The following is a 115,343-nucleotide window of genomic DNA, read 5'->3' as shown; positions in this document are numbered from 1 at the left end:
AAGCGGTCAACGCTTTTGGCCATGAGGTGAAGAATGCCGGTAAGGCCTCCCCGGAAGGAGAGGGCAACTGGGCGAAATCCAGCTTCGAGGATCTCGTTCAGTACAATGACGGTTTCCGCTCAAACCTCATCGGCACCCCCCAACAGGTGGCGGAACGCATCGTGCGCCTGAAGCGCGCCGGCGCCGATCTCATCCTGCTCGGTTTCCTGCATTTCCAGGAGGAGGTCGAGTATTTCGGCAAGCACGTCATTCCGCTGGTGCGCGCACTTGAAGAGGCCGAAGAAAGCGCGGCGATTGCAGCCGAATAACGCAGGCAGAAAAGGTGGAGCGGCGGCCTTTGCCGCTGATCCGCCGAAAGCGCCGCAGCCGAACCGGACTGGACGCATGCGTTCGAACCTGCGCGGTCTGACACGCATCGCTGTCAATTTTTCATCCCGGCTGCTAAAATTGGACGTTATTCGGGGCGTGCCGCCGAGATCGCGTGAGTTGAAATGTCAGTGAGCCGGAAGAATGCCATTGTCGCCATCATAGGCGGTGGATTTAGCGGGGCAGCGATTGCCCTTCATCTCCATCGAGCCGCTGGGGCGTTCGAAAATGTGCGGATCGTCGTGTTCGAGCCGAGAGCGGTGTTGGGTGCGGGGCTTGCCTATTCCACGCCGGAGCCGGCCAACCGGATCAACGTACCGGCCGGGCGCATGACGCTTTATCCTGATGATCCGGATAATTTCCTCCATTATCTCGACAGGTCGAACGCGCTTGCGGGCGATGCAGCAGCGGTTTTGCCTGATGGGCAGGCCTATCCGCAACGCAGGGTCTTCGGCGCCTATGTCGCGGCCGAAATCGCGCCTTTGCTGGATGCTGGCATCGTTGAGCACAGGCGCAGCACGGTGGAACATGTGGCCCGCCATGCGGATGGCTGGGAGTTGCAAACCGCAGACGGCGATAGCCACTTCGCGGACATCGTGGTGGTTGCGACAAGCCATCCGCCGCCGGCGCTTCCGCAGGTGTTGAAACCGCTTGCCGGTCATCCGAAACTGGTGGCGGACTTGAATGCGGACGCCGCGCTGGAAAATATCGCCGCGGGTGACCGCATTCTGATCGTCGGTAATGGCTTGACCGCGGCTGATGCCTTTGCCGCGCTCCACCGGCGCGGCCATCATGCGCGGGTCGTTTCGCTGTCGCGCCGCGGCTTGCGGTCGCGTGGCCATCCGGCCTTGCCGCAGGAACCCTACGGCGATTTTGTCGATCCGCCGTCCAAAAGCGCGTCGGAACTATTGCGGCGGATTCGAGAGGCTGTGCGAGTGTCGCAAGCGGGCGGTGCGAGCTGGCATGGCGTTCTGGACGCCGTTCGCCTGCAGGGACGCGACATATGGCGGAACCTTCCGCTGATCGAAAAGCGAAGGGTGGTGCGGTGGCTGCGGCCTTTCTGGGACGCGCACCGGTTCAGGATCGCGCCGCAGGTGGAGAGACTTCTGGATGAGGCCATAATTTCGGGCCGGTTACAGATCGTCGCTGGGTCGCTTGTGTCCGCGCAGGCTGATGAAGACGGTTCGCTGCGTGTCGATCTGCGGTTTCGCGGCAAAAGGGACATCGCGCGGCTCGACGTCGATGCTATCGTCGTGACGACCGGTCCCGCCCATGGTGGAATTCTGAAATCGCAGGCTTTTCTTTCCGGTCTGGAGCAGGCGGGTCTTCTGACCTTTTGCCCGACGGGGCTGGGCATCCACTGCGACGAGCGATCCCGCGCCATCGACAGCCGCGGCCAGGCCATTGAAACGCTGCTGATCGGGGGTCCGCTGGCGCGTGGAACCTTCGGTGAGCTGATGGGCCTGCCCCAGGTTACCGAGCACGCGATCTTCGTTGCCGGAGAAATCGCACGGAGCCTTGCGCCAGCGACGAGCAGTCCGGCCCCGGTTTGAACGCACACTGGCGCGGCGTTGATGAGCCGGCGAAATAGCGGCTGCCATCAGGCGACGGCAGCTATCCCGGCCCGGTTATTTCCCTCTATTCGCAGGCTAAAGTCAGACGTCCAGATAAGACAAAATGGTTGCAGCGACGTCAGACGCCTCCTGCGTTTCACTCGAAGCCTCCACTGAGGTGCTGGTCGCGCTGTCCTGGGTCGAAGTCGTCTCATCTGTGGTTGAGATCAGGGAGGCGATATCCTGCACAGAGCTGTTGGTGGTCTTGGCGCTGTTCAAGGCCGTAACCTGTGCCGATGTCATGGCGGCGACCTGGCCTGGCGTGAAGGCTGCCGCCTGGGATGCCGTCAGGGCAGCGAGCGTACCGGTGCCCAATCCCGAGATCGCGCTCGAACTCAGGCTGATGATCTGCTCGGTGGAAAATGCCGTCAGGTCGTCGCCGCCAAGCGCGGCTGCCTGCAGCGCGTTGAGGACGCTGACCTGTGACAGTGACAGCGCTCCGATTTGCGCGGACCCCATTGCCGCGACCTGACCGTAGCTCAGCGAAGCCACCTGGCCTGTCGTCAAAGCAGCGATCTCCTGAGAAGACAGGGAGGCCACGACGGTGGCGGACAGTCCCTTTATCGCCGTCGAACTGATGGCGGCGAGTTCCCCGGTGGAGAATGTATCCAGATCATCCGCCGTCAACCCCGCAAGTCCGGCCGAACTCAATGCGGCGATCTGGCTGGTGGAGAGTGCTTCGATCTGGTCCTTGCCGAGGGCATCGATCTGATCGCTGGTCAATCCGGCGACGCCAGCCGTGCTCAGGGCCGCAACCTCGGCGGTGGAAAGAGCGGCGATAAAGTCCGTGGACAGTCCCTTTATCGCGCTTGAGCCGATCGCCGCGAGTTCCTCCGTCGAGAAGGTTTCCAGCATCTCCGCGGACAGGCCCTTGAGCGCATCCGAATTCAGCGATGCTATCTGCCGGGTGGATAATGTCTGGACCTGTTCAATGTTCAGCGCGCCGGTCTGTGCGCTGCCAAGGCCTGCAATCGCCTTGGCGTCCAGAGCCGCTATCTGGCTGACGGAAAGGGAGGCGATGTCGGCCGTATTCAGGGCCGCAACCTGTTTGGAGGTGAGGGCGCCGATCTGGGTATTGGTCAGCGCGCTTACCTGACCGGTGCCGAGAGCCGCGATCTGATCCGTGGTCAGGCCCGGTATTGCCGCCGCGCCGAGCGCGGCGATCTGAGCGGTCGTCAACGAAGCGATCGTCGCTGTCGACAGGCCCGCGACCGCATTCGAACTGATGGCAGCCAGCTCGGCGGCAGTGAATGTATCGAGATCGCCGGCGCTGAGGGCTGCGATCTGTTTCGAACTGAGAGTGCCGATCTGACTGCTGGTCAGGGCCTCGACCTGAAGGGTGTCGAGGGCCGTGATCTGATCGGTGGTCAGGCCCGCCGTACCCGCCGTGCTGAGGGCGGCTATCTGGGCTGCCGAGAGCGAGGCGATACTGGCGACGCTCAGAGCCGCAACCTGCTTGGAGGTGAGGGCGGCGATCTGGGCGCTGGTGAGGGCATCCACCTGACCGGTGCCGAGGGCCGCGATCTGGGCGGTGGTCAGGCCGGGTACTGCGGCCGTGCCGAGGGCGGCGATCTGCGCCGTCGTCAGCGAAGCGATTGCCGCTGTCGACAGGCCCGAGATCGCACTCGAGCTGATGACAGCCAGCTCGGCGGCGGTAAATGTATCAAGGCCACCGGCGCTGAGGGCCGCAATCTGTTTTGCGCTGAGGACGCCGATCTGAGCACTGGTGAGGGCCTCGACCTGAGCGGTGTTGAGAGCGGCGATCTGATCGGTGGTCAGGCCCGCTATGCCCGCCGTGCTGAGAGCGGCTATCTGGGTTGCCGAAAGCGAGGCGATGCTGGCCACGCTGAGGGCGGCAACCTGTCTGGAGGTGAGGGCGCCGACCTGGATACTGATCAGGGCGTCGACTTGATCGCTCGTCAGGACGGCGACCTGTCCGGTGTTCAACCCTCCAACGCCAGCCGCACTCAAGGCTGCGACCTGGGCCGTGGTCAGCGACGCTATGGTCTCCGTTGACAAGCCCGGGATGGCATTTGAACTGATCGCGGCAATGTCCTTGGTCGAGAACGTTGCCATGTCGTCCGTGCCCAAGACCGCAATCTGTTTCGAGCTGAGAGCACTGACCTGTGTATCGGTCAAAGCCTCGACCTGCGCGGTGTCAAGGGCCGCGATCTGGTCAGTGGTCAGGCCCGTTATGCCCGCCGTGCTGAAGGCGGCTATCTGGGCTGCTGAAAGCGAGGCGATGTCAGCCACGCTCAAGGCCGCAACCTGTTTGGAGGTGAGTGCCGCGATTTGGGTACTGGTCAGGGCGTCCACCTGATCGCCAGTAAGCGCTGCGACCTGTCCGGTGCTCAGCCCGCCAATGCCAGCCGTACTCAGCGCTGCGATCTGCGCTGTCGTCAGCGACGCTATGGTTTGGGTGGACAAGCCCGGGATGGCATTCGAACTGAGGGCCGCAATGTCCTTGGTCGAGAACGTCGCCATATCCTCTGCGCTCAGGACCGCTACCTGCGTCGAGCTGAGCGCGCCGACCTGGGCGCTGGTCAAGGCCTCGACCTGAGCGGTGCTCAGGGCGGCGATCTGCGCGGTGTTCAATGCACCGATGCTTTGCACGTTCAGGGCGGCAATCTGGGCTGTCGTCAGGGAGGCGATGGTTTCTGCCGACAATCCGGCGATCGCACTGGAACTGATCGCGGCGATATCCTTGGTCGAGAATGTCGCAATGTTGTCCGCGCTCAAGGCGGCGATCTGTTTCGAGCTGAGAGCGCCGACCTGGGCGGTGGTCAAGGCTTCGACCTGGGCGATACTCAAGGCGGCGATCTGCGCGGTGCTCAACGCACCGATGCTTTGCACATTCAGGGCGGCAATCTGGGCTGTCGTCAGGGAAGCGAGGGTTTCGGCCGTCAGTCCTGCGATTGCGCTGGACGTGATCGCGGCGATGTCCTTGGTCGTGAATTTCGCCAGATCGTCCGTCCCCAGCTGCGAAATCTGTGTGGAGCCGAGATTGACGATCTGCGCGCTCGTCAAGGCTTCGGCCTGGCTGGTGGTGAGGGTCGCCAGCTGCTGCGCGCTTAGTCCCGTAATGCCCGCAGCGCTCAGGGAGGCGATCTGGGCCGTTGAAAGAGCGGCTATGTCGTCTGTGCCGAGGGTGGCAATTTGTGCCGCGCTCAATCGCGCCATCTGCTTGGTCGACAGCTTGGAAACCTGATCGGTGCTGAGGGCGGCGATCTGGCCGGTCGAAAGTCCCAGGATGCCGGATGTGCTCATTGCCGCAAGCTGGGCCACGGAAAGCGATGCTATATTGTCCGTGCTCAATGCTGCAATCTGTCCCGAGCCGAAAGCCGCGATCTGGGCCGTGGTCAGGGCCGCGAACTGATCGATGCTGAGGGCCGCAACCTGATCGCTCGTCAGGCCCTTGATGCCCGATGTGCTCAACATGGCCGTTTGGCTGGTGGACAGGGCGGCCACGTCGTTGCCCAGGGCGGCGACCTGAACCGAACTCAACGCCTTGATCTGCGCGGTGGATAGAAGGCTGACCTGATTGCCGCTCAGGGCTTCGATCTGATCGGAGGTGAGGCCGGCAATGGCGCTGGTGGTGAGGGCGCCGATCTGAGCCGTGGTGAAGGCCGCGATAACATCGGTGTTCAAGCCCGCCATGGCTTTATTCGTGATCGCTGCGATATCGGCGGTCGAAAATGTCGCCAGATCCTCGATGCCCAGGGCTGCAAGCTGCGCTGAACTCAGGGACTTCACCTGCGCCGGAGACAGCGCCTCGACCTGCTCGGTGCTTAGAACTTCGATCTGATCGGCCGTCAGGCCGGCAATGGCGCTGGTGGTCAGGGCGGCGATCTGGGCGGTGGACAGCGCCGCGATTGCGTCCGCGCTCAGGCCGGACATGGCTTTGCCGGTGATCGCCGCGATATCGGCGGTCGAGAACGTTGCTATGTCCTCGGCGCTCAGGGCCGCAAGCTGGATCGAGCTCAGCAACTTCACCTGTGCCGAGGACAGGGCCTCGACCTGCTGGGTGCTGAAGGCTTCGATCTGGTCGGCTATCAGGTTTGCGACCACGCCGGTGCTGAGGGCGGCAATCTGAGCGGTTGACAGGGCCTCGATCTGAGCCGCGCTCAAGGCCTGGAACTGCGCTACGCCGAGGGCATTCATCTGGGCCGTCGTCAATGCGGCGATCTGCTCCTTGGTAAGCGTGCTGATCGTCTCCGTGCCCAGACGGGGCATGGCTTTGCCGGTGATCTCCGCTATATCGGCGGTTGAGAATGTCGCGATGTCCTCCGCGCTTAAGGCCACGAATTGTGCCGCGCTCAGCGACCTCACCTGTTCCGGCGACAGGGCTTCGACCTGGCTGGTGCTCAGGGCGGCAATGTGCGTCGTTTTGAGTGCGGCAATCTGCGCCGTCGTCAATGCGGCGATCTGGGCGGTGCTCAGGGTTTCGATCTGGTCGATCGTCAGACCGGCAATCGTGCTTGCGCTGAGGGCGGCGATCCGATCCGGGCTAAACGCTGCGATTGCCTCGGTGCTGAGGCCCGGCATGGCCTTGACGGTAATCGCCGCGATGTCGGCGGTCGAGAATGTCGCTATATCGTCTGTGCCGAGAGCAGCGAGTTGCATCGAGCTCAGCACTTTGACCTGCGCCGGCGACAGGGCTTCGGCCTGTTCCGGGTTCAGGACCGCGATCTGGTCGGTCGTCAGGCTCGCAACGGCGCTCGTGTTCAGGGCCGCGATCTGATCCGGGGTCAGCCCTGCGATCACCTCTGTGCTCAAGCCCGGCATGGCTTTGCTCGTGATTGCGGCGATGTCGGCGGTTGAGAATGTCGCTATATCTTCCGCGCTCAGGGCGGCAATTTGCGTCGCATTGAGGGCGCGCACCTGAGATGAGGTCAAAGCCTCCGCCTGTTCCGTCGTCAGGGCATGGAGCTGGGTGGTGGTGAGCGCAGAAATCTGGCTCGAATTCAGGCTTTTGATGGCGTACTGATCGAGAATGTTGAGCTGATCCAGTGTCAGGCCAACGATGGCGCCCTGCGAAATGGCGCTCAACTGTTGTGAGTTGAGGACTTTGACATCCTCCACATCCAGTGCCGCGATCTGGGCCGACGAGAGCGCTTTGATCTGCGTTGTGGAAAGCGACGCCACGTCGTCGGTTGTCCAGGCTGCGACCGCCTCTGTCGAAAGATATCTGATCTGATTGACGTTCAGGGAAGAAATGATCGACGTCATGTCTGAAAAATCCTAAAGTCCAGGCCCAACAGGTGGATTTTCTGCTAAAGCCCCGGAAAGGGCGTCGGTTACGCAGGTCCACCATTTTTCAGATGTTGAGTACGCAATCGGGCTTGCCTGAACCTGAAGTTGCTACGCTTCGGCCGCCGGAGCGTTAATTGCCTGCATTTATGGAAGAGAACGGATAGGCCCGTCTCAGACGGGTGAATGCAGAAATGCCGGCATGCGAGCGCCCTCCGCTCGCCGGGCGAGATAGAGGCGGGCGGTGTCGAGCGCCTCGCGAATGGTCGCATCCATGTCGAGATAACGATAGGTCCCGAGCCGCCCGACAAAAGTTACCGACGCTTCCCGTTCGGCGCGCGCCACATATTCGGCGAGCTGTTCTTTGTCCTCGACCAGCCGGATGGGATAATAGGGAATGTCCTGCGGGCCGCATTCATGGGAGAACTCCCTGTAGCAGACGGAGCCGGCATGGTCTTCCCACGGAGAAAAGTGCTTGTGTTCGGTGATGCGGGTAAAGGGCACCGAAGCGTCGCCATAATTCATCACCGCGCAACCCTGATAGTCGCCGTCATAGGTGAAGCGTTCGAAGTCGAGTGTCCGATACGCCAGACGGCCGAATTCGAAGTCGAAATAGCCGTCGAGCGGACCGGAATAGAAGACGTGTGCAGAGGCCGGCGCTTCGGCGCGCTGGAAATGTGTGCCAAGTTTGACGCTGATGTTCGGATGATCGAGGATGCGTTCGATCATGTCCGTATAACCGGTTTCCGGCATGCCCTGATATTTGTGGAAGAAGTAATTGTCGTCATAGTTGAAGCGCACGGGCAGGCGTTTCAGGATGGAGGCTGGCAGTTCCGTCGGCGAGCAGCCCCATTGTTTCTCGGTGTATCCCTTGAAGAAGGCCTCATAGAGATCGCGGCCGACGAAGCGCAGCGCCTGCTCCTCGAAAGTCTGTGGATCGGTAATCGACTTGTCGGCCTTTTCCTCGATGAAGGCTCTGGCTTCATCGGGCCGGAAATTCTTGCCGAAGAACTGGTTGATCGTGTGCAGATTGACCGGCAGCGAATAGACGCGCTCGCCGCTCGTCGTTTTGACCCGGTTCTTGTAAGGCATGAAGGTCTGAAAGCCGTTCACATAGTCCCAGACTTCCTTGTCGTCGGTGTGGAAAATATGCGGACCGTAAACATGCACCATAACGCCGGTCTCACCGTCGCGTTCGGTGTGGCAATTGCCGGCAATGTGGTCGCGGGCATCGACGATATCGACCCTGTGGCCTGCCAGCGCCAGCTCCCGGCCGATGACCGCGCCGGAAAGCCCGGCGCCCACAATCACAATTCTTTCGTCCGCGAACATTGGTAATCAGTCCCGTTCATATATCGCCCGGCGGGCGGTCGAGATTTGCATCGAAGAGGTGCCGCGCATCGCATCGCCCCGGCCGGTCGAGACTATCCCGTGCTCAGTTATCCGGTTTCCGCCAGAGGCGATTGTCATAGGGAATTGGCGAATAGTCGTGCCATTGAGAGAGCTTCTTGAGATAGCGATTGCGATAGCTCTGCTCGTCTTCGAACTCTATGTTCTCGAACACGGCTTCCGCGCCCAGCTCATAATAAAGATCGAGATTGCTGAGATCGGGCACCGGCGTCTCGCCCCGTTCGCATTCGCCCTGCATTTGCCAGAACAGCTCTTCGAGACGTCGCGCCAGAGCGGGAATATCCCGCAATACGCTGGTGTCGCGCTGCCGGGCGATCGATTCTCTGACCTCCAGAAGCTTCTTCCGGTCGCGTTCGAAGCCGATGGCGCGGGCGACATAGTCTTCCGGCGAAGAGCAAATCATTTCCGGAACACCCGCTGCGGTGACGATGCTGCCGCAGAAGCGTGCCGCAAATGTCTTGCCGGACATGGTGAGGACGGGCAGGCCGGATGTTATGGCATCCGCGGCCGTGGAGTGAGCGCCATAGGGGAACGTGTCCAGAAACAGATCGGCAACGCCGATACGGGCGATGTGTTGCGGGTTCGGAACCTTCGGCGCAAAGACGAGCCGGTCAGGTGAGACACCGCTTTTTTCTGCGATGGCCTGCAGGTGCTGATTGACGTCCTCATCGCCCGCCAGCAGCCACAACAGGCTGCCCGGCGTCTGCGACAGGATCGTCATCCATCGCGCAAAGCAGCTTTCGGTAATCTTCTGCATGCCGTTGAAGCTGGCATAGACGAACGCATCTTCCGGCAATCCGACCTCGGCCCGGCTTGGCCGGGCGGCGATGGGCCGCTTGCGGTCGAGCGGCTGGTCGCAGGCGATGCGCAGGACCTTTTCGGAGTAATAGATGTCGTTCTCCGGCGGGATCATGTAACCGTCCGAAATCAGGTACTGATGGAACGGGCTTCCCATCGATCCGGGATAACCGCAGAAACTGACGATGACCGGCGCGGGGCGATAGGCGAAAATCTTCGTGCGCGCGTCCTTGGTGTAGCCGTTCACGTCGATCAGTATATCGATTTCGTCGGAGATGATCTGCGATGCCGCTGCGGCATCGTCCAGGCCGTGGATATCCCGCCAGCAATGGACTGCTGCCTTGATCCGCTCCTGCGTGCTGTCCGTGTTGCGGACGTTACCGCAATAATAGGCGAAGACCTCAAGGCTGTCCTTGTCATGCAACTCCAGAACCTCGCAAAGGGCGAAGCCCACGGCGTGATCGCGAAGATCCGACGAGAGGTAACCGACGCGCAGCCGCTCACCGGTTCCGGACTTCAGCTTCGGCGACCTGCGCGGAAAACGGCTGAGGTCCGGCCGCGTGCCGACCACCGTTTTGCTGTAGCGATATGCCTTGGCCAGCTGGAACATCGGATCGTCAACATAGCAGCTCAGCGTCAGCGAGGACATCGCATCGAGCATCTTGCGCGCAGGGACGTGGTTTGAAGGAGCAAGCACAGGCCACTTGCACTGGCGCTGCCGCAACGACACCCAGTGCTGGCCTGCCTCCGGCAATTCCGGCCGCAGCTCGAATGCCTGCAGCAGAGCGGTTTCAGCGTCCTCGAGCTTTCCGGCGCCTTCGAGAACCCGGCCGATGTTCTGCAGGGCCATGTGCCGATGCCCGATCGCTTCTGCGTCGAGGTGCTTCGTCGTTTCGGCAAAATGCGACCACTGTTCCACGGCCTGACCGATCAACCCGCTATCTTCGAGGACCCGACCGAGATTGATGTAACCGGGAGCGAATTGCGGATTGGCCTTCAAACAGGCGCGGAACGCCTGCACGGCGCCCGCGCGGTCGCCAAGCTGGCTGAGCGCAACGGCATAGTTGAAATAGGCGAGATGGATGACGGGATTGTTGTCGTTGAACGCAACCCAGGTCTTGTAGAGTTCCGCAGCCGCGGCTCGCTGGCCGGCAGCACTGAGCGCCTCGGTTACGCTCAGCAGATCCATGAGACTCATCCGCTGGTTCCGCGCAAGATCAAGGGCGCTGGGAGCGGCGGCGTCGTTTGAAGGTGAGACGGGATTGGCGGTCATGATATCCTGCGGCAAGCGACAAAGGGTCGAAGATAAGAACAGCCTGTTGATGGGCCGTCCTTAGCTATCGCAGGTAACTTGCCTGTGGCTGGATGTGTTTGAAGCGGGGTTGCTTGCCCAGATCAGCCGGTGGCGTGGTCGAGGGAAGTTTCCTCCCGGTCAGGCGCCGGCTTCCGGGAGATTGATGCTGTCATGCCGCAGTAAGGGACGCCCACATGTCTAGCGATGAGAGTATTTCATCCTGTAGCTCGCCAGCGCGATCGACGGGTTGATCCGGTAGACACTGTCGAAGTCTTCATCCGTGAAGTATTGATATGAATGTGCGACATATTCGCGGAAAAGACCGTGCAGGTCCTGCCGCATCTGCTTGGCCGCCCATTCCAGCAAACCCGCCTTGAAGACGATGAAGATCGGGTAATATTTTGCCCTGAAGATCGGATTGTCCAGGAAAAGCTTCTCGATGTCTTTCAGCGCTGCGAACATCTCAAGCCGGCGCTCGTCGAACGTGCTCGTATGCTGCTCCCGCCCCGGGACGAGGCGGTGTGTTGTCAGGCTGGTGTTAATGGCCAGAAACCGTCCGGCATTCATATAGGCCGCCCAGTGCGGCAGGATATCTTCGTTGATCCGCGCCGTGGAGAAGCGCCAGTTCGTCCGGCGAATGAAAGATGTCCGCAGTATCTTGTTCCATGGGTAATTGATCGTCACCAGGAATTGCGCGGTCGAGTCGAGGTCGATCATTGCGCTGTCGCGGCTGCCGAGGACGCTATCCCAGATATTCTTGTCGATAGGCGCCATTTCGCCGGCAGGGCCATCGGCCGTTCTCAGCACGCTATATCTGAATGCGGCGACATCGATATTCGTCTCATCCATCAAGGGCAGAACGGTATCGATGGCTCCCTCATGCAGGAGGTCGTCAGCATCGTGAAACAGGCAATATTCGCTGTCGATGGTCGCCAGCGCCCTGTTGCGGGCAACGCCCGGCCCGGTGTTCGTCTCGCTGCGCATCAGCCTTATATTGGCGTGCCGCGCGATGTATTGCTCGACGATGTCGCAGGTATTGTCGGTGGAGGCATCGTCGACGACGACGATATCCATCTCGGTTTCATTGCGCAGAACACTGTCGAGTGTTTCGCCGATAAGACTGGCCATGTTGTAGGCCGGGATGATGACGGATATTTTTGCCATGACAGATACTGAATGTCCTCTGGGGCATTCTGCAATTAAAATGTTACGACGCGGCCTGAGCCGCGTCGTAGGTTTTGTCGGGTCGTTTAAGGCTTATACTGCCTTGTAGGCTTTGATGACCGCCTCGACCTGTGCATCGTTCATGACCTTCAGCTGCTGGGCCGAGAGCGCACCGGCCTGGCTGCTGCTGAGACCAGCGATGGCAGCGGTGGAAAGGCCTGCGATGGCATTGGCGCTGATGGCCTTGATCTCGTCGGTCGAGAAGAGGCCCAGTTCAGTGCTGTTCAGGGTCGCGATCTGCGCGGAGCTGAGGCCGGAGACCTGATCGGAGTTGAGGGCTGCGATCTGGTCGGTCGACAGGGCCGCGAACTGCGTCGAGGAGAGCGCTGCCGCCTGTGCTTTGCTGAGGGCGGCGACATTGCCGGTGCTCAGCTTGCTGGCGTCGATGCCGGCGAGAGCCTTGGTGCTGATCGCCTTGATCTCGTCGGTCGAGAAGGTGGCAAGGCTGTCGGAGGACAGAGCGTTAAGCTGCGTCGAAGACAGGCCGGCGATCTGCGTCTTGGTCAGCGCGGCGGCGTTTTCAGTGCCGAGACCAGCCAGGGTAAGACCGGAGATGGCGTTGGCGCTGATGGCCTTGATCTCATCGGTCGAGAACAGAGCCAGCTCGCTGCTGCTCAGGGTCGCAATCTGAGCGGAGCTGAGACCGGAGACCTGTTCCGAACCGAGGGCCTTGATCTGATCGGTCGACAGGGCTGCGAACTGCGCCGAAGAGAGCGCTGCCGCCTGCGCTTTGCTCAGGGCGGCGACATTGCCGGTGCTCAGCTTGGTGACGTCGAGGCCGGCAAGGGCCTTGGTGCTGATGGCCTTGATCTCGTCGGTCGAGAAGGTGGCAAGGCTCTCGGAAGATAGGGCGTTAAGCTGTGCCGAAGACAGGCCAGCGATCTGCGTCTTGGTCAGCGCGGCAGCATTTTCAGTGCCGAGACCAGCCAGGGTAAGGCCGGCGACAGCATTGGCGCTGATGGCCTTGATCTCATCGGTCGAGAACAGAGCCAGTTCGGCGCTGCTCAGGGTTGCGACCTGAGCGGAGCTGAGACCGGAAACCTGCTCCGAGCCGAGGGCCTTGATCTGGTCGGTCGAGAGGGCTGCGAACTGTGCCGAGGACAGTGCCGTGATCTGCGTTTTGCTCAGGGCGGCGACGTTGCCGGTGCTCAGCTTGGTGACATCGAGGCCGGCGAGGGCCTTGGTGCTGATGGCCTTGATTTCATCGGTCGAGAAAGTGGCAAGGCTATCGGAAGTCAGGGCGTTGAGCTGTGCCGAAGACAGGCCAGCGATCTGCGTCTTGGTCAGTGCAGCGGCATTTTCGGTGCTGAGAGCCGCAAGCGCTGCTGCGGAAAGGCCGGCAATGGCGTTGGCGCTGATCGCCTTGATTTCATCGGTCGAGAACAGCGCCAGTTCGCTGCTGTTCAGGGTTGCGACCTGAGCGGAGCTGAGGCCGGCGACCTGATCGGAGTTGAGGGCCTTGATCTGGTCCGTCGACAGGGCTGCGAACTGTGCCGAGGACAGTGCTGCGGCCTGCGTTCTGCTCAGGGCGGCGACGTTGCCGGTGCTCAGCTTGCTGGCGTCGAGGCCGGCAAGGGCTCTGGCGCTGATCGCCTTGATCTCGTCGGTGGAGAAGGTGGCAAGGCTATCGGAAGTCAGAGCGTTGAGCTGCGTCGAAGACAGGCCAGCGATCTGCGTCTTGGTCAGTGCAGCGGCATTTTCGGTGCTGAGAGCAGCCAGCGCTGCCGCGGAAAGACCGGCAATGCCGTTAGCGCTGATCGCCTTGATTTCGTCGGTCGAGAACAGTGCCAACTCGCTGCTGCTGAGGGTCGCAACCTGCGCGGAGCTGAGACCGGCGACCTGATCGGAGTTGAGGGCCTTGATCTGGTCGGTCGACAGGGCTGCGAACTGTGCGGAGGACAGTGCTGCGGCCTGTGTTCTGCTCAGGGCGGCAATGTTTCCGGTGCTCAGCTTGGTGACATCGAGGCCGGCGAGGGCCTTGGTGCTGATGGCCTTGATTTCATCGGTCGAGAAAGTGGCAAGGCTCTCGGAAGACAGGGCATTCAGCTGTGTCGAAGACAGGCCAGCGATCTGCGTTTTTGTCAGGGCGGCGGCGTTTTCAGTGCCGAGACCGGCCAGGGAAAGGCCGGCGACAGCATTGGCGCTGATGGCCTTGATTTCGTCGGTCGAGAACAGTGCCAGCTCGCTGCTGTTCAGGGTTGCGACCTGAGCGGAGCTGAGACCGGCGACCTGATCGGAGTTGAGGGCCTTGATCTGGTCCGTCGACAGGGCTGCGAACTGTGCGGAAGACAGCGCCGAAATCTGCGTTCTGCTCAGGGCGGCGACGTTGCCGGTGCTCAGCTTGGTGACGTCGAGGCCGGCGAGGAGCTTGGTGCTGATGGCCTTGATCTCGTCGGCGGAGAAGGTGGCAAGGCTATCGGAAGACAGGGCGTTCAGCTGCGTCGAAGACAGGGCGGCGATCTGAGACTTTGTCAGGGCGGCGGCGTTTTCGGTGCTGAGAGCAGCAAGCGCTGCTGCGGACAGGCCGGCGATGGCGTTGGCGCTGATGGCCTTGATCTCGTCGGAGGAGAAGAGTGCCAGTTCGCTGCTGTTCAGGGTTGCGACCTGAGCGGAGCTGAGGCCGGCGACCTGAGCCGAGTTGAGAGCCTTGATCTGGTCGGTCGAGAGGGCGTCGATCTGGCTGGTATAAAGCGCCGTAACCTGAGACGCCGACAGGCCGCTGATCTGAGCGGAGCTCAGCTTTGCGATCTGGGTCAGCGTCAAGCCCTTGAAGGCGCTTACCGAAATGGCCCGGAGATCTTCAGAGCTGAAAAGAGCAAGGTTATCTGTGCTCAAAGAAGCGATCTGAGACGACGAGAGGGCCTTGATCTTGGTGCTGTCCAGGGCATTCACGTCTTCCGAGGTTAGGCTGGCGATCGTGGAGGTGGAAAGCTTGGAAATCTGCACAGCAGACAGTGAGGAGAGAATCGAAGTCATGAACGTGTCCTTTACCGGATGGCGACTGGTCACGCCTATCTGCTGCCAGACACTGCCCGTGATGACAGCGGTCCGACATCCGCAAATAAAGCGAAATTGTGGAGAACATGGCTCATGTGAACCTGCGCTGGAAACGCATCATGCAATTCGAGCCGGAGAAGGGGGCCCGGATTTTCCACGCTAGCTTGTGCGAATGCCGCTTAATAATTTCTGCCGCTTAAGATTTTCGCGACGTGCGTGTCATATCAGGCCAACATTTAAAGCCTAGTTAATATTTGGAGGCGGCGCATTTTATTCTTGATGTTTGCGTATCTTAGAGTCTTATAGAGTATAAAATTACGAAGCTAACTATCGATTCGATCGGCTTCCACTGCGGGCAATCAGACGTGACCGCTCCCGGATAAGTAGTATCCGTTTGGAGGGGCGAGAGCGCAAGGGTTTGATCGTTATTTTCGTCTAAAACTGTCCTTCGATTCTTGCCGGGAGCTGACCCACCTATGTAACGCCTGCCAGAATCGGACAATGCTTTGCTTTGTCGTCTTTATTTCGGGTGCCGTCTAGTTGGTTTTTTTGAAACGGAAGCTGTTATTTCCGGTTTCCGGGCCACGGCAATGCTTTGGGCGGGCAGGCACGGGTCGCGCGATGATTCGGCGACGCCATTCAAGAAATCGGATATCGAAAGCGACCGGTCGCTCCCGTCATCGACCATCCATTCGGTGCCGTGAGGGAACAATCCCGATCTTTGTGCGCGGGCCGGAGAAAGCGTGGTGCAGGCCTAATCCAGCATCACCATATGCGCCGGCAACTGCTCTTCGAAAAATTTCGAGAAAGTCGCAATGCGGGGTGGCAGCGCCTGATAGGGCGGATAATAAAGCGTCAGCCAGAGTTCGGGCGGCGCCCAGCCGGGCAGCACATGAACGAGCCGGCCGCTATGGATATGTTCGGCGATATTAAATCCCGGCAGCAGGGCCACACCGGCGCCTTCCGCCGCCATATCGGCCAGAACCTCACCGCTATTGGCGCTGAATGCGCGGCCGGCCGAGATGGCGATGCTCGATCCGCCGTCCGACAGGACCCAGTTCTCCCGCCGGCTTTCACCGCTATAGGCAAGGCAATCGTCAGGGGTCAGTTCGCTTGGATGTTCCATCTGCGTGAACCGGCTGCCTGGGGCCGCCACCAATATTCTCGGCACGGCCCTGATCTTGCGCCAGATGGTGAATTTGTCCGATGGGGCGGACGAAATGCGGATTGCCAGATCGTAGTCGTCATCCACGATATTGATCAGGCCGTCCGAGAGCGAAATCTCGAAGCACATTTTCGGATAGAGTTCCCGGAAGCCGGACAGGATCGGCGGCAGCACCGTCTTGCCGAGCCATGTCGGCGCGCTGATCCTCAGACGTCCCTCATCCGCCTTGTGGGCGTTGCGGACATCGCGCCGGGCATTCTCCAGCGCCTCGACCGCCGGCTGGATCTGTGCGGCGAAGACGGCGCCGTCGGTCGTCAACGACACCTGGCGTGTGGTGCGGACAAACAACTGCACACCGAGATCATCTTCAAGCGCGGCAATCGCACGGGTGACGGCAGCCGCCGTCATGCCCAGTTCGCGGGCGACCTGCGCGAAGTTGCGCTTTTCGGCCGCCATCAGAAAGGTTTTGAGAGCTTTATGATCGTTCATCGCCATTATTTCAAAAATCGCAATTCATTCGAGAAAAATATTGCAATTCCGCGATGCAATCAAGCGGGTTACATCTTTGTCTATCGAAACGGACACACCGAAGACGAAAGGCGCCGACGATGATCAAGGATATCAAGGGCCTGCACCACGTCACCTCCATGGCGTCGGATGCGCGGCAGAACAACAGTTTCTTCACCGATACGCTCGGCTTGCGCCGGGTGAAGAAAACCGTCAACTTCGACGAACCCAGCGTCTATCACCTTTATTACGGCGACGAAAAGGGAACGCCCGGCACGGTCATGACCTATTTTCCCTTCGCCAACATGATGGCCGGCCGTCCCGGCGTCGGCGAGGTGGGCGAGACCCAGTTTTCCATCCCGAAGGGTTCGCTGGGTTTCTGGAAAGAACGTCTCCTTGCCAAAGGCGCCGCCGGCATTCAGGCCGACACGGTCTTCGGCGCAATCGCCTGCGCTTCACTGGTCCCGATGGCGATGGCCTTGCTCTGATCGAAACAGGCGACGACGCCCGTGCTGCTTGGCTGGCCGAGGGAATTTCCGAAGACAACGCCATACGCGGTTTCACCGGCGCACGTTTTAATTTGCATGACACTGCCGCAACCGAAGAACTGCTACGTTTCATGGGTTATGAGCGGACTGACGTTGAAGGCAATGTGACACGCTTCGTCATTCCCGGCGGCAACGGGGCAGACACGATCGATCTTGCGGCCCTGCCCAAGACACCCTTTGCCCGGTCGGGAGCAGGCTCGGTCCACCATATCGCCTTTGCAGTCGAAAACCGCGAGAAGCAGCTGGAAGTGCGCAAGGCGCTGATGGATACGGGTTATCAGGTCACTCCCGTCATCGACCGCGATTATTTCTGGGCGATCTACTTCCGCACGCCGGGCGGCATCCTGTTCGAGATCGCCACCAATGAACCCGGTTTCGACCGTGACGAGGATACCGCGCATCTGGGCGAAGCGCTCAAACTGCCGAACCGCTACGAGCCTTTCCGCAATCAGATCGAGGCGAACCTCGCTCCGCTTGCAGCATAAAGCGGGTCTCTGATCCGCATCCACTGACCAAGATAGATCCTCGCTTTTCAAGACGGCTGCCCCTGCCGGGCAGCCGGCCGGCGACGCCTTCTCAATTTCCACCGCCGCAGATCGGCAACCACCACCTGAACGGAGAACTGAAAATGTCCAAGCTCGAAGTCCTTACCCCCGCCAACAGCCAGCTCATCTTCATCGACCAGCAGCCGCAGATGGCTTTCGGTGTGCAGTCGATCGACCGGCAGACCCTGAAGAACAATGTCGTCGGCCTCGCCAAGGCGGCAAAGATTTTCAATATCCCGACGACCATCACCACGGTCGAAACGGAAAGCTTCTCCGGCAACACCTTCCCGGAACTGCTCGCGGTCTTCCCCGAGAACGATATCCTCGAGCGCACCTCGATGAACTCCTGGGACGACCAGAATGTTCGCGATGCGCTGGCGAAGAATGCGGCGGCGGGCCGCAAGAAGATCGTCGTCTCCGGTCTCTGGACGGAAGTGTGCAACACCACCTTTGCGCTCTCCGCGCTCCACGATGTCGCGGACTACGAGATCTATATGGTGGCGGACGCCTCCGGCGGCACCTCCGTCGATGCGCATAAATATGCCATGGACCGCATGGTGCAGGCCGGCATCATTCCCGTCACCTGGCAGCAGGTGCTGCTGGAATGGCAGCGCGACTGGGCACGCAAGGAAACCTATGACGCCGTCACCTCGCTGGTGAAGGAACATTCCGGCGCCTACGGCATGGGCATCGATTATGCCGTCACCCATGTCCATGGCGGCGAAGAGCGCGTCAAGCACGGCAAGCGCATCGGCCCCAACCCGGCCAAGAAATAAGCTTTCAACCGCGCCGCGCCGGCAGGATCGATATCCAGCCCGGTGCGGCTTTCACCCATCGAGGAGGTTCCCATGAAAGTCTATCTTCTGTCCCTTGGCGCCGGCCTGCTGGTCGGCATCGTTTACAGCCTGCTCAATGTGCGTTCTCCCGCACCGCCCGTCATCGCTCTCGTCGGCCTGCTCGGCATCCTGGTTGGAGAGCAGATCATTCCCTTCGCGAAGACGATCGCCGGCAAGGAACCGGCCGTCGTTTCGTGGATCAATCAGATCAAGCCGCACATGTTCGGCCATATGCCGAAGGGTGGCGCTGAAACAACTGGCCTTGCCGAAATCAAGCAACCGACCGAGCGGGAGAGAAGCTGATGCCGACACGACGCACCTTTCTTGGCGCGGCCTCGAGCCTTGCCTTTCCGAATCTGTTTTCACCGGCTAAGGCCGCTGATCCCATCAAGACCGGAGGTTCTTCCATGCATCCAGATACGATCCTTCACAATGGCCGCTTCACGACGCTCGACCGCGGTAATCCGAATGCAACGGCAGTCGCCATCAAGGACGGCCTGTTTCTGGAGGTGGGAAGCGACGCCGAGGTTATGGCCCTTGCCGGGCCGGATACGAAGATCATCGACCTCAGGAGCAAGCGGGTTCTGCCCGGTCTGATCGACAACCACACCCACGTCGTGCGCGGCGGCCTGAACTTCAACATGGAACTGCGCTGGGATGGCGTGCGCTCGCTTGCCGATGCCATGGACATGCTGAAGCGTCAGGTGGCGATCACCCCGGCGCCGCAGTGGGTGCGGGTCGTCGGCGGCTTCACCGAACATCAATTCGTCGAAAAGCGCCTGCCGACCATCGAGGAGATCAATGCGGTGGCGCCGGATACGCCGGTCTTTTTGCTGCATCTTTACGACCGGGCGCTGCTGAACGGCGCAGCCCTTCGCGCCGTCGGCTACACGAAGGACACGCCGAACCCGCCCGGCGGTGAGATTACCCGCGATGCGAACGGCAATCCGACCGGCCTGCTACTGGCCAAGCCGAATGCCGGCATTCTCTATTCGACGCTTGCCAAGGGGCCGAAGCTGCCGCTCGATTATCAGGTCAATTCCACCCGCCACTTCATGCGCGAGCTGAACCGGCTGGGCGTGACCGGCGTGATCGATGCGGGCGGCGGCTTCCAGAATTACCCTGACGATTACGAGGTGATCCAGAAGCTGTCGGATGAGAACCAGATGACGGTTCGGCTGGCCTACAACCTTTTCACGCAGAAGCCGAAGCAGGAGAAGGAGGATTTCCTCAACTGGACCTCGTCGGTCAAATACAAGCAGGGCAACGACTATTTCCGGCACAATGGTGCCGGCGAAATGCTGGTCTTTTCCGCTGCCGATTTCGAGGATTTCCGCCAGCCGCGACCGGACATGCCGCCGGAAATGGAAGGCGAGCTCGAAGACGTCGTCCGGATTCTGGCGGAAAACCGCTGGCCCTGGCGTCTGCACGCCACCTATGACGAGACGATTTCGCGGGCGCTGGATGTCTTCGAAAAGGTCAACCGGGACATTCCGCTGGAAGGCCTGAACTGGTTCTTCGATCATGCCGAAACCATCTCCGACCGCTCCATCGACCGTATCGCAGCCCTTGGCGGCGGCATCGCCACCCAGCACCGCATGGCCTATCAGGGCGAATATTTCGTCGAACGTTACGGTCAGGGCGTGGCGGAAGCCACCCCGCCGATTGCGCGGATGCTGGAAAAGGGCGTGAACGTTTCGGCCGGTACGGATGCAACGCGCGTCGCCTCCTATAATCCCTGGGTGTCGCTGTTCTGGATGGTGACGGGCAAGACGGTGGGCGGCATGCAGCTTTATCCGCGTGCCAATTGCCTCGACCGCGAGACGGCGCTGCGCATGTGGACCGAAAAAGTCACCTGGTTCTCGAATGAGGAAGGCAAGAAGGGCCGCATCGAAAAAGGCCAGTTCGCCGATCTCGTGGTGCCGGACAAGGATTATTTCTCCTGCGCGGAAGATGAGATTTCCTTCCTCACCTCGGAACTGACCATGGTGGGCGGCAAGATCGTTTATGGTGCCGGCGATTTCAGGACGCTGGATGAAAGCAATATTCCGCCGGCGATGCCCGACTGGTCGCCTGTGCGAACCTTCGGCGGTTATGCCGCCTGGGGAGAGCCGCAGGGCGCTGGAAAGAACTCGCTCAGACGGGCCGCGATCTCCTCCTGCGGCTGCGCCAATGATTGCGGTGTGCATGGCCATGACCATGCCGGCGCATGGACGTCGAAATTGCCGATTGCCGATCTGAAGGGCTTCTTCGGAGCGCTGGGCTGCTCCTGCTGGGCAGTCTGAGCCCGGCCAGCGGAAAAATCCACCGGGCAGCGGATCGCCGCTGCCCGGCGGGTCGGGAATAGATGTATTGCAAATATCGCAATTATATCGAAACTATTGATGCAATTGTTGGCGGTAATCCTTTGCGCCAATATCGCTCCATCAGATGAACGCAGCGCCGCTCGAACCGACCGGCCAGATCGCAGGAGCAAAAAAATGACCGAGCCGTCTTCAACCCTTCGCCTTCGCGGGCTTCTCGCGGATATCGTTGCCGCACCCGCCACAAAAACCCTTGCGCTTCTGGCGCTCTGCTCGGCCTATATTCAGGGGCCGCTGACCAAGATCTTCGACTTTCCCGGCGCGATTGCCGAGATGAACCATTTTGGCCTTCAGCCGGCGGTCGCATTCGCTGTCGTCGTCGTCCTGTTCGAGCTCACCGCCTCCGCTCTGGTGGTGTCGGGCTTCCTGCGCTGGGCCGGTGCTCTGGCGCTTGCAGGCTTCACGCTTCTCGCCACCTTCATCGCTCTCCGCTTCTGGGAAATGGCGCCCGGCATGGACCGCATGATGGCCACCAACGCCTTCTTCGAACATCTTGGCCTTGCCGGGGCCTTCATCATCGTCGCCGCAATCGATCTCACGAAAGGAACGGGCAAATGAGTGCTGCAAAATCCACCGCGAGCAGCTTCGCTCCCCTTGCACAACCGGTTTTCGCCGTTCTCTGGGCGGCGACGGTGCTTGGCAATACCGGCAGCTTCATGCGCGATGTCGCCAGTTCATGGCTGATGACCGATCTTTCGGCCTCGCCAGCGGCCGTCGCCATGGTTCAGGCGGCCGGAACCCTGCCGATCTTTCTTCTGGCGATCCCGGCCGGCGTGCTGACCGATATTCTCGACCGCCGCAAGTTCCTGATCGCGGTGCAGCTTCTGCTGGCCTCGGTCAGCGTCACCCTCATGGTTCTTTCCCATACCGGCCTGTTGTCCGTCAGCGCACTGATCGGGCTCACCTTCCTCGGCGGCATCGGCGCTGCGCTGATGGGGCCGACCTGGCAGGCCATCGTGCCGGAACTGGTGAAACGTGAGGATATCAAGAGCGCCGTGGCGCTGAACTCGCTGGGCATCAATATCGCCCGCTCCATCGGTCCTGCCGCCGGCGGCATCCTGCTTGCAGCTTTCGGGGCGGCCTTCACCTATGGCGCCGATGTCGCAAGCTATTTCGTGGTCATCGCCGCCCTTTTGTGGTGGCCACGAGCGAAGAACGCCAATGATGCGCTTGCGGAAGGTTTCTTCGGCGCATTCCGGGCGGGCCTTCGTTACACCCGCGCCAGCCGGCCGCTGCATGTCGTCCTGTTGCGGGCTGCGATCTTCTTTGCATTCGCCAGTGCCGTCTGGGCGCTGTTGCCTCTGGTCGCCCGGCAATTGCTCGGCGGAGATGCAAGCTTCTACGGTATCCTGCTCGGTGCTGTCGGGGCCGGCGCCATCGGCGGTGCGCTGGTCATGCCGAAATTGCGCGAACGGTTCGATGCCGATGCCCTGCTGTTGGGTGCGGCTCTCACCACCGCGCTCGTCATGGCCGGGCTGTCCTTTGCGCCGCCAAAGTGGCTTGCCATCGTCATCCTGCTGTTTCTCGGCGGCGCATGGATCACGGCTCTGACGACGCTTAATGGGGCGGCCCAGGCGATCTTGCCGAACTGGGTACGCGGCCGCGGTCTCGCCGTCTATCTCACCGTCTTCAACGGCGCGATGACAGCGGGCAGCATCGGCTGGGGTGCGGTGGGTGAAGCGGCGGGCGTGCCGGGCACGTTGCTCATCGGTGCGGCCGGCCTTTTCATTGCCGGTCTCGTCATGCACCGCCTGAAACTGCCTGCCGGCGATGCGGATATGGTGCCGTCCAACCATTGGCCTGAGCCGCTCGTTGCCGAGCCGGTGGCCCATGATCGCGGCCCGGTTCTGATCCTGATCGAATATAATGTCGAAAAACATCACCGCTCCGCTTTCCTGCATGCGCTGGATGAGCTCTCACAGGAGCGTCGCCGCGATGGCGCCTATGGCTGGGGCGTGACGGAGGACTCCGCCGATCCGCAGAAGATCGTCGAGTGGTTCATGGTGGAATCCTGGGCCGAGCACCTGCGCCAGCACAAGCGGGTTTCCCACGCGGACGCGGATTTGCAGGGCAAGGTGCTCGCTTATCATTCCGGGCTGGAAAAGCCGGTGGTGCGGCACTTCCTCACAATCAACCGGCCGGGGAAGGCGTAAAAACGGAAAGGGGCCGAAAAGGCCCCTTTTTCGTTGTTGCCACGCGACTGTCCGATTATTGCGTAATACGCTCCAGCACACGGCTCAGTGCATCTTTCAGCGCCCCTGAGCCGCCCTTGCCGTCGAAATCCAGCAGCACCTGCTCGTTGAGGCCGCCCTTGGTGGCGAATTCACGACTGAGATCGATGAAATCGGTCCTGCGTCCGGCAAGCAGGGCCACCTCGGAGAGGCCGGCAAAGAGGGGCGCGAGATAAGCGCGCGCCTTTTCTTCCGGCAGACCATTCTCGGCAAGCCATTCCGTCGCCGTTTGCATGATGCCGAAATAGGTGGCCATCAGAGCGCTGGCGGCGGCCAGAAGATCGTATTCCGCCTTGGTCTCGCATTCCACCGCATTGCCGAGCACGTTGAAGATGGCTGCCGTATCCGTATCGGCAGGATAAATGGCGGTGACGCCCTTGCGCCGGGCAACGAAGGGCAGCGGGATCGCCTGGCTGAGACGCACATCCGCGCCGATCCAGTCCAGAAGCGCCTCGCGGCCGGTTGCGGCAACGACGCTGACGATCTTCTGCCCGTCCCGGAACCGCAGGGGCCGGATGACTTCTTCAGCGATCTGCGGCCGGATAGCCAGCATGACGGTATCGCAGCCATCGACGATTGCCTGATTATCGCCGGAGACGATCACCTGCGGGAAATCGGCGGCAAGCCTCGCGGAGATATCGGCACTGCGCTGGGACACCATGACATGCGGCACGGCGGCAGGTCTGGCGAGCAGGCCCCTTACCATTGCATCGGTGATGGCTCCCGTTCCGATAAAACCGATTTTCTGGGGAAGTGACATGATTGCTCCGCTGCGGCGTTTCGCGTGATGCTAATTTTTCCGTCCGGAATTGTCGACAAGCAGAGGGGGAAATTTGCGGTCGAGGCGGAGCCACGCCCGGTTTATGCCGGCTGATCGATACGGTCACGGACCGGAACATGGCTAATCGGGCGTCGTAAAATCAATGCGCATCCTTCCCGGTGGGCGTTTCTTCCAGTCCCAGTATCGCCGGCCATGCCGGGGCTGCACGCTCTGACATGACCTCGATATGGCGCAGCGAGGTGAGACCGAATTCTTCCGGGTGCAGGGTTCTGCGGTTGACGCTTCCCTGCGGGAAAACATCGGCATAGCGCCAGACGGCGGCGGGCGGCACCACCACATCGTCCGCCATCGTCATCATGCGCAGATCGAAGCGGGTGGCGGAAAAATCCGGTTCTGGCAGCGATTTGCCGATATCGCGCCGGAAGAAATCCCGGCTCGTGCACCAGCGCCGCCATTGCCAGTAGATTCCGGCGGGCAGATCCGCACCCAGCAGCAGCCTTCGGCCGGGAAGATAGCCTGCGAGTGTCGTGCTGACAGGCCCGAGCAGATACCAGAAGGCGATGACCGTGGGCCGATAGGTCCATGGGTGATCGCTGACATGGGCAAAGCCCGAACCGATGGTGATGACACGCTCAAGCCGTTCGTCATGGCGTCGAAAAGGAAATGTCAGTCCGCCGAGGGAATGGCCGAGCAGCCAGAGGGGGCCTTCCGGTGCTATCTCGCAAAGTGCGGCCTCGGCCGCCGTCTGATCGGCAACTCCCCAGTCGGCCATCGTGGCCCGGCTTTCGCGGACGGGGCGTTGTCGGGATGCGCCGAAATCGCGATAATCATAGGTCAGGACACCGATGCCTTGAGCGGCCGCCCATGTGGCGAAGGCGCGATAATAGCGCGCCGGAACACCTGTTGCGCCGTGAAGGACAAGATGCGCGCGGGCTGGCCCCCTGGGCGGAAAGAACCGGCCGGCGAGCCTGTGCCCTTCCGAAACAATGTCGATCTCCCGGCTCTCTGCAATATCAGTCATCCATCCCTTCCTCCTTCTGGACCGTTTGGTCTAATAACATCTCTGGACCAAACGGTCTACAGCGCTTAAAACAGGCGAATGGACGAAAGCAAGAACCGCCACGCTCTGATACGAGCCACCTCCGCGCTGTTTCGGCGGCGCGGCTATGCCGGCGTGGGACTGGCTGAAATTCTCGCGGAGACGGGCCTGCCGAAAGGCTCTCTCTATTATCATTTTCCCGGTGGCAAGGAGCAGCTTGCCGCCGAGGCGACGCGCTGGGCGGGCCGGAAGGTGGCAGAGCTGATCGATGCGAGTTTCGAGGACGCGGAGAGCTTCGCTTCGGGCTCGGTGGCGCTGTGCCGTGCGATAGCCCGCCTCTCGCAGGAAAATGGCCGTATCATGGGTTGTCCGGTGCTCAGCATCATTCAGGCCGGCGATGAAAAGCCCGATTTGCGCCAGATCGGTGCGGATGTGCTCAGCGACTGGACCGCAAGGATCGCAGCTCAGGCAAGGCGTCTGGGCAGTCACGATCCGCAGACCGATGCCGAAAGACTGGTGATCGGGCTGCAGGGCGCGTGGGTTGTTTCGCTGGCCCGTCAGAACCTGACATCGTTCGAAACGCTGGAGAGCAGCCTGCTACAGTCTGCCTAGGCGTATGCCGGTGCGTTTTCACGCGGAGGCCTGATCGGAGCCATCGGTGCTTTTGGTGCCGCATGCGGAGTAAATGAAAAGCGCGGCCGCCTTCAGGCTGGCCGCGCTTGTTGTCGTTGCCGTAGGAGAGACAGGGCTGCTTTACGTCTCTTTAGTCTGCTGTTTTCCCGGTGCCGGCTGATCCGCGGCGTTCGCGATTGATGCAGCCAACAAAGCCTGTGTCGGGTCCGTACCCTTGAAGCCGGCCTGTGCAAGGATTTCGTCAAGAACCGGCTTTTGCGCAGTGAAGCTGAGAAGCTGGCTCGAAAGATCGCCCAGGCCATTGCCGTTTTTGGCGTCGCCGCCGCCACCGAGGGCGCCGGCCAGATTACCCGCACTGAAGATGCGGATATCGGAGATCTTCTCGATGGGTTTCATCGCCTCGGAAAGTGCTTCTGGAATGATAGCGATCCTTGCACGGGCGAGTTCGAATGCGATGATGTCGCCCGATAGCGCATTGCGTGCATCGTTCTTTGCACGTTCCGCCTGCGCCTCTGCATCGCCGAGAGCGATGACGCCTTCGGCACGGATTTTCGCGGCCTGTGCCTCAGCTTCGGCGCCGATCTTGGTGGCGGCAGCCAGGTTTTCGGCGGCTTGCCGTTCGGCTTCCGCCTTTACCGTGATGGCCGTCGCCTCCTGCTCTGCCGCCTTGCGGGCGTCGATCACGGCGATGCGCTTGGCGCGTTCGGCGATTTCCACTTCGCGGGCTGTTGCCACCTGTTCTTCCGCAGTGATGGCGGAAGCCTTGGCTTCGTCCGCCTTGGCGCGGGCGGCCTGTTCCTGCTCCACCTTCTGCGCTACGGCGATAGCGGCTTCGATTCGCGCCGTTTCGGTGATCTTGCGCGCTTCCGCCTCGCGTTCGGCAATACCGCGCTCGGCTTCGATGCGGGCGGTTTCACGCGCCTGGCGGGCTTGAGCATCCCGTTCGGCGATGCCGCGTTCCGTATCGAGCTTTGCCGTTTCCTCGTTGAGGCGGGCCGCCTGCTCGGCCCTTGCCGCTTCCGCACGCGTTTCCGCCGTCTTGTTGGCGATATCGCGCTCCTGCGTCAGCTCCGCATCGCGCTGTTCGCGTTCGATGGTCAAGCGCCGCAGCACCGCTTCGCGGTCCTTGGTGGCAATTTCGACTTCGTTGTCGCGGACGATCTGGTTGCGTTCGCGTTTACGCTCTTCGGTTATCCGGGTGAGCGCCGTCAGGCCTTCCGCATCGAACGAGTTGTTGGGATTGAAGTGCTTGATATCGGTTTGATCGAGGCGTGTCAGCGAGACCGATTCCAGTTCCAGACCGTTTGACTGTAGATCGTGCGCGACGGCCGCCTGCACGGATTTGACGAATTCGGCGCGCTGCTCCTGAAGATCGCGCAGCGACATGGTGGCGGCAACCGAGCGCAAACCATCGACAAATTTCGCTTCGACCAGTGACTTCAGCGCATCGGCATCATTTGTCCGGTCGCCGAGGGTCTGGGCGGCAAGTGCGATGTTTTCTGCATCGGGTTTAACCCGCACGTAAAATTCGGCGGTGATGTCTGCCCGCATGCGATCCTTGGTGATCAGGGACTCATGTTCTGATCTTTTCACTTCCAGCCGCAATGTGCTGAGAGAGACCCAAGAATAGGAATGGAAGATCGGCAGGATGATGGCGCCGCCATCGAGAACGACTTTCTTACCGCCGAGGCCGGTCCTTACATAGGCTTTGTCGCGTGTCGACCGCGTGTAGAGCGATGTCATGATGATGCCGATGACGACGATGGCCGTAACGATGGCCGCCGCAATCAGGCCCAGAGAAAAGAAATCCATGGTGAGTTAGCCCCTATGATGCCCGCTATGGTGAATTTCCAGGTCCGGCGGTGCGGGAATGGCCTGAAAAAGCCCATCCGCACCGTCGACGATCAATACCTGCGCACCCGTATCGATCGTGTGACCGGATGCAGCCTGGGTGCGCAGGAAGTGAATATTCTCGTGCCGGTCCTTGACCCGCACGGTGCCGGGCTTGCCCTGATCGAGAGGCCCGATGGTGACAGTGCCCACAAGTCCCAGAAAATCGGTCTGCTCGAGCGCGTTTGTCTCATCGCGTGGAATGACCTTCGCAATGGCGCGGCTGAGTGACCGCGTGGCCGGCAGGGCGGCGGCAATGGCACCGGTCATGGCCAGATAGGGCGGCAAGGGCCCGAGCGGCGTTGCGGAAGCGACCCCCTGAATGAAGAACCCGGCGACGGAAAAAACCGAGAGCAGGATGACCGCCAGAACAAGAAGTGGCACGCCGCCCGCATTAAGCCAGGACATCCAACTGCCGAGTAACCCCGCCTCGGCATCGCCGGGCGCGTGGTAACTGAAGTTGTCGTCAAGCAGTCCCGAAGCCGATACACCAAGAAGAACCGAGACGAGTTCGACGATGCCGAGGCCGAAGACCGTCAGCAAGGCGATCCAGAAGGGAGCAGTGCCTGGCTGGACAATGCTCTCCATCAGCGCTGCCCCTCACGAAATGCCTTGAGCCGTGCTTCGATGGCGCTCTGGCGCTGCATCCGGCCGAGTTCTTCAACCTCCGCCGTTCCGTTATTGGGCTTGGCGGGGGTGCCGGTTACTCTTTCGATAGCGTCGAGCGCGTCAGCCAGACGGCGGTCGTTGCGCTGGGACGGGGTCGTATCGGTTGCCGGTGCGATGCGTTCGGCGCGCTTGGCGTCCTCAAGCCGCTTTTGCGCATCCGCCTTTGCGGAGGCGATGCTGCGCAATGTGGTTTCCGCCTCGGCAATTTCGGCAGCGTTCTCGAGAATCGCCTTGTTCAGCGCTTCCCGCTGCGCTTCCAGATCGATCTGCAGCCCGGTTGCCGCGCGGGCCAAATCCTCGCGGCCGTTTTCAAGTCCGATCCTGATCTTGTCGTCGAGGTCGCGAATTTCTTCGTCGAGATCGGCGGCCTTGGCTTTCAGGCGATGGCCGGCTGCGACCGCCACGCCAAGCGCGGATCGGGCCTCATCGGCGATCTGAGCGATTTCCCGCACCGCCTGCTGCGCTACTGCGACCGGATTGGACGCCTCCGCCGCATCGACAGCGTTGTTCATGACACCGGCGATGACACGCCCGAGTCGCCCAAGAATACCTTCATTGTTCATCGAAGCCTCCCTGTTTGGTTGAAAGCCGGTTTTTATTCCGGCATGGATGCTGATGGTTTCGCCCTCGAACACGAGGCGCGCTTCTGAAAAGTCATTCCAGCCGTCGTGATAGCCACGGACGGTATAGGGCACCACGACGCGGCCCGAGAGGGTGGCGATGCTCACCGTATCCGGCCCCTTGACCGAAAAGAGCTTGCTGTCGAGCGGAATGTCCCGCACCGGCTCTTGCGGATCGCGCTGGCTATGGTCGCGCAGAGCCAGCGTCACCATGCGGGAAGGAAGGCTGGTCTTGACCCTGATCTCTTCATAAGCTGCGGCATGCAGGGCTACGAGATTGGCGCCTTCAGTCCGGTCAAGGATCGCCATCGCCCGCCGATAGGCAAGGAGCGTCTCTTCGAGAGACGAGCGGTTCCCCTCCGAGAGATTCAGTGCCAGGACAACGTTGGACAAAAGTTTAGTGCTCATGCGAAATATATAAAGCACTTCATTTGTGCTTTCAAGATGTGGCCCATGCGAAACGAGAGGTTGGTTCATGAAAAAAGCAATCCTATTCGACTGCGAGTTCCTCTGCCTGGAAGGTTCCCAGCGCAGGTTCTGGTGTGCGGCTCATGATCCCGATCCGGTCATTGCGCAGATTGGCGCCGTCAGGCTTGGGCTGGAGGGCGATTTTCCGTTTCTGGGGACCTATAAGGCCTATATATGTCCGGTCGACCGTCATGGCGGAAGATATGCGATCGATCCATTCTTCACCGGGCTGACGGGTATCACCGGGGAGATCATCGAAGCGGAAGGCGTGCCCTTGCAGGAGGCTCTTTCAAGCTTCGACAGTTTCACGGAAGGTGCCCAATGCTGGTCATGGGGCAAGGACGAGCTGAATATGGTGGCGATCAGCTGTTATGTCGCCGGCATCCAGCCGCCCATCCCTGCCGGGCGTTTCGACAATGCCGTCAAACTTCTGCTTGCAGCGGGAATGCCGGTGGAGGACCTGGCAAAAACGCCGAGCAACAGGCTGGCCGATCATTACGGCGTCGAGCATCCGCCATTGCAGGGGCATGATGCGCTCGATGATGCGCTTTCGGTTTCCTATACGCTGCAACATCTCCTGAGGGGCGGAAAACTGACGCCGGAAGTGTTCGGCGTTTAGCCGGTGTCAGGTGGGATTGCGTCACGATCCCGGCCGATGTTCGCGAAAGGCGGCGGCGAGCGTGCGCAAGGCTTCCCGGGATCTGCTGTCCGTTAGGGTTGAGAACATGATGATTTCCGTGGAGGGCAGGGGCGGCAGGCCAAAACGCTGGCTGACCTCCACCGTGCCGGGCGGTGCAAGGCGGGAGGAAAAGGCGGAAACCGCAAGCCCGGCCGAGACGGCGGCGGTCACCATCGACGATGTGCCGCCAAGAAACACCTCCGTCCACGCAATCGCAGCCGCGTCGAGGGCGCGGGTGGCGATGTCACGCACGCCACAGGCGGGCGAGAGTGCCGCCAGCCGCAGCGGTTCACCCTGACGGTGTTCGAATTGCGGGGTTGCATACCAGCCGAAATGTTCCGGCCCGAGCACCTCGCCGTCGCGCCGGTCGTCCTCGCGCCGGATGATTGCCGCATCGATCTCCCCACGGTCGAAGGCATCAAGCAGGGATCGGGAATGATCCATGCGGACTTCGATCGTAAGTCCGGGGTCGTGGTCGTTGAGGCGTGCAAGCAGGGTCGGAACCTCCGGTCCCGCCACATGGGCGGCAATGCCAAGGCCGAAGCGGCGGCGCGGGGAGGAAAGACCCGCCAGCGCCCGGTCATGCGCGGCGAGAAACTCGCGGGCAGGCGCCAGAAACACCGCGCCCTGCGCTGAAAGCCGCACTGAGCGCGGTGTGCGTTCGAGCAGCCGCTGGCCGAGCCTGTCTTCCAGCCGCTTGAGCTTGACGCTGATGGCGCCCTGGGTGGTGCCGAGCGCTTCGGCAGCGCGGGTGAAGCTCTGCATATCGGCGATGGTGACGAAGGCTTCGACGGCCTCCACATCCAGCGTGCTCATATCGATTATTCCAATTTGTTGTCTCTGAAATAGCCAATCATCCAATTCAGTTATGGTCAAGCTTTGTCTAGCGTGTCTCCTCCACAGATCGGTTTTCGCAATGGCGAACCGACCCATGAAAGGCTGAAGAATGACCCTTGCCGTTGCCGCACCAGCAAGCAGCAGAAGCGCCATGGCGCTTGCTGCCGTTTGTCTCTCCGCCCTGATGTTCGGACTGGAAATTTCCAGCGTTCCGGCGATCCTGCCAACACTCGAACAGGTGCTGCATGCGGATTTCCGCCAGCTTCAGTGGATCATGAACGCCTATACCATCGGCGTGACGATGGTGCTGATGGCGACGGGCGCGCTGGCAGATCGCTTCGGCCGCAAACGTGTCTTTATCGCCAGCATCGTCGCTTTCGCGCTGTCCTCTCTGGCCTGCGGAATGACGGAAAACGTCTCGGTGCTGATCGGCGCCCGTTTCCTTCAGGGGCTGAGCGGCGGGGCGATGCTGGTGTGCCAGATCGCCATCCTGTCGCATCAGTTTCGCACGGCCCGCGAACGCAGCATGGCGTTCGGCTGGTGGGGCATCGTCTCGGGCGTGGGGCTGGGCTTCGGCCCGATCATCGGCGGCGCCATCGTTGCGCTGTGGAGCTGGGAATGGGTGTTCCTCGTTCACGTCGTGCTTGGCGCGGGAACATGGCTGCTTGCCGCGGGTGGCGTCGGAGAATCGCGCGATCCGGAAGCGGCGCGTCTCGATCTTGCGGGCATGGTCACCCTTTCGGCCGCCGTTTTTTGCCTTGCCTTTTTCATCACGCAGGGACCTGCGCTCGGTTTTGTGAGCCCGGCGGCGCTTCTGATCCTCGGTGTCGCGGCTGCGAGCTTCATTGCCTTCGTGATTGCTGAAAAACTTAGTTCAAGACCGATGTTCGACTTCTCCGTGTTTCGCATCCGGCCTTTTTCCGGAGCGATCATCGGTTCGGCGGCGATGAATATCAGCTTCTGGCCGTTCATGATCTACCTGCCGATCTGGTTTCAGGCGGGCCTCGGTTATGACAGCGTCACTGCCGGCCTCGGCCTGCTTGCCTATACGCTGCCGGCGCTGGTGATGCCGCCGCTGGCGGAGCGCCTGTCGCTGCGCTATCAGCCGCGCCTCGTCATTCCGGCCGGGCTGTTCACCATCGGCCTCGGTTTCATGCTGATGAAGCTTGGAAGCGGCATCGAAAATGCGAGCTGGCTCACCATGCTGCCCGGCTGCATCCTCGCCGGTATCGGGCTCGGGCTGACCAATACGCCTGTTACCAACACCACCACGGGTGCGGTTTCCGCCGCCCGTTCCGGCATGGCCTCGGGCATCGACATGAGCGCACGGATGATTTCGCTCGCCATCAACATCCCGATCATGGGCTTTATTCTGGTCGAGGGCGTCCGGGCTTCGCTTCGGGCGAACCTGCCGCCCGGTGCGGATGTGCATGAATTGCAGTCGCTGGCGGAAAAGATCGCGGCGGGAACTGCCGGCGCCTCGGCGCAGGGCGTTTCGGAAGAACTTGTCCATCGGGCGCTTGCGGATGGGTTTGGCCTCGTCATGCTCTATGCTGGCATCAGTGTCTGGCTGCTCGCCGCCATCAGCTTCATGATCTTCGGCCCGGCGCGAAAGCCTGTTCAAGGTTAGGGCGACGGCCGCAAAGGGAAGGCTATTTCCTTCGCCCCAGCAGGACCATGAGCAGCGGCGCGCCGACGAGAGCGGAAACCAGACCGGCGGGCAATTGGTAGGGAAAGGCTGCCATTCGCCCCACCCAGTCGGCAAGCACCATCAGGCAACCGGCGGCGAGTGCTGCGGCGATGAGATGCGGGCCGGCGCGCCGAAATCCGATTTCACGGGCAAGGTGCGGCCCCATCAGTCCGGCAAAACTCAAGGGGCCGATGATGAGCGTCGCCGCCGCCGTCATGGCGGCCGCGAGAATGAACAGTGCGGCCCGTGCCGACGGAACATGGACGCCGAGTTCCCGCGCTGCACCCGCGCCGAGCGGCAGCAGGGTAAGCCAGCGATGCGCCAGAATGGCCGTGGTTGCGAAAACCACCGCGCAGAGGGCTGCGATCCGGGCGGTGAAACCATCGACGAGATAGGTCGAGCCTCCCATCCAGCGAATGATCATCATGGCGCGCGGGTCGCCGCCAGCCGCCAGCACGCCGATCACCGCGTCAAGCATGGCCGTCAGCACCACGCCGGTCAGAAGAACCCGCTCGGGCGTGAAACCGGACCTGAGGCCGAGCGACAGGATGGCGAAAAGAACCGCGGCGGCGCCGGCGCTCGCAAAACCCAGTTGCAGCATCGGCCCGGAAGCGGTGAAGGCGAAAAGCGCGACGGCCATGCCCAGCGTCGCACCGGCTGAAACGCCAATCACTTCCGGACTTGCTATCTCGTTGCCGGTCAGGCGCTGGAGAATGGCGCCGGCTGCACCAAGCAGGCTCCCGGCTGCGAAGGCCGCGACGACCCGCGGCCAGCGATAGGGCAGAATTTCGCTCCATTCACCGACGGGCAGCAAACCCCAGCTTCCATCCGGCGCACGGCCGAAAAGAATGGCGGCCGTTACGCCCGCAACCAGCAGGCCAACGAAAGACAGGACCAAGATGGGGGAGACGCGACGCTGTTTAACGATGCCCGGCGGCGGAGCGGGCAATTCCCTCTGCATGGCTTTCAGGCGGGGCAGCAGAAACAGCACCAACGGCGCGCCGAACAGGGCCGTCATGGCGCCGGTCGGTATCAGCCCGCCGGTGATATCCGAAAGGCGTTTGACGATTTCATCCGTCAGAAGCAGCAGCCCTGCGCCGATGAGCGGAGACCAGAGGATTTGCTGGGCGATGCGGCGGGCACCCGCAAGCCGTGCTATGGCGGGCGCGACAAGGCCGACGAAGCCGATGACGCCGACGGCGCTGGTGACAAGCGCGGCCAAGGAGACCGCGATCGATACCGCAAGAACCCGCAGCCGCACGACGGAAAGGCCGAGCGCTCCGGCGCTGATATCCCCCAGTTCCATCAGCGATAAAGGCCGCATGATCAGCCCGGCAAGCGCGGTCAGGACCAGAATTTTCGGAAAGAGGGTGATGGGAACGGCCCAGCTTTGCAAAGACAGCGACCCCGCACCCCAGATGAACAGGCCGCTCAGATACCGTTCGTTGAGAAGGACGAGAATGGCCGAGGCGGCGGCGCACCAGATGCCGATCATCAGACCGGCGAGGACGAGCGAGAGCGGTGAAAATCCGCGTCTTGCGCCGATGGAAAACACTGCAACGGCGGCCAATGCGCTGCCTGCCATCGCCACCACATCGCGACTGATGCCTTCCAGAGTGGGAAAGGCGAACATGGTTGCGGCAACGGCAAGATTGGCGCCCGCTGAAATGCCGAGCGTCGAGGGCGAGGCGAGGGGGTTGCGCAAGGCCTGCTGCAACAATGCGCCGGCCAGCGCCAGCGCAGCACCCGCCAGAAGCGCCGTCACCATGCGCGGCAGGGTGGAATAGAGCAGCATGAGCCGCTCAACATCATATTGCGCACTATCGCCGCTCAATCGATGCAGATCCGGCCAGATATCGCTGACGGCAAAGATGGCGCCGAGGAGGAAGAGGCTGGCGGCAACACCGGCGGGGGTGAGGAGGCGCAGGAGGACCGGCGGCATCACGCGTGGCTTTCCAGATGCTCGGTCACCAGACGGGCAAACCGCATGGCTTCCTGCACCATGCCGAACATCAGCACGCCGGGAAGGGTGGAGACCCGGCCCGCCCGGACGAAGGGCAGATTGCTCCAGAGCGGGCTTTGATCGAGCCGCGAGAGAATGTCGGGCGGCGTCAGCGGTTCGAAGGCGATGAGCCGGGCATCCGCCGAAAGGATGGCCAGCGCCTCCAGCGCAATGGTTTCGAACCCCCAATAATTGGTCTTTCCCGGCCAGGCATTGGCCAGACCGATCTTTTCCATGGCGCCCTGATAAAGACCGGGGCCGCCATAGACCCGCGCATGGCGCTCATCCATGAAATTGATGACGGCGACCGGCGGCGGCCGCAATTTTTCAAGCCGACGACGGCAATCGGCAAAGCAGGCTTCGGCCCGTGAGAGGAAATCCTCTCCACGTTGTTCCCTGCCAAGGGCCGCGGCAAGCTTGCGGGTCGCGGCGTAGGACGCCGTCAGGGCGTCGCTTTCCGGTGTATAGATGGGAAATTCCATCACCGGAGCGATCGACTGTAATTTCGGGGTAAGCGAGGCAAGGAAAGGCGTTGACAGGATGACGTCGGGCTTCAGCCTCACCAGCACTTCGAAATTGATTTCGGCGGTCAAGCCGAGGTCGGCCACGCCTTCCGGCATGGCAGGCTCCACCATCCATGTGTCCCAGTCCGCGCGTGCGGCGATGGCCGCCGGCGCGGTGCCGAGCGCGAGCAGGGTGGAAGCAAGCCCGTAATCGAGCGAGACGATGCCACCCTTCGGCATCGCCGCTTTCGCCACGCTCTGCCATGGCAGGGTCAGCGCTGCGGCCATCAGCAGCCGGCGAGTGGGCGAATGGTCAGGCATCATGCGTGTCCCGGTTTTGTCCGCAGGGCAGAGGACAGCTTGCGCCGCATCCGCCAATGGTGGGGATCATGTATCGCAGGCAGCAAACGCGCCTGTTGCCTTTAACCACCATGCCGGACATGGGATTGCGGCTGCCATCCGGCCACAGGGCATCGTCGATAACCGCCCGGCAGGCGCGTGCGAGCGCCGGATCGGCCTGCTCCTCGATTTCCCCGATGATCCACGACAGATAGACGGCGGCATTGTTCCACAGCAATTTCGGGGCAAGTTTCGCAGCCCTGGCGATGGAGGGGATGAGTGCGGCGAGGTGATCGCGCAAGAGCCCATGCAGATCTTCGGGCGCGGATGCCTTGCCGGCCTGATCGCCGGCGTGGGGGAGCAGGAATGCGACCGGCAGGGCGTTTTCCGGATCGATGATCACGCTCAGATCGCCGAGAGCCAGGGGCAGGCGGCGGCCGTGAACGAGGCGGCAGACGGTGGGCGTGATGGTCAGCAGGCTGAAATAATAAAGTGTCCAGAGCGATGCCGCGGCTCTCGGGTCGGCGTCCGGATGGGCGGCGTTGTGGCGGGTCATCAAGCCGCAAAAAACATCTTCGCAGGCAAGCTGCCGGCAGGGCAGAACCTCTGCACCGTAGGGCGGTGCAAGCAGGAACTTGTCGGTGCAATAGCCGAAAGAGCCGACGGACGCGAAGTCCGGCAGCCCTTCATGCGCCGATTGCAGGCAGGGCGCCATGGTCTTCGCCATGCGCCCCGCCACCGGGTTGCCGCCTGCGGTCGCCACGGTTACCAGCGATATTTCAGGGACGCCGTGATGTTCCTGCCCTGTCCGAGATAGCAATAACCGTCCGTGCAGGCGACATTGCGGTCGTCGGCGATGTTGCGGACGTTGAAGGACGCGACGAGGCCGTCATAGTCCTTGTCGAGCGCGCCGAAATCGTAGGAAAGAGCGGCGTCGAGATAGATGGCGGCATCGTTCTTCGCGATGTTTTTGGTGCTGGTATAGCTTTCACCGACATAGCGCAGGCCTGCTCCGGCCGAGAGGCCATGGAGAGGCGTATCTTCCTGGAAGGTATAGTTCGCCCAGAGAGAGGCCACATGGGTCGGCACCGAGGAAGGTGTATTGCCGGCATCGTCGCCCGCCGTGATCCTGGAGTGGGTGTAGCTATAGGCGGCGATCACATCCCAGCCGGTGGCGATATTGGCCTTCGCCTCCAGTTCGAAGCCCTTGTTGGTCACCTCGCCGAGCGAGCGGAATATCAGGCCGGCGGGATCGATCGCCACGGGCTTGTTCTTTTCCGCCAGATGATAGGCGACCGCCGAAAGCATGATGTCGGTTCCGGGCGGCTGATACTTCACGCCCAGTTCGAACTGTTCGCCTTCGGTGGGCTTCAGCGTTTCGCCGGTGGCGGAAAGCTTGGTAACCGGATCGAAGGAGGTGGCATAGCTGAAGAAGGGCGAAACGCCGTTGTCAAAGGCATAGAGTGCGCCTGCCTGAACGGTGAAGGCGTCCTTCTGCACGTCTTCCGTCACCGGTCCCTGCCGGGTCTGGTCCACCCAGGTCTGCCGTCCGCCGAGGGTGAAACGCCATTTGTCCAGTTCCATCTGGTCGAGGGCGTAAAGCCCGACCTGCCGCAGATCGGCTTCCGACTGATAGGCGCTGTAGGCGGGTGTCGGCCCGGAGAAACCGTAGCGCGGATTGGCGATATCGAAGTCGAAGGCGGAGCCGCCGGATGCATAACCATAGGCGAATGAAGACTTCACATTGCTGTAGTCGAGGCCGGTCAGCAGCGTATGGGAAACGGGGCCGGTGTCGAAGCTCCATTCAAGCTGATTGTCGGCCTGGAAGGCCTTCATGTCGTCGCGGATCGCCCAGGGATCGCGATGGGCAACCGTACCGGTCCAGCTCGATACGCCGAGATAACGGCTGCGCAGATCCATATGGGAATAACGCAGATTCTGCCTGAAGGTCAGGGTATCGTTGAATTCGTGCTCGAAATTATAGCCCACCTGCTGCTGGCGGATTTTCTGGTAGTCGTAGTCGGGATCGCTTCCACGCAGCCGCAGGACATTGCCGGCGGGATCGGTCAGTGCTGCGACCGAAGCGTCGGTTTCGGTGGACTGGATGAGCCCGTAAACGGTGAGGCTGGTCTGGTCGGACGGCTTCCAGGTAAAGGACGGCTGAAGGAAATAACGGTCGTCGGCAATATCGAAATTGGTGTCGCCGGCGCGCGCCAGTCCGACCACGCGGTATGACAATGTACCGTCAGCGTCTATCGTGTCGCCGATATCGAAGGCGGCCTGCTTGCGGGTTTCCGTGCCGTAAAGCGCCTCGACCTCGCGAATGCGCGTGCCGTTTGCGAGTTTCGACGTCTTGTTGACGATGCCGGCGGGCGTGCCTGCGCCATAGAGCACCGAGATCGGGCCACGGACGATTTCCACACGCTCCAGCGAATAGGGATCGGTGCGGAACATGCCGTAGTTCAAATAGGGCTGACGCAGCCCGTCCTTGTAGTCGCCCATGGTGGTGGCGTCGTAACCGCGAATATAGATCTGGTCGAAGCGCGGATCGAAGCCGGCGGCGGTGCCGGTGGTGACGCCGGCGGAGTAGCGCACGGCCTCGATGATGTCCTGCACGCCGCGCTGCTGCATTTCCTTTTTGGTGACGACCGCAACCGAGCGGGGCGTCTCGATGAGCGGCGTATCGAGCTTGGTGGCGCCGGAGCTGTTCTTGGCCGCCACGGTTGCGTTGTCACCGCCGCCCCTGTTGCCTGTCAGTTCGATGGGCTGGAGCAGGGTGGAGCCCGCAACCGGCGCTGCGGCGGCGCCAGGATTGCTGAGCCGCACGGTGTTGGCGCTGGTGAAGGTGTAGGAAAGGCCGGTTCCGGCAAGCAGGCGCGTGAGGGCATCCTTGCGGCTGAATGCGCCCGTGACACCCGCCGTCCTCACCGTCGCCGGAATTTCGCCGTTGAACACGACATCGACGCCGGTGATGGAGGAATAACGCACCAGCGCGCTCGAGAGCGGCTGCGGCGCGATTGAAAATTGCAGCGCGCTTGCCTGCGCCGCCGTCTGTGCGGCCGCCGGCAGAGGGCCGGTCAGGGCAAGGCCGGCGACGGTGGCGAGAAGCAGGATACGAAATGATCCGGTTGCTGAATGACGGTTGCTGAAATGATTTTTACGCTTAGACACGGTAATATACCTTCCCCTGCTCCTGTTGCCGCAATGACGGCCTCAAAACACGAGTACGATTCCGTTTGCGCAAAACCTCGGTCCCCGGACAAAATTTTTTAAGCGCCTGTGCAGGCAATGCCCCTGGAGCGTTTTCGCATTTCCGGACGGAGAACCGCGCGCCGCTTTTCCTTGAAATGCTCTAGCGCTGGCGGATGACCGACAGCCAGGGGGAGTAATCGGTGACCGTGACGGGCAGGCCCTCTTCGAGGATTTGCCCGATTTTTTCCCGGCGTCTGACATCGACGATCATCGTCACCGGCTGTCTGCCGAGCGCATCGCCCAGAACGATCATGCGGCCGCGACGCCATTGCTCCAGTCGCGCGACGACCTCTTTGAGGGGCGTCGAGATGAAGACCAGCTTGCCCTGCCGCCAGGCAAGCCGCGTTTCGATATCGGTTGCTTCGGGTCGCGAGAGAACACCGTCGCGGTAGGAGATGCTGTAACCGGCCTCCACCGCCTGCCGCGACTGTCTGGCGGCGACCTCGACGGCATGTTCGGCCACCGAAACCGAGACGGAGGAACCCGCGCGACAGACGGAAAAGGCGGTGCCGAGCGCCGTGGTCACCAGGTCTTCCGTAATGACGGAAAATGGCCGGTTCCGATCCGGCGCGACCCGGAAGAACGCCTCACCCGACAGCAGCGTGATCTGCCGCCGCTGCGGGGTGAAATTCACGGAAATGGCGCTCGATGTGGAAAGCTCGACGGTCGAACCGTCGGAAAGTGCGATGCTGCGGGTCTCGCCAATCGCGGTTTCATAGTCACCGGCCGGGCGCGTCGCCTGCCACGCTGCGGCTCCGACGCCACCGATCAGCAGAAGTCCCGCCGCGCCGTTTTTCAGCAACCGACGGCGGCCAAGCGGCTGCGCCTGTGCAAGCTGCGGCGCCATGCCGGCACCGAGCCATATGCGCTCGATATCGGCATAGGCGCGTGCATGCCGCTCATCCGCCTCGATCCAGCGCCGGAATTCGCTTTCGTCGGCTGCGGTTGCGCCGGGCTCCAGAAAATGCGCAAACCAGCTTGCCGCCGCATGCGCTATTGCGGCTTCGTCACCTTGGGCTGCGGTTTCGCGGCCGGCCGGCGTCTCCGCGCTCGCATCCTTGCCCGCGGCCACCTTCATCTCTCGCCCGGCGGCGTCATGCCGGTCTTCAGCTTTTCAAGAGCGGTGACCATATGGCCGAAAGCGGTTTTCGGCGAAATATGCAGCCGCTGGCCGATTTCCACAAAGGTCAGGCCTTCGATGCGCGAAAGCAGGAACACGTCCCGGCATCGCGGCGGCAGGGCATCGACGAGCATTTGCAGGCGTTCCAGCTCCTGCCGCCCGATCATGCAGGTTTCCTGCGTAGGCGAGGGATCGGCGACGAAAGCAAGATGTTCGATGCCGGTAAAGACCGGGGCGATACGCTTGCGCCGCTCATGGTCTATGGCAAGGTTTCTGCCGGTGATGATGACATAACCGCAAAGATCGCCCGTGAGGCCAAGCAGCTTCCGCCGCTCCCACAATCGCAGGAACGTGTCCTGCACGAGATCGAAGGTAGTCGCGTGGCAACGCACGCGGTGATAGATCGCCGCGGCAAGCTTGCTCTTCACATTCAAAAACGCGTCCAGAAGATCCGGGCTGTCAATTTGCTGCATGGTCTCTGGATAACACCGGCCATCCGCGCGCAGCAAGACGGCCGAGCCGATAAAGATGATTTTTTTTATCATATTTATCGGCTGTAACTTTCACACCACGATACGGTGCGAAAATATGGGTATGGATGGAGCCTCCCGACCCTTCCCCGCAAGACTTTCTCCGCGATGTCCCTAGGCGCTTTCGGTTGCCTTATCCTCGCGGAAGTGTTTGCCGAGGTTGAAAAAGGACAATTTCATGTGGCTGCGCTTGTCTCTCCCCTCAAGGCTGGAGAATGGCACTTTGAAACCGAATGTCTTGTCCGGTTCGCCGGAGCGTTCCCGCCAGAAGGCATCGATGTCTGAAACCATCATTTTTTGCCGCCGGGCGCGACGGTAGCGGATGGGGTGTCTGGAATGGGCGACAGCGAAGTAGCTGAGCGCACCCTCGCAGGCGAGACCTTGCAGAACCATCAGCGTTGCTTCCTTGGGGCGAAGTCCCGAGAGATCGCGCGTCACTGACACCATTTGCTCTTTTGCGGCGCGCGGACCCTGCATGCCTCCGACGACAATCGTGTGGTGCTGCGTTTCGCATCCTTCCAGAAAAGTAAAAGTCGCCGTCCACAAAACGGCGTTGTCATGGTCGCGCACGAGCCTGACAGCCAAAGCGCCCTCGTGCCGGCCGCCGCAACGGTCCGCCAACGCCAGGATGCATCGATATTCATCGTTCCGGCCGCGAACGGTGCCCATGTCCATGGTTTTTCCCGTCCACAGCCCGGCCATGGTGCCCCTGGGAAAATGCCGGTCCGCAATTGCGAAATTGTCCATGAGAAAAGCCAGCCGTCTCTTCCGGGAAACTTTATTGATCAGGAATTTCGACAGGGGTTTTTGGAGAAGGTCGTCATGCGGGAGCGGTAATTCTCGCTCCGCTGAAAACCCGGCCAGAAACCACCACCATCGAAAGGTGACCAATGGATTGGCTGCAAAACGCATCCAGAAAAGGACGGCGCGCTTCCAGTGGGCACGTCCGGCAAAGGTCATAATTCTCCGGAACAGCAAAAAATGGGGTGTTTCCGAAACCGTCTGGACCACCTCATCGGTGACCGGGCGTTTCTCTGCCAGAACGGCAGCATCTTGAATGCGCGACATACATGGGCTTCCGGCAGAACATGAGCGTTCAGCCGGGGCATGCGCCGGAATTGTCGAGATTCTGTCGAGAAACAGCCTGTCTTCCATGAAGACCGGTTCGTTGCCGCAACGGGTTGCCCGCGGAAATCTTTCAGGGGGTTTGCGCGAAGAGAACCGTCACGATGGTTCCGCCGTCTGGTCGCGTCTTTATCTGCAGATCGCTGTCATGCGCCCGTGCGATCGCGCGGGCAATCGACAGGCCGAGCCCCGTGCCACCGGTTTTGCGCGCGCGTGACGGTTCCATCCGCCAGAAGAGTTCGATGCCGTGCGCCTCGACGCCGGGGGGAAAGCCCGGTCCCTTATCCTCGATCGTGACGAAGGGACGCCCATCCTGAAGCCCGGTCGAACAGCGCAGAAACTTGCCACTCGCCGCGTAGCGGCGCACATTGTCCATCAGGATCAGCAGCAACTGCCGAAGGCGTTGGCGGTCGCCGCAAATGGGAGCGGGCTCCAGCGACATATCGATATCGATGCCGGCCTCATCCATCAGCGGCCGCGCTGCTTCAGCCACGGCCGCGCATTCGGCGGCAAGATCAAGCGGCTGGGTGTCTTTGACGAGGCTGTTGGTTTCCGCCAGGGAAAGTGTGCGCAAATCATCGACAAGACGCGCCAGCCCTTCCACATGGACGATGAGGTGGCGAATGGCTTGCTTGTCGAGGGGAAAGACATCGTCCGCGATGCCGTGCAAACGGCCCTGCAGGATCGTAAGCGGGGTGCGCAATTCGTGGGCCACCGCCATCGTGTTGAACTTCAGCCGGCGCTCCATCATCTGAAGCTCCCGCGTCAGACTCTCGAAACTGTCGACCAGAAATGCGACTTCGGCGATGGGGTTCGCCTTGATCTTTGCGCCTCCGCTGAAATCGCCGGTCGCCATGCGCCGCGCAGCGTCTGCAAGTTCGCCGAGAGGTGCCGCAATGCGCCGCGAGATGAAGTAACCGAGCAGGCTGCACAGAAGGACACCGAGCAATCCGAAGAGGAATACCGATTTGATAAGCTCGTTATCCGCCTCGTCTTCCAGGCCCGGCAAAACCTCGATAAGGGCCTCAAGCTGGCGCTGATCCGGCATCACGCCCCGGTCGATATCCGAGAAGGCCTTGGAGGCATCGGGCGAAAGCTGGGCGATGATGCGCTCTTCAATATTGTCCGCATACCAGGAGACGCCGAAATAGACCAACGCGACGGCAAAGATCAGCATCGTGGTGATCGTGATCGCCGTCATCGTGCGCAGGCGCAGTCGCCAGAGTTTCATGGTTTCTGCTCCCCGGCCAGCCGATAACCGACGCTGCGCACCGAGACCAGATAACCGCAGGCGCCATGATCCGCCAGTTTCTTGCGCAGATTGGCGATGTGCGTGTCGATGGTGCGCGCCAGCGCATCGCTTTCCGGCAGGCAGGCATCCAGAATATCGGCGCGCTGAAAGGCGTGGGTGGGGCGGCGCGTCATATGGGCGAGTATCCTGAACTCGCTCAGCGTCAGGGGCAGAACGGTCCGTCTCCCATCGCCGCAAATGGCCGCGACATAGGCTTCGGTGTCCACTTCGATGGCCCCGAAGCGCAAGACCCCACCGGCGGCCGGCTGTCGCGTGCGTTTCAGCACGGCATTCACCCGCGCGATCAATTCGTGGGGATTGAAAGGTTTGACGATGTAATCGTCAGCGCCGAGGCGAAGGCCGGTCAGCTTGTCCATATCCTCCGCAAGGGAGGTGACCATGATGACAGGCGTATCCCGTTCCCGTCGGATGCGGTTCAGTACCTCGATGCCATCGAACTTCGGCAGGCGAATGTCGAGGAGAACCAGATCCGGTCTCAACATGGAGAAATGCGTCAGCGCTATTTCTCCGTCGCTCGCCCTGACGGTTCTATATCCTTCGCGAATGAGATAGGCGTCAAGAATTTGAATAATATCGGGGTCGTCTTCGACGATCAGAATAAGCCCTTTGTCCATACTCGATCCGCAAATCTGCTTCTGTAAGCCTTAGTAACGCCGGGACGCTAAGCGGATGCGAAACATCGGGCAAGAGCCTCCATCCCCGAATAAACACTGTCAGTGCCGCTTTCCTTGCAGTCTTGTCTCTTTCTCCGCAAAGCCTTGACATTTCTGCGGAAGAGAACTGGCCATGCACCAGCCTCTCGCCAGTAAAACCGACCGGAAAAAGCGGAATTGGACCCAGAGGTCGAAATTTCGCGCAGGCGCCATCCATGTCGCCCGTCAGGCTTTTTTGCGTGCCTCCGGCAGTTCCTCCCTGCTGGCTCTTCTGGTCGCTCTTGCGATGATGATCGTCTTCACGATCAGGTCGGATATCGATCTTGAGGTGAGCCGGCAATTCTGGACGGACCGTTTCCACCTTGGCGAGGATGAGTTCCTCGTTTCCGTCCGAGATCTGAACCGCATGCTTCCGCCGGTTCTATTGTCCGGGCTGGTGTGCATGCTTGTCCTCATGCCATTTTCGGGCGGCCTGCCCCGGGTTTTTCCACCGCACAAGCTGCTGCTTATTGGCGTCTTTTTTGCTCTGGGACCGGGCGCCTCGGTTCATATACTGAAAAACGCGTTTGGCAGGGCAAGACCGCGCCATCTTGGCGAGTTCGGGGGAGACCTGTTGTTTACACCGGTTCTTTCCCTTGACGGTGGCTGCGCCCGAAATTGCTCTTTTCCTTCCGGTGAAAGCGCTTCCGCAGCCGCCCTTCTGGCCTTCACCATTCTTCTGCCAGAGAAATTTCGCCTGATCGGCATCGCGATACTGGCGCCATTTATCGTGATTGTCTCCCTGAACAGGGTGGCAATGGGCGCTCACTTTCTCTCCGATGTCCTGATTGCATGGCCCTTGATGCTCGCGGTGTTCCTTCTGCTCCAGCGGCCGTTCATGAACAACCGACAGGCGATAGACGCCGCCTTCTCTCGCAAGGTCGACGGGACGCGGCCCGCCACGGAAGCAAGGCCATTTGCGGAACAATAAGGCCGAGGGGGGGATCTCCTCCGCCAATATCAAAAGGGCAGCGGAAAACCGCTGCCCCTGCTGTTTCTTGCCGAGCGACCGGAGGCCTTATTTCACCTGGGCGACGACCAGTTTGCCGTCGGCGCGTTCGGCGACGAACTCGATATTGGCGCCTTCCTTGAGCTTGGCGAGGATCGCATCGTCCTTGACGCGGAACACCATCGTCATGGCCGGCATGTCGAGGTTCTTCAGTTCTTCATGGATGATGGTGACCTTCTTGGCTGCGGCATCGACCTTCTTTACCGTTCCCTTGGTGAATTCCTCTGCGAATGCACTGAGGGGAGCGGTGAGCAGGAGTGCTGCTGCAACGGTGATTTTAACGATGGTCTTCATGGTCAGATTCCTTTGTTGCCGGGTTACTTTGCAGAAACTTTGAGATCGCCGCGCATGCCGGCCTCGTAATGTCCGGGTTTCAGGCAGGCGAATTCGAACATGCCGTCATTGGTGAATTTCCAGATGATTTCGCCGCTTTCGCCGGGCGCGAGGCTGATCGCGTTCGGATTATCGTGCTCCATCTCCGGAGCCTTCTCCATGGCGGCCTTGTGCTCCAGATTGGCCTTCTGTTCGTCGAGAATGAATTCATGGTCCAGTTCGCCGACATTCTTCACGACAAAGCGAACCGTCTTGCCTTTCTTGAAGTCGAATTTGGCGGGCGTGAACACCATCTTGCCGTCAGGCGTTTCCTTCATCGTCACCTGAATGGTCTGGGTCACCTTGGCCTTGTCGCCCGGTTCGCCGATTGCCATCGCCTCATGGCCGCCGCCGTGGGTGCCCGATGCAAGGGCGGGCGTGGCGAGAGCGGCAAGAAGCAGTGCAAGTTTCAGTTTGGTCATTCCATATTTCCTTGATTTTGGTGGGGGTTCATGTGGGGTTGGGTCTGCGCGATCAGCCGTGTTTCATCGGTTTCGGCGTGATCTGCGTTTTGGGGTCATTGGTCTTGGTCGTATCCGGCAACTCACCGGTCCATTCCCAGGCCTGGGTTCCGGGCGGGTTTTCGTACCAGCCGGGATCTGAGTAATCGCCCGCGGAGATGCCTTCGCGGACCTTCACCACGGAGAACATGCCGCCCATCTCGATGGGGCCGTGCGGACCCCAACCCGTCATCATGGGGACGGTATTCTCGGGGATTTCCATTTCCATCGCGCCCATATCGGCCATGCCGGCAGTACCCATCGGCATATATTCCGGCCGCACCTTGCGGATTTTCTCTGCGACGGTCTTCTTGTCGACGCCGATGAAGGTCGGGACGTCATGTCCCATCGCATTCATCGTATGGTGCGACTTGTGGCAATGGATCGCCCAGTCGCCGACATATTTGGCGTCGAATTCATAGGCCCGCATCGCACCCACGGGGATATCGATGCTCACCTCCGGCCAGCGCGCCTCGGGCCGCACCCAGCCGCCGTCCGTGCAGGTCACCTCGAAATCGTAACCATGCATGTGGATCGGATGGTTGGTCATGGTCAGGTTGCCGACGCGCACGCGCACCCGGTCGTCCTTGGAAACCACCAGTGGATCGATGCCCGGAAACACCCGGCTGTTCCATGACCACAGATTGAAGTCGGTCATGGTCATGATCTTCGGCACATAGGAGCCGGGATCGATGTCGAAGGCATTGATGAGGAACACGAAGTCGCGGTCCACCGGCATGAAGGCCGGATCCTTCGGATGGATCACGAAGAAGCCCATCATGCCCATCGCCATCTGCACCATCTCGTCCGAATGCGGGTGGTACATGAAGGTGCCGGACTTCACGAGGTCGAACTCGTAGACGAAGGTTTTGCCAACCGGGATATGCGGTTGCGACAACCCGCCGACGCCGTCCATGCCGGACGGCAGGATCATGCCGTGCCAGTGGATCGTCGTATGTTCCGGCAGCTTGTTGGTGACGAAAATACGCACCCGGTCGCCTTCGACGGCCTCGATGGTCGGGCCGGGCGACTGGCCGTTGTAACCCCAGAGGCGGGCGGTCATGCCCTCCGCCATTTCGCGCTCCACCGGCTCGGCGACAAGGTGGAATTCCTTGACGCCGTTGTTCATCCGGAAGGGCAGGGTCCAGCCGTTGAGGGTGACGACGGGGTTGTAGTCCGGGCCGGTGGTGGGCTTGACCGGGGCCTGGGTCGCAGCCGTTTCCATCACGGCCGCTTCCGGCAGGCTGGTGTTGGATGTTTTCGCCCAGGCCGCCGAGGAGACCATTGCGGCGCCGACACCCAGAAAGTTTCTTCTGTTAAACATGGTCGTTTCCTTTCTCAGTGTCCGCCACCGCCGCCGCCAGCGGCGGCAACCTCGGTCTCCGCGCCTGCCGCAGCACCCGTGCCGCCGCCGTAAATGGCGGGAGCGAGGCTGGCCTCGGCGAGCCAGAAGTCACGTTTCGCGTTGATGGCGAGCAGGCTTGAATTGACCTTTTCCCGGCTGTCGGCCAGAAGCTCGAAGGTGTTGGTGATCATGCCGTTATAGGTCAGCAGCGACTGCTCCTCGATTTTGGTGCGCAGCGGCACCACGCTGTTGCGGTAATGCCGGGCGATGTCATAGTTCGAGCGATAGGCCTGATAGGCGGAGCGGGCTTCCGAGCGGACATTGACCGCCTTTTCCGCCAGCAGGTTTGCCGCGCGCATATAGGCGAGTTCGAATTCCCGCATGCGCGCCTGACCGGAATCGAAGATCGGAATGACGAATTCCAGCTCGGCATTGCCGGTGGTCTGCTTGTGGATTTCGCCGTCTTCCAGCTCGCGCTCGGTCTCGAAGCCGGAACGGATTTCGAGATCGGTCACGTATCGGGTGGCTTCGGTGAGCTTGAACGACCGGGCGGTCGCCTCCAGATCGAGCTTTGCCATCTGCAGATCCACGCGGCGCTGCAGCGCCTCGGCCTCGATCATGTCCCGTTTGGTAAGCGCCTTCGGAAGCGGGGGCAGACGGTTGGGAATGGTATATTCGATATCCGCTCCCCACAGCCCCATCAGCCGGGTCAGTTCCTCCTTGGCAAGACGGGCCTCAAGCCGCGCCCTGGCGATCTGGCCCGTCAACTCGGCGTAAAAGACCTGCTCGCGGGCCTGGCCCTCCTTGTTGAGCGAACCCGCCTCGCCAAGTTTCACGGCAAGTTCGGAGGCGGCATCCGCCGCGGTCTGTGCCTGCGCCAGCTGGCCGACATTTTCCCATGCCGCCACCGCGGTAATCCAGGCGCGGCGGGTATCGGCCGCCAGTTGCAGCGTCTTCAGCGCGGCGCCAAGCTGCGCCTTGCGGAAGCCGGTATCGGCGATCTCGACATTTTTCTTGAGGGTAGCCAGCGCCAGAATATTGGTGACGACGACACCCTCGATCGCCTGATAGGCCCTGAGCCCCGGGGTGCCGATCCCCGTCAGCCCGATGCCGACCCGCGGATTGACCAGCATGGTCGATTGCCATGCGGTGGCGGCGGATTCGCCGAGATCGGCATAGGCTGCCTGAAGGCCCTTGTTGTTCAGGAGCGCAACCTGCACCGCCGTCTCGACATCGAGACTTTTGCCGGCGGCCATCAACGATTTGACGCGGGCCTGCGTCGCCTGCGCCTCGGCCCGGTTCTGCACCCAGACCGCCTGCTTGCCTGTCGCCTCGGATGTTCTGGCCGAAACATTGGCGAAACCGGCGTCACGCGACGCATATTGGGCGGCCGTGACACAGCCGCCGAGAAGAAACGGCAGGCAAAGGGCGGTCGCGATTTTCGCTCCGAGTTTGAAGGTAAGTATCGTCATGATGCGTCTCCTTTCGGAGCCTGCGCATCGTTCTGGTTACGCCAGGGCTTCGGGTCCACCGGCGCGCGGTGCGTGTAACCCGCGACCGGGGTCTGATAGCGGATGGGGGCCGCGCCGAGCGAAGGGTTTGCCGCGTCGTCATAGGAGGCGGCGTCGTTCATCATGGATGTGGCTGTGCAGCCGCCCAGAAGCAGGGGTGCCGCAACCACAATGTAAATTGGGTTCATGGGTATTTTCCGAACAGGAGATGCAACGGCGCGACGGCGCTAAAGCCGCTCACGCACGGTCATTGCCCAAAGGCGGGCTTTGCCTGTTCAGATATTCGGGGGGCGGTGAAGGAGCGGGGTCTGGCCCAGCGCCTTGCTGTCGTCGAGGAAGGAACGGATGCTGTTGACGACGGGTCTGCCAATGGTGTCGTGGCTGATCAGAACCGCCATGCCGAGACAGAAATCGCCGCAGCATTGCGGCTTGACGGGCTTTTTGACGCCGCCGTCCTGTTCGGCCATATCGTTGTGATCGTGACTGTCGGACATCATGGCTGAGGCGCCATGGTCCATCGTCGCGCCGTGATCCATCATGGCGGACTGATCGTGCTGCATTCCACCGGCTTCGGCAGGATGCATTGCGGCATTGACGGTGGAAACACTATAGCCAGCCAGTGACAGTATCATCACCAGTCTAAACAACAGGGCCAGCAATTTCGATGTTCGCAACATCTCACGCATGTTGCGTAGAAAAGCTGTAGTCCTGTGATTTGTCAATGGATATCCCTCATAACCATCGACGAAAGCCGTTATGTCGCATTCACGCGGAGCTAGGCCGGTAAGCGGAATGGCAGGGCCTGCAGCCTGCCCGCACCTCACACGAAGTCGATGAAGGCTTCATCGAGAATAAGGAGATTGCGGGCCTGCATGCGGGCATATTCCTCGTAAAAACCCTGCGAAATCCAGAGTGCGGAACGGCCGCGTCGTCCGCTCCAGCCGATGCCGCCGATCAGTTCGGCCGCCGCAAGCTTGCGGCCGATGTGGATACGCGACAGGGAGAGGGATGTCGCCAGTTGCGTCACGGTTTCCACATCGGTCAGGCGCCTGCCCTGTTCGGTCGGCCTTTCCCAGTCGATGCCGGCGATAAGGCGGTCCATCAGCAGTCCCCCCGCATCGAACCAGTTGAAGATGATGGAAAGCGGGCCGGGGCAGCGCACCTCCGGATGCGACAGAAACGCCTGCGATACGCGGGGGTGGATATGGGGAAGCATGGCCTCCGACCGCTTGATGAAACGTGATGCCCTGAAGCCCTCATCGAGCAGATCCAGCGCCTGAAAATGCACGTCGTACCATTGGGCGAGCATCGCGAGCGCCGGGGCTGACGGCACGATCCCTTTGCCGGGCCCATTGCCAGGCCCATTGTCCGGCCCGTCGCTGGACCGGTCTGCCGGGCGTGTCATTCCGCGTTTCAGCGCCTCCTTGAAGAAGGCATAAGCGACACTATGGCTGGCGAGCCCATGCCGGAGCGCCAGATGGCCGAAATCTTCCCGCGTCAGGGCGGCTTCTCCCTCTCCTGTTTCACAGGCGCTGCATTTCTGAAAATAGAGCGCCAGAAGCGCGTGACACAGAAGCCGGCTCTGGCGCGTCGCAAAAAGCGCGGTCATCTCGGGCGAGCCTTCGTAAAGGGCGATGAAACTTCCCGCCAGCAGACGCAGCGCCGCCGCGATGGGTTCTTTTTGCAGCATCGCCTCTATTTCGCCAGGCGCTGGCCTGCGGCAATCGGCTGTCGCGGTCGGCAACCGGGAGATCGCAAAGCGAAAAAATTGGTCATGGGCCGCGCTCCGGGATGGGATGATCCAATCGGCCTTACAGGAGCTGAAATGGCGCGTCTTCTCATTGCGCGCAGAGGTGAAATTTTAAGCCGGCGGCATACCCGCAGCGCGGGCGTCGCCGGGCGTAATGCCATAGGTGCCGGCAAAGATCCTGTAGAAAGTAGCGAGGCTGTCGAAGCCACAGCCATAGGCGATCTGCGTGACCGGCAAGGCGGGGAATGCCAGCAGCAACCGCCTCGCCTCCTCGATCCGCATGGAGGAGAGCGTGCGGGAAAACGACAGTTCCGCACCCTCGAAAACCACATGCAATTGCCGAAGCGAAATGCCCAGTTCCCTTGCGACGGCGGCTGGGGTGAGGTTCTGCCGGGATTTCTTCCGTATCATGATGTCCTGTGCCGCATAACAGAGCCCGGTCCTGAGCGCGGCGCGCACCTCCGGCATGGCGGGCGAAAGCCGCCCGCGCGCCGTCATGGCAAGCCGGGCGATATGGGTGACATCGCGGGCGGGGTCGATGAGCCTGCCGGGGTCGGCGTTCAGCGCGTTGAAAAGAGCCCGGAAGGGCAGGGAGAAACTGTTGTTTTCCGCATAACGCGTCGCAAACAGATCATCGGTGGCCTGACCGAGCATGACCTCGTAGTCCACGGGAATCTTCAGCATCCTGTAGTGAAAATCCGCCTCGTTTCCCGGTATCGCATCATAGGGCAAGTCGGAATAGTTGATGGTGATATCGCCGCCGCCAACCGCGTGAACCTGATTCTTGCCGGCATGCAGAAAGCCGGAGCCCCTGACCTGCAGGCCGATGCAGAGGCTGTCGCCGGCAATGCGGGCAATATCGGCTTCGGTGCGGTTCACCCGGTAAGAGGAAGCGCGCATCTCGGTCACCACGGCGCCGGCGACGGCGCGCGCCTGAAACGAACCCCTGAAGCTGTGGCGAAGGTCTCGCGCAAGCTCGATCGTCACGCCAAACAGGCTTTTGCCGCGCACTTCGCGCCATTGGTCGAAGCGGTGTTCGGGCAGAAAATCGTCGGTTGCGAAGCGGACTATGGTGTTCGTGGCTTGATCCTCCCCGACGATCCCGGCGGCCTATTTTTCCGTTGCGCGAAATCGAAGATGAACGAGCGGATAGGGTCGCCCCTGTCCGTCGAGATCGGAGCGTCCCGTCGGTTCGAATCCCAGCCGGCGATAAAAACCCATGGCTCCGGCGTTCTGTTCGTTGACGTCCGTGGTCAGTGCGGGGTGGAGCGCAAGCACCCGCTGGACCAGAACCTTGCCGATGCCCTGGCCATGATGGTCCGGATCGATGAAAAGCGCCTCCATATGCCCTTCATGCAGAAACATGAAACCGAGGGGGCGGTCAGAAACATCGACCGCCAGCGTGAGCGGCGCCTGCGGCAGAAAAGCTTCGACCTCCTCCCCGATCGCGACGCGATCCGCCGGCAGAAGGAACCCGTGGGTGGCGTCGACTGCTTTGCTCCATATGTCGAGGATGCGGGAAGCGTCGCGGCTCTCGGAGGGACGAAGTGTGATCATGCCTCACCCTTAGCAAGTGCGGACTTTTCACGCCATGGGCCGGCCCGATCTTTTCCGTGAGCACGTGCGTATTCAATGAATTTCAGCGTTGAAAGCCGGGGCTTCCGATCCCCGCATATGCCGCCATCTCTCCTGCCGACAAAATTTTCCCGAAAAAAGTGCTTGCAAAAAGCAGTTCGAAAAAAATAGATAAAAAGAACTTCTATCTATTTATTTTGAGGGAAAGATCGACAGATGGACCAGATCGTCACGCAAATCGACAGAAATCCAGCTCCGATTGCGGGTTTCAGCAACGGCTTGTCGCTCGAAGAAGCCAAAATTATCTATAATTTACCTTTTAACGATCTCCTGTTCCGCGCCCAGCAGGTGCATCGCTGTCATTTCGATCCCAATGCCATCCAGATGAGCCGGCTTTTATCCATCAAGACCGGCGGCTGCCCGGAGGATTGCGGTTATTGCAGCCAGTCCGCCCGCAACCCCACCGGCCTCAAGGCCTCCAAACTCATGGAAGTGGAGCGGGTGCTGACTGAAGCGCGCAAGGCGAAGGAGGGCGGCGCGACGCGTTATTGCATGGGTGCTGCCTGGCGCAATCCCAAGGAGCGCGACATGGAGGCCGTTGTGGCCATGGTTGAGGGCGTGAAGGCGCTCGGCATGGAAACCTGCATGACGCTCGGCATGCTGACGCCGGAGCAATCCGAGCGGCTGGCCGATGCCGGTCTCGACTACTACAACCACAACGTCGACACTTCCGAGCGGTTCTATTCGCAGATCATCACCACCCGTACCTTCGAGGACCGGCTGGAAACGCTCGCCAATGTCCGCGATGCCGGCATCAAGGTCTGCGCCGGCGGCATTCTTGGCATGGGGGAAACGCTGGAAGACCGTATTTCGATGCTGGTGACGCTCGCCAATCTGCCGGTGCCGCCGGAAAGCGTGCCGATCAACATGCTGATCCCGATCCCCGGCTCGAAGCTTGCCAAGACCGCTCCCGTCGATCCGATCGATTTCATCCGCACCATCGCGCTGGCGCGCATCCTCATGCCGCGTTCGCATGTGCGGCTTTCGGCCGGGCGCACGGAGATGAGCGATGAGACACAGGCGCTCTGTTTCCTGGCCGGCGCCAACTCCATCTTCATCGGCGAGACCCTGCTGACGGCGGATAATCCGGGTGAGGACCACGACACTGCGCTTTTCCGCCGTCTTGGCCTGAAGCCGATGGAACTGCAGCCTGCGGAATTGCAGTCTGGGGAGGCGGGAGGGTGCCGGTGAACCTCGCGGCGTTCTCCCCCTATGAGGCGAAGCTTGCCGGCCTGGAGCGCAAATCGCGACTGCGCGCGCTCGCTCCTCAACAGGGGATCGATTTCACCTCCAATGACTATCTTGGCCTTGCCGATTCACCCCGGCTGAAGGCGGCATTTGCTGACGCTATCGGAAGGGGTGTGCCGGTGGGGGCCGGCGGCTCGCGGCTGCTGCGCGGCAACCACCGCGAACATGAGGCGCTGGAAGCGGAAGCGGCGACGCTTTTCGGTGCGGAAAAAGCGATCTATTTCGGCAGCGGTTTTGCCGCCAATGTCGCGCTGTTCTCCACATTGCCGCTGCGGGAAGACCTCGTTCTTCACGATACCCTGATCCATGCCAGCGTCCATGACGGTATTGCGGCCGGCAAGGCGAAGGCGATCGCCGTGCCGCATAATCAGGTCGAGGCATTCGAAAGGGAAATAATCCGCTGGCGGCAAGAGGGTGGCCGGGGCCGTCCGTGGATCGCCGTCGAAAGCCTTTATTCCATGGATGGCGACCGTGCGCCCCTTTCGGCCCTGGCTGATCTTGCCGGGCAACACGGAGGCTTCCTTGTCGTCGATGAAGCCCATGCCACCGGTGTTTTCGGCCCCGGCGGGCGCGGGTTTGCCGCGGAGCTGGAAGGCCGGGGCAATGTGGTGGCATTGCACACCTGCGGCAAGGCGCTCGGTCTTTCCGGCGCGCTTTTGAGCCTGCCGGCGGTGCTTGCCGATTACCTCGTCAACCGCGCCCGTGGTTTCATCTATTCGACCGCGCCTTCGCCGCTGATGGCGGCGGCGGTGCGGGAAGCCCTGCGCATTGTCGCCGATGAACCATGGCGACGCCTGCGGCTGGCGGAGCTGGTGAACTTTGCCGGCGAGGAGCTTCGCTCCCGGCTCGGCGTTGCGCCCAGCGGTTCGCAGATCCTGCCGGTGATGATCGGTGACAACGCCCGCTCGCTTCGTATCGCCGCGCATCTGCGGGAGGGCGGTTTCGATGTACGCGCGATCCGCCCGCCGACGGTGCCGGAGGGCACGGCGCGCCTGCGCATCGCCATCACGCTCAATGTGGATGAGAGCCAGATCGCCGATATGATCGGGTTGCTTGCCCTTTCCTTGGCGGAGGAGCGAAGATGAGCCCTCGTTTCGTCATCTCCGGCACCGATACGGGCATCGGCAAGACGGTCTTTTCCGCAGCGCTGACCCATGCCCTGCAGGCTTGTTACTGGAAACCCGTGCAATCCGGGCTGGAGGAAGAAACAGACAGCGAGACGGTGGAACGGCTGGGTGGCGTGCCGCCCGCGCGCATCCTGCCGGAGGCCTATCGCCTGAAAATGCCGGCTTCGCCGCATCTGTCGGCCCACCTCGAGAATGTAACGATCGACCCCACGCTGCTGCTGCCGCCGCAAACGGATGGACCGCTGGTGATCGAGGGGGCGGGCGGGCTTCTGGTGCCGCTGACGGACACGGTGCTCTTCGCCGATATCTTCGCCCGCTGGCAAATTCCGCTTGTGCTGTGCGCAAGGACGTCTCTCGGCACCATCAACCACACGCTGCTCTCGCTTGAGGCGTTGCGGCATCGCGCCATTCCCGTGCAGGGCGTGGTCTTCATCGGCGATGAGAACCGGGAAAATGAGCGCGTCATCGCCAATATCGGCGCCGTTCGCCGGCTCGGCCGCCTGCCGCGCCTGCCGGAGATGACGGCTGAGGCGCTGCATCGGGCATTTGCCCGACACTTCAATCTCGCTGATTTTCTGGAGGCGCCGGCATGAGCCGTTCCCCTGTCTGGCATCCCTTCACCCAGCATGGGCTGGAACCGCCGATGAAACGAGTCGTATCAGCGGAAGGCGCATTTCTCGTCGATGAGGACGGCAATCGCCTGTTCGACGCCATTTCCTCCTGGTGGGTCATCACCCACGGGCACCGGCATCCGGCGATCATGGCGGCTATCCGCGCCGCGACAGAGGCCTTCGATCAGGTCATTTTCGCCGAGTTCTCCCATGAACCTGCCGAAACGCTGGCGCGCGGGCTGATCGAGCTTGCGCCCGCCGGGCTAAGCCATGTGTTTTATTCCGATAGCGGCTCGACGGCGGTTGAGGTGGCGCTGAAAATGGCGCTGGGATATTTCCGCAATCGCGGAGAAAAGCGCGACCGTATCGTGGTAATGGAGCATGGCTATCACGGCGACACCATCGGCACCATGTCGACCGGTGAGCGCGGCGTCTTCAATGCCGCCTATGAACCGCTACTCTTCGGCGTCGACCGGCTGGCTTTTCCGGAAGCGGGCAGCGAACAGCGCACGCTGGATATGTTCGAAAACGTCTGCCGTTCAGGCCGTATCGCCGCCCTGTTGGTTGAGCCGCTGGTGCTCGGGGCGGGCGGCATGAGGACTTACCGCGCGGATGTTCTGGCCGGGATGAAACAGATCGCCGAACGCCATGGCTGCCTCATCATTGCAGACGAGGTGATGACGGGCTGGGGCAGAACCGGAACCATGTTCGCCTGCGAACAGGCCGGCATTGCCCCGGATATTCTCTGCACCTCCAAGGGTCTGACCGGCGGTTCTCTGCCGCTGGCGGCAACGCTGTGCAGCGCGGAAATCTTTGATACCCATTTTTCGACGGATCGCCGCAAGACCTTTTTCCATTCCAGTTCCTATACGGCCAATCCGATTGCCTGCGCTGCGGCTGTCGCCAATCTCCAGATCTGGCGGGACGAGCCCGTGCTCCAGCGCATCGGGCAATTGCAACAGGTGCTGCGCGACAATCTCCGGCGATTTGCGGATGACCGACGTTTCACCGCCATCCGGCAGATGGGGACCATCGCGGCCCTCGATCTCGTGGTGCCCGCCGGCGGTTATCTCGCCGAGGCGGGGCCGCGCATGCGGCAATTGTTCCGCGAGCGCGGGTTCGTCATCCGCCCGCTCGGCAATGTGCTTTACCTGATGCCGCCCTATTGTTCGACGGCGGAAGATTTAAGCAGTGCCTTTGACGCCATCGATGAGGTGGCCGGGATCGTCACCGAAACCGCTTCACTAAAATCGCGCGCGCTCGGCATCGCGTGAAAACGGGGTGCGGCCATGTTCAGCCTGTTCCAGAACCGTCTCCGAAAGTCCTGACAATGCAGACCCGTTCTTCCCGCATGGCCGGTTTTGGTCATGCCGTTCCGTCACGATGCGTCGACAATGCCGAGATAGAGACCAGTCTCGGGCTGGAGGCCGGCTGGATCGAGCGGCGCACCGGCATCCGCACGCGTTATTGGGCGCAAGAGGGCGACACTCTGAGCGGCCTTGCGGCGAGAGCCGGCCGCATGGCGCTGGAAGATGCGGAAATCGGCTCCGACGAGATCGCTCTGACACTGCTTGCGACTTCCACGCCGGATCACCTTCTGCCGCCCTCGGCGCCGCTGCTCGCCCACAGGCTGGGCCTTGCCCGATCCGGCGCGATCGATCTCGCCGGGGCCTGTTCCGGCTTTCTTTATGCGCTCACCCTTGCGGATGGCTTTGTCCGCACCCACGGCCGCGCCGTCCTCATCGTTGCCGCCAATATATTGAGCCGTCGTATCAATCCGGCGGAAAGGGCAAGCGCGGTCCTGTTCGCCGATGCCGCCGGCGCCGTCGTACTCAGGCCCTCCGGCGAGGGGCAACGCGGGCTTTTGTCGGCCGATCTCGTTGCGGATGGCGGCGGCTACGATCTGATCCAGATAGCGGCGGGAGGCAGCAGCCAGCCCTTCTCTGCCGAGACATCCGCCGAGGAGGCGCTGATGACGATGCGTGACGGCCGCGAAGTCTTTTCCCGTGCCGTGACGCTGATGACCGAGACCTCGCAAAGGGTGCTGCATCAAGCCGGAACGACGGCAGCCGATATCGACCGTTTCGTGCCCCACCAGGCCAATGCCCGCATGTTCGACGCCGTCTGCGGCAGTCTCGGCATTGACAGGCAAAAGACGGTCCGCACCATAGAAAGCTTCGGCAATTCCTCCGCCGCCACCATTCCGCTTTCGCTCTCCGTCACCAATGCCGAAAGGCCTCTCACGGAAGGCGAAACCCTGCTTTTGACGGCCGCCGGCGCCGGTATGACGGGTGGAGCGGTGGTTTATCGCGGGTGAACGATGCCCGGCGCGGGATGTCGCGATGCCGTGCAATATTCAAAAGTCAAGAAGCTGATTTCATTTGGAGAAATTTGGCTGGGGAACCTGGATTCGAACCAAGATCGACGGAGTCAGAGTCCGCTGTTCTACCATTGAACTATTCCCCAAAAGCTTTAAAGCGCGTGGCGCGTTCGCTTTGGTGGGTCGTCATATAGATGATTTATTCCGGGGCGCAAGTCGAAAAAATCGAAAAATGCGTTTTATCCCTGTTTTGCGTTTTGCTCCCCGGCTCAGAGCCGTGCACGGGTGGAGCGCGGGGTGGAGAGCAAAAGGCTGGTCTCGCTGCCGGTGATGCCCGGCACCAGGCGGATGCGGCGCAGTACTGCGTCGAAATCGCTGAGCGTGGCAGCGTTGAGTTCCACAATGAGATCCCAGCGGCCGTTGGTGCTGTGGATTTCCGATATTTCCGGAAAACCGCCAAGGGTGCGGATGACGCGGTCCGTCACATGGCCCTCGATCTCGATCATCATGATGCCGCGGATCGCGGCCTCCACCGCGTCGGCGCGCAGGATGACGGTGTAACCGATGATGGTGCCGTCATTCTCCATTCTTTCGATGCGTGAGCGCACCGTGGCGCGCGAGGTTTCCGTCTCGATTGCGAGATCGGAAATGCTGCGCCTGCCATTGTGTCGCAAAAGGGTGATGAGCCGTTCGTCGAGGTTATCCATGATGACCAATTCGGTAAATCAATTTTGCCAAATCGATAGCTTATTTCGATAATATTGCCAATATTTGATGTTCATTTCGCCAGATCACTGTGGTGAACTGGGCTTGTTGGCAGGAAAGCGAGGACGGGAATGGAAATCAGGTTGATCGGTGCGCCGCTGCAGATCGGGGCCGGGCAATTGGGATGCGAGATGGGGCCGAGCGCCTATCGCGTCGCGGGGCTCGCTCATGCCCTTGAAGAACTGGGGCATCGCGTTGTCGATACCGGCAATGTGACGCCGGCGACCTTCCGCGAATTTAACCATCCCAATCCCGCCGTGCACCATCTGTCCGAAACCGTGGCCTGGACCGAGGCGCTGACGGAGGCTGCCTATCGTGAAAGCGCGGATGCCGTGCCGATCTTTCTCGGCGGTGACCATGCGATTTCCGCGGGGACGGTTGCCGGCATGGCGCGTCGGGTGGCCGAGACCGGCCGGCCGTTTTTCGTGCTCTGGCTCGATGCCCATACCGATTATCATACGCTTGAGACGACGCGCAGCGGCAATCTGCACGGCACGCCAGTCGCCTATTTCAGTGGTCGTGAGGGATTTGCCGGTTATTTCCCGCCGCTTTCCCATGCGGTTCCGGAAGACAATATCGGCATGATCGGCATCCGCAGTGTGGATCCGGCCGAAAGGGCCGCACTGGAAAAGAGCGGCATCACCGTGCACGACATGCGCTCGATAGACGAGCATGGCGTCGCCGTTCTGCTGCGGGCGTTTCTGGCGCGGGTTCAGGTGGCAAACGGGCTTTTGCATGTCAGCCTCGATGTCGATTTTCTCGAGCCGTCCATCGCGCCGGCCGTCGGCACCACGGTTCCGGGCGGCGCGACGTTCCGCGAGGCGCATCTGGTCATGGAAATGCTGCATGATAGCGGGCTGGTCTGCAGCCTCGATCTGGTGGAGCTCAACCCGTTTCTCGACGAGCGCGGCAGAACCGCGACGCTGATGGTGGACCTCGCCGCCAGCCTGATGGGCAAGCGGGTTATGGACCGCCCGACACGGGCCGGCTGAAAGGTGTGATGCGATGACCGTGATACCGAACCTCAATATCGTGCCCTTCGTCAGCGTCGATCACATGATGAAACTCGTGCTGCGCGTGGGCATCGATACGTTCCTGCGCGAGCTTGCCGATGCGGTGGAAGAGGATTTCCGCCGCTGGGAAAGCTTCGACAAGACGCCGCGCATCGCATCGCATTCGAAGGAAGGCGTCATTGAACTGATGCCGACCAGCGATGGCACGCTTTACGGCTTCAAATATGTCAACGGCCATCCGAAGAACATGAAGGAAGGCCGCCAGACGGTAACGGCTTTCGGCGTGCTTTCCGATGTCGGCAATGGTTATCCGCTGCTTCTGACCGAGATGACCATCCTGACGGCGCTGCGCACCGCGGCCACCTCCGCTGTCGCCGCAAAATTTCTCGCCCGCAAGAATTCCCGCTCCATGGCCATCATCGGCAATGGCGCCCAGAGCGAATTCCAGGCGCGCGCCTTCAAGGCGATTCTTGGCATAGACACGCTGCGGCTATTCGATATCGACCCGTCCGCCAGAGAAAAATGCGCCCGCAATCTCGCCGGGCAGGGTTTTGCCATCAAGATCTGTGAGAGCGCACAGGAAGCGGTCGAAGGGGCGGATATCATCACCACCGTCACCGCCGACAAGCAATATGCGACGATCCTGACCGACAACATGGTCGGGCCCGGCATTCACATCAACGCTGTGGGCGGCGATTGCCCCGGCAAGACGGAGTTGCACCGGGATATTTTGCTTCGATCCGATATTTTCGTCGAATATCCGCCGCAGACGCGCATTGAAGGTGAAATCCAGCAATTGCCGGCGGATTATCCCGTCATCGAGCTTTGGCAGGTTATAACCGGTGAAAAGCAGGGGCGGGCAAGTGAGCGACAGATCACGCTGTTCGACAGCGTCGGCTTCGCGACGGAAGATTTTTCGGCGCTGCGTTACGTGCGCTCGAAGCTGCCATCCACCGGGCTTTATACGGAGCTCGATCTGCTGGCCGACCCGGATGAGCCGCGTGATCTGTTCGGTATGCTGCTGCGGTGTGAGGCGGCGCTCGTCTAGGGGCTTTCCAGCGCTGGCTGCCTATTTCGTCTCCCGGCGGCTCTTGCGGGCAACCACATGCTCACGCCAGATAGTGAAGAGGCCGGCGGCAATGACGATCGCCGCACCGATGACCATGTTGGACGTCACCACTTCGCCATAGACGGTGACGCCAATGATGGAGACGAGCACCAGCTGATAATAGGAAAAGGGCTGCACGGAGGCCGCATCCGCCAGTTCGAACGCCTTTATCAGGCAATAATGGCCGCTCATGCCGGTAATGCACAGCGCCAGCATCCAGCCCCAATCCTGCGGCTCGATGCTGACCCAATAAAACGGGCCGACCAGCGTCAGGGCCGCCGCACCGGCCACGCCGGTGTAGAAGAAGCTTGTCATCGCCGAATCGCTTTTGCTGCCGAGGCGGGTCAGGACGCTATAGAGAGCCAGCATGAAGGTCGCCACGAAGGTGATCATCAGCCGGTTGTCGAAACCGTCTCCCTCCGGCTTGAGGATGACGAGAACGCCGATGAAGCCGACAAAAATGGCGCTCCAGCGCCGCCAGCCCACATGTTCTCCCAGCAAAGGCATGGACAGCGCCGCAACGATCAGCGGTGCGGAGGCAAGGATGGAATGGCTGTGCGCCAGCCCGACGACGGCGAAGGAGAAGATCGAAATGACGATCTGTACGGCCAGAAGCACACCGCGGCCGATCTGCAGCCAGGGACGGTTGGCCATGACGGCGCCCCGAATGCCGCCCGCAGACCTTGCGGCCATTAAAAGAACGAAGACGGCAAAGGCCCAGTATCGCAGCATGGCGATAAAAACCGGCGGATAAGCGCTGCCCAGATGTTTCGATATGCCATCCTGCGCCGCAAAGATCGTGAAAGCGACAAGCGCATAAAGAAAGCCGGTCCTGGGTGATGGCATGAAAAAACCGCTATCCGACTGCCGCCGGCAAAAGAGTATTCGGGGTGAATGAGGTGGGTAACAGCCATATGTTACGGCCGTACCTTGTCAGACAACCTTATTTTCCGAATAGCTGCCATGCAAGTGTGGAAGCTGCCTTTTAAAGGGGCGGTTGCTGGAACATGCTTTTGCTGCATTCTCTCCTCATCCCTGTGACAAGCACAGGAATGAGGGCGGTGGGGTGTGCCGACCTATTATGGAATCTTAGAGACGCGACTTGTGGAATCTGAAAGGTGCGACGCGACTTCGAGTCGACGCAAAGCCTTGATGATAACGGCCCGCCGAGTGCTTTGGGACAGGCAGGGCTGTCCGCCGTCAACAATTGCGCGGCGGACAGAAGGCTCAGCAAGACGCTCAGCGCCCCGGTTGTGGTTTCAGCCGATCTTCACGGCCGCCTTCGAGGTCGCGGATTTCAACGCGGCGTCGGCCAGTTTCAGCGCGATCAGACCGTCCTTGATGGAGGGCGACGGCGCGACGTTGTTTTCGATGCTGTCGATGAAGGCGGTGATTTCCGCGGCATAGGCCGCCGTGTAACGCGTCATGAAGAAATCATGCAGCGGCGGGCGGGTGTAGCCATTCGCATTGGCGATTTCGATGGAAACCGGGCGCTGGTTTTCGGCCGCTGCCGAACCCAGCGAACCGTGCACTTCGATGCGCTGGTCGTAACCATAGGTCGCGCGGCGGGAATTCGAAATGATCGCCTGCCTGCCGCTTTTCGTCGTCAGGATGATGCTGGCGCTGTCGAAATCACCCAGCGCGCCGATCTCGGGATTGACGAGAACGGAACCCGTGGCGAATACGCTTTCCACTTCCTCGCCGAGCAGAAAACGGGCCATATCGAAATCATGAATGGTCATGTCGCGGAAAATGCCGCCGGAGACCTTGATATATTCGGCCGGCGGCGGGCCGGGGTCGCGGCTGGTGATGGTCACCATTTCCACCTTGCCGATGCGGCCATCTTCAATTGCCTTGTGAACGGCCTGGAAATGCGGGTCGAAACGGCGGTTGAAACCGAGCATCACCTTCGCGCCGGTTTCCTCGACCACCTTGGCGCAGGCTTCCGCGCGGGCGACATCGAGATCGACGGGCTTTTCGCAGAAGATCGCCTTGCCGGCGCGGGCAAAACGCTCGATCAGGTCGGCATGGGTGTTGGTCGGGGTGCAGATGATGACGGCATCGATCGTCTTGTCGGCCAGAACCTCATCGATCGTGCTGACCTTGCACTGCGCCTCGCGGGCGATTGCTTCCGCGGCACCGGCCATGGCGTCCACAACGGCCACCAGCTGCGCACGGCTGTCGGTGGTGATCGCCTTGGCGTGGACCTTGCCGATCCGTCCAGCGCCGAGCAGTGCCAATTTCGTAACCATCTTTCCTCCGGTTTCTCACACCCGTCCCTCACTCCCGAAAAGACAGAATATGAATGCAAGCAATGTTTCGATATGGAATATATGTTCCATTTTGCTAGATCGACATCGCAGACGTGTCAAGCGTTTTGACGATGATCCAGACGGCCGAAATCACTCCTTCGGGAAGGTCATGCGGCGCGGATGGCCGGTGTCGTTAAAAGCTCCTAGCGATAATCAATCGGCCGAAGCTGTCAGGGCCGCATTGTGGGGCAGGGCATATACTTCGACCGGGGTTTCGAGGCCGCGCAGCAGCCATGGACCGAGATTTTCCAGTTTTCCCTGATATCCGGCCATGCGCACGAATTCTTCGGAGAAAAGCACATTGCGCCCGGTCTCTTTGGTCAGCGTTTCCAGCCGCGAGGCGATATTGACGGCAGGGCCGATGACGGTGAAATCGAGGCGGGTCTTCGAGCCGATATTGCCATACATGACATCGCCGACATGCACACCGATGCCATAACCCAGGGGATCGTGGCCCTTGCGGCAATTGATTTCATTCAGCGCAACGAGGCTCTTCTGCGCGCTGGCGATGGCTTTCAGCAGGTTTTCGCAGGCCTGCGGGTCACTCAGCGGGAAAATCGCCAGCAGCCCGTCGCCCATGAACTTCAGGATTTCGCCGCCGAATTCCTCGATGGGATCGCACATGGCGTCGAAATAACCGTTCAGAAGCTCGATGACATCGTCACGCGGCCAAAGGTCGGAAATATGGGTGAAATTGCGCAGGTCGCAGATCAAGATCGCCGCACCCACCGTCATGCCGCTGCCGCGCGTGGTGGCGCCGTTGAGGATCTTTTCGCCGGCATGCGGCCCCACATAGGTTTCCAGAAGGGTGCGCGTCATGCGGTTCTTCAGGCGTATCTCGCTGACGAGCGCGAGCGCCGGAAGCAGGTTTTTCAAGGCGAGGATTTCGCTGTCGGAAAAACCGCCGGGCCGGTCGCTGGAGAAGGTGGCGACATGACGCTTGCCGAAAGTGTGCTCGATCGGCCAGGCGCAATAATCGGTCAGCCCCTCGGCCCGCAGGTCTTCGTAGATCGTATAGCCGGGCTCATCGATGTCCTCTCCGTTCAGCCGGTGGCGGACTTCGGTGGCGCCCTGATGAATGTCGTTGATCGGGCTGTTCAGATATTCGGGCGTATTTTCAGACCCATAGCCATAGGTGGCGATCTCGGCGGTGGACAGGCCGGCTTTCCACAGAATGCGCGCGCCAAGCCATTGCGGATGGCGAATGCGGAAAGCGAGCACGCCCCGGGCCACGGAAATTCCACTCGCCCGCAGCCTGTTGCAGAGCTCGACGAATATCTCGTCGATAAAGCGTTCGTCCTTGGTGCCGGTGATCAGCCAGTCGAGAATTTCCGTCTTTTCCGCTGGCCACAATTCATCCAATGCTGAAGAAACCCGTTCTTCGGTGTCGAGACTTAGTGTCATGGCAGGATTCCGGAGGTTGTTGCTGCTCTCGCACAAGCGGGGCACATGTCGCACTCGGCCGAACATGGTCGCTCGTGAACCCCATGTGGTGCCGGATAACGAAAATGTTAAGAGAGGGGCGCGGAAAATGTTCCGGAAGGCACTGGCGGCATCGGGCCACGCGCGCCGCCCGGATGTTCCCTGGAACATCGTCCCCGGCGGCGCTGAGATTTTTGATGATCGCTAAGGTGGATCAGATAACGGTTTCGACAGGAATATGAAGTGCTGCGGCAACGCGTCTGATGCGCAGCGGATCGCTGTCCGTGCCGTCTTCGAGCGCGCGTATTTCGCTGGTTGTCAGGCCGCAGGTCACGGCAAGCTGTTCGACCGTATATCCGGCGAGATTGCGCGCGGTGAGAACCTTTTTGGCAAAAGGAGCATCGGTTTCGTGATCGGAATCGGGTTGTGAGATTGAAATTGTCATTATTGCATCTCCCTCAGAATGGACACTTAAATGCGGGCGGCAAAGAAAAGTTGCCGGGGCCGAATGCGACCGCGTTGCCGGAGAAGAAAATCGGTGCTGCAACGCAGCGAGGAACATAGCGGCTTCATCGACCTACGCAATAGTTAAATTTTGTTAAGATTCGTGATCGCTGCATTCCTGCGGCACGTCTTTGCCGGAAAAAGACCGAGATACCGCCGTTTTTCGGGGCTCTTGCGAGGGGCGGGGGCGGCTTTCGCTACAGCATGCCCCAGGCGCGAAACCGGCCGCGACCCGTCACTTCCCGCAGTTCAAGCTGGTTGGCGAGCCCGATCGCGCCCTGCGGCGTGGTGCCGAGTTCCTTGACGATCATCGCCGCCGAAACCACCGGTCGGGAGACGACAAGTTCCACGAGTTCCGGCAGCCGCGAGGAGGAACGCCGGCCGGCCAGCTTGCGCATCATGCGTTCTCGCGCATGGGCCAGCCGGTCATGTTCCTTCATGCCGGCTTGCGCCGCTTCGTAAAAGCTGTCGAGAAGTGCGAGAACGCGCTGCGTCTGGTTTCGGGCGTGCCGGCGCTCCCGCGGGACCGCGCGGAGACCGGCGCTGAGGGCCGGCAGGTGATCGGGCGTGACGGCGCCGTCGCGCAGAAAGGCGGAGGCCAGAAGTCGACCGAGCCAGGGGCTGCGTTGCAGCACCTCGATCATGTTCCAGGCGTCGAGCAGGATGGCGGTGCGAAGAATCGCCGGCAGTTCCTCCGTCCGCGCATGGACGTCCCACCATTCTTTCAGCCGCTCATCCTCGTCCCAGTCGGGTTCGTTGATGATCGCATGGCTTTCCTCCCTGTGCATTGGCGGAAGCGCGCTGCCGGTGGTGATCGCATCGAGCGTTGCGGCGCTTCGCGCCAGAAGGGCATCCAGCTCGGAAAAAGCGCCGTCCAGCGATGTTTCTTCCTCCGCGTCGGTGTCTTCATCGCGGGAGTGATCGAGTGTTTGTCTGGGAGGCGCTGGCTCTTCGGCAAGTACCACCCTGCCGCGTAGCCTTGAAAGGCCTGGCGCGGTAATGGCCCAGCCTGGGGCATTGGAAAAGATCAGCCGTCTCGAGCGGAGAATCCGGTGCGCCGCCGTCATTTCATGGGTTGGTGCGCGCACATCCATATGCGCGTCATGCAGCACCAGATCTTCCATGTGAACGAGTTCGCCATCCACCCACATGGAGGAAATCGCATCGGTGAAATCCTGTCTTTCGATGAAGCCGTGTTTCATCGGCGACCGGTCGATCCGCTCGTCCAGCCGCGCCAGCGTCTCGCCCGCACGGGCGGAGGCAATGAGGAGCTTTTCGATCTGGAGGTCCGATATATCGTAAATCATTGATATTTTTTAGTTTGAGCGCGGGCGGCTTACAAGGCGGATCACAGTCGGGCGGTTTTACTTTTGAGGTTTCCGCCCGAAAATCCGCTGAAAAAAGGGTGGCGGAAGGCCGGGAATCGTGAGGGCTTCAGCCGCCACGGCTGGTTTTTCGGCAATATCGCGATGCGGTATAAACTTGCGCACCGCAACATGACGGGTATATACCCCCACCGAGAGCGACAAATTATCACACCTTCCGTTCGCCCTTCCATCTCCAGACGAAGATGAATTGGAGTTTACCCGTGAATATTATGGCAAATGGTCCCGCCACCGCGCCGGACCAGAAAACCCGTTTGAAATCCATTATCGGCGGATCGGCGGGCAACCTCGTCGAATGGTACGACTGGTATGTCTATTCGGCCTTCACCCTTTATTTCGCGCCGGTGTTTTTCCCTTCCGGAAACCAGACCGCCGAACTTTTGAGTGCAGCCGCCGTTTTCGCCGTCGGATTTCTGATGCGGCCCATCGGGGCCTGGTTCATGGGCACTTATGCCGACCGCAAGGGCCGCAAGGCCGGTCTCACCTTGTCCGTCACGCTGATGTGTCTCGGTTCGCTGCTGATCGCGATTACGCCCGGCCATGAGGCGATCGGCATTGCCGCGCCGGCCATTCTGGTTTTCGCAAGGCTTCTGCAGGGCATCAGCGTTGGCGGTGAATATGGCGCGAGCGCAACCTATCTCAGCGAAATGGCCGGCAAGAACCGCCGTGGTTTCTTCTCCAGCTTCCAGTATGTGACGCTCATTTCCGGTCAGCTTCTGGCGTTGGCGGTGCTTCTGGTGCTGCAGCGGGTTCTGACGCCGGAACAGCTCGGCTCCTGGGGCTGGCGCATTCCCTTCTTCATCGGCGGCCTTCTGGCGATTGCGGTGTTTTATATCCGCCGCGGCCTTGTCGAGACGCAGTCCTTCGAAAACGCCAAGACTGGCGCTGCCGACAAGCCGAAGTCCAGCGGATGGGCGCTGTTCAAGCACTATCCAAGGGAAGCGCTGATGGTTATGGCGCTCACCTCCGGCGGCACGCTCGCCTTTTATGCCTATACGACCTATCTGCAGAAATTCCTCGTCAACACCTCCGGCTTCAGCAAGGAAAGCGCCACGGAAATCACCACGGCGGCGCTCTTCGTCTTCATGCTGTGCCAGCCGATTGCCGGCGCGCTGTCCGACAAGATCGGCCGCAAGCCGCTGATGGTCGGCTTCGGCATTCTCGGAACGCTGTTCACCTATGCGATCTTCAGCACGCTTGCGACGACGACCGATCCCATCATGGCTTTCGCCCTCGTTCTGGTCGGCCTGTTGATCGTCACCGGCTATACTTCCATCAATGCGGTGGTGAAGGCGGAAATGTTCCCCGCCCATATCCGCGCGCTTGGCGTGGCTCTGCCCTATGCGCTGGCGAACACCATATTCGGCGGAACGGCGGAATTCGTGGCCCTGAAGTTCAAGCAGATCGGCCACGAAAACTGGTTCTTCTGGTATGTGACGATCATGATCGCCCTGTCGCTGGTGGTTTATGTGAAGATGCGCGATACGCGCGATCACAGCCATATCCACGAGGATTGAGCGACCGCCATCCAGACCGGAAAAAGCCCCGTCCTTCCGACGGGGCTTTTTCTTTTCAGCATTCAGGCGGTTTCGGCGGGAAGGACGATGCGGGCCTCAAAACCGTCCTGCCGGCCCGGCGCCGGCGAGGAAAGCACCAGCTCGCCGCCGGCCTGCTCCATCAGGCTCTTGACGATGGCAAGGCCAAGCCCGGTTCCGTCCGCCGTGGTCTGGCCCCTGGTAAAACGCGTCGTCAGCTTGGGCAGGAGCGCCGCGTCGATTGTCGCCCCGGAATTGACGATGCGGATCGTGCCGTCCGCTTCGGCGACGACCTGCACCGGGCTTTCCGCCGGGCTGTGGATCAGCGCGTTTTCGAGGAGGTTACGGACGATGATACCAAAGGCATCCGTGCCGATCCTGCAGTACAGGCTGCCTTCACAGCGATTGGTGAAGCGGATGCGGGATGAACCGATGGCCGTTCTCATCATGTCGTCGATAACCAGTTCGAGAACGGGAATGAGATCGTTTGCCGTGTCGGTGACCCCGATCCTCGCTTCCGCGCGCGACATCTGAAGCAGTTTTTCGGCCAGATGGGCGAGATGCTGCAGGGATTTTTCGATGTTTTCCACACGCGGCGCAAGTTCCGGCGGAATGTCGGCATGCAGCCGCTGCGCCTGCGCCAGCGCGCCGGCAATCGGCGTGCGCAATTCATGGGCGCTGTTGGCGGTGAATTCCCGTTCCGCCTCGATTGCCGATCTCAATCGTCCGAGCAGCAGATTGACCGAACGGGCAATGGGATGGAGTTCGCCCGGAAAGGGCTGCGTCGGCAGCGGCGCGAGATTGCCGCCGTCCTTTTTGCCGATGTCGTCGCGCAGGGTCTGTATCGGTCGCAGCGTTCTGCGCACCACGACAATGACGGCGAAAATGCTGGCGGGAATGAGGATGAGAACGGGAAGCAGCAGCGCGGTGCCCGCCTCTTCGATCGCCTCGCGGCGATTGGCGAAGGCATCGGCGACCTGCAGGAAATAATTGCCGTCCGGTGTCGCAACCGTAAAGATGCGCTGGGTCGCGGTTTCGGAAAAGCCGGGTTCGAGCGAGACCTCGAAAGGCTCCGTCGAACTGTCATGCGAATGCAGCACCACCTGTCCTTCCCGGTCGCGGACCTGATAGGTCAGATATTCCGCCCGTTCCGACGTCTGGTTGAGCTTTTGCGCGGCAGGCGCGGTGTTGTTTTCCCTGAGGTCGTCCACCAATAGCGGCAGCAGTCTTTCGGCGGTTTCCTCAACGCCGGCGTCGAAAATCTCGGCGAACTCATCCTGCATCACCATGACGCCCAGCCCGCAGGCGAGAAGCCAGGATATGGCGACAACGCTGGTCAGCGCCGTCACGAGCTTGCGGGTCATGCTGGTCGGTCTGGCCATTTCTGCCTGCTTGTAATTCTGACTATCGGATGGTGTAGCCGACGCCGCGCACGGTTTCGACGCGGTCATGGCCGATTTTCTTGCGCAGCCGGCTGATATAGACCTCGACCGTGTTGCTTTCTATTTCCGCGCCGAATTCATAAAGCGTGTCGTGCAATTGCGCTTTCGAGACGACCGCGCCGGGATGTTCGACGAGTTTTTCCAGCACAGCCCATTCCCGGGCGCTCAGCGTCTGCGCCGTTCCATCGACCGTGATATTGCGCGCCACCTGGTTGATCTCGATGCCGGGCAGGCGGATGACGGGAGCGGAGCGCCCTTCGTAACGGCGCGAAACCGCCAGCATGCGGGCCGAAAGCTCGTTGAGATCGAAAGGTTTGACCAGATAATCGTCCGCACCGGCGTTCAGCCCGGCAATCCGGTCGGAGACCTGGTCATGGGCCGTCAGAATGATCACCGGTGTTGCGTCGTCGCGCTGGCGCAGGCTTTGCAGAAGGGTGATGCCCTCGCCATCCGGCAGGCGCATGTCGAGCAGGATGAGGCCGTAACCCATCGTCAGCGTCGCCGCCATGGCGTCGCCCAGCGTCTTGAACCAGTCGACAGCATGGCCCGCCGCCGCGACATGGTCCCGCAGCGCTTCGCCCAGCACATGATCGTCTTCAACAAGCAGAACCCGCAAGACAGCTCCCTCTATCGCTTCGTCCTGCGTATCTCTTTCTCCGGATAAGCGTCAAGCACGGTGTTTCAGCTGTTCTGGCGCTGGGTGCAGCCGCCGAACACATCGAGCGAGGGATCGTAGACCGAAGTGGAGACATTCATCATGCCAAGGATGCTGTGGAAATAATTGTCGTGCGAGCGCCCGCCCTCTGCCGCGGTTTTTGCGAGGCAGGCTTTGTTGAGCCCCATGGATTTCGCAAAGTCGTCGTCGAACCAGACGAGAAACGGCACATGGGTCTGCTGGTCGGGCGCCAGCAGATAGGGCGCGCCATGCAGGTAGACGCCGTTCTCGCCAAGCGACTCACCGTGGTCCGACGCATAGATCATGCCCGTCGCCAGCCTGTCGGAACGGGCCTTCAGCTTGTCGATCACGGTCGAGAGGAAATGGTCGGTATAAAGAAGCGTGTTGTCGTAGGAGTTGACGATCTCCGCGTCGGAGCAGTTGCCAAGCTCGGCCGTGCGGCAATCCGGGGTGAACTTACGGAATTCGTCGGTATAGCGCAGATAATAGGTCGGCCCGTGGCTGCCCATCTGGTGCAGCACGATGACGCTGTCCCTGGTGACGTTATTGAGCCAGGAGTCGAGCTTGTCGAAGAAGATATCGTCGCGGCATTCCCCGCCGGTGCAGAAGCGGCTGTCATTGGTGGAGGGCAGGTCGAAATAGGGGATGCGGTCGGCCACGTTCTTGCTGCCGGTATTGTTGTCCAGCCATGTCGCACTGACCCCGGCATGGACGAGAACATCCATGACGTTTTCATTGGCGAGCGCCTTTTTGTGGCTATATTGCGAACGCGGGAACTTCGAGAACATGCAGGGAATGGAAATCGCCGTTGCGGTGCCGCAGCTGGTCGTGTTCGGAAAATAGATCACGCCACGTTTTGTAAGTTCGGGATTGGTATCGCGCCCATAGCCATTCAGGGAAAAGTTCGCGGCCCGCGCGGTCTCGCCCGCAACGATGACGGTGATGCGGGGTTTGCGGACGCCGCCCAATGAAGGCAGGACCTTCGCATCCCCGCCGACCGGGCTGACCTGAATATCGACTTCCTTGCCCGCCAGCGTGAAATAATGAATGGCCGACATGATCGGCGACAATGGATTGACGCTTTTGACGATATCCTTGTGCTGGCGCACGGCGGTTGTGAAGGTCTTGGAATTGGCGAAGCTGATGATGCCGGCGATGGAAAGACAGATCAGGATGCTGATCGTGTTCCACAAAAGCTTGTCGAGGATCGGGCGGTGGCGCACACGCACGGTGACGATGAGGAGGGACGGCACCAGCCCGTAAATCGCCATGTGCCAGAGAAAGCCGGGCGTGATCAGATTGCCGGCTTCCGCCTGCGTCGTCTCCATGGCGTTGCGGATCATGTCGCTGTCGATGACGATGCCGTAGCGATCCATGAACCAGGAAGCGGCCGCCGCCGCGAAGACCAGGAAGATCAAAAACGGCTTGATGAGATATTTGGCGGAAAAAATGATGATGAGGGCGCCGAGAAAGGCGGCCATGGCGGCATAAAGCGCGACGATGGCAACCGGATAGGCGGAAAGATAGGTGTGAACCTTCGACCAGAATGTCCGGTTCGTGAAAAACAGCAGATAGGCTGCCGTCAGCAGGCTGAGCGGCACGCTGCCGATTTCCGGACGATATGTTACTGTTCCTGTCGCTTTCGCGGTAAAAAGAGCCACTGTCAGATCCACCAGATTTCCAATAGGCCGGCGGCAACGGAGACGGGGCGAAAACGCCGCCGTCCAGGCTGCCGCATGGGCCGATCAATGGCGGATGCGTCATTTTGCTGACATCAACCTGAAGGCTTGTCATGGAAGTGTCATACTCCGTCGTGGCCGTTCGGTGGTGGTGTTTCAGATCGTCGAGACGATAGAGCCCTTAATTGAGGCCCACGATGCCTGTGGCGGTGGTGCGCGTTGCAAATATGCGCGTGGCCCTGACCGGCAGCAGGCTGCCTGCGGGCAGGTTCTGGAAGGTCACCGTCGCCCCGGAAAGCAGGGTCAGGCAGAGATGGCCGCCATTGCCCACATAGATGGCGCGGGTGGGGGAAGGAAGCGGGCTCGTATCGTCCGGAACGACATCGAAAGCGTGGGATGCCGGGGATTCGAGGCCGGCGGCGTGGTGTTCGTAAGTCTCAGCCATTGCTGTCTCCCGTAAATCGAAATCTGCCGCGATTATGGGGTGCGCCGCGGCTGCGGGGAAAAGCGGGGACAGGAAATATCCGGACAGGATTTCGTTCCTGTTTTCGGCCGGCCCGCAAGCGCGTCATTCTTTTCGCAATCCCATGCGGTTACGCCGCCCCCGCCTGTTGCTACCGATGCGGCGCAAACGGGTGATGGCGGATTTTTCGTCCACGGGATCGACAGGCGGGCGGGTGCTGCCGCTTCAATTGCGCATATGGAGAATGAAGGCCCTGACGGCGGGAGAGGCTTCCGTTTTCCGGTGGGCGATGGCGAGGTCCGAGGTCGTGGAACTGGCGGCAAGCGGCACATAGCGCACACCGGGCAGCCTCAGGCAATTAAGCGAGCGCGGCACCAGCGCGACGCCGAGGCCGATGGCCACCATGCTGGCAATCGTGGTGTAGTCCCTGCCTTCCGGGGTGATCGCCGGCTGGAACCCGGCTTCATTGCAGGCCTCTATCGTATTGTAGTGAAAGCCGACATCCGGTGGCTGTCGCGGGGTAATGAAGGTCTCGCCGGCAAGGTTTTTCAGATCGACCTGCAGCGCAAAGGCCAGGGGATGGTTTTCAGGAAGTGCGGCCATCAGCGGTTCGCGCAGCACCACATGGGTTGTCACACCTTCCGGAACAGGCGCGGGCGGGCGGATGAAGGCGAAGTCCAGATTGCCGTCGGCAATCTTGGCCAGTTGCAGCCGCATCTCCATTTCGATCAATTGCAGCTCCACATCGGGATGGGAAGCGCGGAAACTGGCGATGGACCGGATCATCAGGCCGGAATAGGCGGCCGAGGCGACATAACCGATGGAGATGCGCCCGGTTTCGCCGCGGTCGACGCGTTTGAGCGCCGCAAGCGTCGCCTCGGCATTGGCGAGGATTTTCCGGGCGTCCTCGTAGAGAAGCTGGCCGGGCGTGGTCAGCTTCACCGAGCGGCGCGTCCGGTCGAGAAGCGGCATGCCGACAATCTGTTCGAGCGCCATGATCTGCTGGCTCAAGCCCGGCTGGGCAATGCCGAGGCGGGCGGCGGCGCGCTCGAAATTGCGCTCATCCACCAGCGTGGTGAAATAGCGCAGGTGGCGCAATTCGAATGTTTCTGCCCGGCTTGCCGGTTTCCTGCCCATCGTCACGGCCTTTCCGGCAGATTTGAATAATTCCAAGCTATTATCTATGTAAGTTTTCATAATCAATAGTTCTGAAAAAAACCGGCTGCGCTTATTGGATCGCAATTCGTCCCTTGCGTAATAAGATGACTTAAATTCTCCAGAAAAATACCGCCTTATGGTGGCGCGGGTGATGAAGGGTCTTGGGGTGCAGGGAAAAACCAAACACATTTCCATTCTGGCTGGCGGTTGCGCCGTCGTCGCTTATGTGGCCTTTTTGGCTCCGGCTTCCGCCCTTGCGCAGGAGGCCGGTACGACGGTGCTGCAGGCCATCACCGTGGAGGGCGCCAAAAATCAGGACCCCAAGGCGCCGGTGAAAGGCTATGTGGCGAAAACCAGCGCCAGCGCCACCAAGACGGGGCGATCCCTGATCGAGACGCCGCAATCCGTATCCGTCATCACCAAGGACCAGATGGATGCTCAGAGCGTCCGCAATCTCAGCGAGGCGCTGAACTATGTTCCGGGTGTCGTCGCGCAGCCGTTTGGGGCGGATCCGCGTTTCGATGCGCCGCGCATTCGCGGGTTTCAGGGAAACCAGTTGCAGTTCCTGAACGGTCTGCGGCTGATGCGCACCGCCGGTGCGCCCTCCTATGAGGTCTACGGTCTGGAGCGCGTGGAAGTCATTCGCGGGCCTGCTTCCGTTCTTTTCGGTCAGGGCAATCCCGGCGGCCTCATCAATCTCATCAGCAAGCGGCCGACCTTCGAACGGTTCGGCGAAGTCGGTGTGCAGATCGGCAGCTTCGACTATTACCAGTCGATGTTCGATATTGGCGGCCCGGTGGCGGATAGCGACAGTTTCGCCTATCGCCTGACCGGCCTTGCGCGCAACGCCCATGCCCAGACGGACAATTTGCAGAACGACCGTTATTTCATCGCACCGGCGCTGACCTGGCAGCCGGACGAGGATACGAAGCTGACGGTTCTTGCCTCCTATCAGCACGACAATCCGAGTTCGCCATCCGGCCTGCCGCCGGCGCTGACCTATCTCAGACCCGGCAATATGCTGGATCGCAGCTTTTATGTCGGCGATCCGTCCTTCGATACGTCGAGCCGCAAATTCACCAATATCGGCTATGAATTCGAGCACCGTTTCGACGAGACCTTCACCTTCCGGCAGAATGCGCGTTATTCCAATTTCGACTGGTCCTACCGCGCGCTCGGCATGTCTTCGACCAGCGGCGGCATGATCGGCAATCTCATCCGCCGCAATGCGACGTTCCAGGACGAGCTGCTGAACACTTTCAACATCGACAACAGCCTGCAGGCGGAGTTCTCCACGGGGCCGATCGACCACACCCTGCTTGTCGGGCTGGACTACCGTTATTTCGACAACAACGTCAAAACCGAATTCTGGGCCGCGACGCCGCTCAATCCCGTCAATCCGGTCTATGGCGGGCCGATCAGCCTCACCTCGCGCACGCTTTATGCCGATGTGAAGACGGATATTTCCCAGATCGGCCTTTATGCGCAGGATGAGATGGCCTTCGAGAACTGGCGCATCACCGCCGGCCTGCGGCAGGACTGGGCAAGCACCAGCGGCACCACCTTCAACGGCACCACCTACCGTTCGCTCGACAAGGACGATCACAAGCTGACCGGCCGCGTCGGCGTCAGCTATCTGTTCGATGGCGGCATCGCGCCCTATGTCAGCTACGCGACCTCCTTCGAACCGGTGCCGCAGCCGGCTGTCGGCGATGCGCCGAAACCGACCACCGGCGAACAATGGGAAGCGGGCGTCAAATACCAGCCCGAGGGTTTCGACGGTTTCTTCTCCGCCGCGGTCTACGATCTGACACAGAAAAACGTCACGACGACGGTGGGCGGCGTGACGCAGCAGATGGACGAGGCGCATGTGAAAGGCCTCGAGCTTGAAGGCGTCGCAAGCCTTGCCGACGGGCTCGACCTGCGCGCGGCCTATACCTACATGGACAGCGAGGTCTCCGGCCGCGTGAATAACGGCAAGGAGCTGGACAGCACGCCCCGGCACGCCGCAAGCCTCTGGCTGGATTACACTTTCCCGGAAGATACCGCCCTTGAGGGTTTCGGCATCGGCGGCGGTGTGCGTTATGTCGGAAAACGCTATGGCGATGCCGCCAATACCTTCGAGATGAAGGGCCTCGCCCTGCTCGATCTCGGCGTGCATTACGAGAAAAACGGCTACCGCGCCTCGCTTCTGGTGCAAAACTTGACTGATAAAGAATATATTTCTAGTTGCTCCACTTTCGGATGCTATTACGGTGACGGAAGAACGGTTATGGGCAAGCTGACCTATCGTTGGTGACGCCATATCAAAGTGAAGCAGCAGGGGCATGACGCGCAAGGATCGATGGATGTCCCCCCTTTGGGGGCGGCGGGAATTTTTAGGCCTGCTCGCTGCTTCGGCTCTTGCTGGCAAGGCGCGGGCGGCGGTCACGCCACGCCTTGCCGCCATCGACTGGGCCATGCTGGAAACCGCCGTTGCGCTCGGCGTCATGCCGGTGGCGGCGACCGAGCTCATCCAGTTCCGGGTGGATGCGGTCGAGCCGGAAATCCCTGCAACCGTCGCCGATCTCGGCCTGCGCGGTGCGCCGAATTTCGAGCTTCTGCAACTGAGCCGGCCCGATCTCATTCTGATTTCGCCCTTCTACACCCGCTATACCGGCAGGCTGGAAGCGATTGCCCCGGTCTTCTCGCTGCCCTTTTACGTGAAGGGCGAGCCGCCTTTCGCAAAGGCGCTGGCGGCGGTCTCAGCCCTTGGCGAAAAGCTCGGCAGGGCCGATGAGGCGCGCAGGGTTCTGGGCGAAACGGAAGCGGCGCTGCAAGCCATGCGGACCCGCCTTGCCGGTTTTGCGGCGCGGCCGACCTATGTGATTAACATCGGCGACGCCCGGCATTTTCGCGCTTTCGGTGCAGATAGCATGTTCGGGGATGTTCTTGCCCGGCTGGGGCTCGCCAATGCCTGGGTGGATCGTTCGCAATTCACCTTCGCGGCCCCGGTGCCGCTTGAAAACCTCGCCGCTTCGCCCGATGCGCGCATCGTCATCGTCTCCGATATTCCGGTCGAGGCGCGGGAAACCCTGCGCAGCAGCGCCATATGGCGCGCGCTGCCTGCCGTGCGGGAAAACCGGGTGGTCACGCTCGGCAATGTCGGCCCCTATGGCGGCATCACCGCCGGCATGCGCTTTGCGCGGCTTCTGAGCGAAGCGCTCTCGGCGCAGGGAGAAGCCCTGTGACGGCGCGGCCTCTCCAGCTTTTCTTCGGGCTGCTGTTCGTTCTGGCCTGCGGGCTTTCCCTGCATGCCGGGCTGTTGCGGCTGCCTTTCGGTGCATGGCCCGGCCCGCCGTTCGATGCTGCCACCATGTCGATGGATCAGGTGATTTTCGCCTTCAGCCTGATGCCGCGCGTGGCGGTCGCCATTCTGGCGGGCGCGATGCTCGGCCTGTCGGGCGCGCTTTTCCAGCAATTGCTGCGCAATCCGATTGCCGATCCTTCGACGCTCGGCATCTCGGCCGGCGCGCAACTGGCCATCGTTATCGCAACCCTGTTCTTTCCGTCGGTGCTGGATGGCAACCGCGCCTTGGTGGCGCTCGCCGGCGCGGCCGGTGCGGCCGGCATCGTGTTTCTTCTCGGCTGGCGACGCTCCTTCGAACCGGTGACCATGGTGGTGTCGGGGCTGCTGGTCGGCATCACCGCCGCGTCCGTTTCCGCTGCGCTGACGCTGGCACAGGGCGAATATCTGATGTCGCTGGTCGTCTGGAACGGCGGCTCGCTCAGCCAGCAGGACTGGTCGAACGCCTTGTCTCTCGCGTTTCAGCTTGTTGCCGGGCTCGTGCTGACCGGCCTGCTGATAAAGCCGCTGACGGTCCTCGGTCTCGGCGATGCCGGTGCGCGATCGCTCGGCGTCTCGCTGTTTTCGATCAGGCTGGCGGTCGCCGCCGTCGCGGTCATGCTGGCCGCCTTCGTTGCCTCGGCGGTCGGCCTCGTCAGCTTCATCGGCCTTGCAGCACCTGCGCTCACCCGGGCGCTCGGTGTGCGGCGTTCGTCTTCGGTGCTCCTGGTTTCCCCGCTTCTGGGCGGTCTGCTGCTGTGGTTCTGCGACGGTCTCGTGCAGCTTCTGGCAAGCACGACGGCCGAAGTTTTTCCGACCGGCGCGGTAACGGCCCTGATCGGCGGCCCGCTGCTTCTGTGGTTGCTGCCGAAAATCCGGCCGACCGATGTGCATCGCGGTGAAGGTGTCGAGCTGGCGACAAGACGCCGGCTTACGGCCCTGCTGCCGGTACTGGCCGTCATGGCGGGGCTGGTTTTTGCAGCGCTCGCCATCGGCAAAGGGCCCGATGGCTGGACGGTGCTGAAGGCTGACGATCTGCAAAGCCTGCTGCCGTTCCGCTGGCCGCGGCTGGTGGCGGCCGTGGCCGCAGGCGGTCTTCTGGCCATGGCGGGGGCGCTTCTCCAGCGGCTTACCGGCAATCCCATGGCAAGCCCGGAAGTGATCGGCGTCAGCGGCGGTGCAGGCCTCGGTTTTGCCGCCGCCATCACGATTTTTCCGGCCGCCGGTCTTTTCGAACTGTTTTGCGGCGCTGGCATCGGCTCTGCGGGCGTCATGATCCTCGTCCTGCTGTTTTCCATGCGCCGGCACCTCGCGCCGGAAAAAATCCTGCTCGCGGGCATTGCCATCAGTTCGCTCTGCTCGGCCGTTCTCTCGGCACTGCTTGCCATTGGCGACCAGCGGGCATGGCAGATCCTCGCCTGGCTCAGCGGCTCGGGTTCGACGGCGACACCGGCTTCGGCGATCTTTCTCGCCATTCTTTCCGTCGTGCTGCTGGCGGGCGCGCTATCGGTCACGCGCTGGCTGACGATCCTGCCGCTCGGACGCGATGTGCCGCTCTCCCTTGGTCTGCCGCTCGGGGCGGCGCGCATCGCCGTCATCGCGGTGGCGGGCATTGCCACCGGGGCTGCCTCGCTTCTCGTCGGTCCCTTGAGTTTCGTCGGATTGATGGCGCCGCATATTGCGCTTCGCGCCGGTTTCACCACGCCGCGCGACCATCTCTTCGCCTCCTTCCTGTTCGGCGCGGTGCTGATGGCGCTTTCCGATCTCGGCGCACGGACAGTCACCTTTCCTTATGAGCTGCCGCTCGGGCTTTTTGCGGCGCTTGCCGGCGCGCCCTATCTGATCTGGCTTTCAGGCAGACGATGATGAATTTTTTGAACGATGTACGGAGATGAGAACCATGGGTCAGGCAGCACTTGCCGTCGATTATGACGATATTCCGCTTTTTTCTCTCGACGGCGTGACGATGGAAGTGCCGGGCAGGACATTGCTGCAGCCGCTGACGGCCAGTTTTGCGACCGGCAAAACCATCGGCCTGATCGGTCATAACGGTTCGGGAAAATCCACCCTGCTCAAGATTCTCGCGCGGATTCAGGAGCCGACGGCGGGCAGGGTCTCATTCGAAGGTAAGGCTCTCGGCGCCTGGGGCAATCGTGAATTTGCGCGAAAGCTCGCCTATCTGCCGCAATATACGCCGGCCGCTTCCGGCATGCTGGCCAAGGAGCTGGTGGCGCTCGGCCGTTATCCCTGGCACGGCGCGCTTGGGCAGTTCACCAAAGCCGATCAGGAGAAGGTGGACGAAGCCATCGAACTCACCGACACCGTCGCCTTCCGCGACCGGCTGGTGGATACGCTTTCCGGCGGCGAGCGCCAGCGCGTGTGGCTTGCCATGCTGGTGGCCCAGAACGCCGAAAGCCTGCTTCTCGACGAACCCATCTCCGCACTCGATATGGCGCACCAGATCGAAGTGCTTTCGCTGGTGCAGAGACTGTCGCGCGAAAAGGGTCTCGGCGTCATCGTCGTGTTGCACGACGTCAACATGGCGGCGCGCTTCTGCGATGAGATCGTCGCGCTTCATTCCGGCCAGCTTATCGCACGGGGAACGCCGCAGGAGATCATGACGCCGGAGACGCTGCAGCGCATCTATGGCGTCCGCATGGATGTCATGACCCATGCCGCCACCGGCTTTCCCGTCGCCCTGCCGCTTTGAGGTTGTTGCAGCAAAACAACGGCCGGCAACGCTGGCTGTTGATGGCGATTCCGCGCGCATTTCCCGCCCTAACAATGTCTTAATGGCATCCTACCGCCATCAGACATTGTTAACCGTTCCGCTTTCATCGCCTCCAATTAAGTTGTTTTGGATCGATTTCAGGGAACAAACGTTAACAGTGCGGAATTCAATATCCGGAGAGGGCAAGAAGGGCTGCTGCGGGTAGGAATAAAACAGGAGAAAATCAGATGAAAAAGGCTGTTGCCGTAACTTTTGCCGCATTGACGATGGGCCTCGGCGGAACCGCATCCGCCCTCGCTGCCGACCTTGCAAGATATGAGCCGGCTCCGCAGGAGCAGGACGATCGCAACGGCGTCAAGATCGGTTACCTCACCTGCGATATCGGCGGCGGCGTCGGTTACGTTCTCGGCTCGGCCAAGGAACTGGATTGCACCTTCCAGTCTACCATGGGCGCCCGTCGCACCGACCATTACACCGGCGCCATCCGCAAGATGGGTGTCGACCTCGGCTTCACCACGCAGGGCCGTCTGGTCTGGGCCGTTTTCGCCCCGACCGCAGGTTACCACCGCGGTTCGCTCGGCGGCCTTTATCAGGGCGCAACGGCTGAAGTCACCGTCGGTCTCGGCGTCGGCACCAACGTTCTCGTTGGCGGCACGTCCGGCTCCATCCAGCTGCAGACGGTCAGCGTGACGGGTCAGGTCGGTCTCAACCTCGCCGCCACCGGCACCTCCGTGACGCTCACGGCCATGAACTGATCGGCAAAGTGCCCGGCCCCGGCCGGGCATTCTGTCGCATGTCAAAACACGCCCTCTTCGTTGTCAGACGGAGAGGGCGTTGTATTATCCGGGCCATGATTTCCACATTCAGAAGTGTCGCGGCAGTGACCGCCTGTTCTTTCCTTTTGGCGACAGCCGCTTTTGCCGAGGGCGATGCGGCCCATGGGGAGAAGGTCTTCAGCCGCTGTTCCACCTGTCACAGCATCGACACGCCACGCACCCGCATGGGGCCGCATCTGATGGGTGTCGTCGGCAGGCCGATGGCTTCCGTGACCGATTACGGCCACTATTCGCAGGCGCTGAAGGATGCCGGCGCGGCTGGCCGGGTGTGGTCGGAAGAGGAACTGCAAAAATTCATCGCCAGCCCGAAAAAGGCGATACCGGGAAATGCGATGCGCTTTTTCGGGCTGTGGAGCGAAACCGATATAGCGGATTTGATCGCCTATCTGAAAACGCATCCCATGCCGCAATAGCAGTCAAAGCGGCGCTTCAGCGATAATCTCTTCCGCCTCTTCGAAGGTCATCGCCATGACTTTCGCGCCGATCTCGAAGCCGAAGCCGTTGCGGGCGAAAGCGGAGAATTCCTTGGCCTTGCGCTTCTCGTCCAGTTCGACACGGCGAAACGGTCCGAAGGCGCGCTTGCGCGCGAAGATGACGGCGGCGACGAGATCGTTTGTTTCCTGCAACGCGACCGCAGCCGTTTCACGGGCGATACCCTTGATCTGAAGTTTCTGCGCGAGCCCGCGTTTCGATTTGCCGCTGCGCTGGCCGCTCCGCACGGCGATTTCCGCGAAAGCCGTGTCGTCGAGCGCCTTGATGCCATAAGCGAAGGTCACGGCAAATTCGCCGAGCGCCCTGACCTGCGCCGGGCTGATATCCTCGAATTTTTCCCGCGCCTTGCGCATGATGGCGTCGCGCAGCTGCTTTTCCGTCATCATGCGCTGTTCCAGCCGGTAGAGAGCGGAATTGCGCGCCCAGGACAGCATCCGGCTGGTGGGTTCAATGGCCGGCGCGTCGCCGTCCACGGCCATGTCGTCGGTCAGGAAGGGGCTGGAATCGTCGTTCATTCCGCTTTTATAGCGCGGTGAACCCGTCTTGCCAGTTCCTTCCCGGCCCGTTTCCTCCGGTTTTTCAGTAGCTCAAGGCGTTTGCGCGCCGGTTGCGGCGACATAGACCGAATAAAGCGATTTCGTCGCGGTGATGAACAGGCGGTTCTTTTTCGGGCCGCCGAAGGTGAGGTTGGCGACCGTCTGCGGCACCTTGATCTTGCCGAGGAGCGTACCTTCGGGGGAAAAGCAGTGAACGCCATCGCCGGCGCTGGTCCACAGGTTGCCGGCCGTATCCAGGCGGAAACCGTCCGGCAGGCCATTGTCGAGATTGCAGAATTCCCGGCCGTTGGTGAGCTTCGCGCCGTCCACCACGTCGAAGACGCGGATATGGCGCGGGCGGGAGACATCGTGGCTGTAAGAACTGTCCGCGACGTAGAGCTTCGTCTCATCAGGCGAAAACGCAAGGCCGTTCGGCTGCATGAAGTCGTCAATGACGATGTCGATCTTTCCGGTTGCGGGATCGAGCCGGTAGACATTGCGCGTCTTCTGTTCCGGCTCGGCTTTGTAGCCCTCGTAATCGGAAAGAATGCCGTAGGTTGGGTCAGTGAACCAGACGCCGCCATCGGATTTGACCACCACGTCATTGGGTGAGTTCAGCCGCTTGCCGCCGTTGCTGTCGGCGAGAACCGTGATCGAGCCGTCCACTTCGGTGCGGGTGACGCGGCGGCCGCCATGCTCGCAGGAAACGAGCCGCCCCTGCCGGTCGCGGGTATTGCCGTTGGTGAAATTGGAGGGCTGGCGGAACACCGATATCCCGCCGTCCGGCACCCAGCGTAACATGCGCTGATTGGGAATATCGCTGAACAGCAGGCAGTTCAGATCGGCAAACCATACCGGGCCTTCGGCCCAGCGGCAGCCGGAATAGAGCTCTTCCAGCTCGGCATTGCCGACGATCAGATGGCGGAAGCGGTCATCGTGGATTTCGTAAGGAGAGGTCGTGTCTGTGGTCATGAGCGTGATCCGCTTGGGGGCTTGTCGTTATGGGTTCAGCGCGTGGCCTTGGGGCCGCTTGCCAGAAGAATGACGGAGATGATGATGAGGCCGGTGAGGATGAGGCGGATGCCGGCGCCGAAACCATAGGTGTTCAGCATCGACACCACCAGGAACATGAAGAGCGAAGCGCCCCAGATGCCGGGAACATTGGAATCGCCGCCCGCCACCGCCGTTCCGCCGATGACGACGACGGCGATGGACATCAGCAGATATTCCGAGCCCATATTGAGCGCCGCACCGCCGGAAAAGCTGGCGAGCAGATAACCCGCGATGGCAGCAAGTACCGCGCAGAGCACATAGGTGACGAAACGTGCGCCGTCCACGGGAATGCCGGTCATGCGGGCGGCGAAGGTGCTCTGGCCGATGGCGGAAATCCAGCGTCCGTAAAACGAGCGGTCGAGCAGCAGCCAGGCGATGACCGAGAGCAGCAGGGCCACGAGGGCGACATTCGGAATGCCGAGAGAGCTTGATGTCGCGAATGTGGCCAATGTTTCCGGCGGCTTGATGCGCAGGCCGCGGTTCGACCAGATGGCGATGGATTGCACGATGAAGCTCATGGAGAGCGTCGCGATGATCGGCGGGATGCGCAGGAGCTTGATCAGCGCATAATTGCCGATGCCGATGGCGATGCCGATCAGGATGGCGATCAGCAGTCCGGGCAGGATAAGTCCGTCGGACACATCCATGAATTTCAGGGCGAGCGTCCCCGACAGCGTCATCGTGGCGGGCACGCAGAGGTCGATATTGCCCGGTCCGAGCGTGATGACGAACATCTGGCCGATGCCGACGATGACCGAAAAGGCCGCGAAAGTCAGTGCGGCATGCGACAGGCCGAAGGAGCTTGCGCCGCCGGTGAAGAGCACGGTGACAATCCAGACGACCGCCGTTGCGGCAAAGGACCAGATCCATGGTTTTCTGGTGAGGGAAGAGAGCCCGTTCATTGGTTTTTCTCCCGCTTTTCAAGACGGTTGAGCAGGATGCGCAGCGCCAGCACGATGATGAGGATCGCCCCCTGCGCGCCGATCTGCCAGTCCGGCGAAATGCGCATGAAGGAGAGGAACGAACCGGCGAGCGTCAGCGTCAGCGCGCCGATGACGGCGCCGATGGGCGATACCCGGCCGCCGACGAATTCGCCACCGCCGAGGATGACGCCGGCAATCGAGAGCAGCGTGTAACGCAGCGCGATATTGGCGTCGGCCGATGTCGTCAGCCCGACGAGGGCGATACCGGACAGCACCGCGAAGAAACCGGCCAGCGCAAAGGTGGCGGCGCGAATGCCGACGACCGACCAGCCGGAGCGCTCGACCGAGCGGAAATTGCCGCCGACGCCGCGCATCAGCACGCCGAAGGAAGAGCGCATGACGATATAATGGGCGACGACCGCGATCAGGATGCTGGCGACGATGGCGATCGGCACGAAAGGCGGTTTCGCGTCATCAGCGCCCGGATGAAGGCTGGGGCCTGGCCGCCGGGCGAGGGCAGAATGAGGACGGCGAGGCCGCCCCAGACGAAGCTCATGCCGAGCGTGACGACGATGGAGGGAAGGGCGCGGATATGGATGATGGCGCCTAGCAATGCATAAACCGCAATCGCACCGGCAAAGATCGCAATTCCGAGGATGGGCGTGGTTTGCAGGAAAGTGGCGGTCACACAGGCGCAGAAACTGACGAAGGTACCCATCGACAGATCGAGATCGTTGACCGACATGATCAGCATCTGCGCAATGGTGGCGAGCGCAATCGGCACCGCCAGATTGAACAGCAGGTTCATGCCGGTATAGCTCATGGCGCGCGGCTGCATGTAGAAGACGGCGGCGAGCAGGAAGGCGAGCGAGGCGGCGGGAATGATGAGGCGAAGGGCGTTTGCCGAGAGTTTCATGCGTGGTCTTCTCCGGCAAAGGAGGCCGCCAGCACATTCTGCTCGGTAATATCGTCGCCGACGAGTTCCGCCTGGATGGCGCCGTCGCGGAACACGTAGACCCGGTCGCAGAGACGGATTTCATCCATTTCGGTGGAGTACCAGATGAAGGTGCGGCCGTGGGAGGCTTCGGTTCTCAAAATGTCATAGACCTCCTGTTTGGTGCCGATATCGACGCCGCGCATCGGGTCGTCCATCAAAACGGTACTGGCGGTGGTGGCGAGCGCGCGGGCGAAAAGCACCTTCTGCTGGTTGCCGCCGGAAAGCGAAAGGATCTTGTTGCCCATGTCGGGCGTGCGGATTTCTATACGCTTTTTCCATTGCGCCCCAAGCTCGGTTTCCTTGGCTCTGTCCACCATGCCTGCGGCTGAAATATCCCTGAGCGAGGCGATGGACAGGTTTTTGAGGATGCTCCACAGCGGAAAAGTGCCGTTCAGGCTGCGATCACCCGCCACGAAGGCGAGATCGGTCTTGCGCGCGGGCAGCCAGCTATTGTTGCGGGCAAGATAAAGATCGAGCAGCGCTTCGGTCTGGCCATGGCCGCCGAGACCGGCAAGGCCGACGATCTCGCCGCGAAAGGCCTCGAAGGCAAGGCCTTCGCCCCGGCGTGCCGGCATGGAAAACACCTTTTCGCCTGCCTTGCGGCTTTCACCCCGTCGCCTGTCCTGTTCCTTGACGACGCTGCCCATGGCCTCAACCAGCGAGCGGGTGGTGAAGTCGGCGGCCTTTCGGTCGGCCACCACCCGGCCATCCTTCATCACCACGATACGGGTGGCCGTCGAAAGAATTTCGCCGAGAATATGCGAGATCAGCAGAACCGAGCCGCCCTCACGCACGAAACGGCGGACATAATCCATCAGCTGCTCGGCGAGACCGGCATCCAGCGAAGAGGTGGGTTCATCGAGGATCACCAGTCTCGGCGCGTTCGGTATGCGGCAGAAATTGATGGCGATTTCCACCATCTGCCGTTCGGCGATGGAAAGTTCAGCGATGGTCAGCTCGCAATCGATACCGTGGCCGGGAAAAATTGCGTCCAGTGTCTGGCGGATAGTCGTCAGCGCACGGCCGCGCCAGTTTCGCCCACCTGTGGCGGCATGCATGATGCGGACATTTTCGCTGATCGTCAGGTTCGGGCAAAGCGACAGTTCCTGAAACACGCAGCGAACGCCGTTCGCGCGCGCGGCGGCAATGCCGTGGCGGTTTTCGTTACCGCCATAGGAAACGGAGCCCTCATGCGGCGTCAGCCCGCCATTGATGACGTTGACAATGGTGGACTTTCCCGCGCCGTTATGGCCGACGAGCCCGAGGCATTCCCCCGTGCGGATAACGAGATCGGCCCCATCCAGCGCTCTTACCGCGCCGAACACGACCTTTACGCCGCGCGCAGCGACGACCTCTTCCGCCTCGATGATGTCATTCATGAGCAACTACGCCAGTGATGTGAAAAGTGATGTGAAAATCGGATGATACGGTGGCTATTGCGGCACCCGTTCCGGGAGCGCCGCAATAGTCAGGCTCTGGGTCGATCCGGCCTATTTGGCCGATGCGATGGCCTTCTGGGCGTCTTCCTGCGAATATTCCACATTCGCCACGCCGCCCTTCTGGGTCGTCTTCAGGTTTTCCTCGAGATTGGCCTGATCGATGCGCAGGAAGGGCACGGTCAGGTCCTTCTTCACATCCTTGCCGTCGAGGATTTGCTGCGCCACCCAGAAAGCCAGCGTCGAGACGCCGGGCGCGATGGAGACGGACATGGTCTCGTAACCGCTTGCGTCCTTCTGCTGCTTCCACCATTGCAGCTCGTCTTCGCGGTTGCCCATGACGATGGTGGGTGTCGGGCGCTTGGCGGCGGCAAAAGCCTGTGCCGCGCCGTAACCGTCACCGCCCTGCGTCACGACAGCCGCGACTTCCGGAAGGCTCGGCAGAATGCCGGCGACGGCGCGCTGCGCGACGTCCTGCGCCCAGTCGCCGTTGACGGAACCGACGATCTTGAACTGCGGGTTCTTGGCGACGCCCGCGGCGATGCCGGTGTGGATTTCATCATCCACTGAAACGCCCGCAAGGCCACGGATTTCAAGCAGGTTTCCACCCTTCGGCATGGCCTTGGCGAGATAGTCGATCTGGCTTTCGCCCATCGCCTTGAAATCGACCGCGATGCGCCATGCACAGGGCTCGGTGACGATGCCGTCGAAGGATACGACGGTGATGCCGGCATCGCAGGCTTCCTTCACCGCGCCGTTAAGCGCGGTGGGCGAAGCGGCATTGATGACGATGGCGTCGTAACCCTGAAGAATGAGGTTCTGGATCTGCGCGGCCTGTTCTGTCGCCTGGTTTTCGGCTGTGGTGAAGGCGTCAGCGGCGGCGACCTGCTTGTCGGCAACCGCCTGCTTGGTGATTTTGTCCCAGCTCGTCAGCATCGCCTGACGCCAGGAATTACCGGCATAATTGTTTGAAAGCGCGATTTTTTTGGCCGACGTATCGGCATGAGCGGTGATCGGCAAAGCTGCGCATGCGACAGCGGCCGATGCCAGAAGCATCTTCCTAATAGCCATTGATTTCCTCCCTGGTGGCTTGCCCTTTCGAGCCCGGAAACGCCCGTCTGTCGCAAATCTCCTCGGCGGCAGACAGAATTCCTTTGCACTGGAGCTCCTTTCCCCAGTAGAAGCGAGAATGACCAAGAAGATTTGGCTTGTACAGGCAGATCACGGCAATCTTCCTGCGGGTTTCCGCAGAAAGCATGCGGGAACCCGCAGGACGAAACGCCACTGCCGGGCGCAGAATGGATGATGCGGCGCCCTAGGGGTTGAAGCTTCGCCGCGATGGTCGAAGGCAGGCGCTTGGGAGGGCGTCCGCACATGCTGGATACGCCGAAAAGCGCTCTTTTTCATCATTATATGGGCATTTCGCGGCTGCTTGCCGGGCAGCTGGAATTTAATGCCATCATCCAGGCGGTCGCCACCGAGATCAGCCATATCATCCCGCATGACCATATGGATGTCTGCATCAAGCAGCTGGATGACAAATATCACATCGCCTATGAGAGCGGTCTCGTCAGCGCCTGGAGCCGGCAGCCGCCCGCCCTTTTGACCGGCAGCCCGATCCGTTCGCTGCTGTCAGGCGAGGTCGAATATCTCTTAAGCGGCGACGCCTGTTCCGATCCGCGCTTTCATTTCGAAGGGTCGTTTTCAAGCCCGATCATCGAACTCAACCTGCATAGCCGCCTGCATGTGCCGATGAAGGTGCATGGCGACATTATCGGCGCGCTGAGTTGCTCCTCGCACCAGTCGGACGCCTATACGATGGAGGATGTGGCGAATGCCCGCGCCGTCGCCGATTTGCTGGCGCCCTATTTCTACGCCATCCGCGCCGCCGAGCAGGCCAAACGCTCCGCCATCGAGGAGGCGCGCGCCAATGCCCGCGAGGAGGGCCTGCGTTTAGGCGCGCTGCAATTGACCGAGGCGCTGGAGGCCGAACGGCAGCGGATCGGCATGGATCTGCACGACCAGACGCTGGCGGATTTGACGCGGCTGGCGCGGCGCATCGAGCGCATGAGCCATACCCCGGACCTGTCAGGCGAGATGCTGGAGCCGGTGGTGCGCAGCCTGCAGCATTGCATGCAGGATCTGCGCGAGATCATCGAGGAGGCGAAACCTTCGATCCTGCAATTGTTCGGCGTCGTTGAAGCCATCGAGACCTATGTGGACCGTTCCGTGCGCGATAGCGGATCGGCAATCGACTGGTCGGTGACGGATGAGACGGACGGGCTGGTGGAAAGGCTGGACAAGACGGTGGCCATCTCGCTGTTCCGCATCGTGCAGGAGGCGGTCAATAACGCCATTCGCCATGCCCAGCCCGAAGCGATTGCCGTGAAATTGACCGCAATCGACGGCGGTTTGCGGGTGACGGTCAGCGACGACGGCAGCGGCGGCGGCGAAGGCGGGGTCTCCGGCGGCCTCGGCATCGGCAATATGAAGACGCGGGCGCGGCTGATTTCGGCGAAATTCGATATTGGCGGCAATGGCACGGGAGCGGGAACCCGCATCACCGTCACCTTGCCGGCAGGCGCTTTCGACCGGCGGGAGGAGTTGTGACATGGATGTGCTGATCGTCGAAGACGACGCGCTGCACCGCGCCTATCTGAACGAGGCGGTGCGTGCCGCCCTGCCGGAATGCGACAAGGTGCTGGAGGCGGCAAACGGAAGAACCGGCGAAAAGCTCGCGCGGGAAAACCGGGCCGCCCATATCGTCATGGATTTGCAGATGAACGAGCGCAACGGCATCGAGGCGGCGCGCACCATCTGGAAGGAAAGACCCGATACCCGCATCCTGTTCTGGTCCAACTATTCCGACGAGGCCTATGTGCGCGGTGTTTCCCGCATCGTGCCGGAAGGGGCCGCCTATGGCTACGTGCTGAAATCCGCCTCCGATGACCGCCTGCGGCTGGCGCTGCGCAGCATCTTCATCGAGGCGCAATGCGTGATCGACCGGGAAGTGCGCGGCCTGCAGGAAAAGAGCCTCGGCAAGGCTCATGGCTTCACCGATTCCGAATATGAAATCCTTGTCGATGTCGCGCTAGGACTTACCGACAAGGCGATTGCGCGGCGCCGTAACCTGTCGCTGCGCAGCGTACAGAACCGGCTGCAAAGCCTCTATGAGAAGCTGAACGTGCATCAGGCCGCCGGCGATGACGAGGCGGAAGGCCGGTATAATCTCAGAACTCGCGCCGTTACCGTCGCTTTCCTGCGCAAGCTGTTAAATTACAGCGCGCTGGAAAGGGCCGAGCGGGAGCTGTCGGAATGGGCGGGCAGCCGCTGATCCTCAGGGCAAAAAGGCAAGCAGCCGTCTTTCATCCGCCCTGAGGCCGGAGACGGGCTTTGCCCCGACCTTCAAAATGCGGCCAAGCTTTTTCTGCGCTTTCTCTTCCGTCGCGATATCGAGGACGGCCGGGTGCACATAGCTCTTGCGGCAGATGGCGGGCGTGTTGGAAAGCTCCGCCGCCGCTGCCTGGCACATACCCTTTATGCTCGGTTTGTCGCCCGCCGCCACATGTTCCATCGCGTTGCAGAAGGCCGCCAAAGTTCCGCCCCAGGTACGAAAGGTCTTGGCGGAAATGCCTTGCCCGCCGATGCGGGAGAGGTAAGCGTTGAGATCGCTGGAATCGACCGAATGCACCCGGTTTTCACTGTCCTGCCAGACGAAGAGTTCCTTGCCGGGCAGATCGGCGATCTCCTCGAGGATTTTCTGAAGGCGAGGGTGGCGCAATTGCCGTTTCACCTTCTGCCCGCCCTTGGCGGCAAACCGCAGCTCGATGGTTTCACCGAAGGAGACGTGCCGCTTGAGCAATGTCGTTGCGCCATAGGTGCCGTTGGTTTCGAGATAGGAGCGGTTGCCGACACGCAGATAGGCGGCATCGAGCAGCAGCGTGAGCGCCGCGAGCGTCATTTCCTGCCCGTGATCCTGTTTTTCTATATCGGCGATGGCGCGGCGGCGAATGGCGGGCAGCGCTCTGCCGAAGCTTTTGAGCTGGAAGAATTTCGTTTCGCCCCGGAGCGCATGCCAATCGGGATGATAACGATACTGTTTTCGCCCGCGGGCATCAAAGCCGGTTGCCTGCAGATGGCCGGCGGGGTCGATGCATATCCACACGTCCTTATAGGCGGGTGGCACGCCGAGCGCTTTGATGCGCTTCAGTTCGACGCTGTCGGAGAGAAGCTCGCCGCCCGGAAGGCGGTAACAGAAACCGCGTCCGCGTTTCTCGCGGGCAATACCCGGCTCCTGATCGTTGACATAGGCAAGTCCGATTTTGGCAAGAAGGCGGGTGGGCGGCTGTGGCATGGTTTTTTCCGGCAGGTTTCACGCTGCGGCAAACGAAAAACAGGCCGCCTTCGTTCCGGCGGCCTGTCGTTCCAATCGTGAGTTTTCTCAGCCGGCCTTTTTAATCAGCCGGCCTTGGCGATCCGCAGAATCTGCGATTCACCGCCGCCGCGCTCTTCGGTCACGGCATAGATCGCGCCATCCGGACCGACCTTCACGTCGCGAATGCGTGCTTCGAGCGGCAGCCGGCTTTCGGTGGCAACCCTGTCGCCATCGATATGCAGGATGACGAGACCCTGACTTACCAGACCGCCGACGATGAAGGCGCCCTTCCATTCGGGAATCTGGTCGCCTTCATAATAGGCCATGCCGGAGGGGCCGATGACCGGATCCCAATAATAAACCGGCTGTTCCATGCCTTCCTTTGCGGTAACGCCTTCGCCAACCGACCTTCCGCTATATTCGACGCCATAGGTGATGACCGGCCAACCGTAGTTCAGGCCGGCTTTCGGCATGTTCAGCTCATCGCCGCCGCGCGGGCCGTGTTCCACGGTCCAGAGCCTGCCTTCTCCATCCAGCGCTGCCGCCTGCAGGTTGCGGTGGCCATAGCTCCAGATTTCGGGGAGGGCGTTCTGCTGGCTGGCGAAAGGGTTGCCTTCAAAGGCCTTGCCCTGTGTATCGATGCGGAAGACCTTGCCAAGCCCGCTCGACAGGTCCTGCGCCTGCACGCGCGGCTTTGAATCGGAACGCTCGCCGACCGTGACGTAAAGCTCGTTGTTCGGCCCGAAGACGAGGCGGGAGCCGAAATGTTTGTCGCCATCATAGGTCGGCATCTGGCGGAAAATCACCGAGACATTGTCCAGCTTTGCCGCGCCGCTCTCCTCGGTCAGTTTCGCCGAGGCTACCGACGTGCCGTTGCCGCCATCGCGCGGTTCGGAGAAGGAGAAGAAGATGGTGCGTGATGTTTCGAAATCGGGAGCCAGCGCGATGTCGAGAAGGCCGCCCTGTCCGTCGGATGCCACCTCCGGCACGCCCGCGATCGCCGGGCCGGCCTTGCCGTCGGCGACGATATGGATGGCGCCTTCCTTGGCTGCGACGATCATGCGGCCATCGGGCAGAAACTCCATCGACCACAGATGCGGCAGGCCGTCCGCGATAACGGTTTTTTCGACGCTTGGCTGGGTGGCGGCCTGCGGCGCGCGGGTCTGGCCCTCAAAAGCCGGTTTCTGATCCGGCGCATTCGGCCGTTTCGTTTCGGCGGCCGGGGCCTGGGCCTGTGCAACGCCGGCAAGCGGCACGGCGAGCAACGCACACAGGATCGTCGAACTCAGAAATCGGTTGTTATGGAACATGGGTCTCCCTTCCATCGTTTACGTCAGGCAGAGAACCATTTGGGGAGGATTTCGTTTCCTGCGATAGTTTCAAGAAAACTTGATCACTCCGTGTGCAGGCGGCACGCTCTTTTCTCATCCATGCGAATTCATAAGGAACCGCCAGCCTGCGGTCACGTTTTCCCCTTTGTTACACGGAGAGCGCCATGCAGATCATCGACAACAAGACCATAGACGGGAACAGAACCAAGCCGATCCTCAACGTTGCGGAATTCTGCCGGCGTTACCGGCTGGACAAGGCCGAGGAAACCCGGCTCAGAAAGCTGTTCGGCGAGTTCGCCTCGCGGCACGAGCTTTTGATGAATGCGCAGCGCAAGCCGAGTTTCCGTTGATCATTCCTCCGGGTCGATAGATTTTCCGAAGATCATGAAGACATCATAACGGGTGTTCTTGCCCATTATCTGATGAGAAGGCTTGCGAATGCCCGGCATCGGCTCGGCGCGCAGGGGCCATTTCAGAACCACCCGTTTCGTCGCATTCTCCAGCGCAGCCTCCATCAGCTCCACCTGATCCGGGTCGGAGCCAACCAGTTCCCTCAGCACCCGCATCTCTTTTTTCACCAGCGCCGTGTTATGGCGCGGCGGATGCATGGGGTCGACGATCACCACCTCCGGTGAAAGCTCTTTCAGCAACTGGCGTGAATCTCCGTGAAGCAGCGTCATGCGCGCCGCCGCCTCGGCATAGGCGCCGCCAGCCTCCAATGCGCGGCGAATGCCGTCCGCAAGATGGGCATGCATTCCCGGCGAGCGTTCGATCAGCGTTACTTCTGCTCCCAGTGAAGCCAGCAGAAAGGCGTCGCGCCCGAGGCCTGCGGTCGCATCCACGATTTTTGGCGTGCGGCCCTTCGTGAAACCCGCGGCTTTCGGCAGAGCCTGTCCGCGCCCCTCGCTGGAGCGGAAACGGTGTCCGACTGCACCGCCGACAAAATCTACTACGAAGCTTTCGTCTTTTTCTTTCATCGCAGGCCTCAGAAGGGGCAGGGTACGGTATAGGTGACGTCACGGCCTTCGGGATGGCGGAACCCGACCTCCTGCGCATGCAGCATCAGACGCGGCGCGGCGGCGAGCGCTTCGCCCTCGGCATAAAATTCATCGCCGAGAATGGGGTGGCCAAGCGCCTTCATATGCACCCGCAATTGGTGGGTACGGCCGGTAAGGGGTGTCAACGCCAGCCGCGTTGCCGGAAGCGGCAATCGCTCCAGCACCTGCCAAAGGCTCTGCGCCGGCTTGCCGTTCTCGTGGTCGACCCGGTGGCGGGGCTTGTTTTCGGGATCGATGGCGAGCGGCAGGTCCACTTCCCCCGCTTCTCCCACAACCTCTCCCCAGACAATGGCGACATAGGATTTGCGTGTCTGGCGGTTTTCAAACTGCGACGCAATCGCCGCATGCGCCTTGCGGTTCAGGGACATCAGCACGATGCCGGAGGTGTCCTTGTCCAGCCGGTTGATCATCAGCGCTTTCGGGAACTGTTTCTGCACCCGCGTCATCAGGCTGTCCGAAAGCGCCGGATCGCGCCCCGGCACCGATAAAAGCCCGCTTGGCTTATTCAGCACTAGCAGATCGTCGTCGCGGTGCACGATGGTGAGCCAGGGGTCGAGTGGCGGATGATAGACGGGATTGGAAAGCTCGGATGACATGTCGCTTCCTTAGCACGAATTGCGCATTCGGACAGGCGCTAGAGCATTTCCAGGAAAAGTGGACCCCGGTTTTCCGTCCGGAAATGCGCCAAAACAAAGAGTTAGAGTGTTTTCGCGCTTCGAAGAAAAGCGAAAAAACTCTAGTCGGGAATGTGGAGATTGACGCGTCCGCTGGTCAGGTCGCTTAAAAGCCGGGTGAGCCGTTCGGCTTCCTCCGCCGGAACCGAAAGCAGCATATCCGCGCCGGTTCCGGTGAAATCTTCCTTTTCCACCCGCAGGTTCTGTGTGGCGGAAAGGCGCGATTTCACCAGCGCCAGATCGGAGAAGGGGCAGCTCAAAGTCGCGCTGACATAGGCGATGACCGGGGAGGTTTCGCCAAGCCGCAGGCAGGCCGCCGCCGTGCCGCCATAGGCGCGCATCAGCCCGCCGCTGCCGAGCAGGATGCCGCCGAACCAGCGGATGACGAGAACGGCGACATTGTCCAGCGCCTGACCGTCTATCGCCTGAAGGATCGGTTTCCCGGCCGTGCCCGAAGGCTCGCCGTCATCGCTGAAACGATAGGTCTGGCCGCTTCGCCAGGCCCAGCAATTATGGTTGGCGTCGGGATCGGAATGCGCCGCAAGAAAGTTTTTCGCATCCTCTTCGCCCGTCACTGGCGCGGCAAAGGCGATGAAGCGGCTTTTCTTGATATCCTGCGAAAAGGTGACGGGTCTGTCGAGCGTGAACATGGGCGTTTCAATATCGCATATATTCGCATGCGGAAATCGGTATAAGGCTCGGAATGGCGAAGATGGCGATGGAGAGGGTTTTGAGCGAGGCGAGGCAGGTCGCGATTATCGGCGGCGGACCGGCGGGGCTGATGGCTGCCGAGATGCTTTCGGCCGCAGGCCGTGCCGTGACGGTGTTCGAGGCGATGCCGACCGTGGCGCGCAAATTGCTGATGGCCGGAAAATCCGGCCTCAACATCACCCATGCCGAAGATTACGACAGCTTCCGTCATCGGTTCGGCGATGCGGAACCGAGGCTGCGCGCCGCTCTCGATGATTTTACGCCGGATATGCTGCGCGACTGGGCGCAGAGGCTGGGGCAGGAAACTTTCGTCGGCACTTCGGGCCGGGTGTTTCCCACCGTCATGAAGGCCTCGCCGTTGCTGCGGGCATGGCTTGCCCGGCTGGAGGCGCAGGGGGTGACCATCAGGACGCGGCATCGCTGGACGGGTTTTTCCGGTGAGCACCTGGTTTTCGCGACGCCGAAGGGCGAGATCACCATCAAGGCCGATGCCGTTCTTGTGGCGCTCGGCGGCGCAAGCTGGCCGCGTCTCGGTTCGGACGCCGCATGGGTTCCGACGCTGGCGGAGAAAGGCGTGGCGTTTTCCCCGTTCCGCCCCGCCAATTGCGGTTTCGACGTTGACTGGAGCGATATCTTCCGCGCGCGTTTTGCGGGGGAAGCGGTGAAATCCACCATCACCATTTCGCCGGCCGGAGCCTTTCAGGGCGAATTCGTCATCACGAAGCATGGTATTGAAGGCAGCGTGATCTATGCCCATTCCGCCGCGCTGCGCGACGGGCTGGAACAGCTGGGCAAAGTGTCGCTCGCAATCGATCTTGCGCCGGGACGTACGGTGGAACGCCTCAGCCGCGATCTGGCGAAACTCGGACGGAAGGAGAGTTTTGCAAACCGCATGCGCAAGGCGGCCGGCTTATCGGCTGTGAAGGTCGGGCTTCTGCGGGAAATCTTTCCCGACATCGCGGCCATGCCGGATGAGTTTGTTGCCGCGAGAATAAAACATGTGGAGATACCGCTTTTGCGGACGAGACCGATTGCCGAGGCGATTTCGTCGGCCGGTGGCGTCGCGTGGAGCGGTCTCGATGAGAGTTACATGCTGGAAAAGCTCCCCGGCATATTTGCTGCCGGGGAAATGCTGGATTGGGAAGCGCCGACCGGCGGTTATCTCTTGACCGCCTGTTTCGCCACCGGCAAGGCCGCCGCAAAGGGCATGGCCGCGTGGCTTGAAGACTCATCAGCCTGACAAGCGTTCAGCTGTGCCTGCTTCCTCACCATGTGCGGTCCTGACGAGGCAGCGCATGATGGCGTCAGTGGTGACGGCGCCGAGCGATTTGCCGTTTTCCCCGACGACTGTGGCGCTGCTGACATTTTCCCGGACGAGGGCGCGCAGGCCCTCTTCGACCGTCATGTCCGCATCGAGCTGAAGCCGCGACTGGCCGGAAAATTCCGGCTGGACGATGGCGCCGAGGCGAATGACCCGGCCGCGATTGACCTCCTCCACGAAGGCTTCGATATAGCTGTCGGCCGGCGACATGACGATTTCGGCCGCCGTGCCCTGCTGGATGATTTCGCCGTCACGCAGAATGGCGATCTTGTCGCCCAGCCGCAGGGCCTCATCGAGATCGTGGGTGATGAAGACCACGGTCTTTTTCAGTTCCTTCTGCAGTTCCAGCAGCACCGTCTGCATATCGACGCGAATGAGCGGATCGAGCGCGGAATAGGCTTCGTCCATCAAAAGGATTTCGGCATTGTTGGTGAGCGCCCGCGCCAGACCCACACGCTGCTGCATACCGCCCGAAAGCTGGTTCGGATAATGGCTGGAGAAGCCTTCCAGCCCCACGCGCCTGATCCAGACTTCCGCCCTTTCCTCCCGCTCGCGCTTGTCGACGCCCTGCACTTCGAGACCGTAGACGACATTCTGCAGCACGTTGCGGTGTGGCAGCAGACCGAACTTCTGAAACACCATCGCCGTCTTGTGGCGGCGAAACTCCAGCAGATCCGCTTCGCTGAGGCGACACACGTCCGTGCCGCCATAGAGGATTTCGCCGGCGGTCGGGTCGATCAGCCGGTTGACGTGGCGGATCAGTGTCGATTTGCCTGAGCCGGAAAGGCCCATGATGACGGTGATCTGCCCGCCCGGCATAGTGATGTTGATATCGCGCAGGCCGAGCACATGGCCATGTTTGGCGTTGAGATCCGCCTTGGACATGCCGGCCTTGACGGGTTCGACATAGTCGGCCGCCCTGGGGCCGAAAATCTTGTAGAGGCTGCGAATTTCGATCGATTGACTAGCCATGCGCCACTTCCCGGTGTTTTTGCAGGCGAAGGCCATAGGCCTGGCTGATGCGGTCGAAGATGATGGCGATGCCGACGATGGCAAGCCCGTTGAACACGCCGAGCGTGAAATACTGGTTGGCGATGGCCTTCAGCACCGGCTGACCGAGGCCCTGCACGCCGATCATGGAGGCGATGACGACCATGGCGAGCGCCATCATGATAGTCTGGTTGATACCGGCCATGATGGTGGGAAGGGCAAGCGGCAGCTGCACCTTGAAAAGCTTCTGGCGCTTCGAAGAGCCGAAGGCGTCGGCAGCCTCCAGCACGTCGCGGTCGACCATGCGGATGCCGAGATTGGTAAGCCGTATCATTGGCGGAATGGCGTAGATGACGACGGCGATGACGCCGGGCACGCGGCCGATGCCGAGCAGCATGACGACGGGAATGAGATAGACGAAACTCGGCATCGTCTGCATCACGTCGAGAACGGGATTGACCACGCTCTGCAGGCGGTTGGAGCGCGCCATGGCGATGCCGATGGGCAGGCCGACGACGATGGACAGCACGGCGCAGACGAAGATCATCGAGACCGTCTTCATCGTGTCTTCCCACATGCCGAACCAGCCGATGGCGAAGAGAATGCCGCAACAGAGCGAAACAATGGTGGCGCTGCGGCTGCCGAACCAGGCAAGCGCGCCGACAATAAGAATAACGACCGGCCAGGGTGCGCCGATCAAAAGCCTTTCCGCCCAGATGAGGAAGCTCTGAAGGGGAGTAAACAACCCCTCGATTGCGCCGCCATAGGTTCGGGTGAAAGCCCGGAACCCCTCGTCGATGACTTTTTTCAGCGCGCGCAGAGCATCGTCATTCATGGTCGGAAATTTGAAAAGCCATTCCATATCCTGTTCTCCATGACGAACCGGAGGCGGGGATCGATATCCTCCGCGCTCCGGGAGTAAAATCGTCAGAGCGCCGCGCATCCGTCAGGACACAGGGCGGAACGCTCTGTTGAACCGGCGCATCGTCACCGGAAAGCCGGGAGGCATTCCTGGGCCGATGCGGGCGCGGCGTCGCCGCTGGCGGACGCCGTTTGCCGGGCAGATATGCAGGGACCGGCTTTTAAAGGGCGGCCTTGACCTTTTCCGCGACGTCAGGAGATACCCAGCCCGTCCACAGCGCCTCGTTTTCCTTCAGGAAGTGCTTGGCGCCGTCTTCGCCGGTCGCCTGGTTGTCCGTCATCCAGGCAATCAGCTTGTTGACGGTGTCGTTGGTCCAGGCGCGCTTGTTCAGATAGTCCATGGCCGGGCCGGCACGATCGGCGAAGGTCTTGCTCACCAGCGTCTGCACGTCATCCACCTGCCATGCGTTCGGCTTCGGGTCCGCGCAGTCGGCGACGGATGTGCAGCGCTTCCATTCAGCCGCATCGTAGTCGGCGCCGAAGCCGAGCTTCACCATCTCATATTTGCCGAGCAGCGAGGTGGGCGCCCAATAATAACCGACCCAAGGCTGCTTGGCTTCGTAAGCCTTGGCGATGGAGCCGTCGAGACCTGCCGCAGAGCCGGTGTCGACAAGGGTGAAGCCGGCCTTTTCACCGCCGAAAGCCTTGAAAAGCTGCGCGGTGACGACAGTGCCGCCCCAGCCCTGCGGGCCGTTGAACACGGCGCCCTTAGACTTGTCTTCGGGCGAGGGGAAGAGTTCGGGATGTTTGAAGAGATCCGGAATGGTCTTGAGATCGGGATTGGCGTCGGCGACATATTTCGGAATCCACCAGCCCTGGACCGCGCCGTCCGAGAGGATCTTGGCGGCCGCAACGACCTTGCCGCCTTCCAGCCCCTGCTTGACGATTTCCGGCTGCAAGCTGACCCATGCCTCAGGCGCGATATCCGGCTGGCCTTTTTCGGCCATGGAGGTCAAAGTCGGCACGGTGTCGCCGGTGACGATTTCAGCGGAGCATCCGTAGCCCTTTTCGAGAATGAGCTTGTCCAGATTGGCGGCGACTTCGGCGGATTGCCAGTTCATGCTGGCGATCGTCACGTTTCCACAGTCGGCGGCATAGGCCGCGCCGCCTGAAAAGGCGAAGCCGGCGGAAAGAATTGTGGCACCCAAAAGTATTTTCATTGTTGTTCCCTCTGGTCGCGGTGTGGCGAAGACCCGGGCGCTGACGGCACCGCGACCGCCAGCACCCTTATTGAGGCTTAATAATTCCTTTGTCGCCATCCCGTTTGCGGCAATTTCTGGCGTATTGAGGATGCCAATTGTCAAACGAAGGCGGGGTCGCAGGGATATATTGGAGAAATTTCTCGCGCGAAGGTTCTGAAATGTCTCATGGTTTAGCACTCGCCTTGCGACATTTACGCCGCGATGGAACTTTTTCAATTTTCTGAAAAGCTTGGGAACAATAAGCGGAAGTTTCTGTTTTCTTGGACTTTTATCCTGTTCTGTATTACGGGAGATTTTCTCTCGGTTTTTGTGGTGATGTTGAATGACCAATCTTGGTGCTGCGCCGGTATGGCCGATCGGTGGCGGTGAAACGGGTGAGCTTGTGCGCCGCTTCGACTGGTCGAAGACATCGCTCGGTCCTATTTGCGACTGGCCGCAAAATCTGAGGCAAAAAGCCAATTCCGTCGTCAATTCCCCCATTCCGCAGGTGCTGATGTGGGGCAGGGATCATGTGATGATCTATAATGACGGCTATGCGGAGATCGCCGGCAATTATCACCCGCAGGCGCTGGGCGGAACCGTACCCGGCATCTGGCCGGAAATATGGGACTGGAACAGCCGCATTCTCGAAGCCGGTTTTCGCGGTGAGGTCATGGCCTATCGCGACCAGCCGATGACGCTGATGCGGCATGGCCTGCCGGAAGAGGTGATCTTCGATCTGTTCTACACGCCGATCTATAATGAGGGCGGCACGGTGGACGGCGTTTTATGCACCGTGCTTGAAAATACCGACAAGGTGAAAGCCGTGGAGGCGCTGGAACAGAGCCGCAAGGAACTGAGCCGGCTTACCAATGCCCTGCCCATTCTGGTCGGATATGTCGACCGTGATTACGTTTATAAATTCGCCAATGACGGCTATCTGGAATGGTTCGGCCGCCGCGCCGAGGAAGTGATCGGCCGCAGCGTTCCCGAAATCGTCGGCGAGGCGTTTTTCGAGGCCCGCAGGGCCTATCTCGACCGCGCATTCAGCGGCGAGAAGGTCGTTTCGGATACCGTGATCAGCAGACCGGACGGCAGCACGCGCGCCGCTGAAATCCGCTATGTTCCGCGTTACATTGCCGATGGCTCCATCGACGGCATCTATGTGCTGATCATCGATATCGAGGAGCGGAAACGCTCGGAGCGGGAAATCCTCATCAGCAACAATCGTTTCCGTGCTGCGGTGGATGCCGTGCACGGCGTGCTGTGGACCAACAGCGCCGAAGGAATGATGCTGGGCGAACAACCCGCCTGGAGCGCTTTGACGGGTCAGACTCCGGAAGACTATCAGGGTTTTGGCTGGGCGGATGCGGTCCATCCCGAGGACAGGCAGGGGTCTGTCGACAGCTGGAACAAAGCGGTTGCGGAAAAGTCGACATATATCTGGGAACATCGGGTGCGCCGCCATGACGGCGTCTACCGCACTTTCGCGATCCGTGGCGTACCGATTTTCGACAAGGCCGGCGCCATTGCCGAATGGGTCGGTGTCCATACGGATGTCACCGAACAGCGGCGGGCCGAAAACACCCTCAAGGAACATGCGAGCAATCTCGAGCGTGAAATTCGTCACCGCATCCGGGCGGAAGAGCAGCTTCGGCAATTGAACGAGAGCCTCGAGGCGCGTGTCGAGGCGGAAATGGCCGAGCGCCGCCAGACTGAAAAGGCGCTACAGCAGGCGCAGAAAATGGAATCCATCGGCCAGCTCACCGGCGGCGTGGCGCATGATTTCAACAATCTGCTACAGGTGATCGCCGGCAATCTGCAATTGCTGTCGAAGGATGTGATCGGCAATGAGCGTGCGGAACGGCGGTTGGAAAACGCGCTTGCCGGCGTTCATCGCGGCGCAAAGCTGGCCAGCCAGCTTCTGGCCTTCGGCCGCCGCCAGGCGCTGGAGCCGCGTGTCATCAACATCGCCCGTTTCGTAACCGGCATGGACGATCTGCTTCGCCGCTCGCTCGGCGAGGCGATCGAGGTGGAGGTCATCACATCGGGTGGTCTCTGGAACACCTATGCCGACCCCAACCAGGTGGAGAACGCTCTTCTCAATCTGGCCATCAATGCACGCGACGCCATGGAAGGGCAGGGCAAGCTGACCATCGAGGTCGGAAATGCGGTTCTCGACCGCGATTATGCCCGCAAGCACTCGGAAGTTTCGGCGGGGCAATATGTGATGCTCGCCGTCACCGATACGGGTTCGGGCATGTCGCCGGAAATTCTCGAAAAGGTCTTCGAGCCGTTCTTCTCGACAAAACCGGAAGGCAAGGGCACCGGCCTCGGGCTTTCGATGGTCTATGGTTTTGCGAAACAGTCCAGCGGCCATGTCAACATCTATAGCGAGGTGGGGCAGGGCACGACGGTGAAGATGTATCTGCCGCGCTCCGCCGCCGATGAGGACAGGGAAGTGGTGATGCCGACCGGCCCCGTGGAGGGTGGCACGGAAACCATTCTTGTGGTGGAGGATGACGAGGAAGTGCGCAACACCGTCGTCGAGACCTTGAGCGATCTCGGCTACCGCGTGCTCACCGCCCGCGATGCGCAGGCCGGTTTGACGGTGGTGGAAAGCGGCATTCCGATCGATGTCATCTTCACCGACGTGGTAATGCCCGGACCGTTGAAAAGCCGGGAAATGGCGCGCCGCGCGCAGGAACGGCTGCCCAATCTCGCCGTTCTCTTCACCTCGGGTTACACCGAAAACTCCATCGTGCATGGCGGCAAGCTGGATGCCGGGGTGGAGCTTCTCTCCAAACCCTATACGCGCGAAGCGCTGGCGCGGCGCATTCGCCACGTCATCGCCAACCGCAAGCAGGTTTCGCTGTCGAGAGCGCGGCCGACATCGGCGCCGGGTTCTTCGAAACCTTCCGAACCGGTCAGGGCGGTCGAAAATCAAAACCGGTCCATACGCGTTCTTCTGGTCGAGGATGACGAGTTGATCCGGATGAATTCGACGGAGATGCTCTCGGAGAGCGGCTTTGCCGTCGTCGAGGCCGGAAATGCGGCGCAGGCGCTGAGGGCTATCGAAGCGGATCAGATCGACGTTCTTGTCACCGACATCGGCCTGCCTGACATGAAGGGCGGCGAACTGGCGGTGGAGGCCCTGCGCCGCAAGCCGGGGCTTGCCATTGTGTTTGCGACGGGAGACAGCCATTTGCCGGAAGGAGCGCCGGCAAGCGCGGTTCTCCTGACCAAGCCCTATGACGAACAGCAGATCGTCTCCGCCGTTGAACAGGCCCATACGGGCAAGTCGGTGGCGGCCGAATAGGCCGCCTTCCCGCCGTTCAGTAGCCGCGGACCATGTCGACCGTCTCCGGCAGCCCGCCCGTTTCCCGCCATGCGCGGACATTGCCGGCGACGATCCGGGCAGAACTTTCCCGGCTTGTCGGCGCGGAAATATGCGGCAGGACGGTAACTTTGGGGTGTTGCCAGAAGGCGGAAGCGGTGGGCAGCGGCTCCTGCTCGAAGACATCGAGAACGGCGTGCGAAAGCCTGCCGGAATCAAGCGCCGCAATCAGGTCATCGGCGACGATGACCGCGCCGCGGGCGAAATTGATGAGTGCCGCGCCCTGTTTCATTGCGGCGAGACGGCTGGCATCGAGAAGACCGCGCGTCGCATCGGTAAGCGGCACGAGGCAGACGAGAATGTCGCTCTTTTCCAGCAATGCCTGCAGCCCGTCATCGCCGGTCAGCGTTTCCACGCCCTTTATCGCCTTGGCCGAACGGCTCCAGCCGGCAACGTTGAACCCGGCATGGATGAGGCGCTCCGCCGCAGCCGTGCCGAGCGCCCCGAGGCCGAGGAGACCGACGGTCATCTCGCCGGGGTGGCGATAGTTCAGCTCCTGCCAGAGCGCCTTTTTTTGGTTCTCGCGATAGGCGGGCATGTCGCGCTGCAGGTAATAGGTCCATGCCAGCACGGCTTCGGCCATGACGCGGGAAAGCTCCGGGTCCTTCAGCCGAACGATGGGGGGAGCCTTGTCGCCCAGTTCCAGCACCAGCCGCTCGACACCCGCCCACAGGCTGTGGATCCATTTGAGGCCCGGAAGTGCCGCGATATCGGCCGGATCGGGATTGGCGACGATGGCGAAATCCACCGCCTGTCGCTGCTCGTCCGTCAACTCGGAAAAGGAGAGGATGTCCTCCTGCGGCATGGCGGCGCGCAGCGCCTGTTTCCAGACGGCTTCCGTTTCCGCATTCATCCGTGAAACAAAGGCGATGGGTGATGGCATGGGACTGATCCTGCTTGCGATTTTAGCTTCACGCCATCAATGCGCAATTTCGGCGGGCAATACCATGGGTGGAATGGGGGAATTTGTGATTCTTCCGTCATGCCGGACTAGATCCGGCATCCAGCCGCCGCGCGTCTGCGCGGCGCCAAGACTTCTTTTCAGCTCAAGGACTTGGGCTGGCTGGACCCCGGCTCGGGGGCCGGGGTGACGGAATGTGGATGCAACCGGCCTGTTAAATCTCCACCATTACGCATCTTCCTTTACCGGCGGCTTCGCATCGCCGTAATAGGCCGAGAATTTCTCGTGATAATGCTCCGAACCGCCGGGGCCGGCATAACGCTGCAATTCCGTCATGTCGGTCTTGTTCAGCACGATGCCGAGCGTCTTGTTGGCGATCTGCGGTTCGTTGGCCATCAGGTTCTGCACCATCTGGATCGGCGTCTTGCCCCACTCGGTGACGAAGACGAAACCGTCCACCTGCGGCGCAAAGGCCTTGGCGTCGATGACGGGAACCACGGGTGCAAGGTCGACGATGATGTAGTCGCAGGCCTCGCGGGCGGAGTCGATGAATTTGCGCATGCCGGAGGAAGACAGCAGCTCGCTGGAATGGGCGAACTGGTTGCTGGTGGAAACCGGCAGGATGCCCATTTTCGTGCGCGTATCCACCTTCACCGCCTGCGTCCACGGAACTTCATCGAGCACCACTTCGACGAGGCCGGCGGATTGGCGTGTCGTCAACATGCGGCTGAGGCCAGGATTGCGGATATCAGCATCCACCACCAGCGTGCGCTTGCCGGTGGAGGCGATCAGCCCGGCGAGATTGAGCGCCACGACCGACTTGCCTTCATTCGGCAGGCAGGAAATCACACCGATGACCCGGCACTGGCGTTCCTGAATGACGACATCTGCCGTCAGTTTCACGTTACGCAGCGTTTCCGCAAAGCTGGAACGCGGGCTGTCGACGGCAAGGCGCAGCATTTTCTGGAACGAGACCTGTCCGCTTTCGTCAAGCGTGGCGTTCTCGCCGCCGGGGGTGGCGGCGCTGTTGCCCGCCTTGGCGTTTTCCACGCCCCTTTCACCGATGAAGGGCAGGTAACCGAGAAAACGCATGCGCAGATTGTCACGCACATCATTGCCGGTGTGGAAGAAGCGATCCCGGAATTCGAGAAGCGCTGCGATACCGCCGCCGAGCATCAGGCCGAGAACGACCGAAAGCGCCATGGTCATGGTCTTTTTCGGGCTGGAAGGCGATGTCGGCAGGCCCGCTTCGGAAATGATGCGCGCCTTGGCGATGGGCAGCGACTGCTTTTGGGAAGCTTCCTCGAAGCGGCCGAGATAGGACTGGTAGAGGGTGCGCAACGCCGTTGCCCGCTGCTCAAGTTCGCGCAGCTGGACCATGGTGATGTTGGCTTCGGAATTGCGGCCTGCCACCCGGTCGATATTGTCGCGCAGCGACTGCACGCGGGAATTGGTGACGTCGTATTCGTTCTTCAGGCTGCCGGTCAGCTGCTGCAGTTCCTGATAGATCTGCCGCGAAACCTCTTTCTTCTCGGCGTCCAGCGCAACCGCCTGCGGATGGTCGGCGCCGAATTGCTGGACGATGCCCTGCTGCCGGTCGGAAATGGTGATGTAACGTTTGCGCAGATCCTGAATGACCGAATTGTCGGTGTCGCGGGCGGAAACGACGGCATTGTCCACGGCCGCATCCGGTCCCCGGTCGATGATCGATTTATACTGGTTGTAACGGGCCGAGGCCGTCGCGGCATCGGCCTGCGCGGCAATCAGCTGGCCGTTCAGGTCGGCAAGCTGGCCTTCGGACATCAGCTCGCCGCGCGAAGAGACGATGTTGTTGTCCGACTTGAATTTCTGCACCGCCAGTTCAGCCGCCTGGGCGCGCTGGTTGAGGTCCGTCATGCGTTCCTGCAACCATACCGAGGCCCGCTCGCTGGCGTCGAAATTGGCGTTGAGCTGTTCGGTGAGGTAGGCCTGCGCATAGGTCTTGGCGATCTGCGCGGCAAGCTGCCGGTCGGTCGAGCGGGTGGAAATGGCGATGACCGAGCTGCGGCCGACACGTTCCACCGTCAGCGACTGCTGCAGCACGGCGGCGGCCTTTTCGCGGCGTCCGGCGCGGATTGCGGCTTCGGAGACCGGCGGATCGCCCGGCAGGACGAGATCGAGAATGCCACGCACGGAGGATTTGACGAGTTCGACCGGCGACATCGGCGGATTGACGATGGTGTCGTTCTCATCGAGCCTGGCCTTGTCGACCACCGTCAGCGCCATTTCCTTGGATTTCAAAATTTCCACGGCGCTGGCGATGCGGTTGTCGACGATCTGCGCGGCGGGCACCGGCGATTCCTCTTCCGCATAACGGGAAAGGCTTTCATCCAGGAGCACCTGCGTCATCGCGGTATAAACGGGGGTCGCAAGCACCAGATAAAGGCCAGCCAGAACCACGGCGGCGATGACCGAAGCGGCAATGACATTGGCACGACGCACCACGGCGGCCCACAGGCGGTCGAGGTCGATGAACGTGTCGGAATCCTTGCCGGACTCCGGAAAACCGATATTGGATTTAAAGGTCTTGTGGTGCATGGACCTACCTTGTGAATTAAAATGGTACGCGGGAAGCCGAACAAATGCTCGCCTTCCCGCCTCCCGTTATTGATGCGCCGGCCGCCTCCCCCGGCGGCGCGATTAAAGTCAGGCCGCCTGGACGCGGCTTTCGTGGTTTGCCACCAGTTCCTTCACCGAAGCGAGAACCTGGGCCTCCATATCGGCGCGCATCAGCGAGAAGGCGACGTTGGCGGCAATGAAGCCCTGCTTGCTGCCGCAGTCGAAGGTGCGGCCGCTATATTTCTGCGCATGGAAGGACTGCTTTTCGGCGAGCCGCTTCATACCGTCGGTCAGCTGAATTTCATTGCCCGCGCCGCGCTCCTGCTTGGCCAGAATATCGAAGATTTCCGGCTGCAGGATGTAACGGCCATTCAGGTAATAATTCGAAGGCGCCCTCGAAGGTTCCGGCTTTTCGACCATTTCGGTGACGGCGAAGCCGTGATTGACCTTCTGGCCGACGCCGACGACGCCATAGGACGAGACTTCTTCCGGCAGGCATTCCTCGACGCCGAGAATATTGCCGCCGACTTCGTCATAAAGCTCCATCAGCCCGGCAATGCAGCCGCGTGCGCCATAGGAAACCATGTCAGGCAGAAGCAGGGCGAAAGGCTCCTTGCCCACCAGTTCACGCGCACACCAGACGGCGTGGCCGAGACCGAGCGGCACCTGCTGGCGCGTATAGCTGACGGTGCCGGCAACCGGCAGCATCTTTTCAAGCTGCAGAACCTGCACGGTCTTGCCGGAGCGGGTGAGCGTGTTGATGAGTTCCGGCGCGCTGTCGAAATAGTCTTCGATGGCGGTCTTGTTGCGGCTCGTCACGAAAATAATGTGCTCGATGCCGGCCTGCATGGCCTCGTCAACGGCATATTGCACGACCGGACGATCCACGATCGTCAGCATTTCCTTCGGCATCGCCTTGGTGGCGGGCAAAAACCGTGTGCCGTTGCCAGCTACGGGAATGACGGCTTTTCTGACAGTTTTGTTCAGGTCCATCGCGTTCTCCTTCATCAAGGTTTGATCTGTCCCCAGTCCCCGCGCAGATTTCGTCCACGCGTCAATTTCACGAAATCTGTCTTTTCACCCCAGTATTCGCCGCGGGCGCAAACATCGCGTCCCTCAGCCTCCTCAGCCGCACCGCTATCGGCATTCTTAAGTGCCCCAGCACGGCAGGATCCCTAATCGTGGTCTTCAAGGCGCCGAGTACCGAGCGGCTCTTGATGTTTTCCACCAATGTCAAAAAATTATGCGCCAGCCGCAGGCTGCGGGCTCTCGCCTGCTGCGCATCCATGGCGGCGGGCAGCAAAGTGTAATGGCTCAGGAATTCCTGATCCGCCCGCATCATCGCTTCGACGTGGTGCAGTTCGAGCACGCGCGAAATCGAGCCTTCGCGGATATTGTAGATGTAGCCCGGCTTCGGTTCGATGACGCAAAGACCGCCGGCGGCGAGCGCCGAGGCGAGCAGGATATAATCCTCACCAATGCGGATATCCTCGCGGAAGCGCAGTCCCTCGACATTGAGGAAATCGCGCCGGAACATCGGTTTCATATAGCCGAAATTGAAGGTGGCGCGGAAAAGAATGTTGGAGGAAATGAAGTCCTCAAGCGTGAGAACCGGCCGTTCTTCCAGAAATTCTTCCGGAAACATCGTCTCCATGGGCCTGCCGTCGGTATAGACGACATTGAGATTATCGACCGCAATCGCCGCATTGGCGGCTTCCGCCCGGCACATCATGCAGGCGGAACGCTCCGGGCGGATGACATCGTCGGAATCGAGCACGGCGATCCAGCGTCCGGTCGCGGCTTCGATGCCGGCATTGCGTGCACCGCCCGGACCGAGGTTTTCGGCAAGAGCAAGCAGGCGGACGCGCGGATCGATGATGGCGATACCTTCCACGAGCGCAATGGTGTCATCGGCGGAGCGGTCGTCGACGACGATCACCTCCAGCGTCACACCCTGTTGGTTGAGTGCGCTTTGAACGGCGGCTTCAATCGTATCGGCCGCATTATAGGCGGCGATGACGAAGCTGATATCGGGCGGCGAGGCAAGGTTCTCCATCAGGTCGCCTCCACCGCGCCATACTGGCGGATTTCGCGCACGCCGAAGGCGCCACTCATCGAGCCCATATGTAGTGCGCCACGCAGCGCATAACGGTTGCGGCGCACGGCGTTGAAACCGTTCAAGGCGGCGAAGACGGCGCAATAAAGCACTTTCGATCCCGCTTTCAGCACCTGCACTACGCGGCGTATACCGGGTTTCCTGTCCGCCAGCACGCGGCCGTGGGTCTGGCCGGAGCGGAAGCGGCGTTTGGCAAGCCACATGAAGCTTGCGCGATTTTCCGGCACCGGTTCGGACAGCATGGCATCTTCCGCAAAGACGATACGCCCGCCGGCGGCGTGAAGATGCGAAAAGAAATGAGTGTCTTCGCCGCCGCTCTGGCCGAGCGCCAGCGCGAAGCGCCGGCCCTTCACCGAGGGCGCATCCATCTTGAGCAATGTGTTGCAGGTATAACCGGTGATGATCTCGCCATTGACCCAGACCGGAACGGTCGAGTGGAAATCGCCGCGTTTCATCCAGCCCGGCGCATTGTCCCGGTAAACCGCCGTCACCGGGCCGAGAACGGCTTCCGCACCGGTTTCATCGGCCTTTTCCAGAAGGGCGGAGAGCCAATGCGGCGGGGCGGTCTCGTCATCATCGATGAAGGCCAGATAATCCGCCTTGCATTCCGACAGGCAGGCATTGCGGGCAATCGAAATATTCGATTTCGGGCAATGGACATAGGTGATCTCGAAGGGGGCGGTTTCGCGCAGGCGATCGACGCTCGCCCTGGCGCTTGGCTCCTCGTCATTATCGGCAACAATCAGCCGAACTTTCACGCCTTCCGGCACCTCCAGCTCGAAGAGTGACAGAAGTGTGGCGATAAGTGCGGGGCGCCTGTAGGTGCAGATGCCGATATCGACAGTTTTCGAATCATCTGTGCGGGTGACGGTGTTGTCGGTCATGAGACAGCCTTTCTTCCCCGGAATTTCAGGAGTTCCAGCCAGAAGCCGGTGGACCAGGCCAGATGCATCACCATTGCCGAAAAGGCGGCGAGCGGGCCGTATGGGTTTTTCTGACCTATTGCCATCCACAAGCCATAACCCACACATGCGGCGATCCAGAGGCCAAGCGGAATAAGTGCCGCCCAATGCACAAGCGACAGCAGCGCCAGGATGAAAACCGGCAGAACGGCGAGCGGGATCATCTGGCGGATTTTCGGGATAGAGCGATGTTTCAGGAGGTTCTTCGCCCGGCCGCGGCCATAGGCGAGATATTGCCTGAAGAGCGGCATGACGCTCGCACGCGGATAATAGGTCATGCGGGTCTTGTCGGTCATCCAGATGCGGAAACCGGATTTGCGCAGGCGGAAATCCAATTCGGCATCCTCGTTATGGCTGAAGCTCTCGTCATAACCGCCGACCGCGTCGAAAGCGGCGATCCGCATCAGCGCGTGGTGGCCATGGTCGATCCAGTGGCCTTTCGCGCCTTCGCGGTGCTTGGAGCCGCCATTGCCGAGCTTGGAATTCTGGGCGATGGCCGTCGCCTTCTGAAACAGGCCGTGGCCGACGGTATCCATGGCGACGACGACGGAATCCGCGCCGGTGCGCTCCGCATCCTCGATCAGCCGCTGGCAATAATCGTCGGGATAATCGCCATGGGCGTCGATGCGGATGAGGTAATCGAAATCCTCGCCGAAGGTGGCGAGGGCAAGGTTGATGCCGGCGCTCTGGATGCGCTTCGGATTGGCGAGAAGCGTCACGCGGTCATCCGCCGCCGCAAAGGCGGTAACGATATCGCGGGTTCCATCCGTGCTGCCGCCATCGGCAACCACGATGCGGAAAAGACGCCCCTGCATCGCGCCGGTGAATTTGACAAGCAGCCCCTCGATCGTCTTCGCCTCATTGAGGCAGGGAATGACGATCAGCGTTCTGATGCCGGAATGACCAAGACCTTCCATGATTTGCCCCCTACGCACTACACGGGTGAAAACTGCGCTTCACGGGCATGGCCGGAAGCGGATTTGGCGAGAGAGGACAATTGCTGGACCAGCAGACGGCAATCGTCGCGGTCGGTCAACCATTGTTTCCTGTCGAGTGCCGAGAGGGTGTTGAAGGCGTCCGCATAGGTTTGCGGGTTCATCCGGTTAAACAGCGCGGCGAGATCGTCAGCGCCCGCATGTTGCAGGACGAAGCCGATATCGCGCTTTTCGATGAAACGGGCGGTTTCCGTGCCGGCAAGCGCAATCGGCAGGGTGCCATAGAGGCAGCCTTCGTAAAGCCGGTTGGGCAGCAGCCAGCTGGAATTCTGGCCTTCCTCGAAAAAGTCTATCGCCCAGGTGAACTGCGCCTCGTTATAGATGGCGGCAAGGTCCTCGGGGTTCTTGTAGGGCCCATGGAAATGCACATGCGGGGCGGCAGCCACGAAGCCGTCGAAATCGGCAAATTCCGAATAGGCCGGCCGGCCGCGCAGGATGATTTCGACCTTGCCCTGCATTTGACGGGCAAATTCGGCAAGGATTTCCAGCGATTTGCGGCAACGAAGCGCACCGAACCAGCCGATTTTCCACGGTTCGCCGGGGGCGGGAGCGCGTGGTTGCGGTGTGGCGGCAACGGTGGCGTCGAGCGCCAGCACCTTGTTTTCCTGCAGCAGGACGGGAAGGTCGAGGCCCGACACGGGCTTGAAATAATGCTCCACAAAGGCCGGAGAGCTGGTGATCAGCAGCTTCGCGTCGCGTGCGAAATAACGCTGTGCGGCATTCAACATCTGTCCGGGCTTGCCCTTGTTGAGAAGCAGGCGGTGAATGTCGAGACACTCGTAAACCAGCGCCGGCTGCCCGGCATAGATCGACATGGCCCGCTTTGCCAGAGCCAGCATTTCCAGGTTTCTGGCAAGAATGACATCAGGGGCGGGAATGCCGTTCAGGGTCTTGCCCAGCGAGAGGCTGGCTTTCGCCACCGCCGCCATGCGCTGCAGAAACTGCCCGTCGGCGGTTTCCCCCAGCACGACGGGTACGACGCCTTCGATCTCCGCCAGTCGGTTCTGTCCGCGCCGGAAGCCCGCCAGCGTCACCCGCGCCCCGCCCGCAAGCAGGGTCAGCACCCGCCGACGAATGGCGGGGTCCGACAGATCATGCGCGAGATATAGAACATGGGTCATGCAAGGGTCCGGTTGGTTCATGCGTCAGAGACGCCGCGGATGACGGTTTGGTTCAAAAAAATCAGTTGAGGGCGCAGGCGATGGATTCCGAGAACTGGCATTTGTCGCCGAGCGCCGTGAAGGCAAACCGGTCAACGATCATTTGCGTTGCGCCGGAATAGGAGAAGGCGCCCATCCAGTCCTTCAGCGTATCGGTGCCCCACAGGCTGAAGAAAATCTTCTGGGCATTCTGGGGAATTTTCGACTCGTCCGTCACTTCATGGACGAGCTTGCCGTTGACGTAATAACGCAGGCGCTGGGGCTCCCAGACGAAGGCGTAATCGTTAAAGCCGGCATCGGCTCCGCCTTCCACCGGCACCAGCTTCTCATTGCCGCCCTTGGCGGAAATATACTGGTTCAGCTGCACCTTGCCGGTGTTCTTGCCCAGAACCTCGAAGTCGATTTCATCGTGCGGCTTCTTGTCGGTCGGGCCGATATAGGTGAAGAAGGCGGAGTTCAGGCCCGAGCCGGTGGCGGCCTTCATGCGTGCTTCATAGGTGCCGTAGCGATAACGCCCCTTGGTCTGGATTTCGCCGCAGGCGAATTTGCGGTCTCCAGCCTTGGCTTCTTCGAAACCGAGTGTCAGCTGGCCGTTTTCCACCGTCGCCAGTTTCTTCGACCAGGTGCAGTTCTGATGCGCGCCATTGTTCCAGCCGTCGGAAACGTACCAGAAGCTTCTGTCCATGGAATCGAAGTTCTCGATGAAGGATGCGCCATTGCCTTCCTGCGCCTGGCTGGGCGTTGCAAAGGGGGTGGCCAGAAGGGCCGCGGCGAGAAGAATGCGTGTCTGAACGCGGGTGACAAATGTTGTCATTGGTTCACCTCTGTCGTTGCGAATAAAGTGTTTCGGATGTGGGCGGACCGATCATGGAGGTCCGTTTGGTCGCAAAATCGGCTTTCGTCTTGCCTTTGCCGTTTCGGCTTCCGGTCAGCACGGCATAGACGGCCGGCAGGTATTTGCGGGTCTGGGCATTGCTGATCACCAGAATGACGAAGGCGGAAAGCGTCGCGCTGATATAGAAGGCGGGGTAGAAATCCGGCCCGCCCTTGTTCCACACCATCCACATGATGACGAGCAGCGGATAATGGGCGCAGAAAATCCAGAAGCTCAGGCTGCCGGTTTCGGCAAGCCGCTGACCAAGCCGGCTGCGGATCAACAGGGCGGAAGACGCCCAGAAACCGAGCGCGCCGAAGACGGCAAGCAGATTGCGCGACATGTTGAGCCAGAAGGTGAATTCCGGGCCGGTGAAATAAAGTCCCGTCGCCAATATGGCCGAGGCGGCAAAGGTCAGCGCCATGATCGGCACGGCATAGGGGTCGAGCGCCTTGACGTCGATACGATGAAGCGCGAGCGCAATGCCGAGCGAGAAGCTGAAAAGAATGGATTTCTTCTGAACGATGAAAATCGTCAGGTCAGGCATGGCGGTGATGAAGAGCAGAATGGCGAGCGTCGGCAGGGCGAAACGGCGCATCAGAAAGGCGAGCACCGGCGACAGCAGGATGCAGACGAAAAGGTCGCGCAGGAAATAAAGCGGCACATTCACCGGCAGCTCTTCGAGCGCCGTTCCGTGGCTGATGATTTCACGCGGGCTGGCATTCCATAGATCGGGGAAATACCCTACGCCGACATCGAAGAGCTGGATCAGCAACACGGCCGCAAACAGCGCGCCGTTCCACAGAAGAAAAGGCAGCAGCACGGTTTTCGACTTGGAACGGATCGTCGCCGGATAATCGAAACCGCTCATGCCGCGGCGAAACAGCAGATAGCCGGAAATGGCGCTGAGACAGGGCACGCCGATGCGAAACAGCGCATCGCCCAGAAAAACCCGCAGCCAGTCGAAGAAGCCGTAAAGGCCGAGAAAAGGGCTGGTTTCGGCATCGTGCGGCACATGGACGAACACGATTCCTGATATCAGCAATATGCGCATCAAATTGATACGGGAGGATAGGTTCTGATCGACAGTCACATCAGTCACCCCTATTGGGCGGCGTCCACCCACGCCGCGTTGCAACCAGAGCGAACTTAAGCCCGCACTGGAAAGTCTGGTTTCGACTTTGGGATAAAATGTGGCGACGCGGGAAAAACACAAGCTTAGATTTTGCGGGTGAATGTCTGGCGTTCCGGTCATTCCTGTTGCTGTAAAAATTCAAATATCTGAAATTACTAGTATTTTTCTAAATCTGGCCATCGTTAAAAATCGCCGAAGCGTGTGAAATTGTCATTTGTCGTGATGTTGCGCTGCAAAAAGAGCCGCCATCCCGCCCTGCCGCAGGGAGGAAAATCACCGCGGAAAAGGCCGGTTAACGGCGGAAATGAGGCGCATTTTTCTGCGGTTGAACTAACCTTGGGTTGCAGTATCCCGCATGCGCCGCGATTTGACCATTCCGAGAATTTTCCCGAGCAGCGCCCGTTCGGTCAGCAGGATCAGCACCGCATAGATGACGCCACCGACGGCAGCGCCGATGAGAACCTGAAGCGTGGCATTGGGAACGCGCTCAGCCAGAAGGTGAAGCAGATAACGCACCGCAACGGCCATCACCAGCGCCGCGATCATCGGCCGGCTGCTGACATAAAGGCCGCGGAAGAAGGGCGTATCGCTTGCCTTGAACACCGCCCAGGAATAGGCGACCAGCGTTATCGCATTGACGATGCAGAGCCACACCATCGCGTCGATCAGGGTGCCATAAAGTGCGGCGAGCCAGACCGCGACGGTTGTGACGATGGCGCGGATCGTCGCCGACCAGAACAGCACGCGGCCGTAACCTGCTCCCTTCAAATACGGGATGAAGGTGCTGCACGGCGTCAAAATGGCTTTGGAGAGGGCGAGCAGACCGAGGACCGGCCAGGCATAGGCCCAGTTCTGCCCGAAGATGACAAGCATGGCCGGCTCCGCCACGGCCCAGAGGCCGAACATCATCGGTGCCAGGAGCACGGTCAGCACCTGCGTACTGAACATCAGCGCATCGCGCCGGCGCTGCGGGTCGTCCATCATGCGGCTGAAGGCGGGAAACAGGACACCCATGACGGCCGACAGAACCACCTGGTTGGGAATGCTGGCAAAGCGGTTGGAGGCGGAATAGGCGCCGGCATCCGCCAGCCCAAGATGCCGTGCAATGACCACCATCGGCGACTGAAAGGTAACGAAATTGGCGATTTCCGAGCCCATCAGCCCCGAACTGAAGCCGAGAAGCGGCACCAGCCGGCGCGGTTTCATGACGAAGCGCGGGCAATAGCGGGAAACGGCATAAAGCCCGACAAGCCGGATGAGGGCCGCGGCAAAAAGCTGGATGATCAGCGCCCAGACGCCGAAGCCGAGAAGGGCGAGAGCGACGGCGACGACCGCCGCGATGCTTTCCGACGCCATGCTCCAAAGCGCATCCTTGCTGAAATTCATGCGCCGGGCGAGCAGCGAATAGGCGACATCGCCGGCAAGCTGCAGCGGAATGAGGAAGGCCATGATGCGCAGCAGGTAAGCGCTTTCCACCGCGCCCAGCAGCCCGCCGAAAAACTCCGCCCAGATGTAGAGGACGGCGGCCATGGTGCAGGAGATGGCGAGATTGGCCCAGAAGACGGTATGGATCGTTTCCATATCCTCTTCCTTTTCGACGATGAGGGCAGAGGTCAGCCCCGCGCCGGCGATCATCGTCAGAAACTGTACAACCGTTAGTCCTACCGCCACCACCCCGAATTCCTCCGGGGAAAGCAGTCTTGCGAGAATTGGGACCGTGACAAATTTAAGCCCGAATGTCCCTGTTTTTGATAAAACGCTCCAGCCGACATTCGTGGTGATGGTCTTTACATTTGGCGCTGGGGGCATACAAGCATCCTGTTTCTGGAGGCCGGCGGGAGGAAAGCCGGTTGGGAGTTGCCGATACCATCGGGGCCGCTTTTAGGATCGGGCCCGACACTTCTTGATCAACGCAAGGGGCGAAACAATGGCAAGATTTACTGTCGTCATTCCCTACTACCAAAAGCAGCACGGTGTCTTGGGACGTGCACTCGCATCGGTTTTTGCGCAGACTTACCAGGATTTCGATCTTGTCATCGTCGATGACGAATCGCCATACCCGATCGATCAGGAACTTGCGGAACTTTCGCAGGGTGAGAAAGACCGGATTCTCGTCATTAAACAGGCCAATGCCGGCCCGGGCGGCGCCCGCAACACCGGTCTGGACAATGTGCCTGACGGCACCGACTATGTCGCCTTTCTTGATTCCGACGATATCTGGACACCCGATCATCTGCAGAATGCGGCCTTCGCGCTTCAGACCTATGGCGGCGAGTGCTACTGGGCATCCATGCAGGCAAGTGACGAATTTTATTATCATTTCGCCATTTCCGAACTGGAGAAGAATGAGGGTGCGGCAAGGCTTTCCGAGAAGCCGCTGGTGATCGAACTGCCGGATCTGGCAAGTGTGATGTTGCGCAACTGGAGCTTCCTGCATCTCTCCTGCATGGTGATCGGCCGTCCTCTTTTTGAGAAAATCCGCTTTGACCCGGCGCTTCGTCTGGCGGCGGAAGACGTGCTGTTTTTCTGCGATTCCATCCTCGCATCGAAGCGCACGCTTCTCTGTGACGACGCCGGCGCGATGCGCGGCATGGGGGTCAATATCTTCCACAGCATCGACAATACCTCGCCGGAATTCCTGCGCCAGCAGTTCAATACCTGGGTGGCGCTCGACACGCTGGAGGGGCGTTTTTCACGCCGGCCGGACGATGTCGCCTCCATCGCTTCCTATAAAAACACGGCGCGCAAACAGGCGCTGTGGAGCCAGGCGGGCAATCTGAAACGGCGCAAGGCGCCCGAATTCGGGCTGCTCCTGAAGTGGGCGATGCGCGATCCGGCATTGCTGCGCGCCGCTTTCGAGCTAGGTGCTGGAAAAATCGTCCGCTCCAGATGAGTGAATTCTCGCCCGCAAGAATTTATATGTTTTTTTACCCAGGAGTGACCTCATGAAACCTTACCACTGGGAATCTCATCACGGAAATTTCGGTGACGATCTCAACCTGTGGCTGTGGGATTTTCTGCTTCCGGGCCTGCGCGATGTGCATGACGATGTCATGCTCGTCGGCGTCGGCACCGTGCTGAACGATGTTCTTTTGCCCGCAAGGCAGCGCAAGCTGGTAATCGGCAGCGGTTATGGTTATGGCGCGGTGCCGGATACCAGCACCGAGTTCTGGGATATTCGTTGCGTGCGCGGCGAAAAAACCGCCGCCAAGCTGGGGCTCGCGCCCGCAAAGGGCATTGTCGACCCGGCCGTCATGGTCACCGAGATGCCCGATTTCAAAGGCTTGCCGAAGCTCTACAAGAAGACCTTCGTTCCGCACTGGGAATCGGCGGAATTCGGCATGTGGGAAACCGTCTGCGAACCGGCGGGACTGACCTATCTCGACCCGCGCGGCGAGGCGAAAGCGGTAATCCGCGCCATCGCCCAGTCGGAATTCATCGTTGCCGAATCCATGCATGGCGCAATCCTTGCCGATGCCTTCCGCGTGCCATGGGTCGCGGTCAGCACCTCGCCGTCGATCAACAGCTTCAAATGGAGCGACTGGGCCGGCAGCGTGGGTGTCGAATATCAGCCGCGCTATGTGCCGGTTTCGACCCGCGCCGAGGCGGCGAAAAAGGGCTCGCGCTTCTGGGGCATGAGCTTCCCGCCGCCGCCCGGCCCCGTCATTGCCGAGGCCGGTTCCGTTCCGGTGCATGAAGGTCCGGCGCATGAGGGTGACGTGCTGGTGCGGCCGCAGGAAACGCAGTCCCGGTCATTGCGCAAATTGGCCAAGCAGGTACTGGCCGCGCCTTCCACACTGGCGCTCTGGCAGGCAAGCCGCGCGGAGCCGCGTCTCAGCCCGGATGGCCGGCTGGAAGAGCGCAAGGAGCGCTTTGCCGCCGTTCTGGAAACGGTGAAGCGGGATTATCTCTGAGGGTCTAACATGGTCCGCGGCGGCGCTTCCTTTTGCGCCACGGATAAGGTGCAGCGGCACCTATGCGTTTGGCAAGAGCGGAGAATCCGCAGGCCGTCACCCCGGACTTGATCCGGGGTCCAGCGCGATCAAGTCATTGATCGCGAAAGACTCCTTCACGGCGCAGACGCGCCGTGGCTGGA

General features: G+C 61.0%; 96 protein-coding genes, 1 tRNA gene and 2 pseudogenes (1 of these 99 running past the window's edge). 33 read left to right on the top strand and 66 right to left on the bottom strand.

What is annotated here, in order from left to right; translation table 11 throughout:
• Both sfnG and L901_RS09890 read left to right on the top strand, forming a co-directional pair.
• Window positions 1-308, top strand: partial view of a dimethylsulfone monooxygenase SfnG gene (sfnG, locus tag L901_RS09895; RefSeq protein WP_059756079.1) — the final stretch only. It extends 796 nt beyond the left edge of the window; 308 of the gene's 1,104 nt are visible here — the last part of the coding sequence; its start codon lies off the left edge, out of view; it ends in the stop codon at window positions 306-308.
• A 183-nt stretch (window positions 309-491) separates the two neighbouring features.
• Window positions 492-1,919: an FAD/NAD(P)-binding protein gene (locus L901_RS09890; RefSeq protein WP_059756076.1), complete on the top strand. Its 1,428-nt coding sequence runs from the start codon at window positions 492-494 to the stop codon at window positions 1,917-1,919.
• A gap of 102 nt (window positions 1,920-2,021) precedes the next feature.
• Here the strand turns inward: L901_RS09890 and L901_RS09885 are convergent, their stop codons facing one another.
• The 6 genes from L901_RS09885 to L901_RS09860 all read right to left on the bottom strand — a co-directional run bounded on the left by L901_RS09885 (window position 2,022) and on the right by L901_RS09860 (window position 16,606).
• On the bottom strand, window positions 2,022-7,208 hold the full coding sequence (locus L901_RS09885) for an S-layer family protein (protein WP_059756073.1): 5,187 nt from the start codon (window positions 7,206-7,208) through the stop codon (window positions 2,022-2,024).
• 195 nt (window positions 7,209-7,403) lie between these two features.
• A complete protein-coding gene (glf, locus tag L901_RS09880; RefSeq protein ID WP_059756071.1) occupies window positions 7,404-8,561 on the bottom strand; it encodes a UDP-galactopyranose mutase in 1,158 nt (385 codons plus the stop codon).
• A 103-nt stretch (window positions 8,562-8,664) separates the two neighbouring features.
• Window positions 8,665-10,626 (bottom strand): tetratricopeptide repeat protein, encoded by a 1,962-nt coding sequence (locus tag L901_RS09875; protein WP_059756190.1) that lies wholly within the window; start codon window positions 10,624-10,626, stop codon window positions 8,665-8,667.
• A 303-nt stretch (window positions 10,627-10,929) separates the two neighbouring features.
• Window positions 10,930-11,895 (bottom strand): glycosyltransferase family 2 protein, encoded by a 966-nt coding sequence (locus L901_RS09870; protein ID WP_059756068.1) that lies wholly within the window; start codon window positions 11,893-11,895, stop codon window positions 10,930-10,932.
• Between the two features lie 93 nt (window positions 11,896-11,988).
• Window positions 11,989-14,931: a hypothetical protein gene (locus L901_RS09865; RefSeq protein WP_059756066.1), complete on the bottom strand. Its 2,943-nt coding sequence runs from the start codon at window positions 14,929-14,931 to the stop codon at window positions 11,989-11,991.
• A 775-nt stretch (window positions 14,932-15,706) separates the two neighbouring features.
• A complete protein-coding gene (locus L901_RS09860; RefSeq protein WP_059756063.1) occupies window positions 15,707-16,606 on the bottom strand; it encodes a LysR family transcriptional regulator in 900 nt (299 codons plus the stop codon).
• A gap of 119 nt (window positions 16,607-16,725) precedes the next feature.
• On the opposite strand from L901_RS09860, the pseudogene L901_RS09855 reads away from it, so the two are divergent.
• From L901_RS09855 to L901_RS09830, 6 genes and pseudogenes are all read left to right on the top strand, one after another.
• Window positions 16,726-17,657 (top strand): annotated as a pseudogene (locus L901_RS09855) (VOC family protein).
• Window positions 17,658-17,800: 143 nt separating this feature from the next.
• Complete coding sequence (locus tag L901_RS09850) at window positions 17,801-18,493, top strand: hydrolase (protein WP_020811322.1); 693 nt, start codon at window positions 17,801-17,803, stop codon at window positions 18,491-18,493.
• 72 nt (window positions 18,494-18,565) lie between these two features.
• On the top strand, window positions 18,566-18,856 hold the full coding sequence (locus L901_RS09845; protein ID WP_059756060.1) for a XapX domain-containing protein: 291 nt from the start codon (window positions 18,566-18,568) through the stop codon (window positions 18,854-18,856).
• Window positions 18,856-20,838: an amidohydrolase gene (locus L901_RS09840; RefSeq protein WP_059756058.1), complete on the top strand. Its 1,983-nt coding sequence runs from the start codon at window positions 18,856-18,858 to the stop codon at window positions 20,836-20,838. The genes L901_RS09845 and L901_RS09840 overlap by 1 nt, the downstream gene beginning before the upstream one ends.
• A 195-nt stretch (window positions 20,839-21,033) precedes the next feature.
• Window positions 21,034-21,474: a DoxX family protein gene (locus L901_RS09835; protein WP_059756055.1), complete on the top strand. Its 441-nt coding sequence runs from the start codon at window positions 21,034-21,036 to the stop codon at window positions 21,472-21,474.
• Window positions 21,471-23,069 carry an MFS transporter gene (locus L901_RS09830; RefSeq protein WP_059756052.1) on the top strand — a complete coding sequence of 533 codons (1,599 nt, stop codon included), beginning with the start codon at window positions 21,471-21,473 and terminating at the stop codon, window positions 23,067-23,069. Before L901_RS09835 ends, L901_RS09830 begins: the two co-directional genes overlap by 4 nt.
• A gap of 55 nt (window positions 23,070-23,124) precedes the next feature.
• On the opposite strand, the gene L901_RS09825 is transcribed toward L901_RS09830, so the two are convergent.
• Complete coding sequence (locus L901_RS09825) at window positions 23,125-23,907, bottom strand: pyrroline-5-carboxylate reductase (protein WP_059756050.1); 783 nt, start codon at window positions 23,905-23,907, stop codon at window positions 23,125-23,127.
• Window positions 23,908-24,067: 160 nt separating this feature from the next.
• Window positions 24,068-24,949: an alpha/beta fold hydrolase gene (locus L901_RS09820; RefSeq protein ID WP_059756048.1), complete on the bottom strand. Its 882-nt coding sequence runs from the start codon at window positions 24,947-24,949 to the stop codon at window positions 24,068-24,070.
• 78 nt (window positions 24,950-25,027) lie between these two features.
• On the opposite strand from L901_RS09820, the gene L901_RS09815 reads away from it, so the two are divergent.
• Window positions 25,028-25,579, top strand: a complete 552-nt coding sequence (locus tag L901_RS09815) for a TetR/AcrR family transcriptional regulator (RefSeq protein WP_059756046.1) — start codon at window positions 25,028-25,030, stop codon at window positions 25,577-25,579.
• Window positions 25,580-25,720: 141 nt separating this feature from the next.
• Here the strand turns inward: L901_RS09815 and L901_RS09810 are convergent, their stop codons facing one another.
• Genes L901_RS09810 through L901_RS09800 form a run of 3 tightly spaced genes read right to left on the bottom strand, consistent with a single transcriptional unit; the run spans window position 25,721 to window position 29,172 of the window.
• Window positions 25,721-27,412: a flotillin family protein gene (locus tag L901_RS09810; RefSeq protein WP_059756044.1), complete on the bottom strand. Its 1,692-nt coding sequence runs from the start codon at window positions 27,410-27,412 to the stop codon at window positions 25,721-25,723.
• A gap of 6 nt (window positions 27,413-27,418) precedes the next feature.
• Window positions 27,419-28,078 (bottom strand): OB-fold-containig protein, encoded by a 660-nt coding sequence (locus L901_RS09805; RefSeq protein ID WP_059756041.1) that lies wholly within the window; start codon window positions 28,076-28,078, stop codon window positions 27,419-27,421.
• Window positions 28,078-29,172 carry a PspA/IM30 family protein gene (locus L901_RS09800; protein ID WP_137396280.1) on the bottom strand — a complete coding sequence of 365 codons (1,095 nt, stop codon included), beginning with the start codon at window positions 29,170-29,172 and terminating at the stop codon, window positions 28,078-28,080. Before L901_RS09800 ends, L901_RS09805 begins: the two co-directional genes overlap by 1 nt.
• 82 nt (window positions 29,173-29,254) lie before the next feature.
• On the opposite strand from L901_RS09800, the gene L901_RS09795 reads away from it, so the two are divergent.
• Complete coding sequence (locus tag L901_RS09795; RefSeq protein WP_059756036.1) at window positions 29,255-29,866, top strand: 3'-5' exonuclease; 612 nt, start codon at window positions 29,255-29,257, stop codon at window positions 29,864-29,866.
• 21 nt (window positions 29,867-29,887) lie between these two features.
• On the opposite strand, the gene L901_RS09790 is transcribed toward L901_RS09795, so the two are convergent.
• Window positions 29,888-30,742, bottom strand: coding sequence for a LysR family transcriptional regulator (locus L901_RS09790; protein ID WP_003522061.1), 855 nt, complete (start codon window positions 30,740-30,742; stop codon window positions 29,888-29,890).
• Window positions 30,743-30,872: 130 nt separating this feature from the next.
• Between L901_RS09790 and L901_RS09785 the strand changes: the two genes are divergently transcribed.
• Window positions 30,873-32,393: an MFS transporter gene (locus tag L901_RS09785; RefSeq protein WP_059756033.1), complete on the top strand. Its 1,521-nt coding sequence runs from the start codon at window positions 30,873-30,875 to the stop codon at window positions 32,391-32,393.
• A gap of 22 nt (window positions 32,394-32,415) precedes the next feature.
• Here the strand turns inward: L901_RS09785 and fhuB (L901_RS09780) are convergent, their stop codons facing one another.
• From fhuB (L901_RS09780) to L901_RS09740, 9 genes are all read right to left on the bottom strand, one after another.
• Window positions 32,416-34,395 (bottom strand): Fe(3+)-hydroxamate ABC transporter permease FhuB, encoded by a 1,980-nt coding sequence (gene fhuB, locus L901_RS09780; protein WP_059756030.1) that lies wholly within the window; start codon window positions 34,393-34,395, stop codon window positions 32,416-32,418.
• On the bottom strand, window positions 34,395-35,279 hold the full coding sequence (locus tag L901_RS09775; RefSeq protein WP_371259712.1) for an iron-siderophore ABC transporter substrate-binding protein: 885 nt from the start codon (window positions 35,277-35,279) through the stop codon (window positions 34,395-34,397). The genes fhuB (L901_RS09780) and L901_RS09775 overlap by 1 nt, the downstream gene beginning before the upstream one ends.
• Entirely contained in the window at window positions 35,272-36,117 is an 846-nt protein-coding gene (gene fhuF, locus L901_RS09770) for a siderophore-iron reductase FhuF (RefSeq protein ID WP_245289634.1), read from the bottom strand. Before fhuF ends, L901_RS09775 begins: the two co-directional genes overlap by 8 nt.
• Window positions 36,063-38,468 carry a TonB-dependent siderophore receptor gene (locus L901_RS09765; protein ID WP_059756024.1) on the bottom strand — a complete coding sequence of 802 codons (2,406 nt, stop codon included), beginning with the start codon at window positions 38,466-38,468 and terminating at the stop codon, window positions 36,063-36,065. The genes fhuF and L901_RS09765 overlap by 55 nt, the downstream gene beginning before the upstream one ends.
• A gap of 181 nt (window positions 38,469-38,649) precedes the next feature.
• Complete coding sequence (locus L901_RS09760; protein ID WP_059756021.1) at window positions 38,650-39,627, bottom strand: FecR domain-containing protein; 978 nt, start codon at window positions 39,625-39,627, stop codon at window positions 38,650-38,652.
• The gene (locus tag L901_RS09755; RefSeq protein WP_035264557.1) at window positions 39,624-40,142 is read right to left on the bottom strand and encodes an RNA polymerase sigma factor; all 519 of its coding nucleotides are present in this window, start codon (window positions 40,140-40,142) and stop codon (window positions 39,624-39,626) included. Before L901_RS09755 ends, L901_RS09760 begins: the two co-directional genes overlap by 4 nt.
• A 171-nt stretch (window positions 40,143-40,313) precedes the next feature.
• On the bottom strand, window positions 40,314-41,267 hold the full coding sequence (locus tag L901_RS09750) for a DUF535 family protein (RefSeq protein WP_059756016.1): 954 nt from the start codon (window positions 41,265-41,267) through the stop codon (window positions 40,314-40,316).
• Window positions 41,268-41,397: 130 nt separating this feature from the next.
• A complete protein-coding gene (locus L901_RS09745; protein ID WP_059756013.1) occupies window positions 41,398-42,555 on the bottom strand; it encodes an ATP-binding protein in 1,158 nt (385 codons plus the stop codon).
• On the bottom strand, window positions 42,552-43,250 hold the full coding sequence (locus tag L901_RS09740) for a response regulator (protein WP_059756009.1): 699 nt from the start codon (window positions 43,248-43,250) through the stop codon (window positions 42,552-42,554). The genes L901_RS09745 and L901_RS09740 overlap by 4 nt, the downstream gene beginning before the upstream one ends.
• A gap of 172 nt (window positions 43,251-43,422) precedes the next feature.
• Here L901_RS09740 and L901_RS09735 point away from each other — a divergent pair, with 172 nt between their 5' ends.
• The gene (locus L901_RS09735) at window positions 43,423-44,259 is read left to right on the top strand and encodes a phosphatase PAP2 family protein (protein ID WP_059756006.1); all 837 of its coding nucleotides are present in this window, start codon (window positions 43,423-43,425) and stop codon (window positions 44,257-44,259) included.
• Between the two features lie 87 nt (window positions 44,260-44,346).
• On the opposite strand, the gene L901_RS09730 is transcribed toward L901_RS09735, so the two are convergent.
• The 9 genes from L901_RS09730 to L901_RS09690 all read right to left on the bottom strand — a co-directional run bounded on the left by L901_RS09730 (window position 44,347) and on the right by L901_RS09690 (window position 51,372).
• Entirely contained in the window at window positions 44,347-44,631 is a 285-nt protein-coding gene (locus L901_RS09730; RefSeq protein ID WP_003522073.1) for a copper-binding protein, read from the bottom strand.
• A gap of 23 nt (window positions 44,632-44,654) precedes the next feature.
• A complete protein-coding gene (locus L901_RS09725; RefSeq protein WP_059756003.1) occupies window positions 44,655-45,131 on the bottom strand; it encodes a plastocyanin/azurin family copper-binding protein in 477 nt (158 codons plus the stop codon).
• 52 nt (window positions 45,132-45,183) lie between these two features.
• Entirely contained in the window at window positions 45,184-46,533 is a 1,350-nt protein-coding gene (locus tag L901_RS09720) for a multicopper oxidase family protein (protein ID WP_035264521.1), read from the bottom strand.
• A gap of 14 nt (window positions 46,534-46,547) precedes the next feature.
• Window positions 46,548-48,026 carry a TolC family protein gene (locus L901_RS09715; RefSeq protein ID WP_059756000.1) on the bottom strand — a complete coding sequence of 493 codons (1,479 nt, stop codon included), beginning with the start codon at window positions 48,024-48,026 and terminating at the stop codon, window positions 46,548-46,550.
• A complete protein-coding gene (locus tag L901_RS09710) occupies window positions 48,023-48,253 on the bottom strand; it encodes a hypothetical protein (RefSeq protein ID WP_003522077.1) in 231 nt (76 codons plus the stop codon). Before L901_RS09710 ends, L901_RS09715 begins: the two co-directional genes overlap by 4 nt.
• 87 nt (window positions 48,254-48,340) lie before the next feature.
• Window positions 48,341-48,751 (bottom strand): hypothetical protein, encoded by a 411-nt coding sequence (locus L901_RS09705; protein ID WP_035239141.1) that lies wholly within the window; start codon window positions 48,749-48,751, stop codon window positions 48,341-48,343.
• 134 nt (window positions 48,752-48,885) lie between these two features.
• Window positions 48,886-49,755, bottom strand: a complete 870-nt coding sequence (locus L901_RS09700) for a hypothetical protein (RefSeq protein WP_245289632.1) — start codon at window positions 49,753-49,755, stop codon at window positions 48,886-48,888.
• A 171-nt stretch (window positions 49,756-49,926) separates the two neighbouring features.
• Window positions 49,927-50,826, bottom strand: coding sequence for an AraC family transcriptional regulator (locus L901_RS09695; protein WP_059755994.1), 900 nt, complete (start codon window positions 50,824-50,826; stop codon window positions 49,927-49,929).
• A 99-nt stretch (window positions 50,827-50,925) separates the two neighbouring features.
• Window positions 50,926-51,372 carry an acetyltransferase gene (locus tag L901_RS09690; RefSeq protein WP_059755991.1) on the bottom strand — a complete coding sequence of 149 codons (447 nt, stop codon included), beginning with the start codon at window positions 51,370-51,372 and terminating at the stop codon, window positions 50,926-50,928.
• A 234-nt stretch (window positions 51,373-51,606) separates the two neighbouring features.
• Here L901_RS09690 and bioB point away from each other — a divergent pair, with 234 nt between their 5' ends.
• The 5 genes from bioB to L901_RS09665 are packed head-to-tail and all read left to right on the top strand — an operon-like array spanning window position 51,607 to window position 56,753.
• Entirely contained in the window at window positions 51,607-52,641 is a 1,035-nt protein-coding gene (bioB, locus tag L901_RS09685) for a biotin synthase BioB (RefSeq protein WP_059755989.1), read from the top strand.
• A complete protein-coding gene (locus tag L901_RS09680) occupies window positions 52,638-53,783 on the top strand; it encodes an 8-amino-7-oxononanoate synthase (protein WP_059756185.1) in 1,146 nt (381 codons plus the stop codon). The genes bioB and L901_RS09680 overlap by 4 nt, the downstream gene beginning before the upstream one ends.
• Entirely contained in the window at window positions 53,780-54,418 is a 639-nt protein-coding gene (gene bioD / locus L901_RS09675) for a dethiobiotin synthase (RefSeq protein WP_059755986.1), read from the top strand. The genes L901_RS09680 and bioD overlap by 4 nt, the downstream gene beginning before the upstream one ends.
• Window positions 54,415-55,710, top strand: coding sequence for an adenosylmethionine--8-amino-7-oxononanoate transaminase (locus tag L901_RS09670; RefSeq protein ID WP_059755983.1), 1,296 nt, complete (start codon window positions 54,415-54,417; stop codon window positions 55,708-55,710). The genes bioD and L901_RS09670 overlap by 4 nt, the downstream gene beginning before the upstream one ends.
• Before the next feature lie 56 nt (window positions 55,711-55,766).
• Complete coding sequence (locus tag L901_RS09665) at window positions 55,767-56,753, top strand: beta-ketoacyl-ACP synthase III (protein WP_059755980.1); 987 nt, start codon at window positions 55,767-55,769, stop codon at window positions 56,751-56,753.
• A 75-nt stretch (window positions 56,754-56,828) separates the two neighbouring features.
• Here the strand turns inward: L901_RS09665 and L901_RS09660 are convergent.
• Window positions 56,829-56,902 (bottom strand) — tRNA-Gln (locus tag L901_RS09660).
• 123 nt (window positions 56,903-57,025) lie between these two features.
• Window positions 57,026-57,463 (bottom strand): Lrp/AsnC family transcriptional regulator, encoded by a 438-nt coding sequence (locus tag L901_RS09655; protein WP_003508428.1) that lies wholly within the window; start codon window positions 57,461-57,463, stop codon window positions 57,026-57,028.
• Window positions 57,464-57,592: 129 nt separating this feature from the next.
• Here L901_RS09655 and rocF point away from each other — a divergent pair, with 129 nt between their 5' ends.
• Both rocF and L901_RS09645 read left to right on the top strand, forming a co-directional pair.
• Window positions 57,593-58,513 (top strand): arginase, encoded by a 921-nt coding sequence (rocF, locus tag L901_RS09650; protein WP_059755977.1) that lies wholly within the window; start codon window positions 57,593-57,595, stop codon window positions 58,511-58,513.
• A 13-nt stretch (window positions 58,514-58,526) separates the two neighbouring features.
• Entirely contained in the window at window positions 58,527-59,582 is a 1,056-nt protein-coding gene (locus L901_RS09645; protein WP_059755974.1) for an ornithine cyclodeaminase, read from the top strand.
• Window positions 59,583-59,603: 21 nt separating this feature from the next.
• Here L901_RS09645 and L901_RS09640 read toward each other — a convergent pair whose 3' ends face one another.
• The 5 genes from L901_RS09640 to L901_RS09620 form a co-directional block, all read right to left on the bottom strand.
• Window positions 59,604-60,488 carry a DMT family transporter gene (locus tag L901_RS09640; RefSeq protein ID WP_059755971.1) on the bottom strand — a complete coding sequence of 295 codons (885 nt, stop codon included), beginning with the start codon at window positions 60,486-60,488 and terminating at the stop codon, window positions 59,604-59,606.
• A 413-nt stretch (window positions 60,489-60,901) separates the two neighbouring features.
• Window positions 60,902-61,894, bottom strand: coding sequence for an inositol 2-dehydrogenase (gene iolG / locus L901_RS09635; RefSeq protein WP_059755969.1), 993 nt, complete (start codon window positions 61,892-61,894; stop codon window positions 60,902-60,904).
• Window positions 61,895-62,107: 213 nt separating this feature from the next.
• Complete coding sequence (locus L901_RS09630) at window positions 62,108-63,358, bottom strand: adenylate/guanylate cyclase domain-containing protein (protein ID WP_059755966.1); 1,251 nt, start codon at window positions 63,356-63,358, stop codon at window positions 62,108-62,110.
• Between the two features lie 232 nt (window positions 63,359-63,590).
• A complete protein-coding gene (locus L901_RS09625; RefSeq protein ID WP_003522093.1) occupies window positions 63,591-63,821 on the bottom strand; it encodes a helix-turn-helix domain-containing protein in 231 nt (76 codons plus the stop codon).
• Window positions 63,822-64,077: 256 nt separating this feature from the next.
• Window positions 64,078-65,187 carry an RHE_PE00001 family protein gene (locus L901_RS09620; protein ID WP_059755963.1) on the bottom strand — a complete coding sequence of 370 codons (1,110 nt, stop codon included), beginning with the start codon at window positions 65,185-65,187 and terminating at the stop codon, window positions 64,078-64,080.
• 290 nt (window positions 65,188-65,477) lie between these two features.
• Between L901_RS09620 and L901_RS09615 the strand changes: the two genes are divergently transcribed.
• Entirely contained in the window at window positions 65,478-66,782 is a 1,305-nt protein-coding gene (locus L901_RS09615; RefSeq protein ID WP_059755960.1) for an MFS transporter, read from the top strand.
• A gap of 62 nt (window positions 66,783-66,844) precedes the next feature.
• Here L901_RS09615 and L901_RS09610 read toward each other — a convergent pair whose 3' ends face one another.
• The 5 genes from L901_RS09610 to L901_RS09590 all read right to left on the bottom strand — a co-directional run bounded on the left by L901_RS09610 (window position 66,845) and on the right by L901_RS09590 (window position 72,197).
• Complete coding sequence (locus L901_RS09610) at window positions 66,845-68,182, bottom strand: HAMP domain-containing sensor histidine kinase (protein ID WP_059755957.1); 1,338 nt, start codon at window positions 68,180-68,182, stop codon at window positions 66,845-66,847.
• A 22-nt stretch (window positions 68,183-68,204) separates the two neighbouring features.
• Complete coding sequence (locus L901_RS09605; protein ID WP_020010073.1) at window positions 68,205-68,858, bottom strand: response regulator transcription factor; 654 nt, start codon at window positions 68,856-68,858, stop codon at window positions 68,205-68,207.
• Between the two features lie 65 nt (window positions 68,859-68,923).
• On the bottom strand, window positions 68,924-70,591 hold the full coding sequence (locus L901_RS09600) for a phosphoethanolamine transferase (protein ID WP_059755954.1): 1,668 nt from the start codon (window positions 70,589-70,591) through the stop codon (window positions 68,924-68,926).
• Window positions 70,592-70,778: 187 nt separating this feature from the next.
• Entirely contained in the window at window positions 70,779-71,042 is a 264-nt protein-coding gene (locus tag L901_RS09595; protein ID WP_059755951.1) for a hypothetical protein, read from the bottom strand.
• 243 nt (window positions 71,043-71,285) lie between these two features.
• On the bottom strand, window positions 71,286-72,197 hold the full coding sequence (locus L901_RS09590) for a LysR family transcriptional regulator (protein ID WP_059756184.1): 912 nt from the start codon (window positions 72,195-72,197) through the stop codon (window positions 71,286-71,288).
• Between the two features lie 157 nt (window positions 72,198-72,354).
• On the opposite strand from L901_RS09590, the gene L901_RS09585 reads away from it, so the two are divergent.
• From L901_RS09585 to L901_RS09560, 6 genes are all read left to right on the top strand, one after another.
• A complete protein-coding gene (locus L901_RS09585) occupies window positions 72,355-74,517 on the top strand; it encodes a TonB-dependent siderophore receptor (RefSeq protein ID WP_059755948.1) in 2,163 nt (720 codons plus the stop codon).
• 28 nt (window positions 74,518-74,545) lie between these two features.
• Window positions 74,546-75,448: an iron-siderophore ABC transporter substrate-binding protein gene (locus L901_RS09580; protein ID WP_059755946.1), complete on the top strand. Its 903-nt coding sequence runs from the start codon at window positions 74,546-74,548 to the stop codon at window positions 75,446-75,448.
• Window positions 75,445-77,409 (top strand): Fe(3+)-hydroxamate ABC transporter permease FhuB, encoded by a 1,965-nt coding sequence (fhuB, locus tag L901_RS09575; RefSeq protein ID WP_059755943.1) that lies wholly within the window; start codon window positions 75,445-75,447, stop codon window positions 77,407-77,409. Before L901_RS09580 ends, fhuB (L901_RS09575) begins: the two co-directional genes overlap by 4 nt.
• A gap of 34 nt (window positions 77,410-77,443) precedes the next feature.
• Window positions 77,444-78,253: an ATP-binding cassette domain-containing protein gene (locus tag L901_RS09570; protein WP_035263594.1), complete on the top strand. Its 810-nt coding sequence runs from the start codon at window positions 77,444-77,446 to the stop codon at window positions 78,251-78,253.
• Between the two features lie 248 nt (window positions 78,254-78,501).
• Complete coding sequence (locus tag L901_RS09565; RefSeq protein ID WP_003522107.1) at window positions 78,502-79,029, top strand: DUF992 domain-containing protein; 528 nt, start codon at window positions 78,502-78,504, stop codon at window positions 79,027-79,029.
• Window positions 79,030-79,124: 95 nt separating this feature from the next.
• A complete protein-coding gene (locus L901_RS09560; protein WP_059755940.1) occupies window positions 79,125-79,523 on the top strand; it encodes a cytochrome c family protein in 399 nt (132 codons plus the stop codon).
• Window positions 79,524-79,526: 3 nt separating this feature from the next.
• On the opposite strand, the gene recX is transcribed toward L901_RS09560, so the two are convergent.
• The 6 genes and pseudogenes from recX to L901_RS09530 form a co-directional block, all read right to left on the bottom strand.
• Window positions 79,527-80,117 (bottom strand): recombination regulator RecX, encoded by a 591-nt coding sequence (recX, locus tag L901_RS09555; protein ID WP_059755937.1) that lies wholly within the window; start codon window positions 80,115-80,117, stop codon window positions 79,527-79,529.
• Window positions 80,118-80,189: 72 nt separating this feature from the next.
• Window positions 80,190-81,110, bottom strand: a complete 921-nt coding sequence (locus tag L901_RS09550; protein WP_059755935.1) for an SMP-30/gluconolactonase/LRE family protein — start codon at window positions 81,108-81,110, stop codon at window positions 80,190-80,192.
• Window positions 81,111-81,145: 35 nt separating this feature from the next.
• A complete protein-coding gene (locus tag L901_RS09545) occupies window positions 81,146-82,093 on the bottom strand; it encodes an ABC transporter permease (RefSeq protein WP_059755932.1) in 948 nt (315 codons plus the stop codon).
• Window positions 82,090-83,030 (bottom strand): annotated as a pseudogene (locus L901_RS09540) (ABC transporter permease). The gene L901_RS09545 and the pseudogene L901_RS09540 overlap by 4 nt, the downstream one beginning before the upstream one ends.
• Window positions 83,027-84,490, bottom strand: a complete 1,464-nt coding sequence (locus tag L901_RS09535) for an ATP-binding cassette domain-containing protein (protein ID WP_059755929.1) — start codon at window positions 84,488-84,490, stop codon at window positions 83,027-83,029. The pseudogene L901_RS09540 and the gene L901_RS09535 overlap by 4 nt, the downstream one beginning before the upstream one ends.
• Before the next feature lie 111 nt (window positions 84,491-84,601).
• Window positions 84,602-85,618 (bottom strand): ABC transporter substrate-binding protein, encoded by a 1,017-nt coding sequence (locus L901_RS09530; RefSeq protein WP_059755926.1) that lies wholly within the window; start codon window positions 85,616-85,618, stop codon window positions 84,602-84,604.
• A gap of 303 nt (window positions 85,619-85,921) precedes the next feature.
• Between L901_RS09530 and L901_RS09520 the strand changes: the two genes are divergently transcribed.
• Together L901_RS09520 and L901_RS09515 are read left to right on the top strand one after the other, a co-directional pair.
• Window positions 85,922-87,157, top strand: coding sequence for a sensor histidine kinase (locus L901_RS09520; RefSeq protein ID WP_059755921.1), 1,236 nt, complete (start codon window positions 85,922-85,924; stop codon window positions 87,155-87,157).
• 1 nt (window position 87,158) lies between these two features.
• Entirely contained in the window at window positions 87,159-87,881 is a 723-nt protein-coding gene (locus L901_RS09515) for a response regulator transcription factor (RefSeq protein WP_059755919.1), read from the top strand.
• Between the two features lie 3 nt (window positions 87,882-87,884).
• On the opposite strand, the gene L901_RS09510 is transcribed toward L901_RS09515, so the two are convergent.
• Both L901_RS09510 and L901_RS09505 read right to left on the bottom strand, forming a co-directional pair.
• Window positions 87,885-88,901: a DNA topoisomerase IB gene (locus L901_RS09510; protein ID WP_059755917.1), complete on the bottom strand. Its 1,017-nt coding sequence runs from the start codon at window positions 88,899-88,901 to the stop codon at window positions 87,885-87,887.
• 104 nt (window positions 88,902-89,005) lie between these two features.
• A complete protein-coding gene (locus L901_RS09505) occupies window positions 89,006-90,232 on the bottom strand; it encodes a PQQ-dependent sugar dehydrogenase (protein ID WP_059755915.1) in 1,227 nt (408 codons plus the stop codon).
• Window positions 90,233-90,417: 185 nt separating this feature from the next.
• Between L901_RS09505 and L901_RS09500 the strand changes: the two genes are divergently transcribed.
• Window positions 90,418-90,603: a hypothetical protein gene (locus L901_RS09500; protein WP_003508485.1), complete on the top strand. Its 186-nt coding sequence runs from the start codon at window positions 90,418-90,420 to the stop codon at window positions 90,601-90,603.
• Here the strand turns inward: L901_RS09500 and L901_RS09495 are convergent, their stop codons facing one another.
• From L901_RS09495 to L901_RS09485, 3 genes are all read right to left on the bottom strand, one after another.
• Complete coding sequence (locus L901_RS09495; RefSeq protein ID WP_059755913.1) at window positions 90,604-91,230, bottom strand: class I SAM-dependent methyltransferase; 627 nt, start codon at window positions 91,228-91,230, stop codon at window positions 90,604-90,606.
• An 8-nt stretch (window positions 91,231-91,238) separates the two neighbouring features.
• On the bottom strand, window positions 91,239-91,907 hold the full coding sequence (locus L901_RS09490; RefSeq protein WP_059755911.1) for a pseudouridine synthase: 669 nt from the start codon (window positions 91,905-91,907) through the stop codon (window positions 91,239-91,241).
• Window positions 91,908-92,047: 140 nt separating this feature from the next.
• On the bottom strand, window positions 92,048-92,635 hold the full coding sequence (locus tag L901_RS09485; RefSeq protein WP_059755910.1) for a YigZ family protein: 588 nt from the start codon (window positions 92,633-92,635) through the stop codon (window positions 92,048-92,050).
• Window positions 92,636-92,688: 53 nt separating this feature from the next.
• Here L901_RS09485 and L901_RS09480 point away from each other — a divergent pair, with 53 nt between their 5' ends.
• Entirely contained in the window at window positions 92,689-93,936 is a 1,248-nt protein-coding gene (locus tag L901_RS09480; RefSeq protein WP_059755908.1) for a TIGR03862 family flavoprotein, read from the top strand.
• Here the strand turns inward: L901_RS09480 and L901_RS09475 are convergent.
• The 3 genes from L901_RS09475 to L901_RS09465 form a co-directional block, all read right to left on the bottom strand.
• Window positions 93,928-94,989: a glycine betaine/L-proline ABC transporter ATP-binding protein gene (locus L901_RS09475; RefSeq protein WP_059755905.1), complete on the bottom strand. Its 1,062-nt coding sequence runs from the start codon at window positions 94,987-94,989 to the stop codon at window positions 93,928-93,930. The genes L901_RS09480 and L901_RS09475 overlap by 9 nt on opposite strands.
• A complete protein-coding gene (locus L901_RS09470; RefSeq protein WP_035263623.1) occupies window positions 94,982-95,869 on the bottom strand; it encodes a proline/glycine betaine ABC transporter permease in 888 nt (295 codons plus the stop codon). The genes L901_RS09475 and L901_RS09470 overlap by 8 nt, the downstream gene beginning before the upstream one ends.
• Before the next feature lie 220 nt (window positions 95,870-96,089).
• Window positions 96,090-97,088, bottom strand: coding sequence for an ABC transporter substrate-binding protein (locus L901_RS09465; protein ID WP_035263625.1), 999 nt, complete (start codon window positions 97,086-97,088; stop codon window positions 96,090-96,092).
• A gap of 364 nt (window positions 97,089-97,452) precedes the next feature.
• On the opposite strand from L901_RS09465, the gene L901_RS09460 reads away from it, so the two are divergent.
• Window positions 97,453-100,428 (top strand): PAS domain-containing protein, encoded by a 2,976-nt coding sequence (locus L901_RS09460; RefSeq protein ID WP_059755903.1) that lies wholly within the window; start codon window positions 97,453-97,455, stop codon window positions 100,426-100,428.
• A 16-nt stretch (window positions 100,429-100,444) separates the two neighbouring features.
• Here L901_RS09460 and L901_RS09455 read toward each other — a convergent pair whose 3' ends face one another.
• The 10 genes from L901_RS09455 to L901_RS09410 all read right to left on the bottom strand — a co-directional run bounded on the left by L901_RS09455 (window position 100,445) and on the right by L901_RS09410 (window position 113,056).
• On the bottom strand, window positions 100,445-101,389 hold the full coding sequence (locus tag L901_RS09455; RefSeq protein ID WP_059755900.1) for a glyoxylate/hydroxypyruvate reductase A: 945 nt from the start codon (window positions 101,387-101,389) through the stop codon (window positions 100,445-100,447).
• 246 nt (window positions 101,390-101,635) lie between these two features.
• Window positions 101,636-103,984 carry a polysaccharide biosynthesis tyrosine autokinase gene (locus tag L901_RS09450; protein WP_059755898.1) on the bottom strand — a complete coding sequence of 783 codons (2,349 nt, stop codon included), beginning with the start codon at window positions 103,982-103,984 and terminating at the stop codon, window positions 101,636-101,638.
• A 108-nt stretch (window positions 103,985-104,092) separates the two neighbouring features.
• Entirely contained in the window at window positions 104,093-104,998 is a 906-nt protein-coding gene (locus L901_RS09445) for a UTP--glucose-1-phosphate uridylyltransferase (RefSeq protein ID WP_035263633.1), read from the bottom strand.
• A 67-nt stretch (window positions 104,999-105,065) separates the two neighbouring features.
• The gene (locus tag L901_RS09440; protein WP_059755895.1) at window positions 105,066-106,061 is read right to left on the bottom strand and encodes a glycosyltransferase family 2 protein; all 996 of its coding nucleotides are present in this window, start codon (window positions 106,059-106,061) and stop codon (window positions 105,066-105,068) included.
• Complete coding sequence (locus L901_RS09435; RefSeq protein ID WP_059755894.1) at window positions 106,061-107,005, bottom strand: glycosyltransferase family 2 protein; 945 nt, start codon at window positions 107,003-107,005, stop codon at window positions 106,061-106,063. The genes L901_RS09440 and L901_RS09435 overlap by 1 nt, the downstream gene beginning before the upstream one ends.
• Window positions 107,002-108,000: a glycosyltransferase family 2 protein gene (locus L901_RS09430; RefSeq protein ID WP_059755892.1), complete on the bottom strand. Its 999-nt coding sequence runs from the start codon at window positions 107,998-108,000 to the stop codon at window positions 107,002-107,004. Before L901_RS09430 ends, L901_RS09435 begins: the two co-directional genes overlap by 4 nt.
• A gap of 17 nt (window positions 108,001-108,017) precedes the next feature.
• The gene (locus L901_RS09425) at window positions 108,018-109,199 is read right to left on the bottom strand and encodes a hypothetical protein (protein ID WP_059755889.1); all 1,182 of its coding nucleotides are present in this window, start codon (window positions 109,197-109,199) and stop codon (window positions 108,018-108,020) included.
• 61 nt (window positions 109,200-109,260) lie between these two features.
• The gene (locus L901_RS09420) at window positions 109,261-110,052 is read right to left on the bottom strand and encodes a glycoside hydrolase family 16 protein (RefSeq protein ID WP_059755887.1); all 792 of its coding nucleotides are present in this window, start codon (window positions 110,050-110,052) and stop codon (window positions 109,261-109,263) included.
• A 4-nt stretch (window positions 110,053-110,056) separates the two neighbouring features.
• Complete coding sequence (locus L901_RS09415; RefSeq protein WP_082710575.1) at window positions 110,057-111,205, bottom strand: acyltransferase; 1,149 nt, start codon at window positions 111,203-111,205, stop codon at window positions 110,057-110,059.
• Between the two features lie 372 nt (window positions 111,206-111,577).
• Window positions 111,578-113,056: a lipopolysaccharide biosynthesis protein gene (locus tag L901_RS09410; RefSeq protein ID WP_059755883.1), complete on the bottom strand. Its 1,479-nt coding sequence runs from the start codon at window positions 113,054-113,056 to the stop codon at window positions 111,578-111,580.
• 118 nt (window positions 113,057-113,174) lie between these two features.
• On the opposite strand from L901_RS09410, the gene L901_RS09405 reads away from it, so the two are divergent.
• Both L901_RS09405 and L901_RS09400 read left to right on the top strand, forming a co-directional pair.
• Window positions 113,175-114,140, top strand: a complete 966-nt coding sequence (locus L901_RS09405) for a glycosyltransferase family A protein (RefSeq protein WP_059755880.1) — start codon at window positions 113,175-113,177, stop codon at window positions 114,138-114,140.
• A 52-nt stretch (window positions 114,141-114,192) separates the two neighbouring features.
• The gene (locus L901_RS09400) at window positions 114,193-115,161 is read left to right on the top strand and encodes a polysaccharide pyruvyl transferase family protein (protein WP_059755877.1); all 969 of its coding nucleotides are present in this window, start codon (window positions 114,193-114,195) and stop codon (window positions 115,159-115,161) included.
• The last annotated feature ends 182 nt before the right edge of the window (window positions 115,162-115,343 follow it).

Source organism: Agrobacterium sp. D14, assembly GCF_001526505.1.
Taxonomy (GTDB): Bacteria; Pseudomonadota; Alphaproteobacteria; order Rhizobiales; family Rhizobiaceae; genus Agrobacterium; species Agrobacterium leguminum.
The sequence above is the reverse complement of the archived record's forward strand: the minus strand, read 5'-3'. Positions and strand labels throughout refer to the sequence as shown.

Coding starts and splice junctions, on each gene's coding strand:
- L901_RS09890 (WP_059756076.1), top strand. CDS start 492: ATGTCAGTGAGCCGGAAGAATGCCATTGTCGCCATCATAGGCGGTGGA.
- L901_RS09885 (WP_059756073.1), bottom strand. CDS start 7,208: ATGACGTCGATCATTTCTTCCCTGAACGTCAATCAGATCAGATATCTT.
- glf (WP_059756071.1), bottom strand. CDS start 8,561: ATGTTCGCGGACGAAAGAATTGTGATTGTGGGCGCCGGGCTTTCCGGC.
- L901_RS09875 (WP_059756190.1), bottom strand. CDS start 10,626: ATGGATCTGCTGAGCGTAACCGAGGCGCTCAGTGCTGCCGGCCAGCGA.
- L901_RS09870 (WP_059756068.1), bottom strand. CDS start 11,895: ATGGCAAAAATATCCGTCATCATCCCGGCCTACAACATGGCCAGTCTT.
- L901_RS09865 (WP_059756066.1), bottom strand. CDS start 14,931: ATGACTTCGATTCTCTCCTCACTGTCTGCTGTGCAGATTTCCAAGCTT.
- L901_RS09860 (WP_059756063.1), bottom strand. CDS start 16,606: ATGAACGATCATAAAGCTCTCAAAACCTTTCTGATGGCGGCCGAAAAG.
- L901_RS09850 (WP_020811322.1), top strand. CDS start 17,801: ATGTCCAAGCTCGAAGTCCTTACCCCCGCCAACAGCCAGCTCATCTTC.
- L901_RS09845 (WP_059756060.1), top strand. CDS start 18,566: ATGAAAGTCTATCTTCTGTCCCTTGGCGCCGGCCTGCTGGTCGGCATC.
- L901_RS09840 (WP_059756058.1), top strand. CDS start 18,856: ATGCCGACACGACGCACCTTTCTTGGCGCGGCCTCGAGCCTTGCCTTT.
- L901_RS09835 (WP_059756055.1), top strand. CDS start 21,034: ATGACCGAGCCGTCTTCAACCCTTCGCCTTCGCGGGCTTCTCGCGGAT.
- L901_RS09830 (WP_059756052.1), top strand. CDS start 21,471: ATGAGTGCTGCAAAATCCACCGCGAGCAGCTTCGCTCCCCTTGCACAA.
- L901_RS09825 (WP_059756050.1), bottom strand. CDS start 23,907: ATGTCACTTCCCCAGAAAATCGGTTTTATCGGAACGGGAGCCATCACC.
- L901_RS09820 (WP_059756048.1), bottom strand. CDS start 24,949: ATGACTGATATTGCAGAGAGCCGGGAGATCGACATTGTTTCGGAAGGG.
- L901_RS09815 (WP_059756046.1), top strand. CDS start 25,028: ATGGACGAAAGCAAGAACCGCCACGCTCTGATACGAGCCACCTCCGCG.
- L901_RS09810 (WP_059756044.1), bottom strand. CDS start 27,412: ATGGATTTCTTTTCTCTGGGCCTGATTGCGGCGGCCATCGTTACGGCC.
- L901_RS09805 (WP_059756041.1), bottom strand. CDS start 28,078: ATGGAGAGCATTGTCCAGCCAGGCACTGCTCCCTTCTGGATCGCCTTG.
- L901_RS09795 (WP_059756036.1), top strand. CDS start 29,255: ATGAAAAAAGCAATCCTATTCGACTGCGAGTTCCTCTGCCTGGAAGGT.
- L901_RS09790 (WP_003522061.1), bottom strand. CDS start 30,742: ATGAGCACGCTGGATGTGGAGGCCGTCGAAGCCTTCGTCACCATCGCC.
- L901_RS09785 (WP_059756033.1), top strand. CDS start 30,873: ATGACCCTTGCCGTTGCCGCACCAGCAAGCAGCAGAAGCGCCATGGCG.
- fhuB (WP_059756030.1), bottom strand. CDS start 34,395: ATGCCGCCGGTCCTCCTGCGCCTCCTCACCCCCGCCGGTGTTGCCGCC.
- L901_RS09775 (WP_371259712.1), bottom strand. CDS start 35,279: ATGCCTGACCATTCGCCCACTCGCCGGCTGCTGATGGCCGCAGCGCTG.
- L901_RS09760 (WP_059756021.1), bottom strand. CDS start 39,627: ATGAAGGTGGCCGCGGGCAAGGATGCGAGCGCGGAGACGCCGGCCGGC.
- L901_RS09755 (WP_035264557.1), bottom strand. CDS start 40,142: ATGCAGCAAATTGACAGCCCGGATCTTCTGGACGCGTTTTTGAATGTG.
- L901_RS09750 (WP_059756016.1), bottom strand. CDS start 41,267: ATGTCGCGCATTCAAGATGCTGCCGTTCTGGCAGAGAAACGCCCGGTC.
- L901_RS09745 (WP_059756013.1), bottom strand. CDS start 42,555: ATGAAACTCTGGCGACTGCGCCTGCGCACGATGACGGCGATCACGATC.
- L901_RS09740 (WP_059756009.1), bottom strand. CDS start 43,250: ATGGACAAAGGGCTTATTCTGATCGTCGAAGACGACCCCGATATTATT.
- L901_RS09735 (WP_059756006.1), top strand. CDS start 43,423: ATGCACCAGCCTCTCGCCAGTAAAACCGACCGGAAAAAGCGGAATTGG.
- L901_RS09730 (WP_003522073.1), bottom strand. CDS start 44,631: ATGAAGACCATCGTTAAAATCACCGTTGCAGCAGCACTCCTGCTCACC.
- L901_RS09725 (WP_059756003.1), bottom strand. CDS start 45,131: ATGACCAAACTGAAACTTGCACTGCTTCTTGCCGCTCTCGCCACGCCC.
- L901_RS09720 (WP_035264521.1), bottom strand. CDS start 46,533: ATGTTTAACAGAAGAAACTTTCTGGGTGTCGGCGCCGCAATGGTCTCC.
- L901_RS09715 (WP_059756000.1), bottom strand. CDS start 48,026: ATGACGATACTTACCTTCAAACTCGGAGCGAAAATCGCGACCGCCCTT.
- L901_RS09710 (WP_003522077.1), bottom strand. CDS start 48,253: ATGAACCCAATTTACATTGTGGTTGCGGCACCCCTGCTTCTGGGCGGC.
- L901_RS09705 (WP_035239141.1), bottom strand. CDS start 48,751: ATGCGTGAGATGTTGCGAACATCGAAATTGCTGGCCCTGTTGTTTAGA.
- L901_RS09700 (WP_245289632.1), bottom strand. CDS start 49,755: ATGCTGCAAAAAGAACCCATCGCGGCGGCGCTGCGTCTGCTGGCGGGA.
- L901_RS09690 (WP_059755991.1), bottom strand. CDS start 51,372: ATGATCACACTTCGTCCCTCCGAGAGCCGCGACGCTTCCCGCATCCTC.
- bioB (WP_059755989.1), top strand. CDS start 51,607: ATGGACCAGATCGTCACGCAAATCGACAGAAATCCAGCTCCGATTGCG.
- bioD (WP_059755986.1), top strand. CDS start 53,780: ATGAGCCCTCGTTTCGTCATCTCCGGCACCGATACGGGCATCGGCAAG.
- L901_RS09670 (WP_059755983.1), top strand. CDS start 54,415: ATGAGCCGTTCCCCTGTCTGGCATCCCTTCACCCAGCATGGGCTGGAA.
- L901_RS09665 (WP_059755980.1), top strand. CDS start 55,767: ATGCAGACCCGTTCTTCCCGCATGGCCGGTTTTGGTCATGCCGTTCCG.
- L901_RS09655 (WP_003508428.1), bottom strand. CDS start 57,463: ATGGATAACCTCGACGAACGGCTCATCACCCTTTTGCGACACAATGGC.
- rocF (WP_059755977.1), top strand. CDS start 57,593: ATGGAAATCAGGTTGATCGGTGCGCCGCTGCAGATCGGGGCCGGGCAA.
- L901_RS09645 (WP_059755974.1), top strand. CDS start 58,527: ATGACCGTGATACCGAACCTCAATATCGTGCCCTTCGTCAGCGTCGAT.
- L901_RS09640 (WP_059755971.1), bottom strand. CDS start 60,488: ATGCCATCACCCAGGACCGGCTTTCTTTATGCGCTTGTCGCTTTCACG.
- iolG (WP_059755969.1), bottom strand. CDS start 61,894: ATGGTTACGAAATTGGCACTGCTCGGCGCTGGACGGATCGGCAAGGTC.
- L901_RS09630 (WP_059755966.1), bottom strand. CDS start 63,358: ATGACACTAAGTCTCGACACCGAAGAACGGGTTTCTTCAGCATTGGAT.
- L901_RS09625 (WP_003522093.1), bottom strand. CDS start 63,821: ATGACAATTTCAATCTCACAACCCGATTCCGATCACGAAACCGATGCT.
- L901_RS09620 (WP_059755963.1), bottom strand. CDS start 65,187: ATGATTTACGATATATCGGACCTCCAGATCGAAAAGCTCCTCATTGCC.
- L901_RS09615 (WP_059755960.1), top strand. CDS start 65,478: ATGGCAAATGGTCCCGCCACCGCGCCGGACCAGAAAACCCGTTTGAAA.
- L901_RS09610 (WP_059755957.1), bottom strand. CDS start 68,182: ATGGCCAGACCGACCAGCATGACCCGCAAGCTCGTGACGGCGCTGACC.
- L901_RS09595 (WP_059755951.1), bottom strand. CDS start 71,042: ATGGCTGAGACTTACGAACACCACGCCGCCGGCCTCGAATCCCCGGCA.
- L901_RS09590 (WP_059756184.1), bottom strand. CDS start 72,197: ATGGGCAGGAAACCGGCAAGCCGGGCAGAAACATTCGAATTGCGCCAC.
- L901_RS09585 (WP_059755948.1), top strand. CDS start 72,355: ATGGTGGCGCGGGTGATGAAGGGTCTTGGGGTGCAGGGAAAAACCAAA.
- L901_RS09580 (WP_059755946.1), top strand. CDS start 74,546: ATGACGCGCAAGGATCGATGGATGTCCCCCCTTTGGGGGCGGCGGGAA.
- L901_RS09570 (WP_035263594.1), top strand. CDS start 77,444: ATGGGTCAGGCAGCACTTGCCGTCGATTATGACGATATTCCGCTTTTT.
- L901_RS09565 (WP_003522107.1), top strand. CDS start 78,502: ATGAAAAAGGCTGTTGCCGTAACTTTTGCCGCATTGACGATGGGCCTC.
- L901_RS09560 (WP_059755940.1), top strand. CDS start 79,125: ATGATTTCCACATTCAGAAGTGTCGCGGCAGTGACCGCCTGTTCTTTC.
- recX (WP_059755937.1), bottom strand. CDS start 80,117: ATGAACGACGATTCCAGCCCCTTCCTGACCGACGACATGGCCGTGGAC.
- L901_RS09550 (WP_059755935.1), bottom strand. CDS start 81,110: ATGACCACAGACACGACCTCTCCTTACGAAATCCACGATGACCGCTTC.
- L901_RS09545 (WP_059755932.1), bottom strand. CDS start 82,093: ATGAACGGGCTCTCTTCCCTCACCAGAAAACCATGGATCTGGTCCTTT.
- L901_RS09535 (WP_059755929.1), bottom strand. CDS start 84,490: ATGAATGACATCATCGAGGCGGAAGAGGTCGTCGCTGCGCGCGGCGTA.
- L901_RS09530 (WP_059755926.1), bottom strand. CDS start 85,618: ATGGCTATTAGGAAGATGCTTCTGGCATCGGCCGCTGTCGCATGCGCA.
- L901_RS09520 (WP_059755921.1), top strand. CDS start 85,922: ATGCTGGATACGCCGAAAAGCGCTCTTTTTCATCATTATATGGGCATT.
- L901_RS09515 (WP_059755919.1), top strand. CDS start 87,159: ATGGATGTGCTGATCGTCGAAGACGACGCGCTGCACCGCGCCTATCTG.
- L901_RS09510 (WP_059755917.1), bottom strand. CDS start 88,901: ATGCCACAGCCGCCCACCCGCCTTCTTGCCAAAATCGGACTTGCCTAT.
- L901_RS09505 (WP_059755915.1), bottom strand. CDS start 90,232: ATGTTCCATAACAACCGATTTCTGAGTTCGACGATCCTGTGTGCGTTG.
- L901_RS09500 (WP_003508485.1), top strand. CDS start 90,418: ATGCAGATCATCGACAACAAGACCATAGACGGGAACAGAACCAAGCCG.
- L901_RS09495 (WP_059755913.1), bottom strand. CDS start 91,230: ATGAAAGAAAAAGACGAAAGCTTCGTAGTAGATTTTGTCGGCGGTGCA.
- L901_RS09490 (WP_059755911.1), bottom strand. CDS start 91,907: ATGTCATCCGAGCTTTCCAATCCCGTCTATCATCCGCCACTCGACCCC.
- L901_RS09485 (WP_059755910.1), bottom strand. CDS start 92,635: ATGTTCACGCTCGACAGACCCGTCACCTTTTCGCAGGATATCAAGAAA.
- L901_RS09480 (WP_059755908.1), top strand. CDS start 92,689: ATGGCGAAGATGGCGATGGAGAGGGTTTTGAGCGAGGCGAGGCAGGTC.
- L901_RS09475 (WP_059755905.1), bottom strand. CDS start 94,989: ATGGCTAGTCAATCGATCGAAATTCGCAGCCTCTACAAGATTTTCGGC.
- L901_RS09470 (WP_035263623.1), bottom strand. CDS start 95,869: ATGGAATGGCTTTTCAAATTTCCGACCATGAATGACGATGCTCTGCGC.
- L901_RS09465 (WP_035263625.1), bottom strand. CDS start 97,088: ATGAAAATACTTTTGGGTGCCACAATTCTTTCCGCCGGCTTCGCCTTT.
- L901_RS09460 (WP_059755903.1), top strand. CDS start 97,453: ATGACCAATCTTGGTGCTGCGCCGGTATGGCCGATCGGTGGCGGTGAA.
- L901_RS09455 (WP_059755900.1), bottom strand. CDS start 101,389: ATGCCATCACCCATCGCCTTTGTTTCACGGATGAATGCGGAAACGGAA.
- L901_RS09450 (WP_059755898.1), bottom strand. CDS start 103,984: ATGCACCACAAGACCTTTAAATCCAATATCGGTTTTCCGGAGTCCGGC.
- L901_RS09445 (WP_035263633.1), bottom strand. CDS start 104,998: ATGGACCTGAACAAAACTGTCAGAAAAGCCGTCATTCCCGTAGCTGGC.
- L901_RS09440 (WP_059755895.1), bottom strand. CDS start 106,061: ATGGAGAACCTTGCCTCGCCGCCCGATATCAGCTTCGTCATCGCCGCC.
- L901_RS09435 (WP_059755894.1), bottom strand. CDS start 107,005: ATGACCGACAACACCGTCACCCGCACAGATGATTCGAAAACTGTCGAT.
- L901_RS09430 (WP_059755892.1), bottom strand. CDS start 108,000: ATGGAAGGTCTTGGTCATTCCGGCATCAGAACGCTGATCGTCATTCCC.
- L901_RS09425 (WP_059755889.1), bottom strand. CDS start 109,199: ATGACCCATGTTCTATATCTCGCGCATGATCTGTCGGACCCCGCCATT.
- L901_RS09420 (WP_059755887.1), bottom strand. CDS start 110,052: ATGACAACATTTGTCACCCGCGTTCAGACACGCATTCTTCTCGCCGCG.
- L901_RS09410 (WP_059755883.1), bottom strand. CDS start 113,056: ATGCCCCCAGCGCCAAATGTAAAGACCATCACCACGAATGTCGGCTGG.
- L901_RS09405 (WP_059755880.1), top strand. CDS start 113,175: ATGGCAAGATTTACTGTCGTCATTCCCTACTACCAAAAGCAGCACGGT.
- L901_RS09400 (WP_059755877.1), top strand. CDS start 114,193: ATGAAACCTTACCACTGGGAATCTCATCACGGAAATTTCGGTGACGAT.